This is a genomic window from Rugamonas apoptosis (assembly GCF_014042355.1).
In the GTDB taxonomy this organism is placed as follows: Bacteria; Pseudomonadota; Gammaproteobacteria; order Burkholderiales; family Burkholderiaceae_D; genus Rugamonas; species Rugamonas apoptosis.
Genome location: NZ_JACEZU010000002.1, coordinates 514984 through 630326 on the forward strand (window position 1 = coordinate 514984; position 115343 = coordinate 630326).

Sequence of the window (115343 nt, forward strand, 5' to 3'; positions counted from 1 at the left end):
AGCGCAGTTGAACATTATCAACAACCTGGCCGCCAAGGCTGTGGAAAGCGCCGAAAAAGTCATCGCCCTCAATATCAGCACCACCAAGGCCTCGGTGGAGAAGTCGTCGTCGGCCGCCAAGCAGTTGCTGGAAGCGAAAGATCCGCGCGAATTCTTCACTCTGAGCGCGGGCCAGGGCAACTACCTGGACAACCTGCTGGCCTACAGCCGCCAGTTGTTCAACATCGCCAGCGCCGCCCAGGCCGAACTGATCCAGAGTGCCAAGGAACAGATCAAGGATGTGCAACCGGTACTGACGCTGGCCTCGCCCGTCAAGCCAGTCGCCGTCCCCAAGGCTGCCAAGGCCGAGCCGGAAGCCAAGGCGGTGGTGCCGTCCGAGCCAGTGGTGGAAGTGCAGGCCAAGCCGGCTGTCGTGGCCGCGGTGCCCGCCCCCGCCAAGGTGGAAGTGGCTGCCCCGGCCAAAGTGGACGCGCCCGCCGCCGCCAAAGTCGAAGTGGTTGCCGAACCAGCGCCCGTCGTGACGGAAGCCGCGCCAGTGATCAAGGCTGTCGCCTCGCCCACCCAGCCAGCGCCCAAGGTCAGCGCCAAGCCTAAGAAATAAGCTAAGCAATCGGCCAGCACGCTGGCAGCGCATCTCCACAGAGCGGGCTACGGCCCGCTCTTCGTTTTTTCAGCGCCGTTGTCGGGCATGGGCCGCGCGCACGCGCGTGCCGGGCTTGTTGTATCCTAGCGCACACCACGCCAGCGGCATCGCTCGCCGGCCTGCCCGTGCAAGGACAACAATACAATGAATTTATTCGGCCTGATCGGCCACTTCGTGCGCCAGCATTCCCGCGCCTATGCGGCCGCCGGCGCCATGCTGGCCGGCGTGGCCGCGCTCGGCGTGTGGGTGCCGCGCAAGGTTGGCGCCATGATCGATGGCCTGGCTGCGCACCGCCTTGGCGGCAACGCGCTGCTGCTGGAAATCGGCTCCTTGCTGCTGATCGGCGTGGCCATCTACTTCCTGCGCGTGGGCTGGCGCCAGGCCCTGTTCGCGGCCGCCTACCAACTGGGCGTGTCGCTGCGCACCCGGCTCTACGAACGGCTGGCGCGCCAAGGCCCCGCTTTCTACCAGCAGCAGCGCACGGGCGACCTGATGGCGCTGGCCACCAACGATATCGACGCCATCGAACTGGCGGCCGGCGAAGCCATGCTGGCCGGCTTCGACGGCTCGCTGACGCTGGTGATGGTACTGGGCGTGATGCTGCTGGGCGTGGACTGGCGCCTGGCCGCCGTGGCCCTGCTGCCGTTTCCCTTGATGGGACTGGCGTTCTGGCGCATCTCCAGCCATATCCACAAGGCTTCCACGGATGCGCTGCGCTGCTTCAGCGCCCTCAACGATCATGTGCAGGAAACCCTGGCCGGCGTGCGCACGCTGCGCGCGCTGGGCCTGGAGCAGCGCAGCGCCAGCCAGTTCGCGCAGCTGACCGAGCACGCGGCCAGCGCCAGCTTGAGCGCGCAAGTATGGGAAGCGGCCTACGAACCGGCCGTGGGCCTGACCTTGACGGCGGCCAGCGCCCTCACGCTGGGCCTGGGCGGCTACCTCGTGTGGCAGCAGCAGCTCACCATCGGCGCGCTGACCAGCTTCACCATGTATCTGGGCCAGCTGATCTGGCCCATGTTCGCGGCCGGCTGGGTGCTGTCGCTGATCGAACGGGGCCGCGCGGCCTGGGCCAGGCTGCAACCGCTGCTCGACGCGCCGCTGGCGATCGACGACCATGGCACGCTGGCCGTCGTGGCGCCCGGCGCGCTGGCATTGCACGACGTGGGCTACGCCTATCCGGGCCAGACGGCGCCGGCCCTGTCCCACCTCACGCTGACGCTGGCGCCAGGCCAGACCCTGGGCCTGGTGGGCCCCACCGGCTGCGGCAAGTCGACCCTGCTGCGCCTGCTGCTGCGCCAGCTCACGCCGCAAACTGGTTCCGTGCAGTGGTCCGGCCAGCCGTTGGACGCTTACCGCCTGCACGCACTGCGCGCCGCCATCAGCTGGGTGCCGCAGGAGTCGTTCCTGTTCTCGGCCACCATCGCCGACAATATCGCACTGGCCCGTCCCGACGCCAGCCGGGCCGACGTGGAGCGGGCCGCCACGCTGGCCGCCATCCATGACGACATCATGCTGTTCCCGGACGGGTATGAAACCCAGGTGGGTGAACGCGGCATCACGCTGTCGGGCGGCCAGCGCCAGCGCGTGGCCATCGCCCGCGCGCTGTTGGCCGATAACGACTTGCTGCTGCTGGACGACGCCCTGTCGGCCGTGGATACGGGTACCGAAGCACGCATCCTGCAGCACCTGGAACAACTGCGCCAGGCGCGCCCCGGCCGCAGCGCCATCATCGCCAGCCACCGCCTGAGCGCCGTCGTCAGCGCCGACCTGATCGTCGTGCTGCGCGACGGCCACGTGACGGAATCGGGCAACCACGAGCAGCTGCTCGCACTGGACGGCTGGTACGCCAGCCAATGGCGCTACCAACAACTGGAGGCCAGCCTCGATGCCAGCTGATCACGACCTGCAACCGCACGACGCGCGCCGCCAGACCCTGCAGGCGGTGGCGCTGTTGCGCCGCGCCGCCCAGCCGGATCAGCGTCACCTGGGCTGGGCCGTGCTGTGGCTGGTGCTGGCCGCGCTGCTGGAAGTGCTGGGCCCCATCATGGGCAAGGCCCTGATCGACCAGCACCTGCTGCCGCACCGGCTGGACTGGCCGCGCATGGCGGCCCTGCTGGCCGGCCTGCTGCTGACGGGCTGGGTGGCCAGCGGGCTGCGCTACCTGCAACTGGTGCGCCTGTCCGGGCTGGCCATGCGCTCCGTGCGGCGCTTGCGCGAGCAAGTGTACGGCCACGTGCTGCGCCTGCCCATGGCCTTCTTCGACCGCGCCATCACGGGCCAACTGGTGTCGCGCGTGACCAACGACACGGAAGCCGTCAAGACGCTGTACGTGCAAGTGCTGTTCGTGATGCTCGACAGCTCCATCGTGTTGATCGGCACCGTGTGCGCGATGGCGTGGCTGGACTGGCATTTGATGACCATCGTGCTGGCCCTGCTGCCGGCCGTCCTGGCCATCATCTGGCTGTACCAGCGCTGGAGCGCGCCGGCCGTCACCCGCGCCCGCGCGCTGCGCAGCGACATCAACGGCCAGATGGCTGAATCGATCGGCGGCATGAGCGTGCTCCAGGCCAGCAACGCCGAAGCCCGTTTCGCGGCACGCTTCCAGGCCACCAACGCGCGCCACTACGAAGCGCGCATGGCCGAACTGCGCGCCAATGCCTGGCTGCTGCGGCCCGCGCTGGACTTGCTCAACATCGTGCTGCTGGCCTCCGTCATCTTCACCTTCGGCCAGCGCCAGATGACGGCCACTGAAGTGGGCGTGCTGTATGCCTTCATCAGCTACATCGCGCGCGTGATCGAGCCGCTGATCCAGATCACCATGCAGTTCAGCCAGTTGCAGCAATCAGTGGTGGCCAGCGCCCGCGTGGCAGCCCTGCTGGAGGAAGCGCACGCGCCCGAGCATGCGCCCGAACTTGCGGCCGGACTTGCGGCCGAACATGCGTCGTCCACGCGCGCCGCGCCGCGCCTGCGCGACGCCAACGCGCCCGCCGTGGCGCTGCGCCATATCGAATTCGCCTATGTGCCGGGCCAGCCCGTGCTGCACGACCTGTCGCTCGACATCGCCCAGGGCGATTTCGTGGGCATCGTCGGCCACACGGGCAGCGGCAAGTCCACGCTGCTGTCGCTGCTGCTGCGCTATTACCCTGTGCAGCACGGCGCCATCACCATCCTGGGTGCGCCGCTGGAGTCGATCGCCAACACCCAGTTCCGGGCCGAGGTGGGGCTGGTGCCGCAGGAACCATTCCTGCTGGCCGCGTCGGCGCGCGAAAACATCGCCATGGGGCGTGACTTGACCGATGCCCAGATCGAGGCGGCCGCCCGCGCGGCCCACGCGCACGACTTCATTTTGGCGCTGGAACACGGCTACGGCACGGCGCTGGGCGAAGGCGGTTCGCGCCTGTCCGTCGGGCAGAAACAGTTGATCGCCATCGCCCGCGCGCTGGCCGGCCAGCCCCGCATCCTGCTGCTGGACGAGGCCACCTCGCACATCGACAGCCAGACGGAGCAGATCGTGCAGACGGCGCTCGACGAGTTGCGCGGGCGCGTCACCATCATCGCCATCGCGCACCGGCTGTCCACCATCCGCGAGGCCGACCGCATCGTCGTGCTCAACCATGGCCGTATCGCTGAATCGGGCCCGCACGCGCAGTTGATGCAAGTGGACGGCGGACTGTACCAGCGCCTGTATCTGCTCCAGCAACTGGCCGCGTAAGGCGGGAATCGGGAAGCCGGAAGTGGAAAGCGCAGTTTGATATAAATCAAACAATTCATCTTCGGCCAATATTGCTCTAAAATTCAGTAAAGCCATAGTAAATCACCAACTTCGATCGTATAACGCGCTTGGAACTGTGCGGATTTGCACAAATAAGCGGGGCGCGCTGAATTTTCTAGACTGCAACAAGAATATAATTGTCTAGACACTTTGCGTATACACGCGCAGTGCAGGTGGAGGTGACCCGTTGGCAAGTTGGATGGCAATTCCTGTACCCGGCGCCCGGCGCCTGCTGATCGCGGCCTTGCTGGCGCCGCTGCTGGCCTGCGCCCAGACCCCGCTTGACCAGCGCATCGCCGAGGTGCGCGAACAGAGCCGCTTCGTACCGGACAAGGCGCTGGCCCAGCTGCTCAAGCTGCAAACGGAGGCCGACGGCGCGCCCCCCGCCACCCGCGCCGAAATCATGTCCCAGATCAGCCTGGCCCATATGCGGCTGGGCGAGAACGAGGCCGCGCTGGCCCAGGCCGACGCCGTCATCGCCTACGGCAAGGCCCAGCATAACGACGCCATCGTGGCCAACGGCCTGCTGTCGAAAGCCTATGTGAAATTCGCCCAGGCCGACGTCAGGCAGGCGCACCAGCTGGCCTTCGAGGCCGAGGCCACGGCAGCGCGTACCGACGACCTGCCGCTGCGGGTGCAGGCAACCATCACGGCCGGCCAGGCGTATGCGGAACGGGGCGACTTCCCCAGCGCGCTGGTCAAGCTGCAGACGGCCGTGGACCTGGCGCGCCTGATCACAAACCAGTTGCCGCTGGCCACCGCGCTCAACGCCCTGACCCAGTTGTACAACCAGATGCGCGAATACGACAAGGGTTTCGCTGTGCTCGACGAACAGTTGCGTGTGACGCGCGCACTGCACTCGGCCGGCCGCATGGCCGTGGCCAAGGACACGGAATACGGCCTGGCGATCGAAGCCCACCAGCCCGAGCGGGCGCTGCACGCCTTGCAGGAGGCGCTGGTGCTGGAGCGCCAGCTGGGCGCGCACCGCATGATCGCCAACTCGCTGGTGAACCTGTCGGACAACTACCTGAAACAGCATGATTACGCCCGCGCGCTACGCTACGGGAACGAATCGCTGCAGGCCGCGCGCGAGGCCGGCTCGGCCCCGATCGAAGCGACCGCCCGCGTCAACATCGGCGAAGCCTACCTGGGCATGGGCCGCATCGCCGACGGCAAGAAGAGCTTCGAGGCCGGCCTGGCGTTCTACGAGAAAGCCAACAGCAAACCTGATTTGCAGTCCGTGTTGACGGAGTATGGACAGGCGCTGGAAAAGGCGGGCGACCTGCGCGGCGCCGTGGAGGCGTACCACCGCGAGCGCGCCATCTCCAACGAATTGTTCGAAAAGCAGCGCCAGCAAGCCGTGCTGGAACTGCAGGAAAAATACGAGGCGGACAAGCGGCAGCGCCAGATCGAGCTGCTCAGCCGCGAGAACCAGGTCAAGGGCGCGGAACTCGATAACCGCCGCCTGCAACAGCGCGTATGGTGGCTGCTGGCACTGGTGTTCGCATTGGCCGCTGCGGTGGTCGGCCTGTTGTACCGCAAGGTACGCCACGCCAACGCCCAGCTGGAAGTGAAGAACCTGGAGCTGAAGGCGCAAAGCGCGCTCGACCCCCTCACCTCGCTCTACAACCGGCGCCACTTCCAGGACTACATGCGCGGCCACGCGCCGGCCGAACGGCGCGAGCCGCCCGTGCGCACCAGCGGCGGCGACGACATCGTGGGCGCCCTGTTCCTGCTGGACGTGGACCACTTCAAGCACGTCAACGACACCTACGGCCACGCGGCCGGCGACACCGTGCTGAAGATGATCGCCGAACACCTGCGCATCGCGCTGCGCGAGACGGATATGATCGTGCGCTGGGGCGGCGAGGAGTTTCTCGCCTTCCTGCCCGCCATCCCGCGCCACGGCGTGGACGAGGTCGCGCGCCGCGTCCTGGAGAGCATCTCGTCGCAGACGGTGGTGTACCAGAACCACCGTATCCAGGTCAACGTGTCGGTCGGCTTCGCGCCATTCCCGCTGTTCCCGGACGAGCGGCCGCTGTCGTGGGAACGGGCCGTCAACCTGGTGGACATGGCGCTCTACCTGGCCAAGGCCCACGGCCGCAACCGCGCTTATGGCGTGCGCGGTTTCGCCAACTTCGCCGACACCTCGATGGAAGCGATCGAACAGGATCTGGAACGGGCCTGGCGCGCCGGATTTGTGGACTTGAGCGTGGTGCTGGGCCCGGCCGCGGACAGCCCGCCGCCGGCCGGTTCGGAACCGAGCAATGTGGTGCCACTCAAGCAGGCGGCCAAGAACGGACACTAAAGCGGGCACGCCGCGCGCGTGCGTCTCACACTGGGAGAACGGCATGACGAACAGGCGATTGACTATCTTGTTGCTGAGCGCGCTGCTGTGCGCGGGGGCGCACGCGGAAACCGCGCCCGCCGCACCGACGGCAGCCACGGCGCCAACCACGGCACCAACGGGCGAAGCGATCGGCATCATCCAGAACCTGCAAGGCACGGTGACCATCGCGCGCGCCGGGGCCACCTTGCCGGCCATGGTCGGCACGCCCCTGTACCGGGGCGACCTGGTCCGCACCGGCAAGCCCGGCGCCGTCGGCATCGTACTGGGCGACGACACCACCATCTCGGCCGGTTCCGCCAGCGAACTGGCGCTGAACGACTACATCTTCGACCCCAACAACGGCAAGTTCGCGCTGGCGGTGCGCATGCTCAAGGGGACCTTCTCCTACATCACGGGGCAGATCGGCAAGCTGGCGCCGGACACGGTCAAGGTACGCACGCCCGACGCCACCATCGCCACCCGCGGCACCAAGGTGCTGATCGAGATCAAGGACTGACCATGCGCACACTCCCCACCTCGCTGGCCGCCGTGCCGGCATTGACATTGGCCGCGCTGCTGGCCGGCTGCGCCGGCGGCCAGAGCGTGATCCTGGTACCGGACCAGCAGGGCAAGGTCGGCAAGGCCGAAGTGACCACGGAAGGCGGCAAGCAGTCGCTGACGCAGGCGGGCGCCATGACCCGCACCGCCGGCCCGCGGCAAGCGCCGGGCGCCGTCACCAGCGCCGATCCGGCCTATATCGCCAGCACCTTCGCCGATGCGCTGGCGGTGGAGCCGGCGGCTGGCGAAACGTTTACGCTGTATTTCAAGAGCGGTTCGGCCACCCTGGCGGCCGATGACCAGAAAATCATCGACGACATCGCCGCCGCCGTGAAGCGGCGCGCCGCCATCAGCGTGCGCATCAGCGGCCACACGGACAGCACCGGCTCGGTCGCGCTGGACACGGCGCTGTCGCTGGAGCGGGTCAAGCAGGTGCAAGCCCTGTTGCTGGAAAAAGGCGTGCCGGCGCAACGCATCAGCACCTCCTATCACGGCAAGGGCAACCCGGCCGTGGCCACGCCCGACGGCGTGGCTGAACCGCGCAACCGGCGCGTGGTGGTGATCGTCCACTAAGGCCGGCGGCCCACCACTCCCACCGACCATGGCCACCGCCAACCGCCCCTCCCCATCCCGCCTGGACCGCCTGCGCGACCTGCTGCGGCCGCGCGAAGGCCAGGCGCGCATGTATGGACTGGGACTGTGCCTGACCTTGGCCGTGGCACTGCTGTCGATCTTCCAGCCGCCACCGCTGCAGCAGCTCGACTTGCTGTTGTACGACATGATGGTGGCCGGCCGGGCGGTGCCGCCGCCGCCGTCCGCGCCGGTGGTGGTGGGCATCGATGAGGACAGCCTGGCCGCCTATGGCCAATGGCCCTGGCCCCGCTACCGGCTGGCGCAACTGGTGCGGCAACTGCGCCAGCAGGGCGCGTCGGTGGTGGTGCTGGATTTGCTCATGCCCGAGGCCGACCGCACCGCGCCCGAAGTGATCCAGCGCGAGCGCCAGCGTGATTTGGCCCCTGTGGCCCCTGCCCCTGCGGACGCCGCCCCCATGGACGCGGCCCACGCGCCGCCGTCCGCACCCGACAGCAACTCGCAACGCCTGGCCAACGCGCTGGCCGAAGGCCCCAGCGTGCTGGCCTACTACCTCGATTTCAGCCAGCCGGCCGACATCGCAACCACGGCCGCGCCAACCACCGCCACTGCCGCCATCGGCCCGGCCGCGCCCGACGGCACCGTGGTGCTGCGCGCCGACGGCGGCCACGCCTGGCACATGCCGCGGGCCGGCCGCCAGCTGCGCAGCGTGCCCGTGCTGACGGCCGCCGCCGGCGCCGAAGGCTACACCAACGCCCTGGAAGACCTGGATGGCACGCTGCGCCGGGTACCGCTGCTGCTGCCCGTGGCGGGCAAGGAGCGGCCGTCGCTGGCGCTGTCGGCACTGCTGTTGACGTCGCAGAACCGGCTGCTGCGGCTGGGTAAAGACGGCAGCGACTTCACCCTGTATTGGGACCGGCACGCCATTCCGCTGGACACGGCCGGCAACCTGCTGCTGGACTACCGCAACGCCAGCCACGCCTACCTGTCGGCGCGCGCCGTGTTGGACGGCAAGGTGGCGCCGGCCAGCCTGCGCGGCAAGATCGTGCTGATCGGAACCTGGGCCAAGGGTTTGGGCGACTGGCACCGCACCCCGTCGGGCAAATGGCTCAATGGCCTGGACATCCACGCCACCATCATCGACAACGTGCTCAGCGACACCTTCATCGTCCGCCCCGACTGGGCCCGGGGCGTGGAACTGACGGCCGTGCTGCTGGCCGGCCTGGCCGGCACGCTGATGCTGAGCCAGCCCGGCTATGTGCTGTCGCTGCTGGCGGTGCTGGCCGGCACCGGCGGCTTTTACTGGACCGCGCGCCAGCTGCTGCTGGAGCTGGGCGTGCACCTGTCGCCGCTGTTCCCCATCATGGCACTGGTGCTGATCACCACCTGTCTGAGCCTGCTGAAATACGGCATCGAGGCGCGCAAGCTGCACGCCCGCACGCTGGACCTGTACGAAGCGCAAGACGAGATCATCTTCAGCCTGTCGGTGCTGGCCGAATCGCGCGACAAGGACACCGGCCAGCACATCCTGCGCACCCAGCGCTATGTGGAAATCCTCGCGCGCGAGCTGGCCGCCACGCCCGCCTACGCCCACCTGACGCCGTCGGACATCGAACTGTATGCCAAATCGGCGCCGCTGCATGATATAGGCAAGGTGGGCATCCCCGACAGCATCCTGCAAAAGCCGGGCAAGCTGACCGACGACGAATACACCATCATGAAAACCCACCCGCTGATCGGCGCGGCCACGCTGGCGCGCATCATCGTCGGCCACGGCCACCCGGAAAAGCGCCACTTCCTCAACTATGCGCGCGAGATGATCGAAGCCCACCATGAACGGTGGGACGGCGGCGGTTATCCGCACGGCCTGCGCGGCGCGGCCATTCCGCTGGCGGGGAGATTGATGGCGCTGGCCGACGTGTACGACGCCCTGATCAGCAAGCGCGTCTACAAGCGCGGCTACAGCCACGCCGAAGTGCGCACCTACATCGCGGAGCAATCGGGCACCCAGTTCGATCCCGACCTGGTGGCCGCGTTCCAGCGCCGGCATGAAGAATTCTTCCGCGTGGCGCAGGAATATGCGGACGTCGCGCCGGACGCCGCGCCGCAGGCCGCACCGGATGCCGGCACGGCGCTGGCCGGCTGAAGCGCGGGCGCCCCGCTTACCCGCTTACTTGGCGTCCTTGTCGCGCGCCTCGCGGGCTTTCTCCTGGATCTTCTCGCCCGCTTGCTCGATCTTCTTGCCGGCCACCTCGGTCGCCTTGTTCAGCTCCTCGCCGGCCTGGCTGGCGGCCTTGTTGATCTTCTCGCCGGTATCCTTGGCCGCTTCCTGCGCCTGCTGCGTGGCCTGGTCCAGCTTGCGGCCCATCTGCTCGGCCGGTCCCGGTTCCTCCTTCTTCTGGCAACCGGCCAGCGCGGCACCGAGCGCCAGCAGCGCCACCAAGGTTTTCGTGGAAGTCATCATGGTTTTCTCCTGTCAAAAAATACACAATAATAGGCCACAGCATACACCAGCCCGCGTCGCACACGGTGTAACACCGCGATTGACAGCGGTCACGTGAATCCCGACAATAGCACGACCGTTCACTTTCCTCGAAAGGCCAGGCCATGACCGAACAGCACGCCGTCGCCCACCGCATCTGCCCCCTGTGCGAGGCCAGTTGCGGCCTTGTGATCGAACGCGAAGGCCAGCAGGTCACGCGCATCCGCGGCGATGAGGCCGACGTGTTCAGCGCCGGCTTCCTGTGCCCGAAAGCCGTCAGCCTCAAGGAGTTGCACGACGATGGCGACCGCCTGCGCAGCCCGCTCGTCAAACGCGACGGCCGCTTCGTGGCCGTCAGCTGGGACGAGGCTTACGCGGAAATCGAACGGCGCCTGCCGCCCATCATCGCGGCCCATGGCGCCGACGCCGTGGCCACCGTGCTGGGCAATCCGGTGGCGCACAAGATGAGCCTGATGCTGTACTTCCCCCGCCTGGCGCGCGCGCTGGGCACCCGCAATATGTACTCCGCCTCCAGCGTGGACCAGGTGCCCAAGATGCTGTCGGTCGGCCTCATGTTCGGCAACTGGATGACGGTGCCCGTGCCCGACATCGACCGCAGCGACTACCTGCTGGTGTTGGGCGCCAATCCCATGGTTTCGAACGGCAGCATGTGGACCGTGCCCGATTACCGGGGCAAGGCCAAGGCGCTGCGCGCGCGCGGCGGCAAGATCGTCGTGGTCGATCCGCGCCGCACCGAGACGGCGCAGGCGGCCGACGCCCACCACTTCATCCGCCCCGGCGGCGACGTGTTCTTCCTGCTGGGCCTGGCCCACACCCTGTTCGAGGAAAACCTGGTGCGCCTGGGCCGGCTGGCGCCCCATGTGGCGGGCCTCGATGCGCTGCAAGCGGCCGTGCAGCCCTACCCGCCCGAACGCATGGCGGCCCGCTGCGGCGTGCCGGCCGACGTCATGCGCACGCTGGCGCGCGAGCTGGCAGGCGCCCGGCGCGGCGCCATCTACGGCCGCATCGGCACCTGCACCCAGCAATATGGCACGCTGGCCTCGTGGCTGATCGACGCCATCAACGTGCTCACCGGCCACCTGGACGCGGCAGGCGGCGCCATGTTCCCCAAGGCCGCCGCCTTCGCCGCCAACACGCGCGGCAAGCCGGGCACGGGACGGGGCGTGGTCATGGGCCGCTACCGCAGCCGCGTGGCCGGCGCGCCGGAAGTGATGGGCGAACTGCCCGTCACCTGCCTGGCCGAGGAAATCGACACCCCCGGCCCCGGCCAGGTGCGGGCCCTGATCGCCATCGCCGGCAATCCGGTGCTGTCGGCGCCCAACGGCGCACGGTTGGCGGCCGCGCTCGAACAACTGGATTTCATGGTCAGCCTGGACATCTACCTCAACGAAACATCGCGCCACGCGGACGTGATCCTGCCCGGCGTGTCGCCGCTGGAGGATGCGCACTTCGACGTCAGCTTCGGCCAACTGTCGCACCGCAACCACGCGCGCTACAGCGCCCCCGTGCTGGCGCGCGCCGACGGCCAGCCGGACGAATGGGAAAGCCTGCTGCGGCTGGCCGCCATCGTCAAGGGCATGGGGCGCAACGCCGACCTCGATGCCTGGGACACGGCGCTGCTGGAGGAGGAAGTGCAAAAATCGGCCGGCCCGGCCACGCCCCACGTGATGGCGGCGCTGGCGCCCCGGCGCGGGGTGGAACGGATGCTGGACCTGGCCCTGCGCAGCGGCCCGTATGGCGACCAGTTCGGCGCCCAGCCGGACGGACTGACGCTGGCCAAGGTGCAGGCCGCGCCATCCGGCATCGACCTGGGGCCCATGCAAGCGCGCATCCCCGAAGTGCTGCGCACGCCCTCGGGCAAGATCGAGCTGGCGCCTGCAGTACTGCTGGCCGACCTGGCGCGCGTGGCCGAAGCGCTGGGCGCGCCGGACGAGGCGCCGACCCTGGTCATCATCGGCCGCCGCCAGTTGCGCTCCAACAATAGCTGGATGCACAACCTGCCCGTGCTGGCCAAGGGGCCGTACCGCTGCACGGCGCTGGTCCATCCAGGCGACGCGGCCCGGCTGGGCTTGGCCGACGGCGGCCGGGCGCAGATCCGCAACGGCGCGCGCATGGTGGAAGCGCAAGTGGAATTGAGCGAGGAGATGATGCCGGGCGTGGTCAGCCTGCCGCACGGCTGGGGCCATGACTTGCCTGGAACGCAACTTGGCGTGGCCGCCGAACGGCCCGGCGCCAACCTCAACGCGCTGCTGGACGAGCAATTGCGCGATCCGCTGTCGGGCAATGCCGTACTATCGGGTATCGCCATCGAGATGCGGCCCTGCTGAGGCGCAAACGGGGCGATGGCGGGTATCGTGAGACGCGAGCCACGCGTGTGTCACGAAATCCGCCGCTTTTCGATATACCATACAAGCACGCGATTATTAGGATGCGCGGGCGGAATGTTGTCGAACAGACTAGCCAAGAGGTACTGCCATGAAACCCAATACCATCACCCCGGAACTGACGCATAGCCGCGAGGACATCGCCCGGCAAAACCGTGAATTGCGCAAGCTGTGCGCGGCCATCCTGCCGGCCGCGCGCAAGCTGGTGCAACAGGGCGTGGCCCGCACCACAGCACGGGAAGCGAGCGCCGTGCAGACCGGGGAAGCCGATGCCCTGCTCAAGTCCCTACTGGCCGAGCTCGACGAGTATATCGCCGCCCAGCCCGACGCCTTACCTGAGTTACTGAACCGTGACCTGAGCGCTGATGCCCCGGCATTCGACGAGGCCGAGGATGATCGGCAATGGATAGACCAGATGGCCGGCGATTGGGCGCTGGCCGCGGCGGGGTTCTGGTTGGAGATGGGCGAGCTGAACCGGCAAGAGTCACTGCTGGCAAGCCTGGCTACCGGGCAGGATAGCGATATGCTGGCGGCCTTCGACCTGGTCGCCAGCAGATTCCATGTCGGGCGGGAAGGCCGCGCGTTGCTGCCCAAGTTAAATCAACTCACCCGGCCAGTCTTTATCACGACGCAAGTGCCCATTGAAATCAGTACGACGCTGTATGTGCCGGAACCAGCGGGTAGCTACGTTCAAAAATGACGTCAGCCCGGCCTGACGTCCGCATTCAGTATGCCCAAATGATGGACTCGATGCGTTTTGGTACGCTGCGCGGCAGTAGAAATTGATACTGTCCGAAACTGCGGCGCCCGACGATGCGGCGCTCCATCAGCAACTGTCCCCGCTTCGCGTAATTGGGCGACGAAAAGAACGTGAGAATCTGGAACTGTTGGGGAACGAACTCATCGTCCGCCTTTTCCCTGCTCACGGTGTGGCTGGACGACTGCGATAGCGACCCTGCGATCAATTGCAACTGGCCTTCATACAAGGGCGTGTATTGTTGCCCCGTCGACGTGGGCGGCAAGGCGCCAAGGCGCGGGTATGTTTCATGGGTATGGCCGCTCAACAATAAGTGGGCAAGCTTGCCCCGCTGGAGGCGGCTGAAATCGGCCAGCGCCACCGCGACGGCGGTATCGTTGCGCATACTCATTTGCAGCGTCGGGCGCGGCGGTGGATAGTGGACCGGATGATGCACGGCCAGGATGCGGAAGTCGCGCGTCACGCCGTCCGGGTGAAATTTCTTTTGGGTTTGCTCGGCCAGTTGCCGCAGTTGGTCATCACCAAACGTGTTCCAGGGCGGATCCATGCCGACCTCACCACGCGCCAGCGTGTTGGGCCAGCGCTCGCCGATGGTACTGTTGACGGCGCTGAGCCGCAATTTGGCGTTGGAATGGGGGATGCTGGTCTGGATCGCCGTCTGTGGCCACGCCTTGCCCAGCAAGGTGCGCAATGCTTCCTGCTGCGCATCGATCTCCATATTGTTGGCGGCCAGTGGAAACTTGCCCGGCCATGCGTCATGATTCCCATGCAGTATGAGTGTCTGTTTCGCATCGAGAATGATGCGGTAGTCATCCAGCCACCCCAGCGCTGTTTTCAGCGAGTCCATATCACCGAGTGCGCTCAAGTCACCCGTGTCGAGCAGCCAGGTTTCCACGCCCGCGTAATCCTCGTGCTTGACGAAATCGCAGAGGAATTTGCACATCCGCTCATGGGCAATGGGATCGTGGCCTGCCAGACCGGCTTGCCAGCGCTGTTCAAGGTGGTCGGCCCACTTCGTGCGGCCAAGCCGCCGCAGCGTGTTGACCAGACCGCGCACTTTATTCTCCGTCTCGGTGTCCACCACGGCGCCCTGCCCTTTGCAGTGCATATCAGACACATGCACGATATGCAGGAACGCTTCCAGTTCAGGATCTGAATAGATAGCCATGTTCGTCGCTCCTCAAGATAAGTCACGCAACAGCTTGTAAGCATCCTCGCCCAGCTCGCGCTGGATGGCGGCGGCCAGGCGCTTGCGCACGCGATGCAGGCGCTGGCGCTCGGCCGCAGTCAGCGCTTCACCCTGGCTGGACGCCAGCCCGGTGGCGATCGCCACGGCCATCCGGTCGTGTTCGGAAATAGTGGCCAGCTCCGCCACGCATACGCGCAGCATGCTGCGGTACATGGTGGTCGTGGCCAGGTCGCCCGCGCGCTCATCGGCTTGTTCCTCGGATAGCGGCGCCTCGTTGATGGCGGCAAGTTGGGGGCGGGATTTGCGGTACAGGTCCGCCGCGCGCCGGTTGAAGATGGCGTGCGCGATGCGCAGAATGGCCTCTGCGCCCAGCGCGGGGGCGGCCTCGCGCTCACGCAGGTATTGCCACAGGTCGGCCACGGCCTGCGCCGCCAGATCATCTATGTCCGCACGCAACAGGGGGAAGCGGGCGTGACCGGCGCGGCGCAGACTGGCGCGCAGCGCGGTCAACTGCTCATCGGACAAGAGTTCAGGCATGTTGACCCCCATCTTGCAAAATAAGCATTCTACGCCGCCTGTGCGGCAGTGCGCGCCACCTACCCGGGCGGCAATTCGAAGCGGTAGCCGACGCCATACACGGACTGCAAGCAGTCAAGCTGGGGCAGGCGCGCGGCCAGTTTGCGGCGGATATTCTTGATGTGGGAATCGACCGTGCGGTCGTTGTTGTCGCGCTGGTCATCGTGCGCGCAGTCGAGCAATTGCTGGCGCGAATAGACCCGGCCCGGGTTGGCGATCAGTTCAGCCAGCAAGCGAAATTCCACCGGCGTGAGCGCCAGCGCCACGCCCCCGTGCAGGATGGCCATGCGTTCGCGATCCACCTGCAACAGCGGCGGTGCCGCCGACGACGACGATGCCGATGTTAGCCCGCCGGCCGCCAGTTGCCCCATGCCGGCCGCGCGGCGCAAGTGGGCGCGCACGCGCGCCACCACCTCGCGCGGGCTGAAAGGCTTGCACACATAATCATCGGCGCCCGATTCCAGTCCCAGCAGGCGGTCGATCTCGTCCACCCGCGCCGTCAACATGATGATGGGCAGCGCCGAGAACGCGCGCACGGCGCGGCACACGCCGACGCCGTCCAGGCTGGGCAACATCAAGTCCAGCACCATCAGGTCGGGCGCGTGGGCGCGCACGGCTTCCACGGCGGCCAGGCCGTCCGCCACGCGCGTCACGCGCAGGCCGGCGGCGACGAAATAATCGGCCAGCAGCGCGGCGATCTTCGCGTCGTCTTCCACGATCAGGATGTGGGCGTTGTTATCCATGCGCTCGTTGATTGGTGAGAGGTTGTATCGGCAGCCGCACCAGCATTCTCACGCCGCCCAGCGGAGAAGGCAAGGCCACGATGCTGCCGCCGTGCGCCTCCACCATGGCCTTGCAGATGGCCAGCCCCAGGCCGCTGCCGCCACGGCCGCGCGCGCCGTCGGCCCGGTACAGGCGATCGAACAGACGTGCCAGCAGGCCGTCCGGCACGCCGGGCGCGCTGTCGTCCACCGTCAGTTGCGCCCAGGCGCCGTCGGCGGCCAGCGTGACGGCGATCCTGCCGCCGTGGTCCGTGTAGCGCACGCTGTTCTCAAGCAGGTTCACGCACACTTGCGTCAGGCGGCCGCTGTCGCCCGTCAGCGTCAGCGGCGTGTCGGGCAGCGACGCCGTCAGCGCCAGTCCCGCCTGCTGCGCGCGCAGGCGGTAGCGCTCCAGCAGCGGACGCAATAGCGCGGCCAGGTCCAGCTGCTGCCAGTGGTATTGCAAGTCGCCCGCGTCGGCCAGCGCCAGCTGGTGCAGGTCATCAACCAGCTGGTTCAGGCGCAGCACTTCCGCATGCAGCGAATCGAGCGCGTTGACGTCGGCCCGGCGTATGCCATCGAGCAGGGCTTCGATCTCGCCCCGGATCACCGTCAGTGGCGTGCGCAATTCGTGCGAGATATCGGCCAGCATGCGGCGCCGCTGCTGCTCGTTTTCCTCCAGCGCCTGCGCCATCGCGTTCACATGCAGCGCCAGTTCGGCCAGCTCGTCGCGCGACAGCACGGGCGCGCGCGCCGCGAATTCGCCGCGCGCCAGTTTCTCTGTCACGCCCCGCAGCGCCGCCACGGGCCGCAGCAGGTGGCGCGCCAGCCAGATGGCGGCCAGGATGGCCATGCCGATCAGCGCGCACGCGAGCAGCAGGATCGTTTGCAACTGGCCGCGCAGGAAGGTGGCGGCGCTGGCGTCGTCGCCGCCGGCCTGGCGCAGCGGCATGAGCCGCATGCGGCCCACCACCTGGCCCTCGACCTTGATGTCGCGCTCTATCCCGGGCGGGAAATCGGGCGGACCAATCAGCGACTGGCCTTGCGCATCCACGATGGAAATGCGCGAGGCGAAACCGGCCGGGTCACCTCCACCGAGGCGGCGCGGCGGCGGCAACCCGGCGCGTGGTGGCGGCAGATCGGCGCGCGGCGGGCGCAGGTCGGCACGTGGCCGTGGCCGGCCGTAGCCGGGCGGGCCATCTGGTTCCGGCGGCGGCATGTCCCGCTCTGGCAGCCGCGTGTTCCGTTCCGCCCGCACACTCTGTTCCGGCCGCGTGTTCCGCTCTGGCGGCATGTCCTGCTCCGGCGGCGGCATGGCCCGTTCCGGCGGCGGTCCTTCTTCTTCCGGCGGCGGACGGTCGGGCCGGCCGGCGCCGGCGCCGGGGCCTCGGCGGCGCGCGCCCATGTCGTCCGTCTCGGCCAGCAGGCGCGGTTTCATCTGGTCGAGCACGGAACGCAAGGCGCGCGGCTGGTGGCGCAGCCATTCGAAGTCGCCCTCGGTGCGGTAGCGCGCCTCCAACAGTTGGCGCAGTTGATCCAGGTCCTGCGTCTGCATCTCATTGAGGTAGGTCACAAAGCCGCGCTGCAGGCTGATGCTGGTCACCCACGCCATGGTGACGATGCACAGGATGACGATGGCGATCACGGCCAGCGCGATCTTGCGCGCGATCGTCAGCCGCATGCCCGGCTCCTGCATTGGTGATTCATGTCTCTCCTCTGGCGCATCCGTGTCCAGCGCCATCATACCTGCCAATTGTGCAGACAATGTGAATGACGCGCGCCCGTCACATGCACACCACAACGCAGTTTCCATCTCCATTTTTCCTGCACATTTGGCCGTCATTCTTGTTTCCGTAGACCAACCAAGCAGTCCCACGAAACTACCGACGGAGACCATCATGCACCAACGCGCCCTTCGCCTGCCCCTGCTGCTGTTACCCGCCGCCCTGCTGGCGGCCTGCGGTGGCGGCGGCACCGACACCACCGCCAGCGATGCCGCACCGCGCGCACTGGCCGCCGGCACCGTACTGCGCCCGGCCGATACCGGAATTGACGCCGGCACAGGCGCTGGCACCAGCACAGGCAGCAGCACCAGCGCCGCCCCCACCGTCACGGCCGCCGTACTGGTGCAGTCGCCGCCGCCCGTCGTACTGGCGCCGGTGCCCAACGCCGATGGCGCCTCACTCACCTTCAGCAGCGCCGGCACGGTCGATACCAGCAATCCCTTCTTCCAACCGTTCGGCAATGGCCGCAGCTGCGCCAGTTGCCACCAGCCTGGCAACGGCTGGACCGTCACTCCGGCCGGCCTCACGGCCCGCTTCAACAACAGCGCCGGCCTCGATCCCGTGTTCCGCGCGGTGGACGGCGCCGTCGCGCCGAACGCCCCGGTGGCCACGCTGGACCAGAAGCGCCTGGCTTACAGCATGCTGCTCACCAAGGGCCTGATCCGGGTCGGCCTGCCCATGCCGGCCAACGCCGAATTCACGCTGGTGAAAGCGGACGATCCCTACCACTACGCCAGTGCCGCCGAACTGTCCTTGTTCCGCCGCCCCCTGCCCAGCACCAACCTGCCATTCAACAGCACCGTGATGTGGGACGGGCGCGAAACGCTGGCCGACGCCAGCTCCGGCATCTGCATCAAGGACGTGCGCCCGGCGCGCTGCTTCGCCCCGCTCGACACGGACTTGCGGCATCAGGCCAACAGCGCCGTGCGCGGCCACGCCGAAGCAGCGCAGGACTTGACGGCCGACCAGCAGCGCCAGATCGCCGCCTTCGAGCAGACCCTGTTCACGGCCCAGTCCAGCGCCACGCTGGCCGGCAGCTTGTCCGACGCTGGTGCGCTGGGCGGTCCGCAACCACTGTCACAGCAAGGCTTCTACTTCGGTATCAACGATCCACAATCGGGCGACTACCGCGGCGGCGCCCCGTTCAACCGCAATGTGATGAACCTGTACGCAGCCTGGCGCAACCTCGCTCAACCTGCACAGCCGGCACCGCCACCACCGCCGCCCGGACGCGGCCAGCCGGCGCCCGTGGCACCAGCCGCCACCACGCAGAACCAGGCCCGCGCCGCCATCGCGCGCGGCGAGCAGATATTCAACAATAAGCCGTTCAACGTGGTCAACGTGGCCGGCTTCAACAACGAACTGCGGCTGCCGCTGCAACGCGCCACCTGCGCCACCTGCCACAACGCGCCCAACGTGGGCAGCCATTCCGTGGCCCGCCTGTTCAACACCGGCACCGCCGCCGCCAACCTGCGCACGCCGGACCTGCCGCTCTACACGCTGCGCAACAACGCCACCGGCGAAGTGATCGACACCAGCGATCCGGGCAGCGCCATGGAGAGCGGCAAGTGGTCCGACATCGGCCGCTTCAAGACGCCCGGCCTGCGCGGCCTCGCATCGCGCGCGCCCTACTTCCACAACGGTTCGCAGCGCCGCATCGAGGACGTGGTGCGCTTCTATGACACGCGCTTCCGCATCGGCTTCTCGCCGCAGGAGGCGTCCGACCTGGCCGCGTTCCTCAAGGCCCTGTGACGCGGCGAGCCATATCGCATGGCCTGGCGAGCCAAAAGTTAAGCCAGTTGAGCGGCCGCAAAAACTCCGGCGCGCGCGCAGTGAAATCCGTGCACAAGAAAAAGACAAAGCGGCCATGAACATCTTGTGTACATGATAAAACTGTAGGCATAATCGTTGAGACATAAACGATTTCGCCGGAGTTTGCATGCACCAGACGGACCTGCTCGCCCACGCGCACGCGCGCCTCGCACGCAACCGTCTGGCGCGCACCACCTTCGCCGCCAGCGTGGCCTGCGCGTTCGCCGCACCGGCCGCCTGGAGTGCAGACGAGGTCCAGTCCATCGTCGTCACGGCACAGGCGCGCAAGCAGCTGGTGCAGGATGTGCCGATCGCCATGCAGGTGATCTCGGCCACGGACATCAGCAACATCGGCGCCAAGGACCTGGCCGATTTGAACGGCTACATACCCGGCCTGGTGGTCGACAGCACGGAACCGACCCAGCCCAGCTTCGGCATCCGGGGTGTGCAGCCGGGCGACTTCGGCATCGCCACCGATTCGCCGGTCGGCATCTACGTGGACGGCGTCTACACCGGCAAGACGGGCAGCGCGCTGATGAACTTCATCGACGTGCAGCGCATCGAAGTCATCAAGGGTCCGCAAGGCACGCTGTTCGGGCGCAACAGCGCGGCCGGCGCAATAGCCATCAGCACCAACGAACCGGGCCAGGCGCGCGACGCGGAAGCCCACCTCAAGCTGGGCGACTACGGCCGTGCCAACGCCGACGTCATGCTCAACCTGCCCCTGTCCGCCACCACGGCCGCGCGCCTGGTGGCCGTGCGAGCCGGCAGCACGGGCTGGGTCACCAATCAAAGCACCGGCCAAAAGATGGGCGGCGACAAGGACTGGGCCACCCGCTTGTCGCTGCGCCAGGACGTGGGCGCGGCCAAGGTGATCGTCGGCTGGCAGCACGAGAACATGGAGCAGTACGGCCGGCCCGCGTTCGGCGTGATCCAGAACCCGGCCCTGCCGCTGGGCGGCTACCGGGGCGTGTACGACGCGGCCTACACGGCCAACTTCGTCGATCCATTCAGCGCGCCGCTGCGCAACGATACCCAGGGCGCGGAAGGCCGCAACTTCGACGGCGCCACCTTGCGCGTCGAAGCGCCGCTGGCCGGCATGGCGTTCGCGTCCACCACCGCGTGGCGCCGCTTCAGTACCCACAACTACACGGACAACGACGGCAACGCGCGCCAGGATTTATACCTGGCCACGCAAGACGCCAAGCGCGCGCACAGCTTCCAGCAAGAGTTCAAACTGTCGGGCAAGACGGAGCGGCTGGACTGGATCGCCGGCCTGAGCTACTTCCACAACAACGAGCAGCAGGACGCGGGCGCCTACGTCACCACCGGCACGCTCGACACCCTCAGCCAGTTCGGCGGCGGCGCGCCCACCTTCGCCCGCTTGTTCGGCGGACTGGGAGCGGCCGGTGTACCCGGCGCGAGCGCCAATACGCACTTCCCGTGGCGGGAAACCCACTACAGCGACATACGCACCGGCTCCGTGGCCCTGTACGGCGACGCCATCTGGCACGCGGCGCCAGCCACCAATCTGACGGCCGGCCTGCGCTGGACCCAGGATAAGAAGACCATGACGTGGTACGTGCCGGGCCGCGTCTCGCCCGCGCTCGACCAGTTCCTCACCGCCTACGGCCCGCTGGCCGGGGTGGACCCGCGCGCCTTACCGTCCAACATCGTGTTCGCCACCTCCAGCCAACTGGCCGGGTCGCCCGCCACGCGCGACAAGGACTGGACCGATTTCAGTCCGCGCCTGGTGCTGGACCACAAGCTCGATGCCGGCACGCTGCTGTTCGCGTCCGTCTCGCGCGGCTACCAGGCCGGCGGCTTCAATACCTTCACGCCGCCCAATCCGGCCTCGCCCACGGCCACCGGGCGCGATCCCAGTTTCGCACCGGAGAAGATGACCAACATCGAGACTGGCGTGAAGTGGCAGGTGCCGGCCCTGCGCGCCAGCGTGAACGCTTCGCTGTTCACCTACAAGTTCAAGAACCTGCAGGACATCCAGTTATACAGCGTCGGCGCCATCCCCACCTACAACGTGATCGCCAGCGACCAGAAGGCGCATGGGCTGGACCTGGATGGGCGGGTACGGGTCAATCCCAACCTGACGCTGTTCGGCGGCCTCGAATATCTGGACCAGACCTACACCCGCTACCAGCGCCTGGACGCGGCCGGCAATGTGAGCCTGGACCTGTCGGGCCAGCCGGTGGGCACGCCGCGCGTGAGCGTGATGGGCGGGGCCAGCATGAGCTGGGAGACGGCCGGCGGGCGCGCCAGCGTCAACCTGCAAGGCAGCCACCGCAGCGCCACCCGCTGCAACAGCGACACGGCGGCCCTGGGCTGCCTGCGCACGGCCACCTTGAAGACGGGGACGGGCGCCAGCAAGTTCGACCTGCGCGTGGGCTGGGACAGTCCATCGCAGCGCTACGGCGTGGCGCTGCTCGTCAACAACCTGTTCGACCAGCGCTATATCACTTCGCTGGGCGGCCAAATGCAGCAATTCGGCTTCCCCTACGCCTACCTGACGCCGCCGCGCACCATCGCGCTGGAGCTGCGGGCCAGCATGTGAATACGGCCGTGGCGGCCAGCGATGGCGCCACGGCGACAACGGTAATCTCGCCGCGCTCGCGCGGTTTCGGGCGGCGCCTCCCTCCCCGGGGTCGCCGCCCATTTTTTTGCCGCCGCGCGGATGCCGGTGAAATCACGGTGAGATGCCCAAAACCCAGTGTTGTTGTTTTTGCTCTAAATGTAGGCTAGCATGCGCTGAGTGGAGGTATCATCGGCAGCACTCTTCAAGGAGGAACGCAATGAACACCTGGGTCATGTCGTTAAAGTTATTCGCTTATCTTGTCGTGGTTCTCGTCGCGGTGGCGATCGCCTATTCGGCGGTGACAGCGCTCCGCTACTGGCCTGCGATTTCCGTCTAGGAGGTCAGCGTGAACAAGCGACAAGCCAGACTCTTCGCCATTGTTTCCACCGCCATCGCCTCGGTCGTCTTCCTCGGACTGACACTGGACAGCCATCGCCAGTTCGACAAGCTGACCAATGCCAGTACGATCACCGACCAGGTCACGCGCGGCAAGGATGTATGGCACAACAATAACTGCATCAATTGCCACACCTTGTTCGGCGAGGGCGCCTACTATGCGCCGGACCTGACCAAGATCACCCAGCTGCGCGGCGAAGCCTACCTGCGCGCCTACCTCAAGGATCCGGCCAAGTTCTACGACGAGAACAAGCATCGCCGCCTGATGCCGCGCCAGAATCTCAGCGACGGCGACATAGTCTCCCTGATCGCGTTCCTGGACTGGGTATCCAAGGTCGACAACCAGGGCTGGCCGCCACGGCCACTACTGGTGACGGGCGCCACCTTCCCCGGCTCCGATCGCGGTGCCGGCGCGAGCGCCCCGGCGGCCGCGCCCGGCGGCGGCGCGGAAGACCCGGTCGCGCTGGGCGAGGCCGTGTTCCGCGGCGCCGTGCCGGCCTGCACCGCCTGTCACTCGACGGCGCCGAACGTCAACATGGCCGGGCCATCGCTGGCTGGCCTGGCGAGCCGCACCCAGTCGCTGCTCACCAGCAGCGACTACCACGGCCAGGCCAAGGATCTCGCTGGCTACATCCGCGAATCAGTGCTCACCCCCAGCGCCCACATCGTCCCTGGCGCCATGTATTCGGCCGATGGCAAGTCGTTCATGCCGGCCACCTATCCCAGCACGCTCAAACCGGAGCAGCTGGATCATCTGGTGGCCTACCTGTCGACCCTGAAGTAAGCGGACAGTACCTTTTACGACGGAGCAATGCGATGAAATACAAATCACAAGCAGTCGCCTATTGGTACTTTGCGGTGGCGGTGGCCCTGTTCGGTCTGCAATTGGTGTTCGGGCTGCTGTCGGCCGCGAAATACCTGGGGCCGGACCCACTGCTCTACATCCTGCCATTTGACGTCACCAAGGTCATCCACACCAACCTGCTGGTGGTGTGGGTGCTGTGCGGTTTCATGGGCGGCACCTACTGGATGGTGCCGGACGAATCGCGCACCGAACTGCACAGCACACGGCTGGCCTACATCCAGCTGGTGCTGTGGGTGCTGATGGGCGTGACGGCGATCATCGGCTACCTGTTCCGCTGGGGCACCGGCAACAAGCTGCTGGAGCAACCGTTGCCGCACAAGCTGGTGATCGTGGTCGTCATGCTGATGTTCCTTTACAACGTCGGCATGACCATCAAGAAGTCCGGCCGCCTGACCACCAGCGAAGGCGTGCTGCTGGCCGGCCTGGGCCTGGCTGCCGTGCTGTATCTGCCGGCCTTGCTGCATTTTCAAAATTACACGGTGTCGATCTTCTACCGCTGGTGGACCATCCACCTGTGGGTCGAGGGCGTGTGGGAAATGATACAGGGCGGCTTCCTCGCCTACCTGCTGATCCGCCTGTCCGGCGCCGATCGCGAAGTGATGGAGAAGTGGCTGTACGTGATCGTCGGCCTGGTCTTCATCGCCGGTATCCTCGGCACGGCGCACCATTATTACTGGGTGGGCGTGCCGAGCTACTGGCTGCCCATCGGCGGCATCTTCAGCGCCCTGGAGCCGGTGGCCCTGATCGGCATGGCGATCTACGCCTATTCCAGCATCCGCCGCGCCGGCGCCGGCCATCCGAATAAACTGGCGCTGCACTGGACCGTGGGCAGCGCCGTGTTCACCCTGTTCGGCGCCGGCCTGCTGGGCCTGGCGCACACGTTCCCGGCCGTGAACAAATGGACCCACGGCACCCTGATCACGGCCATGCACGGCCATGCGGCGTTCTACGGCGCCTATGCCATGATCGTGCTGGCCATGATCTCGTTCGCCATGCCCAGCCTCACGCGCCGCCCCGAAGAGGGCACGGCGCTGGGCTACTGGGCGTTCTGGCTGCAGATCGCCGGCATGTTCGGCATGACGCTGTCGTTCGCCACGGCCGGCATGGGCCAGGTGTATCTGGAGCGGATCATGGGGCTGGGCTTCCTGGACGCGCAGCTGAAAATCCAGGTGCACTTCCTGATGCTGCTCGCGACGGCGTCGCTGTTCGCCTGCGGGGTGGTGCTGTTCATCGTCGACTTCTTCCGCTACGCGCCGCGTTTCGATAGCGTCGACAACACCCAGGCGCAGCCGTATGCAGCGGGAGCCTGAGGCGGCGAACGGGGCGGGGAGCCCAACCCCGGCCGCGCCCTACTATCAGGCCCAGGGCGATGAAGTGGCACTGTTCGCGCAGTGCCACGAGCGCAAGCTGGCCGTGATGCTGAAAGGGCCGACCGGCTGCGGCAAGACGCGCTTTGTCGAGTATATGGCGTGGAAGCTGGGCCGGCCCCTGATCACGGTGTCATGCCATGACGACCTTACCACGTCCGACCTGGTGGGGCGCTTCCTGATCGAAGGTGGCAGCACGGTCTGGCAGGATGGCCCCCTCACGCGCGCCGTGCGCGGCGGCGCCATCTGCTACCTGGACGAAGTGGTCGAGGCGCGCCAGGACACGGTGGTAGTGCTGCATCCGCTGACCGACCACCGCCGCATCCTGCCCATCGATAAAACGGGCGAGACGATCGAGGCGGCGCCGGGATTCCAGCTCGTGATCTCCTACAACCCGGGCTACCAGCGCATGCTGAAAGACCTCAAGCCCAGCACGCGCCAGCGCTTTGTCGGCATCGATTTCGACTTCCCCCAGCCGGAACGCGAAGTGATGATCGTCGCGCACGAAGGGGGCGTGGACACGGCGCTGGCCCATGAGCTGGTGGCACTGGGCGCACGCTTGCGCCAGTTGCATGACCGCGGTCTGGTCGAGGTGCCCAGCACCCGGGTGCTGGTGGCCGCCGCGCGCCTGATCGCCAGCGGCATCCCGCCGCGCCAGGCCTGCTATGCGGCCATCGTCGCCCCGCTGTCGGACGACCGCGCCCTGACCGGCGCCATGGATGACCTGATCCTGGCCAGTTTCATCTAGCGCCATGGCGGAGGCGGAAGACGTCATCACCGACGCGGCACGCATCGCGTTCGACTATGTGCAGCGGGTGCGCCAGCGCAAACGCGGTGATGGCGGCGAACCTGGCCTGGCGCTGAAGTCGGTGGCCGAACGCCTCGACCTGCTGTGCAACGCTGCTTTCGGCCGCGGCTTCCGCTTCCATGCCGCGCAAGCGCCCCTGCCCCGCACCATGCTGGAACGCCTGTTCCGGCGCGGGCAGGCACCTGCGCACAGCGTCGCCCTGCCGGCCACCGATGGCCAGGCGATCTGGCTACCACCGCTGATGCGCCTCGATCCCGGCCCGGCCATGGAACGCTATCGCGCCCTGGCCTTGCTGCAGGCGACCCGCGCGCTGCGCGGCGCACCGGCATTTGGGCTGCGCCAGGATCTGGCGGGCGCACTGTTCCATGTGTGCGAAGCCTGGGTTTCCGACGCCCTGTTGCAGCACCGCTTCCCCGGCCTGCGGCCCGTGTTGGCGCAGTTGCGCGCCGACGCCCTCGCGGCGCGTCCCGATCCTGAGCGCTTGACGGGAAGCGTGGCCTGGATCGAACAGGCGGTGCTGCGCGCATTGCGGGGCCAGCCGCCCATCGCCGGACTCGCAACGGATCCGTTGGCACTCCCCAGCGCGGCGCTGTATCAACTTGCCGCGCAGGCGGTGCGGGAGCAGCCACACAGCCAGGGTGCGCTGTTGCACAAGGACCTGTGGCTGGGTGATTTCAAACAGGCCGATGCGGCCTCTACACCACTGGCCGGCGGCCACGATGCGCCGCCCGACACGCCCAGGAAGCCGCGCAGCGCCCGGCTGGCACGGCGTCCGCAGGCCAGGCCGGCGCAGGATGGCGAAGACGAGCAAACGTCGCCAGGGCCGTTCGTGCTCCAGACCGCGCAGCCACAGGAAAAGGCGGAAGACCCGATGGGACTGCAGCGCCCCACCGACCGCGATGCGGAGACCGCGGCGGACGACTTCGGCGATGCCTTGTCCGAGCTGCCCGAGGCGCGGCTGGTCACGACGCCCGGTTCACCGGCGGAGGTGCTGATGAGCGATGAACCCATCGCGGGCAGCAGCGCGCGGCAAGGGACGCGCCATGACAGCCGCAAGGGCGGCAGCTACCGTTATCCGGAATGGGACCACCGCCGCCAGGATTACACGGCCGCTGGCAGCATCGTCTGGGCCAGCCAGGCGGAGGCGGGCGATCCCGCCGTCGTCGCGCGCGCCGTTCAACAGCACGCCGCGCTGCTGGTCGCGCTGAAGCGGGGCTTTCAAATGCTCAGCGCAAGGCGCGCGCGCTATCGCCGCCAACTGGATGGCGACGACCTTGACGTCGATACCTGGGTGGACGCGGAATCCGCGCGGCGCGCCGGCGGCGCGCCGGATGGCCGGGTGTTCGAGACGCAGCGCCTGGAACGGCGCGACCTGGCGGTGCTGGTGCTGGTGGACGTGAGCGGATCGACCGATGGCTGGATCACCGACCAGCGCCGTGTGATCGATGTGGAACGGGAAGCGTTGCTGCTGGTGAGCCATGCGCTCGACGCGCTGGGGGAGCCGTTCGGCATCCAGGCATTCAGCGGCGAAGGCCCGGACGGCGTGGTGGTACGCGAGATCAAGGACTTCAAGGAGCCGTTCGGTCAACCCGTGGCCTTGCGCATCGCCGGCATCGAGCCGGAACATTACACGCGAACGGGCAGCGCGGTGCGCCACGCGGCCGCTTGCCTGGCCGCCCAGCCGGCCCGGCATCGGCTGTTACTGTTGCTGACCGATGGCAAACCGAACGATGTCGACCAGTACGAAGGCAAGTATGGCCTGCACGACTTGCGGCAGGCCGTGGTGGAAGCCCGCAACAGCGGCGTTTCGCCGTTCTGCCTGACCATCGATCATCAGGCCGCCCACTACCTGGGCCAGGTGTTTGGCCAGCACCAGTTCGCCATCCTGCCGCGCACCGAGTTGTTGGCCACGGTGTTGTTGACGTGGCTGCGCAAGCTGGTCGCCTGACAGCCGCCGCCCTATCCCGGTCACTTGTAGATACCGACCCCGATCACATACTCACCCACTTTTTCCACGTAGGTGTTCTTCTCCTCCATGTTCTTGGAGATCGAATTGGGCCACATGTACTTGACCCAGCCCTTGCCGGCCGGACCGCTGGTGAGCTTGAGGAATTCCTTGAGCGGATACACGCCGCCGGCGCTCAGTTCCAGCAGGTTCTTGTTGACCATCTTGGGATTCTGGCCGTGCGCCAGCATCACGCCGGTGGTGTCGATCATGAACACATACAGGTCGCCGTTGATGAATTCGCCCTTGGAATCGTTGAAGGCGGCGATCGCCTTGTCCTTGCCGTTCTTTTGCAGGTAGGCGCTGGCCTTCTTGACCATGGCCACGGCTTCGTCGGCTGTACCGCGGTGGGTCGCTTCCTGGGCTTGGGCGGCGCCGGCCACCATCAGCGCCAGCAGCGCGGTCATCAGGTATTGGTACAGTTGTCGCATGATGCATTCTCCTTGTCGTCAACAGGGCGGCCAGGCAGCCGCCGTAAATACGGCTGTATGCGCCGCTACTGGCAACGATAGCACATGCTCATGGGAAAGTTTCAATTCACCCAAGAAAATTTTTGAATGAGTTGATCCGGCCGCCACAAGGATGCGCCGGCCTCGGCGCCACCTTATGGCTACCTTACCGTCACCTTACTCGGCGACGATTTTCTTGGGCGGTGGGGGCGGCGTGAACTGGATCAGTTCGCCGGCCGGCGCGCTGTCGAGCGCGTCGGATTGTTCCAGCCAGCGCATCAGGCTGGCCATGCGGCGGAGGGTGATGCCCTTGCCGTTGATGTAGCCCACCTGCTCGAAGTGCTCCAGCTTGACCGTCATCTTGGACACGGTGGGCAGGTTGTCGACCAGCCGCTCGTAAGCCTTGCGCGCCTTCTGTTCCCACTTGTTCAGCCCGGGCTCGTTGAACCGGTTGCTCTCGTAATAAATGGTCAGGGTGCGGTCATGGTTGCCGAAGCCGACCACGGCGGCACCCTTGCGGATGGTTTGCAGCACGTCCTCCTTGATGGCGGCCGTGGGCACGAACAGGGCCGCGCGGCCTTCGGCATCGGGCCGTTCCAGCGGCAAATCCTGTCCCATCGTTATGCTCATCGGGCATCCCTCATGACGTGCATCTAGTTTCCTAGCGGCTATATTTCTCTGAATTCTACAACGCACCTCGATGATGTACAAGAAGAAAGAACGGCCGTCTTCCACCGTATAATGCACAACATTCCCTATTGCATTGATCCAACACAACATGACGTCCGCCGCTCTCGCCTCCCCTTCCCCCGCCGCGCCGATCGGCGTGATCGCCGCGAGCACGGTGGACACGGCCGCGCGCAACGTGCGCGACCTGCTGGCCATGGCCATCGACTACGCACCCAGCCACGGCGCCCTGATCGTGCACGACACCCGCACCGATCTCAATCGCGCGCTGACGGAAGCCTACCGGCGCGCCATTCCCGGCGCCACCTTCGTCGATTTCGACAGCGTCACGCCGGAGCAGGTGCTGGCCGCGTTCGCCCGCATGGCGCCCGGCGACCTGGTGGTGCTGATCCAGTCCACCAGCTTCCGGCTGGAGGCGTTCCGCATCCGCATCGAACTGTTCAAGCGCGGCCTGAAAGTGATCGAGCACGTGCACCTGTCGCGCATGCCGGGCGATCAGGGCCGCCACTACATCGACGCGCTGGCCTACGACCCGGCCTATTACCGTGGCGTGGGCCACGCGCTCAAGGAGCGCATCGACCGCGCCGCCGGCGGCATGATCGACAGCGGCGGCGAACAGCTGGTGTTCGGCTCCCCGTTCGAACCGGCCAAGCTCAATATCGGCGACTACCGCGCCATGAACAACGTGGGCGGCCAGTTCCCGCTGGGCGAAGTGTTCACGGAAGCGCTGGACCTGGAAGCGGTGCACGGACGGGTGCGCATCTTCGTGTTCGGCGACACCCAGTTCCTCGTCAACCGCCCCGAGCATCCGATCACCCTGATCGTCGAGCGGGGCCGGGTGACGGGCGTGGAGCACAGCACGCCGGCGTTCGACAACATGCTGGCCATCATCCGCGCCCACGAGGGCGAAGTGTGGCTGCGCGAACTGGGTTTCGGCATGAACCGCGCGTTCTCGCGCGAGCAGATGGTGGACGATATCGGTACCTACGAACGCATGTGCGGCATCCATCTGTCGCTGGGCGCCAAGCATGGGGTCTATCCCAAGCCGCAGTTCCGCCGCAAGGACACGCGCTACCATGTGGACGTGTTCGCGGTGACGGAGGCGGTCTACCTGGACCAGGAACGGGTATACCGGGATGGCGCCTGGCAGGTGTAGCAGGTACAGTGTGATGGCATAAGGCCACGCGCGGCGCCGGTCCGCGATGGCGACGATAACGACGGAAGGGAACATGCACGCGCTCATCCGATGGCTGGAATCCATGTTCGGCAGCATTCCACTGAGCCTGTTGCAGGTGTGGGGCGGGCTCGGCTATCTGCTGGGCTTCGTGCTCATGCTGTGCGCCTTCGGCGGCATCACGCTGCGTCCGGACGGGCGCTGGGGCCTGGGCTTCACACGCCAGAACTGGGACAGCAAGGCCATGGCCAGCGTGGTCATCACCTTCGCCGCCATCTTCGTCACCGGCTACATCGGCTCCTTCATCGTGCTGGTGCCGGGCGCGCAAACCTTCGAATCGCTGAAAGACCTGTCGGTATTCCTGTGCGTGGTGCTGTTCGGCTACCCGGCCCTGATTATCGTGCCGTTCGCCTACGGCCTGTCGGACCTGGTGGAAGGCGTACCGCCGGCGTTCCTGCTGGACTGGCTGGCCGGCTACTTCATCAACCCGGCCTGCTTCTGGGTGGCGCACCAGCTGCTGGACCGCCAGCCCGACTTCCGCCGCCGCGCCACATGGCGCCGCTACCTGCTGTTCGTGGCCATCTTCATGGCGCTCGAACCGCTGCTGTGGGGCCATATCACCTCGCCCCAGTTCACGCCCGCCATCGCCTACCGCACGCTCACGCCGGCCCTGTTCTTCACCACCGCCATCACCTGGCTGCTGGCGCCGTTCGCCATGCTGGCCGCGCTGCCGCTGGCGCGCCGCTACGGCATGTTCTGGGCCGAGATTCCCCGCCACGTGCGCCAGCGTCAACTGGGCCAGCCGAAGTGGCGCTGGGTGGACGGCGCCGGCGCGCCCGACGCGGGCGGGGCATCTTACCTGCCCATGCGGCTGTTCCTGGCCGCGCCATTCATCGCGCTGCTGCTGGCGACGGTGGGCGCGACCGCCTACCTGACCCTGAGCAGCGCCGAATCGGCCGCCGTCAAGCTGGCCGGCCGGCTGCATGAGGAAGTGGCGGAAAACATCAACCTGCGGCTCGATGAACACCTGGCCAGCCTGCAGCAGGCAGGCCAGCCCGTGCGCCCGGCCGCGCTGAACCAGTTGTTGCGCGAACTGCCCATGGCCCGCAACGGCCGCGTGCTGGTGGTCGACCGCGACGGCCACCTGATCGCCACCTCTGCCCCGTTATCGGTCCCGGCCACGGCCTCCGCCGCCAACTCCGCCTCCGACCCGGTGGCCCAGGCCGCGCTGGCCGCACTGGGCGCGGGCGCGAACGCCCCGCGCCTGCTGCACGCGCCCACGCAATTCAATTTCGACGTCATCAGCAGCAAGCCACTGTCACGTGAAACGTGGCTGATGCAGGCCACACCCTACCAGGACCGGGCCGGCCACACGGACTGGCTGCTGCTGACGGCCATGCCGGAAGCGTATTACCTGGAAGGTGTCCGTACCGGCAACAGCCAGTCGGCCATGGTGTTCGCGCTGGCCCTGCTGACCACACTGGTGGCGGCCATCGGCTTGTCGGCCATCGTCACCGCGCCCATCCGCCGCCTGGCCAGCGCCACGCAGGCACTGGCGCAGGGCGACCTGGGCCAGCGCGTGCCGGGCAGCCGGCTGGAGGAACTGGGCGGGCTGTCGTCCTCGTTCAACCACATGGCTGATCGGATGCAGCAATCGTTCGACCAGTTGTCGGCCATGACCAGCCAGTTGGCCGCGCGCGAACACGAACTGCGGCGCCACCGCGACCATCTGGAACAGGCCGTGGCGGATCGCACGGCCGCGTTATCGGTGGCGCTGAGCCGTGCCGAAGCGGCCAACGAGGCCAAGAGCGTATTCCTGTCCAATATGAGCCACGAGCTGCGCACCCCGCTCAACGCCGTGATCGGATTTTCCCAACTGCTGTCGACCGACGCCGCCATCGGCGCGGAACACAAGCGCAAGCTGGGCATGATCCACCGCTCCGGCCAGCACTTGCTGATGCTGATCAACGACATCCTGGACCTGTCGAAAATCGAAAGCGGCAAGACCGCCTTGCAACTGGCGCCGGTGGACCTGCACGCGCTGCTCGACACGGTGCTGGAGATGGTGCAGTTGCGGGCCGGCCAGCAGGGCGTGGGGTTGCGGCTGCAATGCGGGGGCGTGCCGGGCGTGATCATGGCCGACGGCGCCAAGCTGCGCCAGGTGCTGATCAACCTGCTGTCGAACGCCGTCAAGTACGCCGGCCGGGGCGACGTGACGCTGGCGGTGGACGCCGTGGCCACACCCGAACCGCTGGCCGACGGCCTGGTGCGGCTGCGCTTCGCCGTCAGCGACCACGGCCCCGGCGTGGCGCCGGCCGACCGCGAACGCATCTTCCAGCCCTTCGTGCAGGCCGATACGGCCGCCAGCCAGGCCGGCACGGGCCTGGGCCTGACCATCAGCCGCGCGTTCGTGCGCCTGATGGGCAGCGACCTGGAACTGGCCTCGCAGCCGGGCCAGGGCGCCACCTTCTCGTTCACGCTGGACGTGGCTCAGCGCCATGGCGCGCTGGCGCCATCGCAGGCGCAGGCGCGCGTGCTGGGCCTGCCGCCGGAACAGCGCGGCAAGATCGTGCTGCTGGTGGACGACAACGCCACCGGCCGCCAACTGCTGCGCGATATGCTCGAACCGCTGGGGTTCACCCTGCACGAGGCGGCCGACGGCATCGAGGGAGCGCACCAGATCGCAGCCCTGGCGCCGGACCTGGTGCTGATGGACTGGCGCATGCCGGGCATGGACGGCCTGGCCCTGACGCGCCAGGTGCGGGCCGATACGACCTTGCGCCAGCCCCGCATCGTGATCCTGACGGCCAGCGCCTTCGAGGAGGAACGGCGCGAAGCGCTGGCCAGCGGCGCCGACGACTTCATGCGCAAGCCGGTGGAGCAGGACAAGCTGTTCGCACTGCTGGAGCGGCTGCTGGGCGTGTGCTTCATCCGCGAACACGACGCGGATACCCAACAGCACGCAGCCCCCGCGCTACGGGACGCGCCGTTGACGGCGGCCGAACTGGCCGCGCTCACGCCGCCGTTGCGCCACGACTTGCAGCAAGCCGTGGCCAGCCTGGACGTGGCGGCCATCGAACAACTGCTGGCCTGGATCGGCGCCGGCGCGCCGGAACTGGCCCGCCGCATCGGCCGCATGACGGAGCGCGCCGAATACCGCCAGTTGTGGGACTTGCTCGACCAGTAGCATGCCAGCGGCTGCGCCAGCAAAGCGGCAACCGTTCAGCACCTATGACGCGGACGGCTCCCACACGGGCGCCTCCAGCGGCAGCGTGAGCGTGACGCTGGTGCCCTGCCCCGGCGCCGACTGTACCTCGATGCGGCCATGCAGCACATTGGTGACGATGTTGTAGACGATATGCATGCCCAGCCCCGAGCCGCCCTGTCCCAGGCGCGTGGTGAAGAAGGGATCGAACACCTGGCGCAGCGTGCGCTCCGACATGCCCTTGCCATTGTCGGCGAAGCGCAGCACGGCCTCGCCCCCACCCTGGCGCCGGGCGTGGATGGTGACAGTGCCGCCGCTGCCGTCGAAGCCGTGCAGCAGGGCGTTGTTGATCAAGTTGCTCAGCACCTGGCTCACGCTGCCCGGATACGACAACAGCTCCAGTCCCTGCTCCACCTCCACCTCCACCACGCACCCCGCGTGGCGCAACTGCGCGGCGAACGTGGCCAGCACGTCGCGCACCAGTTCCTCCAGCAGGAAGCGGCGGCGCTGGCCGCTGGACTGGTCCACCGCCACCTGCTTGAACGACGTGATCAAGTCGGCCGCCCGCGCCAGCGAGGCGGCGATGATGGCGCAAGCCTTGCCCGCGTCGGCCAGGTGGGCCACCAGCGCCGAGCGCTTGACGCCGCCCTCGCCGTTTAACTTGCGCTCGAAATCGGCCACCCGGTCACCCAGCGCGGTGGCCGTCAGCAGGCTGTTGCCGATGGGGGTGTTCAGTTCATGCGCCACCCCCGCCACCAAGGCCCCCAGCGACGCCATCTTTTCCGACGTGATCAGGTTGGCCTGGGCCAGTTGCAGGCTGGCCAGCGCGGCCGACAAATCGGCATGGGCCGCGTCGGCGTTGTCCTTCTGGCGCGCCAGTTCGGCCAGGCTGCGTTCCAGTCCCTGCTTGGCCATCAGCAGCGCGCCCACCAGGGCGCTGATGATCAGGCCCGCGGCCGCCGTCAGCAGCACCGGCGTGGGCACGCCGCTGTAACGGGCGCCGTCGTGGCCGTCCACCCGCAGCAGCCAACGGCGCTCACCCACCACCAGACTGGCGCTGGCGCTCAGGCCCGGCAAGGCCGGCAGGCGCGCGGCGCCGATCCGGCCGCCGCTGTCGAACAGCAGGTTGTCCGCGCCGGGCGCCTGGCTGGCGCCATCCTTGAGGTAGCCCGTGTCGTGGATGCGCACGTACAGGTCCGGCAGCAGGGCCGGCTCCAGCACTTCCCGCATCAGCGTATTGACCTTGAACACGATGGCCACAAAACCCACCAGCGCCGCGCGCCGCTGGTCCACCGTGGCCAGCGGCGCGCCGTTGCGGTAGATGGGCGCGCGCGCCACGAAGCCTGGCTGGCCGCTGGCGTCCTGCACCAGCGTGATGCGCTCGGTGGCCACCACCACGCCGTCGTCGCGTCCCAGTTCCAGCGCCCGCAAGTGCGGCGCCAGCGCGGCCAGGTCCAGGCCGAAGGCGTTCTCGTTGCCGGCCAGCGGTTCCGTGTATTCGATCACGAAGTGAGTGTCGCGCAGCGTGGCCGGATGCACGCGGAACTGGGGATAGCCTTGCGGCTCCAGGCTGGTGTCGCCCCGCACCGTATCGGCGAAGGCGGCCAGTCGCAGCGACGGCACGGCGCGCACGAACTGGATGGCCTGGAAACCCGGGTAGCGCCGCGCCAGGTCGAGCGCGCCGACGAAACGGTGAAACTCGTCCCGGCCAACGTTGTCGTCGTGCGCATACATGGCCCGCAGGGCCAGCAGCATGTCGAAATAGGTACGCAGCCGCACTTCCGTGGCATGGATGATCTTGTCGGCGTCGCGCCGGAAGATGTCGCGCCGCTGCCGCTGCTGTTCGTTGGCCACGAACAGGCACAGCGCGGCTGTCAGGCACAGTCCGACGAAGAACGCGATATATCCCTGCTTACGCATGGCCTGCCTTACCTCCACGCTGCCCTGCCCTGCCCTGGCCTTAGAAGTCGTTTCAAAAAGCCCATGGCGTCGTTGTGGCGCCTTGCCGTGCAGGCGCACTGTCTTCGGCTCCACGCCTGGCCACGGTCATTTTGTAACGACTTCTACGCCGGCCACCTGTCCTATGACGCCGCCACCGGCTCCAGTGCCGCCAGCCCGGCGTCGGCCCCGCTCCCGGCCTCGCCCACGTCGGCATAGCGGGCCGCGATGTCGAGAAACTCCTCCTCCACCATCAACAGCGCGTCCACCAGGTCGGGATCGAACTGCTCGCCGCTGCCCTGGCGGATCAGTTCCAGCGCCGTCTCGTGGGTGAAGGCGGGCTTGTAGACCCGGCGCGAAATCAGCGCGTCGTACACGGCGGCCACCGCCACCAGCCGCGCCGACAGGGGGATGGCGTCGCCGGCCAGACCCTGCGGATAACCGGAGCCGTCGTACTTCTCCTGGTGCGAATAGGCGATCTCGCGCGCGTAGCGCAGGAACGTGGTGCTGCGGCCCAGGTGGCGTTCCACTTCGGCGATGGCGTCGCGCCCGTAGACGGTGTGGCGCTGCATGACGGCGAATTCCTCCTCCGTCAGCCGGCCCGGCTTGAGCAGGATAGCGTCCGGGATGCCGACCTTGCCGATATCATGCAGCGGCGCGGCCTGGAACAGCAGCGCGATATTGGCGTCATCCAGTTCCAGCGCGAAGCGGGGCAACGGCTGCAACTGGCGCGCCAGCGCGGCCACGTAATGCTGCACCCGGCGGATGTGGTTGACCGTCTTGTGGTCGCGCGATTCGGCCAGCGCGGCCAGCGCCCAGATCACCGCTTCCACCATCTGGCCCTGTTCGGCCGTGCGTTCCTGCACCAGATGTTCGACCAGGCCGGCCTGGTGGCGCAGCAGTTCGCGCGAGCGGCGCAGTTTGACGTGGGTGGCCACGCGCGCCCGCAACGCCTCGGCCAGCAACGGCCGCTGCACCACGTCGGCCGCCCCACCCTGCCAGGCGCGCCGCTCGGCCTGTGGCTGGCCGCCGTCGACCAGCATCAGCACGGGAATGGCGGCCGTGTCGGGGCAGGCCCGCAGTTGTTCCAGCACGCCGTGGCCATCCAGGCCATCGGCACCGGGCAGCGCCGCATCCAGCAGCAGCAGATCCGGGCGCGGCAACTGACGCGCGGCCGCCAGCGCGGCGGCGCCATCGCCCGCTTCGCGCAGCGTGTACTGATCGTGCAGCAGTGCGCCCAGCGTCGCGCGCTGCTGCGGCGCGCCATCGGCGACAAGTACGATGGCCCTGTGATGGACGTCCATGCCTGGCAACCCCTTGCTAAGTACTAGTTTCCAAACATCATCATACCTGAGCCCTCGCCGCGCGCCGCATTTTTTGCGCGCCGCGCTTGCAAATGAATAGTGCGCTATCTATACTGGCCACATGACGACCACACCCGCCACCACCACCTCGCCGCTGCACCAGGTCCCCAAGCTGGATGCCCAGTTGTGCTTCGCCCTGTATTCCACCTCGCTTGCGATGAGCAAGCTGTATCGCAAGCTGCTGCGCAAGCTGGGGCTGACCTATTCCCAGTACCTGGTGATGATGGTGCTGTGGGAGCGCGACGGGTTGACCGTGACGGAAGTGGGCGAGCGCTTGTTCCTCGATTCGGCCACCCTCACGCCGCTGCTCAAGCGCATGGAGCAGGCCGACCTGCTGACCCGCACGCGCGCCGCCAGCGACGAGCGCCAGGTAATCATCACCCTCACCCCGGCCGGCGACGCGCTGCGCCATGTGGCGGCCACGCTGCCGCCCGAGATCATCGGCGCCACCCGCTGCAGCCTGGATCAGGTGGTGAGCCTGAAAAACGAATTGAACGCCCTGCGGGCCAGCCTGCTGCAGGCGGTTTGACGCCACGCCTGCGCAGCAAAACCGCGCGCGGCGTAAAATGCCTGCACCATGACTCCCAGCAGGCATCCATGACCATTCCCGTCCCCACCTTCACCGCCCCCGAATCCGTCCCGCAGGCGCTGCGCCAGCAAGGTTACGCGCTGCTGCGCCCCGAGGACGTGGCCAGCCTGGCCGGCTGCACCCTGGCCGACCTGGCCGCGCTGGAACCGAGCTGGGATGACCTGGCGCAGGATAACTACCTGAAGGACGGTGGCCGTTACCGCCGCCGGCGCCACTCGTGCTTTGTCCAGGACGGTGACGCCTTGCGCCAGACGGCGCACCGCCCCCACTGGCAACCGCTGGAATACAACGCCCTGCACGGCGGCATGCAGCGCCTGTTCGAGCCGGTGCTGCCGGCCACGGTGGCGCAGCCGGCCTGGCAAGGCCTGGTGCGCGGCATCGGCCAGTTGTGCACGGCCGCGCGCGGAACCCACCCGTGGTACATCGAGGCGCACCAGTTCCGCATCGACACCACCGACGGCATCGGCCGCCCCACGCCGGAAGGGGCGCACCGCGACGGCGTCGACTTCGTGGCCGTGCTGCTGGTGGGCCGGCGCGACATCAAGGGCGGCGAAACCCGCATCTTTGAAGCGCAAGGCCCGAACGGCAAGCGCTTCACGCTGACGGCGCCGTGGTCGCTGCTGCTGCTCGACGACGCGGCCGTGATCCACGAATCGACCCCGATCCAGCCGCTGGCCGCGCACGGCCACCGCGACACGCTGGTGCTGACCTACCGGGCCGGCGCGTTCCAGGGCATGCCCGCGTAGCGCCGCACACACGGCGGCGGTGAAATTGCACTGCGGCGCCGCTAAATCCGATATAGTTTCACCAGCCCGTAACAACACGGCACGGGCGGCCCGGCCGGCCCGTCCACGCCGCCAACCGCCCGCCAGCCGGCCCGCCCGACGATGCGGTGCGAACCTACTCCAGGAGAGTGCCTGTGGACTCCAGTTATGAAATCCTCCCCGACGAAACAGAAATCCTGATCGTCGAGGACAGCCCAACCCAGGCCGAGCGGCTGCGCCGGCTGATCCAGTCGATGCGCTACCGCGCACGGGTGGCCAGCAATGGCCGGCTGGCGCTGGAAGCGATCCGCGAAGCCAAGCCGCAACTGGTGCTGTCCGATGTCGTGATGCCGGAGATGGACGGCTACACGCTGTGCCGCGCCATCAAGACCGACGACAAGCTGCGCGACATTCCCGTGATCCTCGTCACGTCGCTGACGGACCCCAAGGACATCATCCGCGGCATCGAATGCGGCGCCGACAATTTCATCCGCAAGCCCTATTCGGAGGAGTACCTGCTCAACCGCATCGGCCACATGCTGATGAACCAGAAGCTGCGCCGCAGCCAGAACATGGAGATCGGCATCGCCCTCTACCTGGGCGACCAGAAGCACTTCATCAACGCCGAGCGCCAGCAAATCCTCGACCTGCTGATCTCCACCTACGAACAGGCGGTGCAGGTCAACAGCGAATTGCAGGCGCGCGAACGGCAAGTGATCGAATTGAACATGCGGCTGGCCCACCACGCGGGCGAGCTGGAAACCATCAACCGCGAAATCGCGTTGAAGAACCTGGAGCTGGCCGAGGCTAGCCGCATGAAATCGGCGTTCATCGCCAACATGTCGCACGAACTGCGCACCCCGCTCAACGCCATCATCGGCTTCACGGGCGCGCTGCTGATGAAACTGCCTGGTCCCCTGACCACGGAGCAGGACAAGCAGCTCAACACGATCCGGGCCAGCGCCCGCCACCTGCTCTCGCTGATCAACGACATCCTGGACGTGGCCAAGATCGAGGCGGGCAAGGTGTCGCTCATGGTGGAGCCGGTGCCGTGCCAGCAACTGGTGGCCGAAGTGGTCGACAGCGTACGCCCGCTGGCGCTGCAAAAGGGACTGGCGCTGGAAGTGGTGCTGGCCGAGCAACCGCTCGCGGTCGACACGGACCGCCGGGCCCTGACCCAGATCCTGCTCAACCTGCTCAACAACGCCATCAAGTTCACGGACAAAGGCACGGTGCGCATCAGCCTGGCCCTGTGCGACGCTGAAGGCGGCCCGCGCGTGGAATTCACCGTGACCGACAGCGGCGCCGGCATCCGCACCGAAGACCAGGCCAAGCTGTTCCAGGCGTTCTCGCAACTGGATTCCACCTCGACCCGCCACGCCGAAGGGGCGGGGTTGGGCCTGTACCTGTGCCAGAACCTGGCCAACCTGATAGGCGGCTCGCTGTTCTTCACCAGCGATTTCGGTCACGGCAGCACATTCACGCTGGCGCTCAAACCCCGGCATTGAGCGGGTTGGCGGCCCACGGCCGCAGCGGAGGAAGATATGGCGGCATCGATACTGGTCATCGAGGACAACCCGGCCAATATGAACCTGATGGTCTACCTGCTGGAGGCCTATGGCTACCGCGTGCTGTCGGCCTGGGATGGTGAACAGGGTGTGGCGGCGGCGCGCCGCGAGCGGCCCGACCTGGTGCTGTGCGACTTGCGCCTGCCGCGGCTGGACGGCTACGGCGTGCTGCGCCAGCTGAAGGCCGATCCGGCCACGCGCGCCATCCCCGTGCTGGCGGCCAGCGCCGAGCCGGCCGACGATGGCGGCGCGGCCCTGCTGGCGGCCGGCTTCGACGGCGTGCTGGCCAAGGCCTTCGAACCTGAACAGCTGTTGCCGGCGCTGGCCGCGTGGCTGCCGGCACCGCTGCGCACTGCGCACATGTCGCCGCCCGCGCCCGCCGTTGACGTATCCGACTATGCCGCACCGGACGCCACGCCCGTTCCCGGCATCGCCCCCCTCGCCCGTGCGCGCGTGCTGCTGCTGGATGCGGCGCCCGCCAACCGCGGCCTGCTGGCTTCCGTGCTGGGTCCACTGGGCTATCCACTGACGGTGGCGGCCAATGGATCGCAGGCCGAAGCCTGCGCGAGCCAGGCGTTCGATCTGGTGCTGTGCGACTGCGACGGCGAGGATGAAGCGGCGCTGCAAGCGTTTCCCGTGGCGGCGTTGCGGCGCCTTGAACACTTGCCGCTGGTCGTGCTGCGCCCCGCGCTCGACGACAGCGTAGCGTGGGTGCCTGGCGGACGGCGTTATCCGGCCCGCTTGCTGGCCCACCCGATCGAACCGAAAAAACTGGTGGATGAAATCGCGGCCTGCCTGGCGGCCGCGCAGCCAGCGGCGTGAGTGGCGCTGAATGAACTTGCAGTTATCTTTTTGATACCACCGACCTCGAAGACGCTGGTGGCGGAAACCGAACTGACCAAAAAAAATCGCCCGCTACCTTGCGGTGCGGGCGTAATTCCAATGTTCAGCGAACGGTTGGAGGAGACAGTTCCAATATATGCCGATTCATGGTGCGCTGCAATACAGTAGAACTACTAGTCCGGCGCATGCGGTCCCCGATTCAGGACGAGCGCAGCACGCTGAAACCGGCGCGCTGGCCCGGCATGGCGGGGAACACCTGCGCCAACTGGCGCTCCGTGAGGCCCAGATGGCGCAGCGCGACCTGAGCCAGCACGGTGCGGAAATCCGTCGTCACGGGCAGGTCGCGCCCTTCGTTGAGCTGATCCTCGCCCAGCCCCCGCCACTCGCCATACACCCGGCCGCCGGCCACGCCACCGCCCAGCACCCACATCGCGTTGCCATGGCCATGGTCGGTGCCGCCGTTGCCGTTCTCGCGCGCTGTGCGGCCGAATTCGGACATGACGACGATGGTGGTCTGGTCGAACAAAGGACCGAGCCGGCGCGCCAGCACTTCCAGCCCCTGCCCCAACGGCGCCAGGCGGTTGGCCAACTGCCCCTTGGCCGCGCCCTGGCTGGCGTGGGTATCCCAACCACCCAAGGCCACGAAGGCCAGCTGGATATTGGAGTCGTTGCGCATCAGCGTGGCCAGGCGCGCCGCGTCGTCCGGGAAGCCGTTGGGCAGCGGTGCGCCGCCGTCGGCCATTTGCATCTCCATGTCGGCGGCGGCCATCATCACTTCCTGGTGCGCATCCCGTCCCTGCTGGTAGGCGCGGCCGAAACGGACATGGTTGGCATACAGCTGGTCGAACGCGCGCCCCAGCGCGGGCCGGTCCAGCACATTGGCGCGGGTGCCGGCCGCGCCGCTGGCAAGGTTGACGGCCGGCGCCCGGCCAGCCAGGATGCGCGGCATGGTGGAGCCGATGCTGAGCGCGCGGGTGGGCGTGGCCGTGCCGGGCAGCGCGCCGGCCAGCCGGTTCATCCAGCCGTCCGCCGTGCTCTTGGCGCCGGGTGTGGCCGACTCCATGTAATCCTGCGCGTCGAAATGGGAACGGGTGGGATCGGGCGAACCGCTGGCGTGCACGAAGGCCAGCTTCTTCTGCTCCCACAACGGCAGCAGTGGCGCCAGCACCGGGTGCAGGCCGAAATAGCCATCCAGTTCCAGCGCCCCGCCCTCGGCGCCGGGCCGGGCCAGCGCGATGGTGGGCCGCAGCCGCCCGTAATTCGGATCGCCCACGGGTGCCACCACGCTCAGGCCATCGACGGCGCCACGCAGCATGATGACGATCAGGCGCCGGCCGTTGCCGCCGCCCTCGGCCGGCGTGGCGGCCCAGGCGTGGCGCCCCAGCGGGATCACCAGGCCGGCGCTGGCGGCCAGCGCGTGCATGAAGTCTCGGCGTTGCATGGTCACTCTCCTTGTTTCACTTCTCAATGCTGCATGAAGTCAGGGCCGCCTAACAGCATGGCGGCGCGCAGTGGTTCGGGGCTGGCGGCCACCGCGTCGCGCGTGCGGGCCGAGACGGCGCCGCCCAGCGTGGCTTGCAGCGCGCCCGCATCCAGCGCGCGCGCCATGCCCGTGGCGTAGGCGATGCGGCGGCTCAGCGCATCCGGATTGAGCCAGGCCGCCTCCGTGTTCTTGTAGCCGTCCGGCGTCTGGCAGCCGTACAGCGGCATGCCGAGCCGGTTCAATGCGCCCAGCACGGGCTTGATCTCCGTCAGCGGCGCGCTGCCGGCCCGCACGGCCGATACGACGAACTGATACGGCGTCTTGAACTTGGCCCCCTGCGCCTCGGACGCCATGAATTCGGGGCTGGCGAACAGCGTGGCCAGCACGGTGCGGATGTCGCCCTTGCTATCGAGGTAGCTGTGCGCCATGCGCTCGACCAGCGCCGGCGGCGGCGCGTCCTGCACGAAGTACTGGGCCAGCTGATAGCTCAGGTGGTGCGCCGTGGCCGGATGCATGGCCAGCACGTCAAGCGCATATTCACCCTCATCCTGGCCGCCCCCATGCACGGTGCGGCCCAGCCACTGCTTGTCGCCCTTGTCGTGGCGGCGCGGATTGAACTCGAAGCCCTCGTTGCGCTGCGCCAGCGCGCGCGGGTTGAAGGTCCAGCCGGTCAGCACGCGGGCCAGCTCGCGCACGTCGCGCTGGGTATAGCCGCCATCCACGCCCAGCGTGTGCAGCTCCATCAGCTCACGCGCATAGTTTTCATTCAGGCCAGCCGCCTTGACCTTGTCGTTGGCGCGGCCACGGGGCACGAAGCCATCCGCCGTCGACAGCCAGTTATCGAGGTAGAACAGCATGGCCGGATGGTGGGCCGTGGCGCCCAGCAGGTCGCGGAAGGAACCGAGCGCGTACGGCCGGATCGCATCACGCTCATAGCTGGCCACCAGCGCCCGGTCCAGCCCTTTGCCTTCAAACACGTTGAAGTGGTTGAACCAGAAATCGACCATCACTTCTTCCAGCTGGCGCGGGCTGTCCACGGCACGCGCCAGACGCGCTTCGGCCGTCTGCTCGGTGATATTCACCACCACGGCGCGCCGCCTGGCCTTGGCGTCCTCGCCCTCGTCCTTGACCATTTCGCGCACGGCCAGGAACTGCGCCAGCGTGCGGCCGGCGGGCTGGCGCGCCGTCTCCAGCGCATCCAGCCGCGCCGTCAGCGCGGCCGGCATGGGGATGGATTCGGGATGGAGCTGGCTGTCGATGTAGCGCTGCACGCCCATCTGCGTCACCCGCTCGATGTCGCCGGGACGGGGGCCATAGGCCAGCCGGTTCAGCACATGCAGGGCGGCCTGCTCGGGCGATTGCGGCAAGTCGGCGGCATCGGCGGCACCGTGCGACAACAAAGCAAAGGCGGCGATGGCGATGCTGCGCTTGGCGTTCATGGCGGTCGTCCTCGGTGGGTAGCGGTGCGGCCATTCTAGCGCTGCCCCCGCCGAAATGTGTGAGTACTCAAGTATCGAAAGTAAGCATATGTTACAGACAACTTTCACCAAGAAGTTAATCAATCGATCTAGTTATATCAATTGTTTGAATTTCGTGTTGTAATGCCGGGATGACTCAAGCAAACCAACCCCCAAGCCGCCCCGCCGAGGACACCCGCAAGCCCCGCTCGGACGGCGAACAGTCGCGCCAGCGGCTGCGCCTGGCCGCCATGCGCCTGTTCGCGGAACAGGGCTACGCCCGCACCTCCACGCGCGAGATCGCGCAGGCCGCCGGCGCCAACGTGGCCGCCATCAGCTACTACTTCGGCGACAAGGCGAGCCTGTACCGGGCCGTGTTCGAAGGCATGTGCCCGGCGCCGGCTGCCAATATCGCCCAATACGAACAGCCCCATTTCACGCTGCGCGAATCCCTGCTGGGTTTTTACCGCCAGATGCTGGCGCCGCTCCAGCAGGACGACGGCGCCCAACTGTTCCTGCGCCTGTGGCTGCGCGAACGGCTGGAACCCACCGGCCTGTGGGCGGCCGAAATCGACAACAGCATCCGTCCCGAGCACATGGCCATGGTGCGCGTGCTGTGCCGCCACCTGGGCCTGGAACAGGGCGACGACGAAGTACACCGCCTGGCCTACGCGCTGGCCGCGCTGGCCGTGCAGATCATGGTGGGACGCGACATCGTCACCGCCATCACGCCGCAACTGCTGGCCACGCCGGAGGCGATCGAACAATGGCTGCACCGGCTGGTCCGCTATGGCGAAGCGCTGGTGATGGCGGAACAGATCAACCGTAAGGAAGGAAACGCATGAAGAGAGCACTACGAGGCGCGGCGCTGATGGCGGCCGTGGCGAGCGCCCTGAGCGCGTGCGCCGTGCAAGGCCCGGCGCAGCAAGTGAGCGCGCCGCTGCCGGCCCAATGGCAAGCCCCGCTGCCGCACGAAGGCAGCGTGACGGAACTGGCGCAATGGTGGCAGCGGCAGGGCGACGCCCTGCTGGCGCAACTGGTGACGGCGGCCCAGGAAGCCAGCCCCTCGGTGGCCAGCGCCGGCGCCCGCATCGCCCAGGCCCGCGCCGAACGGGTGGCCAGCGGCGCCGCGCTGGCGCCCTCGCTGGACGCGGCGGCCAGCGTCAGCCGCATGAGCCAGCAGTCGGCCCTGCCGCTGGGCACCACGGCGCAAGCGGCCCTGCAAGCGTCGTGGGAGATCGACCTGTTCGGCGCCGGCCGCGCCGCGCGTGACGCGGCCCAGGCCCGCCTCGACAGCGCGCAGGCGGGCTGGCATGACGCCCGCGTGTCGGTGGCGGCCGAAGTGGCCAACCAATACTACGCGCTGCGCGCCTGCCAACAACTGCTGGACGTGGCCCGCCAGGACGCCGCCTCGCGCGCCGACACGGCGCGCCTGACGGAACTGAGCGCCCGCGCCGGCTTCCAGCCCCCCGCCACGGCGGCCCTGGCCCGCGCCAGCGCGGCCGACGGCAACAACCGCGCCGTGGCCCAGCGCGCCGCGTGCGACGTGGGCGTCAAAGCGCTGGTGGCGCTGACCGCCCTGCCCGAACCCGAGCTGCGCGCGCGCCTGGCCGGCGCCGCGCCGGTGACGCCTCCCGCCATCGCCATCGACGCGCTGCCGGCCCAGACCCTGCGCCAGCGGCCCGACGTGTACAGCGCCGAGCGGGCCGTGGCGGCCGCCAGCGCCGACGTGGGCAACGCCCGCGCCCAGCGCTATCCGCGACTGACGCTGACCGGCTCCGTGGGCGCGGCCAACTTCAGCACGGGCGGCCACAGCACGCAGCTCGACACATGGAGCATCGGCCCGCTGGCGCTCACGCTGCCGCTGGTCGACAACGGCCGCCGTGGCGCCAACGTAGATGCGGCCAGCGCCCGCTACGATTCGGCCGTGGTGAGCTACCGCGCCAGCGTGCGCCAGGCCGTGCGCGAAGTGGAGGAAGCGCTGGTCAACCTGCACAGCACGGGCGAGCGCGAAGGCGACGCCAACACCGCCTTGCAAGGTTACCGTGAATCGTTCACGGCGATGGAAGAGCGCTACAAGAACGGCATGGCCAGCCTGCTGGAACTGGAAGACGCACGCCGCACCCGGCTGGCCGCCGAAGACACGGTCATCAATCTGCGGCGCGAACGCAGCGCCGCCCTGGTCGCGCTGTACCGCGCCGCCGGCGGCGGCTGGAGCGCGCCCAACAACAACCGCAATGAGCAATGACATGAAGCGAATCGCCATGAACTCCATCCAACTCAAACCCCTGGCCGCTACCCTGCTGGCCGTGTTCACCCTGTCCAGCATCGGCATCGCGCTGTACGCGCCTGCCTCGCGCGCGGCCGATGCCAGGAAAACCGATACCGCCAAACCGGCGCTCACCGTCACCACGGCCCTGCCGCAAGCTTCGCGCCTGCCCATCAAGCTGGCCGCCAACGGCAACCTGGCCGCCTGGCAGGAAGCGAGCGTGGGCAGCGAGGCGAACGGCCTGCGCCTGACGGAAGTGCGCGTCAACGTGGGTGACACCGTCAAGGCCGGCCAAGTGCTGGCCGTGTTCTCGGCCGACAGCGTGAACGCCGACCTGGCCCAGGCCCGCGCCGCGCTGCAGGAAGCGGAAGCCAACGCCGCCGAGGCGGCCGCCAACGCGGCCCGCGCCCGCACACTGCAAACGACGGGCGCGCTGAGCGCCCAGCAGATCAGCCAATACCAGACGGCCGAACAGACGGCCAACGCCCGCATCGCCTCGGCCCGCGCGGCCGTGGCCAGCCAGCAGCTGCGCCTGAAAAACACGCAGGTGCTGGCGCCTGACAGCGGCGTGATCTCGGCCCGTGGCGCCACCGTGGGCGCCGTGGTCGGCGCCGGCACGGAATTGTTCCGCATGATCCGCCAGGGCCGGCTGGAATGGCGCGCCGAAGTGACGGCGGCCGACCTGCGCCAGCTGCGCACCGGCACCAGCGCCGTTGTCAAGGCCGCCAACGGCGCCGAGGCCACGGGCAAGGTGCGCATGGTGGCGCCCACGGTCGATCCGCAAACGCGCTACGCGCTGGTGTACGTGGACTTGCCGGCCAGCGCCACCAGCGCCGCCAACGCCCCGTTCAAGGCCGGCATGTTCGCCAGCGGCCAGTTCGAACTGGGCGCGTCGGACGCCATCACCGTGCCGCAGCAGGCGATTGTGGTGCGCGACGGCTTCAGCTACGTGTTCCGCTTGAACGCGGACCAGCATGTCAGCCAGCTCAAAGTGAAAGCGGGCCGCCGCCTGGCCGACCGCATCGAAGTGCTGGACGGCATAGGCGCCGACACGCGTGTGGTGGTCAACGGCGCCGGCTTCCTCAACGACGGCGACCTGGTGCACCATGTGGCCGCCGCCGCATCGGCGCCAGCGGCGGCGGCGGTGGTGGGAAAGACCCAGACCCAGCCCCCGGCGCAAGCCAAGGCCGCCGCGCCCACCGCGCCCGCCGCCCGCTAAGGAGCCGTCGTGAATTTTTCCTCCCTGTCGATCAAGAATCCGATCCCGGCCATCATGCTGTTCGCCCTGCTCACGCTGGCCGGGCTGATCGCCTACCGCGCCAATCCGGTGCAGGACTTCCCGGACATCGAACTGCCCATCGTCACCGTCACGGCCGCGCTGGACGGCGCCGCGCCGGCCCAGCTGGAAACGGAAGTGGCGCGCAAGATCGAGGACTCCGTCGCCACCCTGCAAGGGGTGAAGAACGTGTACACCAATGTGCTCGATGGCGTGGCCACCATCACCGTCGAATTCATCCTCGAAAAGCAGTTGTCGGACGCCGTCAACGACGTGCGCGACGCGGTGGCCCGCGTCAAGGCCGACTTGCCGGCCGAGCTGCGCGACCCCAGCGTGACCAAGGCTTCCACCGCCGGCCGCGTGGTGCTGACCTTCACGGCCAGCGCCGCCCCCGGCGAAGGTGTGCCCATGGACCAGCAGGAGCTGAGCTGGTTCGTTGACAACACGGTGGCCAAGCGCCTGCTGGCCGTGCCCGGCGTCGGCGCCGTCAAACGCGTGGGCGGCGCCTACCGCGAAATCCGGGTCGAACTGGACGACGCCCGCATGGCCGCGCTCAAGGTATCGGCGCTGGACGTGTCGCGCCAGCTGCGCCAGGTGCAGAAGGAAGCACCGGGCGGCCGGGGCGACATCAGCGGCGCCGAACAATCGGTGCGCACCATCGGCACCGTCAAGAGCGCGGCCGAACTGGCGGCCATGGACTTGCCGCTGCCGGACGGCCGCCGCATCCGCCTCGACCAGGTGGCCAGCGTGCGCGACACGGTGGCCGAGCCGCGCGCCGTGGCCCAGCAGGATGGGCGCGACGTGGTGGCGTTCGAAGTCTTCCGCACCAAGGGCGCCAGCGAACTGGCCGTGGCCAAGGGCGCGCGCGCGGCCATCGCGGAAATCCAGCAAGCCCACCCCAACGTGGCGCTCACCCAGTCCATCGACAACGCCTTCCCGGTCGAGGAGAACTTCCACGGCTCGATGGATCTGCTGTATGAAGGCGCGCTGCTGGCCGTGCTGGTGGTGTGGTGGTTCCTGCGCGACTGGCGCGCCACGCTGGTGGCGGCGGCCGCGCTGCCGCTGTCGGTGATGCCCGCCTTCCTCGGCATCTACTGGTTCGGCTACACCCTCAACACGGTCACGCTGCTGTCGCTGGCGTTGGTGGTGGGGGTGCTGGTGGACGACGCCATCGTCGAAATCGAAAACATTTCGCGCCACCTTGCCATGGGCAAGACGCCGATGCAGGCGGCCATGGAGGCGGCCGACGAAATCGGCATGGCGGTGATCGCCACCACCTTCGCGCTGGTGGCCGTATTCCTGCCCACCGCTTTCATGAGCGGCATTCCCGGCCTGTTCTTCAAGCAGTTCGGCTGGACCGCCGTGCTGGCCGTGCTGGCCTCGCTGGTGGTGGCGCGCCTGCTCACGCCGATGATGGCGGCCTACCTGCTCAAACCGGCCAAGCAGCACCAGCAGCAGGACGGCTGGCTCATGACACGCTACATCCGCGTGATGCGCTGGTGTTTGTCGCACCGGCTGGTGACGGGCATCGCCTCGGGCGCCTTCTTCGTCGGCGCCATCATGCTGGTGCCGCTGCTGCCGACCGGCTTCGTTCCGCCGGCCGACCGCGCCCAGACCCAGATCAACCTGGAACTGCCGCCCGGCTCCACGCTGGCCGAAACCGAGGTGGTGGCCGAACGGGCGCGCGTGGCGGCCATGCAGGTCCAAGGCATCAAGAGCGTGTACAGCTCCATCGGCGGCGGCTCCAGCGGCGACGCCTTCGCGCCCGGTGCGGCGGCCGAGGCACGGCGCGCCGTGCTGACCCTGACCACCGTGCACCGCAACGAGCGCAAGGAATCGATGGCCGATATCGAAAACCGGATCCGCCTCAAGCTGGACGAGATTCCCGGCGCCCGCTTCAACGTGGGCCCGCCCGACACGGGCGTCAAGATGCAGCTGGTGCTGCGCAGCGAAGACCCGGTGGCGCTGATGGCCACCGCGCAGCAGGCCGAGCGCGAACTGCGCACCCTCAAGGGCGTGGGCAACGTGCGCTCCAGCGCCTCGCTGGTGCGTCCGGAGATCATCGTGCGGCCTGACTTCGCCAAGGCGGCCGACCTGGGCGTGACGGCGGCCGCCATCGGCCAGACCGTGCGCGTGGCCACGGCCGGCGACTACGACACCGACCTGACCAAGATGAACCTGCCCGAACGCCAGGTGCCGATCCGCGTCAAGCTGCCCGACGCCGTGCGCGCCGACCTGGACGCCATCGGCCGCCTGACTGTGCCGGGCAAGAACGGCCCCGTGATGCTGGCCAACGTGGCATCCATCACGATGGAGAGCGGCCCGGCCCAGATCAACCGCCTCAATCGCAGCCGCAACGTGACGCTGGACGTGGAACTGGGCAAACGCTCGCTGGGCGAAGTGAACGAGGAAGCGCGCGCGCTGCCGGCGCTGAAAAATCTGCCGGCCGCCGTCAAGATCGCGGAATTGGGCGACACCCAGGAGATGGCGGCGCTGTTCGCCAGCTTCGGGCTGGCCATGCTGATCGGCGTGATCTGCATCTACTGCGTGCTGGTGCTGCTGTTCAAGGACTTCATGCAGCCGGTGACGATCCTGGCCGCGCTGCCGCTGTCCATCGGGGGCGCCTTCGTGGCGCTGCTGATCACGGGCCGCGCGCTGTCCATGCCGTCCATGATCGGCTTGATCATGCTGATGGGGATCGTGACCAAAAACTCAATCTTGCTGGTCGATTATGCTATTCTGGCCCGTCAGGCCGGCATGGGCCGTTTCGAGGCGCTGGTGGACGCTTGCCACAAGCGCAGCCGCCCGATCCTGATGACCACCATCGCCATGGGTGCCGGTATGATGCCGCTGGCGCTGGGCTGGGGCGCCGATCCCAGCTTCCGTTCGCCGATGGCCATCACCGTGATCGGTGGCCTGATCACGTCGACGTTACTGAGCCTGCTGGTGGTGCCAGCCGTGTTCACCTACATCGACGACCTGGAACATTTGCTGAAGCGGCTCATGCGCAAGCTGCGCCGCCATCCGCCGGAATCGCCTGCGCCGCTGCGCCAGGTGGCCAGCGGCCGAAACTAATTGGAGATAGACATGGACGTACAAATCAAAGAACTGCCCGCCGTGCGCGTGGCCTACCTGCGCTACAAGGGCCCGTTCGGCCCGGCGCTGGGCGAATTCTGGAAAGAGGTGTTCGCACCGTGGCAAAAGGCGTTTCGCCTGCAGGGTCGCGTCAGCTATGGCGTGGCGCAGGACGACCCTACCACCACGGCGCCCAACGAGTGCCGCTACGACGCCTGCGTGGAAGTGGCGCCCGACTATCAAATCGCGGCGCCAGCCAAGGAAGCCATGCTGGCCGGAGGCCGTTACGCCGTGGCCCAGTTCCACGGCACGCCGGACCAGATGCCGGCCGCTTGGCAAGAACTCCAAACCCAATGGCTGCCGGCCAGCGGTCTGAAGAAGGATGCCCGTCCCTGCCTGGAACGCTACGCGGCCGATTTTTCCATCGATCCGGCCACGGGCGCGTTCAGCTGCGAACTGTGCATCCCCGTCGCCTGAGATAAGCGCAGGTATGCGCGGGTAGGCGCCGGTAGCACAGGCAAGCCCACCCGCGCGCTCATGGCGCCCAGCCGCCGCCAAGCGCGCGATACAGATCAACCGACGCCTGCAACAGCCGCGTCTTGAGCTGCAACCGTCCCACGTCGGCGCCGTACAGCGTACGTTGGGCGTCCAACTCCTCCAGATACGAAGCGTAGCCGTTGCGATAGCGGTTATGCGCGATGCGCAGCGTTTCGGCCGCCGTGGCGCGGCGCGCGTCGTTCTCCACCGCCTGTTCCCGCAGCCGCTGCAAGGCGCCCAGGCCATTTTCCGTCTCCGCCAACGCCCCGCGCACCGCGTTTTCGTACGCATACGCGAGCTGGTCACGCTGCGCCGCCGCCGCATCCGTCTGCGCCTGCACCCGGCCGCCGTCGTACACGGGCGCGGCGGCCAGCGCCGTCAACCGCCACAAGGCGGTGGGCGCGTTGGCCAGATCGTGCAGCCGGAAATTCTGCACCCCGCCAACGGCCGTCAGCTTGAATGACGGCAGCAACTGGTCGCGCGTAGTGACCAAATTGGCGTTGGACGCCACCAGATTGAATTCGGCCCGCGCGATGTCGGGCCGGCGCCGCAGCAATTCAGACGGCAGCCCGGCGGGAACCTCCGGCGGGGTCAGGTCGGCCAGCGGCGCACCGCGCGCGATGGGGCCGGGATTACCGCCAGCGAGAACGGCCAGCGCGTTCTCCTGCTCGAAAATGGCGCGCCGCAGCGGCGGAATCTGCTCCGCCGCCGCTTCATATTCTGCCTGCGCTTGCAACCATTCCAGCCGCGAACTGTAGCCAACCTCGAACTGGCGCTGCGCCAGCGCGCGCGAATGCTCGCGTAGCGTCAAGGTCGCCTGCGTCAGTTCCAGCTGGGCGTCCAGCCCGCGCAAGTTCAGGTAGCCCGACGCCGCCAGCGCCGCCACCGACAATGCGGCCGCGTCGGCATTAGCGCGTTCGGCGTCGTAGCTGGCCTGCGCCGCGTCGGTCTGCGCGGCCAGCCTGCCCCATACGTCGATTTCGTAACTGGCCTGGAATTCGGCCTGGTACACATTGGTCACATACGGCACGCCGTTGTAGGCCAGCAGGCGGGTGCGCGTGGGCGAGGCATCGACGCTGACGCTGGGCCGCTGTCCAGCGGCGGCCACGCCCAGCCGCGCGCGGTACTCGCTCACACGCGCGCGGGCAATGCGCAGGTCGCCGTTGTTGGACAGCGCCGTCGTCACCAGCGCGCTCAAGGCGGGATCGCCGAAGCTGTGCCACCACTGCTGCTCCGGCGCTGGCGCGCCGGCCGACGGCCCCACTGGCGCGCGCCACGCGAGGGGCACTTGCAGCGTGGATGGCGGCGGTGGCGGCGCCGTTGCGGCGCAACCGGCCAGCACTCCGACCGACAACGCGGCAAACGCAGCGGCGGTCAAACCGACGCGCAACGCGACGGCAGGCTTGCCCGTCCCCGCAGCCAACCATCCGGCGCCCACCACGCTCATGGCCTCGCTCCCGCCGCATGCGCGGATGCGGACACAGGCGAAGGTGCAGGTGCAGGTGCGGACGCGGGCACAGGCGCGGGTGCTGGTGCGTGCGCGGGTGTCGGCGCGGACGCGGGCGCGGGCGCGGGCGCGTGGCCGGCGTCGTTCAATTCCGCCGAGGTGTCGATACTGACGATCACCGACATCCCCGGCCGCAGCCGGCGCGCCTGCGCCTGCCCCGGATCGATGCGGATACGCACCGGAATCCGCTGCGCGATCTTGACGAAATTGCCGGTCGCGTTATCGGCCGGCAGCACGCTGAATTCGGAGCCGGTGGCCGGCGAGATACGCTCCACCTGCCCCGTCAATGTGGCGCCGTCCAGCGCATCGACCTTGAAGGTGGCGCCCTGCCCCACCTGCACCGCGTTCATCTGGGTTTCCTTCAGGTTGGCGATCACCCACAACTGGCGCGGCACCAGTCCCATGAGCTGCGCGCCCGCATTGACGTAGGCGCCCTGGCGCACAGTGACCTGGCCCAGCTGGCCATCGGCCGGCGCCGTGATGCGCGTGTTGTCCAGGTCTACCTTGGCCGCCTTGAGCGCGGCCGCCGCGTTGGCCACGGCCGCCTCCAGCGCCGCCTTGTTGACCTGCACCGACTGCACCTGCTGGCGCGCGATATCGAGCGAGGCGCGGGCTTGCGCCACGGCTGCCACCGTTTGCGCCCGTGCCGCGCGCGACTGGTCCTGCTCACGCACGGACAGCGAACCATCGGCCGCCAGTTGTTCCACCCGTCCCAGATCGGCCGTAGCCTTGCTTGCCTGCGCTTGGGCGTTGGCCAGCGCGGCCAGGTTCAGGGCCACGCCCGCCTCCGCGCTGCCGCGCGCCTGCGCCCAGTTGGCCAGCGCCGCCTGCTGGGCCGCCAACTGGGCCTGGGCCTGCTCGTAACGCTGCTGGAACACGCGGTCATCCAGTTGCACCAGCAAGTCGCCCTGGCGCACCTGCTGGAAGTCCTGCACCTTTACCTGTGTCACATAGCCAGACAACTGCGTGCCCACCAGCGTCACCTGGCCCCGCACCAGCGCGTTTTCCGTCGACACGATAGCGCTGCTGAACGGCGGCAGCCGCCACGCATACAGCACCACCAGCACGCCCGCCAGCGCCACGGCCGCGAAGCCGATGGCCGACAACCACTGCGCGCGCCGGTCCGGCGGCATCGGCGGTGGCGAGGCGGCGGCCACCGCGGCGGCGGCGGCGGCAGCTGCCACCGCCGCCATGTCGGCTGGTGCGTGAGCCGGAGCCGGAGCCGGAGCCGGGGTCGGAGCTGAAGCTGAAACCGGAGCCGAAGCCTGGGTCGAGGTTGGGTCCGAAGCGGAAGCCGAAGCCGGGGTCGGGCCCGGGGACGTGGAGTCGGGTGCAGTGTTAGTCATCGCAATCCGGAATTGTTAAGTGAAACGTTAGCCATGCCCGTTTGCGCGTTGGGCCCGGCGCTGGCCTTGCCGACCACGCACTGCTCCCAGAAATAGCGTGCCGTCAGCCACGCCAGCGTAGCCAGCGCCACGGCGCAGATCAGCATGAACACATCGTTGTAGGCCAGGATGTTGGCCTCGCGCGTGGCCGCCGCGCCCAGCGACGCCACACCCTGCGCACTGCGCGTGGCCGGATCGGCCAGCGTGCCGCCCAGCGCCGCGCCGCCAGCCTGCACCCGCGCCGCCACTTGCGGGTCGAGCAAGGTCAAATGTTCGACCAGCTGGCTGGAATGGTATTTTTCCCGCACCACCTGGAACGTCCCCACCAGCGCGGAGCCCAGCAGGCTGCCCATGTTTTGCGAAATGGTGAACATCAGCGAAAAACTGATCAGGTTACTGGGCGCCGCGATCACGGCGCCAAAGCCGGATATGAAGGTGGGGCCGAGGAAGAACGCGCCGCCAAAGGCCAGCAGGAACTGGCTCACATACATATTGGCGGGCCGCGTGAGGTTGGTGGCGTGGGCGTCCATCCAGGCGCCCATCGCCATCATCGCCAGCGACAGCATCAGCGACGGCGCGATGCGGGACGGCGCGATGGTGAGCGCGCTGGCCACCATGCCGGCCACGGTGCCGGCCATCACCACCAGCCACAGTTGCTGCATCTGGTCGTTGTTCAAACCCAGCGCCTGCAGGAAGCCCACCGTGCCGCTGGCTTCGGACTGCACCACCCGGATCAGCAGCACGGACAAGGCCAGCCGCAGCATGCTCCCCGTGCTGAGCCAGCGCGTATTGAGCAGCGGCGCGCGCCGGTTATGCTCGACCAGCAGCGCGGCCGCGATCAGCACGATGGACGCGGCCAGGCTGTAGCCCAGCCAGCGCGACTCCAGCCACCACACGGTGCGCCCCAGCGCCAGCACGGCCGATAGCAGCGCCACACCCGGCGCAAACAGGGCGAAGGTGAGGAAGTCCAGTTTGACGAACGCCTTCACGCGGTCGCCCGGCGGCAGCTTGAGCATCAGCACGCAGCCCAGCGCCAGCAGCGTCATGCCCAGTTCGAACCAGTACAGGCCGCGCCACTCGCCCAGCTCCAGCAACTCGGACGAAAACAACCGCGCCAGCGGCAGCGCCAGTTGGGCGAAACCCACGCCCAGCACCACGCCCTTGAGCCGGTGCCTGGCCGGAAACGCCTGCAGCGTGTAGTACAGCCCCAGCACCGTGAGCGCCGCGCCGGACATGCCGCTGGCGGCCCGCACCGCGATGGCCGACGCCAGCCCGTGCACGAACAAATGGGCCAGCGTGGCCGCGGCGTACAGCATGAGGAACAGTTCCGTGAACAGGCGCAGGCCGAACTGCTGGCGGAATTTCACCAGCAGCAGATTCATCGACACATTGGCCATCACGTAGGCGGCCGGCAGCCACTGGATTTCAGACGAATAGACGCCCAGCGAACCTTGCAGGTACGGCAGGTTGACCGACACCAGCGCGTTCCCCAAGCCACCCGTGAGCGCCACGATCAGGCCCACGATCAGGTAGGCGGCCCGGCGCCGGTCCGAATGCAGGGGCGTGGACGGCGAACCCGGTAGCGAGGGCCGTTCATGGGGAAGCCAGACTTGTGGGGTGTAGACGTCCATCCCGGTAGACCCGTCAGGTTGCTCTTACGTTGCGCGCTGGAACTCTCTGACGGTGAGCATACCACCGGCGGCGGCAATGTTGAGCGATTTGCAGCGGGTACGGGGCGGCCACCCTGGTGCCAAAACCAAATAAAATTCCGGCAGGCGCACTGTCGCCGCTCAATTCCCGCCAAAATGACTGCCCCTGCGGCGTAAGTCACACGATAATATGTGTCGAATTTGGCGATAATTCTGCTCACTGCGCGACGGCCGCCGGCCCGCGCGCCAACCTCGGGAGACTCAATGCAATTCAAGCACATCGCAGGCGCCGTGGCGCTGCTGGGCATGGCCGGTGCGGCCGGCGCGCAGGACACGGTGGTGAAAATCGGCCACAGTGGCCCGCTGTCGGGCGCCCAGGCGTTCTCCGGCAAGGACAATGAAAACGGCGCCCGTCTCGCCATCGAGGAATTGAACGCCAAGCCCATCACGGTAGCCGGCAAAAAAGTTAAATTCGAGCTGCTGTCCGAGGACGACCAGGGCGACCCCAAATCCGGCGTAGCGGTGGCGCAGAAGCTGGTGGATGCCGGTGTGCGTTACGTGGTCGGGCCGTACAACTCGGGCGTGGCCATTCCCGCCTCGCGCACCTACCATGACGCCGGCGCGCTGGTGGCCACCGTGGCCAGCAATCCCAAACTGACGCAGCAAGGCTACCAGGGCCTGTTCCGCGTCAACGCCAGCGACACCCAACTGGGTTCGAAGATGGCGCTGTACGCGGCCAACGCGCTGCACCTGAAGAACGTGGCCGTGATCGACGACCGCACGGCCTTCGGCCAGGGCGTGGCCGAGGAATTCAAGAAGCAGGCCAAGGCATCGGGCATGGCGGTGGCCGGCCACGAGTTCACCAACGATAAGGCGATCGACTTCACGTCCATCCTCACCAAGCTCAAGGCGAAAAAGGTGGAAGCCATCTTCTTCGGCGGCTACGCGCCGCAGGGCGCACCCATGGCGCGCCAGATGAAGCAACTGGGCATCAACGCCAGGCTGCTGGGCGGCGATACCATCTGCACGGCGGAGATGGGCAAGCTCGGTGGCAACGCGGCCGGCGAGAACGTACTGTGCTCGCAGGGCGGCGCCATCCTGGACAAGGCCACCAGCGGCCCCGCGTTCAAGGCCAAATACAAGCAGCGCTTCAAGCAGGATGCGGACGTGTACGCGGCTTCCTACTACGATGCGGTGCAGCTGTACGCGCAAGCCATGCAGAAGGTCAATTCGACCGATCCGCTCAAGGTGGGCGTGGCCGTGGCGGCCGGCAGCTACCAGGGCGTGGCCGGCACCTATGCCTTCGACACGCACGGCGACATGAAGCAATCGCCCGTCACCATCTTCACCTTCAAGCACGGCCAGCCCGTGCCGCTGACCAGCTACTGAGCCGCTTAGTCAGGCGGCGCCGTCTTCGGACGGGCCGCCGCGGTCGATCGCATACTGCTGGGTCGATGGTTTGAGCACGGCGTCGAAGCGCACCAGTTCGGCCGCCGGGTCGGCCTTCAGGCGCGCGCTGATGACGATATCGAGCCGGTTCACCAGCGCGTCCGACAGCCGCAGCGCGGCGCTCACCGCATACAGGCGCGGCTCGTGGCGTTCGATGGCCTGCCGCACGGCGGCGCAGATTCTCTGGCGGTCCTCGTCGCTGGTCAGGCACATGCCGGCGAAATCAATCAAGCCGTAATTGAGGATGGAATTGCGCACCTCGGGAAACGGTTCCAGTTCGGTGCCAGCCAGCGCCGCGCGGGTGTTGAACAGCGCTTCCAGGTCACACGCGACGGCGTCCTTGAGCCGTTCCAGCGGCCAGCCCCGGGCGCGCGCCGGTCCATCCATCAAGCGATCGAACAGGCCTGGGGCGTAGCGCTGCTGCATGGCGGCTCTCCTGGGGTACTGTGTAAGGAGCATCAGCCACAGCACCGCCACCCGGGCCGCCCGCGACACCGCACCGGGCCGGGCGCCAGCATGGCACGCGGCCCACAGGCGGCGCTGATGTGACTGACGAGCTTGCCATTATCCAACTTTGTGCGGCGCGCCCCTTGCGTTCGCGCAAAGGGCGCGCCGCTCCGCGCACCGGGGTCAGCGCACCGGGGTCAGTGCCAACATTCGTACATGAGTTCGTGTCCGAATGCCAGACCTGACACCGGTGTTGCGTTCGCGCAAAAACACTCCTACGCGCCTACTTCAGGTCGATGCGGCCATACTGGCCATGGGCCTCGTCCTTGGGCCCGGCGGCGAAGAACAGCGTGTTGGTGGGCTGGCTGTTGAGGCCATTACCGAACGCGATACCCCACAAGCCGTCGATCACCAGCGGCTGGCCGTCCGCCCCTTTCAACGTGCCCATGGCGGCGCCATTGGCCGGGTCATAGACGTTGATCTTGCCATCGCCGAAGTTCCCCACCAGGAGCATATTGCTGTTGCTGCCGAAGTCCGCCGGCGCCATCGCGATACCCCATGGCGCGTTCAGCGCGCCGCCAGTCACCAGTTGGCGCACCAGCGCACCGCCCGTGGTGTACACGTCCAGTACACCGAGGCCGGCGCCGGCCTGCTCATCGTCACCGGTGGCGGCCCGCTTGGCGTAGGCCACGTACACCTTGTCGCCGATGACCTGGATGCCGAACGGCGCATAACCGGCCGGCAAGCCAGGATCGGTGAAGCCACCGGGCAGGCTGACCTTGGCGAAATTGGTGTCGAACACGTCGACCCGCATATTATGGAAGTCGGCCGCGTACAGGTAATTGACGCCGCTGAAGCTGCCGATGGCCAGGCCCTTGTAGACCGCCCCGGCGCCACTGCCGTCGAAAGTGGTCACGGCCGTGGTGGCGCTCACGGACGGCGACCAGGCCGCGATCATGCCGCTCTCGGTGGAGAACAGGAAGGGGCTGGCGCCGGTCACGCCGCCCTGGGTCAGCTTGAAGTCGGTGGTGCCGTTGAAGACGATGCCGGTCGGCGCGTCAGGCGTGCTGACCACCAGCGACTGGGGCACGCCATTGCCGTCGTACAGGGTCGATTTGGAGGTGCCGTTAGCGGCCACCCACACAAAGCCTTTCGGATTGAAGGCCACGCCCCAACCGTTGACGAGATTGGCGTCCGTATGGGCCGCCGGGATCACGGCGTCCGACACCAGGCTGGTGACGGCGTAGCTGCTAACGACAGGTGGGGCGGGCGGCATGTAGCTGCCGCCGCCACCGTAACCGCCGCCGCAAGCGGTCAGCATAAGGGCCAGGCCAACGCCGGCCAATTTGTGCAGGCAATGCGAGGTATTCATGGTGCGTCCTTTCAGCGAGAATGGCGATGTACCGCTGCCCGTTCATTCCCGCAGACGACCGCAAGGTTTCATGAAAAAGTGGGACGGAAGAAAATTGAAGACGGAAAATTTGGGACGCAATACAATTTGCGCCAGCGCAAATTGTGTTGCGTCCCAAATTTTCAACCGCTAGAAAGCATAAGCCACGCTGAGCACCAGCACCTGCCTGGATGGCGCCGTGTAGTAGGGCGATGCGCCTGCACTGGGCCCGCGCGAGGACGCGGCCACCCACGCCAGTTGCACGTTCCAATCGCCCAGCGCCGCCGCCAGGCCCAGGCGGGCGTCGCCGCGGGACGGCAGGTTCGCGCCATCGCGCGGCAGGTAGCGCAGCACGCCCGCGTGCGCGACCAGTTTGACAGTGTCACCGAGCGGATAAAAACCGTTCGCTTCCACGTAGGCGGTGCGCATGTCGCGCCCGAAGTAGTGCGGCGCGAAATAGAGCCGCAAGCCCACCCGCTCCGAGGCCAGGCCCGCATACCACTCGCCATAATCGCTGTCGCGCGCGCCACTGAAGCGGGATGCGCTGGCGCCCGCCTCCCAGCTCCAGCCAGACGCCAGGCGCCGCGCCAGTCCACCATAGGCCATCAACTGCGTCATGTCGCGCTCGCGCAAGTTGGCCCCTGCCACCTGCGCGCCGGCGTACCAGCCTTGGGGACTGTCGTAATTCAAGCCCAGTTGGACCGAGGGACGGCCATCGCTGAGCGAGAGGCCACGGAAGCGGTAGTCTGACAGCAGCGCCACGCTGCCGCTGCTCTGCGCCGCCGCGCCGCCCACGGACAGCAGCAGCGCCAGCGCCACGGCTGCCCTCAAGGCCGGCGGCTGGTGTGCAGGGTGACGGCGGCGCATGAACAGGTGCAAGCGCCTGTGGTGTTGGCGATGGTGGCACATGCGTCGATGGTAGCAGCATTTTGCCCCGTGCCCGGCACCAGCAGGCGTTCCAGTTGCGCGCCTTTTGCGCCGGGCCGTAATTCGGCCAGCAGCGCCAGCATGCCCGTCACATGGGCCGCCGCATAGGAGTTGCCGGACACGAAACGCCAGCCGCCGCCCGCCAAACTGGCCGGCACATCCTGGCCCGGCGCCAGCACGGCGCCGCTCGGGGTCGGGGTCAGGGCCGAGGCCATGGTCGGGGCCAGTGCCGCCACAGTGCCAACGCGTGCCTGCTGGGCCACCGCGATCACGCCGGGATGGGATACGGGGAACGCACGCGCCGTCCCTTGCGGATCGATGGCGCCCACCACGCTGATACCGCGCGCCAGCGCCGCGTCCAGCAAACGGTCCAGCAGCCGGTCCGGCGGCCCGGACAGGCTCAAGTTGATGATGCGCGCCTCATGCAGGATGGCAAAATTGAGCGCCTTGCCCAGCGTGAAGCTGCTGCAACGCGCGCCCTGCCCGTTCTGCTGCCAGCAGGCGCGCAAGCCCATCAGCCGCGCGCCAGGCGCCACGCCCAGGATGCCCTGCCGCCCCCCGCGCGCGGCGATGATGCCGGCCACCGCCGTGCCATGGGCTTCCGGCAGATAGCTGCTGCCTTCAACGAAATTCTCAGTCTGCGCCAGTTGCCCGTCCAGGTCGGGATGGTGGCCATCGATGCCGCTGTCGACCACCGCCACGGACACGTCGCGCCCCGTGGCCGCCCGGTGCAGTTCGGCCACATGCCAGTAGCGCGCGCTGGGCTGCACCGGATACAGGGGCGGCGCCGCGCCATCCATGCCGGAATACATGGCCACCGGTTGTGCCCACTCCACGCGCGGGTCGTGCGATAGCAACTCCGCGATGCGGGCCGGCTCACCGCCGGCGGGCGTCTCCAGCACGTAGCAATCGACACCCAGTGTGGGCATGGGCCAGTCGCTCACCAGCTTCAGGCCGTGCAGCCGGGCCAGTTCCTCGGCGATGCGGTGACGCGCCGCGCGCCCGCCATCGTCCAGGTAGCGGCCGCCATAGCCGGCATCCGGGCGGTAATGGGGCGGCGGCAGGCGCAGCATGACCAATAACTGGCGCTCCGGCGCGGCCGCGTCGCCGGACTGAGCAGGCCCGCCATCGTCCGCCTGCATCGCCACGGCGGTGGCGGCAGGCGACAGCGCCGGTGATAGCGCCAGTGATACCACTAAAAGCATTGATAGCATTGATAGCACTGGTAGCACCAGCGATCGCACCGGCGGCGCCTGTGGCAGCGTGTTCACGGCAACGCTCCTCCCGCCAATGGCTCGGCCAGCACCACGGCCGGCTCGGCCCTCAGGCGCGCGCGTGCCGCACCTGGGTCCGGCACGCTGAGCAGGTAAGCATCCGTCACGGTGGGACCGTCCACCACATGCGCGCCGTTGGCTTGCAGGATGCGGCGCAAGTCCCGTTCCGCCGTCTCTGGCTTAAATACCACCACCAGGTTGCCGGCGCTGGCCCCGGCGCCCAGCACATGATAGGCGCCGCCGTCGGCCACCGGCCGCGCCAGCAGCAACGTCAGCCCCGCAATGACGGCGAACTGCGCCGCCAGCGCCCAGCGCAGCCAGGACGGGTCATTGGCGGCAGCGCGGCGCCACCAAGAACGGACCGGGGCCGGGGCCGGGGCCGGGGCCGGGGCCGGGGCCGAGGCCGAGGCCGAAGCCGAAGCCGAAGCCGAAGCAGAAGCAGAAACCGGAGCCGTAGCCGCAGCCGGGGTCGTAGCCATGGCTGTAGCCGGAACCGGGGCCAAGACCGGGATCGGGACCGACATCGGCACCTCCTCATCGAGGCGCGGCAACAAGGCGGCCAGCGCCCGCTCCACGTCCAGGCCACCGGCCGCACCCGCGCCATCATCCGCCGGCAGGGCGGCCGCCGCCCGCAGCCGGCGTTCAAAGTCCAGTTCGGCGCGGCACGCCGCACACTCGGCCAGGTGCCGCCGGACGGTGGCGTTGTCGGCCGGGTCGAGCCGGTCGGCCGCGTACCAGGGCAGCAATCCCCGCGCGGCCTCATGTGCTGGATCGTCCAGCTGGATGGTGTGGCCGTTCATGAGTAATCCTCCTTCTGGCTCGCCAGCAATTCCTTCAATTTGTGGCGCGCATGAAACATGCGGGTCTTGACCGTGTTGACGGGACAACCGACCACGTCCGCGATCTCCGCGTAACCCATCTCGTGGTCGTAGGTGAGCACCATCACCACCCGCTGCGCCAGCGGCAACTGGGCCAGCGCCCGCTCCAGCACCTGACGCAACTGGCGCCCTTCCAGCAGGTGGTCCGGCTCCAGTTCCGGGCCGGCCTGGTACAGGTCGGTGTCGGACTCGACCGGCTCGTCGCTGCCGCGCAAGCCCTTCAGCGCCTTGCGGTAGGCGATCGCGAAAATCCAGGTCGACACCTTGCAACTGCCGTCATAACTGGCCGCCTTCTGCCACACCACCAGCATGGTGTCGTTGATCACTTCCTCGACCAGCGGCACACTGCGCACCATGCGGCCCAGGAAACGGCCCAGCCGGGGGAAATAAGCGCGGTACAGCTGTTCGAACGCCCGCCGGTCGCCAGCCACGATCCGCGCCAACAGGCACGCATCGTCACAGCCGGCGCCGCCGGTGCCGGCCACTTGTCCGTCCAGATTCCGCCCCTCCCGCATCGTCACTCTCCCTGGTCGCCTGTTAATGCCTCAAGGCAGCAAAAAGGTTCAACCCGCGCGCCGCTCCATGCTAGCACCACGGAGCGATGGTGGCATGGCCGCCACACCACGCTTATTACCTGTGGCGAAATGACAGTGACAAGCCGTCACCGATCTCGTACAGTGAGCACAGGCACAAGGCTTAGCAGAATTATCATAACGAGACACTCGCCATGACCGATCCGCACACCGCGTTCCCCGCCAATAAGCCCTTGTTCCAGTACTATGCCGCCATGACCTGGCTGCTGGCCTTCCTTGCCTGCCTGTACATCGGCAGCAGCGCGATCCGGGTCTACCAGCACAGACACGAGCTGGAACAACAGATCGCCCAGCAACTGCAAAACGTGGCGCTCAGTTCGCGCCGCTCGCTGACGCTGCAAATAGCGCAGCTGACGACCACCGAGAACTTGGTGATCGATACGCTCAACGATCATTTACCGCTGGACCTGGCCAGCGCCAACCGGCAGCAAGTGGCCATCCTGCAGGCGCTGTTGACGCGGGAAGCGGCCGCCAATGACGATATCGAGCTGCTGGGCGTGGCCGACCGTCATGGCCGGGTGCTGTTCATGTCGAACAACGTGACCACCGTGCGCGCGCACGACCAGATCGACGTTTCCATGCTGCGCGATGATCCCGTGCGGGCCAGCGCGATCACGATCTACCAGGGCGGCCCCCGTTCGGCCTGGCCCAGCGGCTTTGTGGTGACGCGCTCCGTGCGAGGGGAAAACGGCCTGCCGCGCGCCTACGTGTTCGCCCTGCAAAGCCACGAGCACTTCCAACGGCGCCTGAAAGAACAGGAACAGGCCGGCTTTTCGCTGGGACGCCACAGCGTGGTAGCCATCGTCCAGACGCCAGGCAACCGGCTGGCCTTCCGCTACCCGATGGCCGACGCCGTCATCGGCGCCGCTATCCCGCCCGTGGCGCACCAGCCGTTCCGCGACCGCCCACAGCTCAGCTACTGGATCTCGCCCTACGACCACATCAAGCACCTGGTGTATGAGCTGCCCTTCGCCAACGGCGCCTTCCTGTTGCGGGTGGAGGCGGCGGAACTGGACTTTCTGGCGCCCTGGTATGCGGAACTGGTGTTCACCGGCGTCAGCACCTTGCTGCTGCTGATGGCGCTGGCGTTGCTGTTGCGGCTGGTACGCCAGGGCGCGCGCCAGGCGGCCCAGCTGCAATTCGACAAGGAGCAGCTCGACATCGGCGCGCGCGCCATGACGCGCCTGATCGCCACCGCGCCCGTGGCCCTGGCCCACGTGCGGCTGGACGATGGCTTGTTGTTGCGCGCCAATCCCGCCTTTGGCCACCTGTTTGGCGCCATGCCGGGCGAGCAATTGAAGGTGGCCGAGTCGCTGTTCGCCGATCCGGCCGGGTGGCGCGAACTGTGCGCCGGCGCCCGCTTGGCCGGCGCGGCCGAGGGCCGCAGCATGGAGGCCACGCTCAAGGTGGGCGATGCCACCCGTCATGCGCTGGTGGCGGTGGCGCCGCTGCCGTCCAGGCGGGACGAGCCGCGCGAATTGCTGCTGAGTTTTACGGACACGGAAACCCAGCACGCACGCGAACAAGCCTTGGCCACCATCGCCTACACCGACCCGCTGACCCAGCTTGCCAACCGGCGCGCGTTCTTCCAGCAAGCCGACGCCGCCTTCGCCATCGCCAGCCGCTACCAGCGCCCGCTGGCGCTGCTGATGATCGACCTGGACCGCTTCAAGCGCGTCAACGACAGTTTTGGCCACGCGGCCGGCGACGCCGTGCTGGTGCGCACGGCCAACTGCCTGCGCCACAGCGTGCGCCACGCCGACTTGCCTGCCCGCCTGGGCGGCGAGGAGTTCGTCGTAATGTTGCCCGAGACCACGCTGGCCGAGGCGCTGGAGACGGCCGAACGGATCCGCAAGACCATCGCCGACGCGCCGCCGGCCGAGTTCGAGGGGCGCGCGATTCCCATCACGGCCAGTTTGGGGGTGGCCATGATGCGCAGCGACAGCAAGGGCATCGAAGCCATCCTCAACGAAGCCGACATGGCACTATACGAAGCCAAGGAGACGGGCCGCAACAAAGTGCGATGTGTCAGAATGGCGGCCACGAATATGGCGGCGCCCGGCGCGCCCCCTCAAGGAAGCTCATGCAAAAGTTAATCTCGGAACTCATCCGGCTCTACCTGCCATCGCAGGCCACGGCGGCCACGGCAGCCAACACGGCCGACATGCTCGCGCGCCGCATGGCCGGCCAGCCCGCGCCCGCGCTGCGGCTGACCACGGACGACGGGCGCACGCGCGCCATCGTCATCCACTTCAACCATACGGCTGGCGCCGGACAGGAACAACACTGGACCCGCCTGTGCGCCGTGGCCAACGCCTTGCAGACCGAACTGGGCCTGCCGGCGCCCGCCGTCAGCATCTCGGGCGCGGGCTACGACCTGTGGCTGTCGCTGGAAGTGCCGGCCCCGCCGGCACAGGTCGATACCTTCCTGGCGCTGCTGCACGCGGCTTACCTGCCTGAGACGGACGCGCCGCGTATGAGAACGGGCTCGGCTGCGGCTGCGGCTGCGGGTATGGCTGCGGCTGAGGCTACGGGCGCGCGCCCTGCCGCTGCCGCGGACGAACTGCCGCCCTGCCCGCTGCCTGGCGGAGAAAAATGGGCGGCGTTTATCCATCCGGAACTGGGCGCGTCGTTCGCCGACGAACCGGCCCTGGAGATCGCGCCGCCCCCGGCCGGACAAGCGGCGTTGCTGGACAAGCTGCACAGCATCAGCACGGCGCAATTCGAGCACGCGCTGCAACAACTCCAGCGCGCGCACAGCAAGCCGGCGACGGGCACGCCAACGGATGCGACGAGCGCCATCCCAACGGGCATCCCAGCGGGCGCACAGGCGAGCGCGCACGCGGGCGCATCCGCCACCGGCACGCCCGCCGGCGCGCCGGATCGCGCGTGCGCGACCATATGCGCGACCGCCCCGGACGCATACGCCGCGACACCACCGGGCTTGCTGCTGAAAGACGCCACCCTGGACGATATCGTGCGCTTCCTACATGCACGCAATATCGAACCGACCTTCCGGCACCTGCTGCCGAAATGACGGTCCCGGCGCGCTAGCCCTTCATGCGGTCCCAGCCGGTCCGCACCGCATCCTTGAATTTCTCCCAGCGCGATTCCGGATAGGCGCGCTGCCACTCCTCGCGCAGGGCCGGCTCCACTTCTTCCCAGGCGCTGCCCTGGTAGGTGGTGCGGTTGGCCATCGACGCGCCATAGCGATAGGCCGGGTCATACTCCTGGTAGGTGCCGCCGGTGTAGGAAAAGGTGTCGAGCCAGTGCGCATGGAAATACGTCTCCTCGCTGATACCTATATTGTCGCCGCGCTGGATGTTCAGGCTGTCCTGATTGGGATGCGGATCCATGCGCATATCGGCGCGCTGCCGCGATGCGCCGGACTGCGCCGTCCCTTCCGTCCCTTCCGTCCCTTCCGTCCCTTCCATCCGTCCCATGTCCCCCGAAGCGGACTGCCCCGCCTCGCGTTGCGCGCGCTCGCCTTGCGGCGCCCCCGCGTCCGCCTGTTGCATGGCCGCGCCGGCCGCGCGCCACGACTCGTTGTCCCCGCGCGCCCATTGCTGGCCCATACCGGCCGGCCCGAAGGCCTGCAGGATGCCGCCCGCACGCTCGGCCTGCTCGCGACTGGTGGCATGCACCGTCAGCACGACATGGCCGCGCCGGATCGCCTCGGCGATCATGCGCTGGTCGTCGTGTTCCGTGCCGAACAGGCGGCCGAAGAAATGCTTCACGCTGTCGAGCAAGCTCTCGTCGGTGGCGCCCGGGCTGGTGTCGATGTCCTGTTGCCGCGACGCGCCGGTGGCGCCGGCCCCGTCGCTCAATTGTATGGTGTGACCGTCAAAGCCGGCGCTGATCAGCGCATCGCGCGCATAGTTGGCGTCGGTACGGTGCTCGAATACGGCTGCCAATGTGTAAGTCATGTTGAACTCCCCCCTAGTAGGCGGCGCCAGCGCGTGCTGCAAGGACTGGCTTCCGCAGCCGGCCCAGTGTACGCCGGGCGCCGTGCCACGAGCGCCAGATTGGCATGGGAGTAACGCCGCGTTGCGGCCGGTTCAGGTCCGCCTCAACGGTGGTTCACACGCAGAGATAGCCTCCGTCGACATTGAGGATCGCCCCCGTCGTATAGCTGGCCGCGGCGGACGCCAGGTACAGTACCGTGCCCGCCATCTCGGACGGCTGCGCGGCGCGGCGCATGGGCACGTGCGCCAGCAACTGCTTGAGCACGGCGGGCGACTCCTTCAGCGCGCTGGTGAACCTGGTGTCGGTGAAGCCCGGCAGCAGCGCGTTGCAGCGCACGCCCGCTTGCGCCATCTCGACCGCGAACGCCTTGGTCATGGAAATGACGGCCGCCTTGGTGATCGAGTAAATGCCCTGGTGCAGGCCCGGGATCACGCCGTTGACGGACGCCACGTTGATGATGGAGCCGCCGCCATTGGCCGCCATCAGCTTGGCGCCGTGGGTGGACATGAAGAAGTAGCCGCGGATATTCACATCCACCGTCTTCTGGAACGCGTCGGCGCTGGTATCGGCGATGGGGCCGAAGTACGGGCTGGTGGCCGCGTTGTTGACCAGGATGTCGAGGCGGCCATGGCGCGCGGTGATGTACGCGTACAGCGCTTCGATCTGCGCCAGCTCGCCGATGTGGCAAGCCGCCGCTTCCGCTGAACCGCCGGCAGCGATGATGTCGTCGGCCACGCGCTGGCAATCGTCGCGGCGGCGGCTCGTCACGATCACGTGCGCGCCGCTGGCGGCCAGCAGGCGGGCGACCTCCTCGCCGATCCCACGGCTGGCGCCAGTGACCAGGGCGACCTTGCCTGTCAGGTCGAACAGCGTGCTGGCGTTCATGCTGGCGGTCTTCTCAAGGTTAGTCGTCTCGCTCATCGCACGCTCCCGCCCGTGGTGATCACGGCCCGGCAGCGTTGGCCCAGGTAGCGCACCATCTCGCCAAAGCCCGCGAACTGCGCATTGGTGGTTTGTCCCAGCGCGTAGCGGCGGTAGATCTGCTGCGCGATCACCATCAGGCGGAACAGGCCGAACACTTCATAGAACGCGAAGTCACCGATATCCGTGCCGGTGCGCTCGGCGTAGTAAGCCAGCACTTCGCGGCGCGTCAACATGCCCGGCGCATGCGTGGGCTGGCGGCGCGACGCGAGGAACGCTGGCTCATCACCCGCTTCCACCCAGTAGGCCAGCGAGCCGCCCAGGTCCATCAGCGGGTCGCCCAGGGTCGCCATTTCCCAATCGAGCACGCCGACGACCCGCGTGGGATCGGCGGAATCGAGCACCACGTTGTCGAAGCGATAGTCGTTGTGGATCACACACTGGCGGGTATCGCGCTGCGGCCGCACGGCGCCCAGCCACGCCACCACGTCCTCGCAGGCATCGGTGCCGTCGGTCAGCGCGCGCTGCCAGCGCCCGGTCCAGCCGTCGTACTGGCGCGCCACATAGCCCTCGCCCTTGCCCAGCGCCGCGATCTCCGGGCGCGACGTATCGACGCCGTGCAGTTCGATCAGGCGGTCCAGCACATTGGTGCACAGCTGGCGCACGCCGGCGGGGTCCAGCCCCAGGCCGGCCGGCAGGTCGCGCCGCAGGATGATGCCGGGCAGGCATTCCATCACAAAGCACGGCGCGCCCACGACAGCGGGATCGTCGCAACGGGCCAGGATGGCCGGCACGTAAGGATAGCTTGGCTTGAGGGCCGCCATCACACCGGCCTCGCGCAGCATGTCATGCGCGCCCGCGCCGGCGGCGCCGGCCGGCGCGCGGCGCAGCACGAGGGAACGTTCGCCATAGCTGACCAGGTAAGTCAGGTTGGAAGCGCCGCCCTGGAACTGGCGCAGCTCCGGTTCTCCCTCCAGGCCCGCGATGGCGCCCTTGAGGTAAGCGTCCAGGCGCGCCATATCGAGACGGTCTTCATCGCGCACGGGGCGCGCGTCGGTGACGGTTGCGCTCATGCCCCTGCCCTCCACGCGGCGTTGCGCCGCTGCGATGCAAGGTTGGCGGCCACGCCGCGCACGGTCCACGCGCGGCTACGTTCAAAACGGGAGTAGTCCATGATGTAAAGCCCAAGCTGTTGCGATACGGCCAGCGTACGCGAATTGAGCCCATCCATAAAATGAATATTTATAATGTTCAGGTATGAATGGGATTAATATGCCTGACTCACCCATACACTGCGCCCAACCATGTCCAAGGACAACCGCATCGACTTGAATCTGTTCCGCGTACTGGACGCGATCTACCAGCAAGGCGGCATCACCGCCGCCGCGCGCGCGCTGCACCTGACGCAGCCGGCCGTGACCCATGCGCTGAACCGCTTGCGCGAGCACTTTGACGATCCCTTGTTCGTCCGCCAAGGCAACCGCATCGTCCCGACCGAGCGCACGCTGGCGGTGATCGACGCCGTGCAAAGTCATCTGCACGGCTTGCAGGGCACCTTGCGCAGTGAGGCGGAAGTCGAACCCGCGACGCTGGATATGGAAATGACGATGGGCACGCGCGACATGCTGGAATCGATGGCGCTGCCCGCGTTGGCCGCCACCTTCGCGCGCGAAGCGCCGCGCCTCAGATTGGCCAGCCGGCGCGTGCCGCTGGACGAAGTGGAACGGGCGCTGGCCAGCGGCCAGCTGGACCTGGTAATCGAGCGCCAGCTGCGGGTGGGGCCGCGCGTGGCCAGCGCCTACCTGTTCGACGAAACCCACGTCGTCGTCATGCGCCGCGACCATCCGCTGGCGCACGGCACCCCGACCCGCGCCGATTACTTCGCGGCGCAGCATGTGTGCGTGTCATCGACGGGCGAGCCCAATACGCTGGACGTTTTGCTTGGCAACGATGGACGGTACCGCAAGATCCACCTGTTCTGCCAACACCATTTCGCGGCCTGCCAGATCGCCGCTTCCGGCGACCTGCTGCTGACCTTACCGCGCTTTTACGCGCTGCGCCTGGCCGCCTTGCTGCCCATCGTCGTCAAGCCGCTGCCGCTGCGGGTGAAGCCGTACCAGATCTTCGCGTACTGGCATGAATTGCGCGATCCGGATCGCGTGCATCAATGGTTCCGGGAACGGGCGATCGCGGTGATGCGGGAGCAGTCAATGCTGGCGCCGCCGGAGCAATGATCCGGGGCGGCGCACAGGTTCCGCCGGCAGGTCGCACAGGATCACTGCTTTGCCGTCACGGCATCGGGGCGGCGAAATCCCAGTGCGGCGGACAAGAGCTCGCATTCACGCATCAATAACCGCGCAATTTCTTCCACTTTTTCATCATTAAGCCGCGCGCCGGGGCCATAGACGCACATGGCGCCCTCTACTCGCCCGCCACCGCCAAAGAACGGCGCCGCAACCGAGGTGGCCCCTACCATCAGTTCATCACGACTGACGGCGTAACCATGCTCCCTTATCCACGCGAGTTTGTTGTGGTGCTCGGCGGGCGTGATGTCCGCCGCACGCAGCAACTCTTCAATGTCATGCCTTGGTTGATCGTCAAACGCAAGGATGGCTCGCCCGCCGGCGCCAAGAATGAGCGTTTCCTGATATCCGATTCCACGCCTTAAGCTCAATGGGTGCGCGCTGGGGATTTCTGCGACACACAAACGTTTTCCCTCTTGCGTGATGAAGAGCGAAACCGTTTCTCCGGTCGCATCCCAGAGCCGGCGCAACATAGGCTGGGCAAGGTAATGAATGTCCTGGCGCGACGCCCACACGTGCGCCAGATGGGCAACCGACGACCCGAGCCGGAACCGTTGCGGCTCCCCGGTCGAAGTAATGAAGCCGCTCTGCTGCAACGTGCCCAGCAGCCGATAGAGGGTGGGCCGGCTCAAGGCAACCCGCTTGAGTAACTCGCTCGCAGTCAGCTCGAAATCACTCGCGGTGAATGCCATGAGGATATCCAGAGCCCGCTCTACTGCCCGCACGTTGTCATTCAATTTCTCATCTGCCAATAGAGTCTCCAAAACCGTAAGAAGCCAGCGCGACCAACAGGCCACCCAGAGGTCCGCGATTGTACCAGTCCGCCTGCCGGACACAATTCCCCGCCATTGACACGGGAATCCTAGTCCGTATACTGGACAGCCGTATCGCTTTACGGACACATTGTATGCGATCCCCGATGCGTTGCCAGCTCGGATGGAAAACGCATGGGCCGCGCGTTGCTGGCGGGAAGTTTAAAAACGATATGGCAAGGGAGAAATTCATGTTAAAAAATATATCAATCAAATCGCGCCTGATATTTGTTATTGGGTTTCTATCCGTTGGCATGATGTTCCTTGGCGGCGTAGCCCTTTTCAGCTTGGGCACCACCAATGCTTCACTTAAAACCGTCTATCAGGATCGCCTGGTCGCGTTGGGGCAACTTGATAAAGTGATCAGGAACTTACTGCGTAACCAGGTGCGCGTCGCAAGCGCCATTAGCGGCGATCTCGCTCAGATCAATAAAAAGATGGACGCGGTCGATGCGGATGTCAAACAGGCGACTGAAACGCTGGAGGCGTATACCGCCACGTACTTGACGCCCGAAGAGAAAAACTATTCCGACGAGCTCATCAAGGTACGAAAACAATTCGTGGAAGAAGGCATGCGGCCAGCCGTCGCCGCGCTGCGCGCACAAGACCTGCCACGGGCGACAGCGCTGTTGCATGGAAAAATTCTTCCCATATCCGAGCATATCCGTGAGGTGTCCAATAAGCTCATCCAGATACAGCTGGACGTCGGTCAAAGCGAGTATGAACGTTCTCAGCAGCGCTTTGCCACGCTTCAAGTCGTGTTTATTTCCTTGCTCGTCTTCGGGCTGGTCGTGGGCATCGGGATCGGTGTCTGGTTGATCCGTAGCATTACCATTCCACTCAACTATGCGGTGGAAATCGCCGAAAAAGTCGCGGGCGGTGACTTGTCGAACGATATCGCAGTGCATTCCACCGATGAGATCGGCAAGCTTTTGCATGCGCTGAAGGACATGACGGCGAGCCTCGTCACCATCATCTCGGAAGTCCGTACCGGCGCCGACACCATCGCCACGGCCTCCGGCCAGATCGCCGCCGGCAACCTAGACCTCTCATCACGTACGGAAGAGCAAGCGTCCTCGCTGGAAGAAACCGCATCGTCGATGGAAGAATTGACTTCGACGGTCAGGCAGAACTCCGATAACGCGCACCAGGCCAATGGACTGGCCTTGTCCGCTTCCGAGGTCGCCAGCAAAGGTGGCGCCGTCGTCGCCAAAGTCGTTGAAACGATGGGCTCGATCAGTGCATCATCGAAGAAGATCGCCGACATCATCAGCGTCATCGACGGCATCGCCTTCCAGACCAATATCCTGGCTTTGAACGCGGCCGTGGAAGCGGCGCGCGCCGGCGAGCAGGGCCGTGGCTTCGCGGTGGTGGCTTCCGAAGTACGCACCCTGGCGCAGCGCTCGGCCGCCGCCGCCAAGGAAATCAAGGAGTTGATTGATGACTCGGTGAACGAGGTCGACACAGGGTCGAAATTGGTGGGCGAAGCCGGCGCGACGATGCAGGAGATCGTCGAAAGCATCACACGTGTCACCGACATCGTGAACGAAATCAGCTCAGCCAGCCTGGAGCAGAGCGCAGGCATAGACCAGATCAACCAGGCCATCGCCCAGATGGATCAGGTGACGCAACAGAACGCATCGTTGGTGGAAGAAGCCGCCGCCGCGTCTGAAGCGATGCAAGATCAAGCCGGCAAGCTGGCGGAAGCGGTCGGCGTGTTCAAACTGGACAGCCGCCAGGCATCCATCCGTTCGACGATGCTGAAACCGGTTGCCGCCCCAAAAGCACCTGCCCCATCCATCGCTAAAAAGGCGACGCCTGAAATTGCCCATGCGGTGGCCAGGCCCAAGCCCGTCGCAGTCGCAGCCGGAGCGTGGGAAGCGATTTAATCCGGGATGGCCGGCGCGCCATGCCCCCTCGTTCTGCCGGCCGGTGGCCGTTACTCCGCTTCCGCCGGCGGCGCCTGGCGACGGCCGCTGGCCAGCTCGCACGGGGTGGCCCCGAACCAGCGCCGGCACGCCCGGTGCAACACGCTCGGATCGGAGAAGCCGAGCCGGCCACACAGCCGCTTGAGAGGCAGCCCGCCAGCCACCAACGCTTGCCTGGCGAGCTCGCGGCGGGTGGCGTCCAGCAGCGCCTTGAAACTGGTCCCTTCCATGGCCAAGTGGCGCTGCAGCGTACGTTCACTGACGAACAGCCTGGCGGCGACCACTTGCCGCAGCGGTCCGCCATCGCCCAGCGCCTGCGTCAACGCCTGAAGTACCCGGGCCGACATGCTCACGGGGAGCTCCGCTTCCGGCCGGCACGGATCGTCCGGCGGCAACCCGATCAAGGGATCGCCCGTGCGCGCCACCATCAGGCTCCACAGCGCGCTCAACCGGTCCGACAAGGATTGCTCATCGCAGGCCTGCAGTTCGTGCTCATCGAGCCCCGCTGCCAGGAACAGGGCTTCCAGGTTAAGGTCCAAGCGCGCCATGCTCAGCTTTAAGACGCGCACCACGTGCAGCGGCGATGGCAGTGTGTGCAAGGCCATACCCAGGCCGGAAGAACCAGTCGGGCCATGCCGGTGCGGGCCGCCCGCCGCACCGCCGGGTGGCTCATCGACGGGTCCGGCGCCGGACCCAGGCTGTGTTGGAACAATCATGGTCACCTCGCGCATGGTTATTGGCGCGTCCGGATCGCTTTATCCCAGCCATCCAGCGCGGACTTCCCGCTGTCGCCAGTTCCGCTTACCGCGACGCGAAGACCATGCGCTGGCGTTCAATCGCCATCCGGCACTCCGCGGCCATGCGCTCGAGCAGCGCCTCGCAACTGGGAATATCGTGTATCAGTCCGACCGCCTGGCTGGCCCAGACGAGTCCGCCATCCACTTCTCCACTGCCGAGCGCGGCTCTGCCACGAGCGCCGGCGACCAAATGATGGATGTCCTTGAATTCGCAACCGCCCGCGCGCGTCTCCAGCGCCACCACCTCGTCCGAAACGGCATTCTTGAGCACCCTCCCGGTGTTGTGCAGGGTCCTGAAAATCAGGTTGGTATCGCGCTCGCCGGCGCGCACCAGCGCCTCCTTGATATCCTGGTGGATGGGCGCCTCCCGCGTCGCGCAGAACCGGGTCCCCATATTCACACCTTCGGCCCCCAACGCAAGAGCCGCCGCCATGCCGCGACCATCGGCGATGCCGCCCGAGGCCACCAAGGGGATTTTCACCTTGTCGGCGGCGGCGGCGAACAGCACCAGGCCGCCCACGTCATCCTCGCCCGGATGGCCCGCGCATTCAAAACCGTCGATGGAAATCGCGTCGACGCCGTTGCGCTCGGCGGACAGGGCATGCCGCACCGACGTGCATTTGTGGATGATCTTCACGCCCGCCGCCTTGGCCTTGATGATGAATTCCTTGGGATTGTTCCCGGCGGTTTCCAGTATCTTCACGCCTTTACTGAGGACGACATCCAGATAGGCCTCGTAGGGAGGCGGATTGGCCGATGGCAGTATCGTCAGGTTCACACCAAACGGCTTGTCCGTCATCGCCCGGCAACGGTCGATCTCAGCCCCCAGCGCTTCAGGGGTGGGCTGGGTCAGGCCGGTCAAGACGCCCAGGCCACCGGCGTTGGAGACGGCGGCCGCCATTTCAGCGACGCCCACCCACATCATGCCGCCCTGGATGATGGGATAGCGGATGCCAAACAGTTCAGTGATTCGAGTCTTCATGGTAGGTCTCACCTTATAAATTCACTTTGCAAAATATTTCAAACCCAGTCGGCTTCCATCCGCCGTGCGATGACGATGCGCTGCACGTCGCTCGTGCCGTTTGAGCAGCATGGCTTAGCCGCCCTTGAACACGGCGGGCCGCTTGTCGAAAAAGGCGGCGATCGCCTCGCTGAAGTCCGCCGTCTCGCTGCTGGCCTTGAACGCCTCGCGTTCCGCGTCGAGCTGGCTGGCGAAGTCGTGCTCGAACGACTGGCGCATCAAGCGTTTCATGCGGCCGTAGGCCAGGGTAGGCCCGGCGGCCAGCCGCTGCGCCAGCTCCCGCGTTTCCTGTTCCAGCTGCCAGGCCGGCACCACGCGACAGACCAGGCCAAGCTGCAACGCTTCGGCCGCGTCCACGGTCGGCGACAACAAGGCGATCCGCAGCGCATGGCGCAATCCGACCATGCGCGGCAAGCTCCAGGAACCCGACACATCGCAACTGGCGGCCACACTGGTGTAGGCCAGGTTGAAGCGCGTGCCCTCGGCCGCGATGGCGAGGTCACACGCCAGCGACAGGCTCAAACTGCCGCCGGCCACGGCGCCATGCACACTGGCGATGACGGGCGCATCCAGCGCGGCCAGGATTTTGATGCCTTCATGCATATACTCGATCAAGGCCAGCACCGTCTCGCCGGTGCCCTGGCGCAGCGCGGCCAAGTCGCCGCCCACGCCGAACGCCCTCCCTTCACCGCGTATCACGACCGCCCTTGGCTGGGGATCACGGGCCAAGGTACGGCAGGCCGCCAGGAAAGCCGCCGCCGTCGGCACGTCGAGCGCGTTCAATGCCGCCGGGCGATTGAAGCTCAGGGTCGCGACATCGCCGTCGCGGGTCAATACAACGTGATTCGCATCCGGCATACTCATGGCCATCTCCCCCGGTTCCCCATTTATCTTGTCTAGAATTTTCATGGTGTTTTAGCGCCGTTCAGCCCGTGAACTCACGGCCAAAAATATTGCGCGCAATCACCCATTTCTGAATCTCATTGGCGCCCTCGTAAATCTCGCCGATCTTGGCGTCGCGGTAGATGGATTCCAATGGCATCAAGTCACCCGTGGCGGACAGCTCGCGCACAAAGCCATAGGCACCGCACACTTGAATCGCATCCCGTGCCACGTCCACCGCCAGGCGGCTGCCGGCCAGCTTGGCCATCGCCGCTTCGACTTCCGCACCGCCCGCTGTGTCGTGCAGGTAAGCGGCTTTCTGGTACAGGTTGCGGGCCTGCTCGATCCCGACCGCATGCTCGGCGAACAGGTATTGCCAATGCTGCATACGCGCCAGTTCCTGGCCGAACACCTTGCGTTTGCACATGTAGTCGGTCGCGGTATCGAACGCCGCCTGCGCCATGCCGACGCCGATCGCGCCTATGCCGACGCGGCCGAGCGCCAGCGCGGCCAGCGCGACACGCAGACCGCCGCCCTCGGTGCCGAGCACGCGCTCATCGGGTACGAACACGTCCTCAAACACGACGTCGGCCGTCAGCTGGGCATGGTTGCCCATCTTGAGATCGGGCTTGCCGACGGATACGCCCTCGGCACGCATATCGGCCATCAGCATGGTGAGCCGCTCGCCGGTGCGGCACAGCACCACGATCCAGTCGGCGGCCACCGAGTTGGTGATCCAGCGCTTGCGGCCCCGGATCCGCCATCCGCCCTCCACCCGCGTGGCCGTGGTGCGCATCGATCCCGCCGACAGGTCGGTGCTCGCTTCCGGCTCGCTGGTGGCGAAGGAACCGACAAATTCACCGCGTATGAGCCCCGGCAGGTATTTGTTGCGCACGGCCGATGGCGCCTGCTCCAGCGTCTTGCCCACCAAGATGGCCTGGCCGTCGTACAGCGCCGAGGCCAGCCCGCGCGAGTAGTAAGCCAGTTCCTCAAGCGCGGTCATCGTCGCCAGCGTGGGAAATTCCAGCCCGCGCCCGCCCACGTCGGCCGGGAACGGAATGGCGTACAGGCCGGCGCGCGCCATCGCATCGAACTGCTCGCGAGGAAACGCTTCCCGGCTTTCTGGCCGGGTGTTGAGTTGGTGCGCGGCGGGGGCGATCACGTCGCGCGCGAATTCACGCACCTCGGCGCGGATCCGGCGTGTTTCTTCCGGCAACCATGCGTCATGAAACAAGGTATCGGCTCGTCGTACTGGGTGGTGCATTGTGTTCTCCTGTTGGTTCGGTTCCGCCGTCAGTGGCGCGGGATTGCGCGCGGCGGCCGATGTTGTTCAAGTGCAGGCTGCGAGCGCCTGGATGGCGCTCAATGGAAAGGCGGCGTCGGCCAGCTGATGATCGGGCACGCTGGTTTGCGAACTGATCAGCCTCCTGGCTTGCGCGAAGTCGGCCGGGCTGTTGACGCACTCGGCCGCCCGTATCCGGTCGCCGGCCAGATGGAACACGCTGAGCTGCCCTTCGCTCTGGCCAGGACGTGACACGGTCCGCAATCCGGCCTCGAACACGCCGACAATTTGTATCTTCTGCTCGCCCTGATTCGACCAGAACCAGGGCACGCCGCTGGCCGGGACGGGCCGTCCCGTCAGTTGCGCCGCCACCCGCCGGGCCTGCTCCGAGGCGTTCGGCACCGATTCGAGCCGGATCCGGCGCGACAGGAAATCATGGAAACGATCGCAGCAGTCGCCTATGGCATAAATCGCCGCGTCGGAAGTCCTGGACAGTGCATCGACCGCGATGCCGTTGGCGATCGCCAGTCCGGCGGCCTCGGCCAGCGCGACTTCGGGCGTCATGCCGATGCCGCCGACGACGATATCGGCCACCACGGTGGCGCCATCGCTGAGGCGCGCCTCGCAACGCCCGCCATGCCGCGCAAGCGCGGCCACGGTCGCGCCCAGCCTCAGCTCGATGCCCGCCTGGCGATGGGCGCGCTCGACAAACGCGGACAACTCGGGCGATGCGACGCGCGCCAGCAGCCGCGGCATCGCCTCCGCCACCACCACCCGCAGGCCGGCCGCGGCGGCCAGGGCCGCCACCTCCAGCCCGACATAACCGCCGCCGACCATCAACAGACGCTTGCCTGGCACAAATTGCTTGTGCAACAGCGCGGCGTCGTCGAACCCGCGCAGGTAGTGAATCGCCACGCCAGCCGGCACCTCGAGCGGCAGCCGTCTCGCCCTGCCGCCGGTCGCCAGCACCAGCACGTCGTAGCCCAGCTCCGCGCCCTCGCTCAAGCGCAGGGTCCGGCGCTGCCGGTCGATCGACGCCACGCGGGTATTCAGCCGCAGCGCTATCCCCGCACTGTCGTAGGCGGCGCCGGGGCGCAGCGACAGCGCGTCCGCGTCCGTGTGCGCGGCGAGCAAAGACTTCGACAGTTCGGGACGGCGGTAAGGCAGATGCGCCTCTTCACCCAGCAGGACGATGCGGCCCGCCCAACCGTACTGGCGCAAGCTGAACGCCAGCTCCTGTCCGGCCATCCCGGCGCCGACGATCACGGCCACAGGAACCCGGTCCTGGTCCGGGTTGCCCTTATTTATGTGTGTTGACATCGGTACGGCCTTTCTGCGTTCCCAGGTACAACTTCAACGCCCACCGCTGCGCCAGGTTTCCGTACGGCGGATGGAGCAGCCGGATCGGGAACCACGGGCGCTCCCTGAAGATGGACTTGCCATGCGACAGGGCATGGAATCCCTCGATGCCGTGGTAACTGCCGGAACCGGAGGCGCCAATGCCGCCGAACGGCAAATCGTTTTGAAACACATGCCAGCCCCAGTCATTGATCGTCATCCCGCCCGCGTGGGTGCGGCGGCGCAGCGCCTCGCTCTCGGCCTTGTTGGCGCCAAACCAGTACAGGGCCAGCGGCCTGGGCCGTTCGTTCACGTACGCAATGACCTGCTCAACATCGTCATAGGCGATGACCGGCAGGATGGGGCCGAAAATCTCTTCGCGACAGACCGCCATGTCATCGCTCGCATCCAGCACCAGATGCAAGGGCAGGCGCTGGCCGTGCGCGCCCTCCTCGCAAGCGATCACCCTGCCCCCCTTGGCGCGGGCGTCCGCCAGCATCCGGTGCAGCCGCTCCGCGTGGGCCGGCGTCACCACGTTCGAGTAGTCCGCGTCGCGCACGCTGGTGGCGGGATACATCCGGCGAAAATGCATCTTCACCGCTTCGACGAAGCTGTCCAGGCGTTCGCGCGGCACCAGCGCGTAATCGGGCGCGACGCAGATCTGGCCGCAGTTAAAGCCCTTGCCGTGCGCGATGCGGGCCGCCGCCTCCGCCACCGACGCGCTGCGCGATACGATGGCCGGCGACTTGCCGCCCAGCTCCAGCGTCACCGGCACCAGGTTCTCGGCCGCCGCGCGCATTACGTGGCGCCCCACGACGGTCGAGCCGGTGAAGATCAGATGGTCGAAGGGCAGCGCGGAAAAGGCGCGCCCGACTTCCACGTCGCCGCCGAGCACGCATACCTCGTCCGGCTCGAACGCGTCGGCCAGCATGGTTCTCAGGGCGCGGGTGGTATGGGGCGAAAATTCCGACATCTTGATCAGGGCGCGGTTGCCGGCGGCCAGGCTGGCGACGAGCGGACCGAGCGATAAATAGACGGGGAAATTCCAGGGTGCGATGATGCCGACCACCCCTTTGGGCTGGTACTCGACCCAGGCGCTGTTGACCGCGAACAGCAGCTCGGCGCTGCGGCGGCGCGGCTTCATCCATTTGTCCAGCTGCCCTATCGTGTGGCGGATGGCCGTCGCCACCGTCAGCAGGTCGCCAATTTTGGACTCGGCGACCGAGCGGATGCCGAAGTCCGCCGACAGCGCGTCGCACAGCGCATCCTGGTGCTGGCGCAAGGCCTTCAGCAGGCGGCGCAACTTGTCCTTGCGCTGGGCGGCGTCGGGATACGGTTGGGCCAGATAGGCGGCGCGCTGGCGCGCCAGCAACTGCGCCAGGTGCGCCGGCGGTGGCTGATCCAGATCCACGCTGGCGGCACGCGCCGGTGGCGCATGGGCTGGCAGCGGATCGACATAGGCCGGCGAAGCAGGTAATGGGGTGGCGACTATCGTGTTCATGCGTGGCTCTCCGGTGCGTTCAAAAGCGATAGCTGATGCCGGCGGAGACCATCAGCGGGTCCAGCCGCATCGTCAGACCGACGGGCATCGCGCCCAGCGCGGGAACGTAGCCGGTCGCCTTGGTTTTGACAAAGACCTTGCGGGCGTCGAGAAACACGCTCCAGCGGCGATCGACAGGGAGGTTGAAACCGGCCTGGATCACGCTACCCCAGGCGTTGTCCACCGACAGCCCGGCGGTATCGCCATCGCGGGTGGAGACGGTCCGGGTGTAATTGACGCCGGCGCCCACGTAGGGTTCGACCGGGCCGACACTGCCCGGACTGTAGATGACGGTCCACATCAGCGGCGCGTACTTGATCTTCCCCAGCACCCCCGTCAATGGCCCGTTCGGCTGGACGTACGCGCCCAGCACGCCAGCCGCGTGCAAGGTGGTGGTCGGCGGCCGCCCAAGGGCGAACAGCGACTGCCAGCGCGGCGCAATCTGATAAGCGACATCGAGCCCGACGCTCGTATTGTTGTCGACGTCGACCCGCGCGCCCGGCACCGTTTGCCCGCGCGGCATTTCCGCACTGGTGTCGCTGTGGAAGCGGATCAGCCCGGCCGCCGCGCGGACGGTCCAGGGCGACAGCTCCGGGGTGGCGATTTCGGCGTGCGCCTGGCACGCCACCAGGGCGATCAATCCCGCCGTTGAACGATATTTCATGCTGGTCTCCAATCCGGTGGATGGCCTCTGGCGGCCACATCTGTTTGTAGATTGGAGTTTCCATGCAAACCAGCGGCCCCACACCACCCTAAAGAGTGGGTGTGGTGGTGGCTTCCGGCCCTAGACTTCAGCAGGTCGGCTCACCACAGCAGTTGAACCACGACTACCGGGAAGCGCCACCGTGGCCGGTGCTTCCCGCAACTACAACTAACCGGAGACATCCATGACTATGACCTCATCCCCCGCCGCCGCGTTCACCGTCCCCCCCGACAAGCAGGCGCGGCTTCGCGCCTTGCTGCGGATCCCCACCATCTCCGCCTCTGTGGCGCTGTGCCTGGCACTGGTCGTACTGGGGGTGGGCGTGACCGATCTGCTGGCCCTGCGCGGCCAGATCGGGCTGCTGACGGGCGCGGCCCTCAACAGCTTCTTCATGTACTGGGCTTTCACGGTGGTGCACGACGCCATCCATCGGGCGGCGGCCAGCAACCAGTCGCTCAATGACTGGATGGGCCGCTTTGCCCTGCTGTTTTTCGCGCCGCACGTCGGCCTCGGCCTGTTCCGCTGGGCCCACATCCAGCATCACCGCTTCACCAATGGCTCCAACGATCCGGACAACTGGCTGCATGGCCCATGGTGGTCGATGCCGTTTCGCTTTCTGCTGATCGACGTCGGCTACATGATCTTCGTGCTGCGCCATGGCGATGCGAGCGGAAGACGGGCCCTGCGCGTCACCGTGCGGACGGCGGCGCTGACCGCCTGCGCCGTCGCGGTGCTCACCTATCTGGGCTATGGCTGGGAAGTGCTGTTGCTGTGGTTCGTGCCGTCACGGATCACGCTGGTCACCACCGGCTTCGTGTTCTTCTGGCTGCCCCATGTGAAAAACGACGTGCCCGCCGCGCACGACGTGACCCTGGCAACCTCGATCCGGCTCGGGCACGAGTGGCTGCTCCATCCCTTGTTCCAATTCCACAACTACCATTTGATCCACCACCTGTTCCCCAGCATGCCGTCGCACCGACACCCCCAGACCTGGCGGCTGCTGGAGCCGGAATTACGCAAGCGCAACCTGCAGGTGCAGCACGGCTTCGCCATCCGGCCCACGGTCCATGCGGCCAATTAAGGAGAACGCGATGAGAACCTGGCAATGTAATTTCTGCTCGCATATTTATGACGAGGCCAAAGGCGATCCCGCCAACGGCATCCTGGCGGGCACCCGGCTGGAAGACCTGCCGGAGACGTGGATCTGCCCTGATTGCGGCGCGGGCAAGGCCGACTATCACCTGCTCGACGAATAAGCCCGGGGCGGCTTAGCTGGCCGGGGACAGTATCCGCAAGATACGGGCCCGCGCCAGCGCCGCGGCCCGGTTTTTCACGCCCAGCTTGCTGTACAGATTTTTCAGATGCCATTTCACGGTTTCCACCGAACGGCCCGTGCGATCTGAAATCTGTTGGTTGCTCAAGCCCTGTTCCAGTAACTGGAGGAACTCGACTTCGCGCGCGGTCAGCTTGTCGAGCTGCACGTCATTGACCGACGCTGCCGGCGCAGACGCCGCCCCCGCCGCGATGCACAAGCGTTCAAGCAAGGCCAGTTCCGCCACCTGCGTCAAGCCAAAGTCCCTCGCTTTGGCCTGCGCCAGCAGCGCTTGCAACTGCGGCGCGCGGCTCAGCAAGGGCCACACCAGCTGCTGCGGCGCCGCCTCCATCAACGCCATCGACAACTGCCGCAGCGCCTGCCGCTGGTCGCCATCGCGCAAGCGCAGGTGACAGGCCAGCAATCGCAGCTCGACCAGGTCACGCAACCGCCCTTGCGTCTGGGCCCGCTTGACTTCGCTCGCGATCGCTTCCCAGCGGCTGGCCGAGCCTCCGCCCACCGCATCCAGTTCCAGCGCCGCCATCAATACGTCGCCCTGGCTGGGCACGGTGGCGTCGCCGGGCGGCAGGCCGCGCCTGGCCAGCGCCTTGGCTTCCTCGATCCGCCCCTGCAGCAGCAGTTGCCGGACGCGCGCGGCGCACAACATCCGGGCCAGGCGCGGCGGATAGGCATGGGCCACGGCTTCCAGCGCATCCAGGGCAAACCCGGTCTCGCCCGGCAAGGCGGCCAGGGCCACGCAGCAAGACAAGCCCTGCGCCACCGTATCGACCACGCCATGCAGCGCCGCCATGCGCAGGCCGCTGGCCGCGGCTTCGCGCGCCTCGCCGACATGGCCCAGGTCCAGCAACGCGCGGGCGTGCACGAAGTCCATCACCGCGACCGCGTACGAATCGGCTCCAGCCAGCTCGGCCACGCCGGGACGGGCCGCCGCCAGCACGTCGCTGGCACGCCCCGGGGCGCCCCGCTGCAGATGGATCGATGCCTTCACGGTGGCGACCCAGGCATGCCCGTAGGGACTGCCTGCGCGCTCGGCCGCGCCGCTGGCCGTCTCCATGTGGCGCTGCGCGGCATCGAGCTCGCCCATCGCCAGCTCCACCAGGGCCGCGCCCGACGCCACGGTCGCCAGCCCCAGCGCGTCGCGCGCCTCATATCCCTTGAGCCACAACAGGGCTTCGCGATGCGCATCGGCCAGCGCGTCGAGATTGACGCCGACCACGACCCGCATCACGCCCAGGCGCATGTCCAGTTCCCGGTCCGCCAGCCCCTGCCCTTCCATGGCGGCCACGCGCGCATCGATCGCATCGATGGCGCCACGGGCCTGCTCGTAGCGCAGCGAAAAGCACAGGGCCCACACGTACCAGACCATCGCGTTCAGGGAAACTTCCGTGCCGGCGGCCTGCAGGCAATCGATCCAGCGGATGTACAGGGCGAATCGCCCTTGATCGCCGACCACCACGCGCGCGATCCGGTCGAGCCAGCCAGATGCCTGTTCCAGCGCAGGGATCTGGATGGCCAGATCGATGGCCGTCGCCAGGTCGCCATGACCGGCATGCCATTGGGCCGCGCGCTCCAGCAACTGCCGGCGCCGCTGGGCGGAGATGGCCAGCCGCCCCTGCGCCAGCAGGTGCTGGCGCAGCAGGGTATGCATACGCAACCAGCGTTGGCCACGGTCCAGCGGAAACACCAGTGCATTGCGCTCCAGTATCTGCGCGATCCAGCTTGTCGCCTGGGCAGTCCCGCTGACATGGACCGCCAGCTCGGCATTGAATTCCCGCAGCAAGGCCATCTCCTGCAAGAAACCCACCAGCGGCGGCTCGAAGCTGCTCAGCAAGCTTCGCATCAGCACGGCGGCGACGTCATGATCGTCGCCGGAAAAACGCTGTCGCACATCCGCGTCGGACCAGCCTTCTCCCACCAGCACTTGCAGCAGCCGCACGGCCGCCGGCCAGCCTTCGGTCAAGGCCTCGATCGCGGCGAGCGTCGGTGGCTGCGGCAGCCGCCCGCCCGCCGCCAGGAACAGCCGCTCGATATCGGCGTACGCGAAACGCAGTTGGTCGACGCCGATATCGACGCCGCCGATTTCCAGCCGCGCCCGCGCGCCGTCGACGGGAATGGCCACCGTGCTGGCGATGACGATGCGCACGTGGGCGCCGGAGCCGAACACCAGGTGATCGATGAAGCCACCCAGTTGGGCATCCTGGCAACATTGCAGGTTGTCGATGAAGATGACGGTCGGCCGCGCCAGGTGCGCGATCTTGTCCACGATGGTATCGGCCGCCGCCTCGTTGGCGTGCGCCACGAGACTTGCGCCGGCCCTGGACGCCGCCCCATCGCGCCCGTCATGCGCCAGCGCCACATCGAGCAGATAGGCCAGCTCCGCGACCGAGTCGTCGCGGTCGTCGAGTGACAGCCAGAGGCAGCGGTGACGCGCCGCCTGCGCGCGGTAAAGTTCGGCGAGCAGCACGGTCTTGCCGTAGCCGGGCGGCGCGCTCACGCGCACCAGCTTCGGCAGTTGCGTGGCCTCGATCAGCGCCAGCAAGGCCCTGGGCCGCAGCGCTTCGAACGCCCAATACGGCGGCGCCAGCTTGCCTCGCGCGCCATTGGCGAGCATGGGCGGCGTGGCCGGTTCCGGCTGGGGCCGGCCCGCCGCCGGCGATCTCATCGTCATTACTTCGTCTCCCCCTGATACGGCGCGGCCGGTTCTGTTTGTTTTAAGCGACACCATAGCCCCGCATGGCATTTTAACCGCGTGCGAGCCCCACTTAGGGGTGGTCTCTATTTCCCCTCCCGCATTTAAGGTGGGGAAAACCACAAGGAGACCGAATGTGATAAACGAAGTCGATTACATCATCATCGGCGCCGGCTCGGCCGGCGCCGTCCTGGCGGCGCGCCTGAGCGAGAACCCGGCGGCGCGGGTCGTCCTGCTCGAGGCGGGCGGCACCAGCGATACGCTGTTGCACCGCGCCCCGATAGGCGCCGCCGCGCTGATGCCGCGCAGGAATGCCCACAACTGGGCCTTTGACACGGTCGCGCAGCCGGGGCTGGGCGGACGGCGCGGCTACCAGCCCCGCGGCCGCGGCCTGGGCGGATCCTCGTCGATCAACGCGATGGCCTATGTGCGCGGGCACCGCAGCGACTATGACCACTGGGCCGCCCTCGGCAACCCGGGCTGGAGCTATGCGGAAGTCCTGCCCTATTTCAAGCGCGCGGAATCGAACGAACGCATGGGAGAACCGTTCCACGGACGCAGCGGCCCCTATCCCGTGATGGACCAGCGCAGCGGGAACGGCTTCACCCAGAGCTTCCTGGACGCGGCGGTCCAGGCCGGCTACCGGCTCAACGCCGACTTCAACGGCGCCGAACAGGAAGGTTTCGGGCGCTTCCAGCTCAACCAGGTGAACGGCGAGCGCTGCTCCGTTTCCCGGGCCTACCTGGAACCGTACATCGGCAGGCGCGCCAACCTGCAGGTGCTGACCCACGCCCACGCCTGCCGCATCCTGACGCTCGACGGCCGGGCCTGCGGCGTCGAATTCCTCCGGGACGGGGTGCGCCAGTCGATCGGCGCGCGCGGCGAGGTCATCGTCTCGGCCGGCGTGTTCCAGTCGCCCCAGTTGCTGATGCTGTCGGGAATCGGCGAGCCCACGGCCCTGCAGGCCGCCGGCATCCCGGTGGTGCAGGCGCTGCCCGGTGTCGGACGCAATCTGCAAGACCATATCGACTTCACCTTCGTCAGCCGTTGCGACCACCTTGACCTGGCCGGTTTTTCGCTGGCCGGCGGCGCCAGGATGCTGGGGCAGATGCTGCGCTGGCGGCGCGAACGGCGCGGCTTCGTCGCCTCCAATTTCGCCGAGGCGGGTGGCTTCCTGAAAACCCGGCCGGACCTGAGCGCGCCGGATGTGCAACTGCACTTTCTGCTGGCCATGGTCGAGAACCACGGCCGCAGCGTCCGCTGGGGCCATGGTTACTCCACCCACGTATGCTGCCTGCGGCCGCGCTCGCGCGGCAGCGTCACCCTGGCCAGCGCCGATCCGCTGGCCGCACCCGTGATCGACCCGCGCTTCCTCGACCATCCGGCCGATCTCGACACGCTGGTGGCCGGCTTCAAACTGACCCGCCACCTGCTCGGCCAGCCGGCCCTGATGCGGCATGGCCCGCGCGGCCTGAACGCGCAGAACCTGGACGACGACGACGCCATCCGCGCGGCGATCCGCGCCGGTGCCGACACCGTCTACCATCCGGTCGGCACCTGCGCGATGGGGACGCACGGCGAGGCGGTGGTGGACGCGCACTTGCGCGTGCATGGCATGCGGGGACTGCGCGTGGTGGACGCATCGGTGATGCCCACGCTGATCGGTGGCAACACCAATGCCGCGACCGTGATGATCGCCGAGAAGGCCGCCGACCTGATCCTCGGCGCGGGCTGACGGCCGGCATTCACGCCGGCCACCGGGCCGGCGGGGTTCCGCATTCGGTTCCGCATTCGGTTCCGCGTTCGGTTCCGCATTCGTTCCGCGTTCGGGCCGCCCCATCAACGGCCCGGAAACACGGGCGGGCGGCGCGCGGCGAACGCGCGCACGCCCTCGGCGAAGGCGGGCAGGTCGATCATCTCGCGCTGCCGGTCCCGTTCATAAGCGAGTTGCTGCTCCAGGCTGTTGCTGTCGGCCGCCGCGAACACGCGCCTGGCTTCCAGCGCGGCATGGGCCGGCAGCGCCGCCAGGCGGCTGGCGATGAGGCGCGCCACGTCGGGCAGGGCCGCGTCTTCCACGCAGCGCCACACCAGGCCCCACTGCTCCGCCTGCTCGGCGCCGATGCGCTCGCCGAGCAAGGTCAGGCCCATGGCGCGCGCGCCGCCGATGCGGCGCGGTAGCAACCAGCTCGCGCCCATGTCCGGCACCAGCCCCAGGGCCGGCATGAAGGACAGGTACAAATAACTTGAACGCGCCGCCACCACGATGTCGGCGGCCAGCACCATGCCGACCGAGCCCCCCACGGCCGCGCCGTTCAGGGCGCACACGATGGGCACTGGCGACTCGCACATCTCCAGGATCAGGCGATTGGTCGCGCGCTCCATCCAGTCGGCCACCCGTTCGCCCGTGCTCTTGCCATCGGGCGCGTCCGGCTCCATGCCGCCCAGGTCGGCGCCCGAGGAAAACGCCTTGCCGGCGCCGGTCAGGATCACGGCCCGCACCTCGGGCCGGGCCGTCACCTCGGCCAGGGCCGCGCGCAATGCCTCGACCAGCGGGAAGGTCAGCGCGTTGAGCCGCGCCGGTTGGTTCAGGGTCAGGGTGGCGATGCCATCGCTCACTTCGCTCAATACATAATCGGTCGTCATCAGTTCATCTCCGCGGGTAATTGGTGTCAGGGGCAGGTTCAAATCAGGGCCGCCGCGATCTTGCCGTGGGCGGCGGCGCCGTGCTCGATCAGCCAGGCATGGGTTGTGATGCGCGGCAGCACACAGTCGAAGTAGAAGCGCGCGGTCTGGCGCTTGCCGGCGTGCATGGCGTCGGTTCCGTCGCGCCCGCCCGATACGGCGGCGGCGCGCGCCCACATGTAGCCGAGCACGACGTAGCCGGCCAGCATCAGATAGTCCACCGCGACCGCGCCCACCAGGTCCGGCTCGTCCGGGGCGCGCTCGGCCAGCGCGGCGGTGGCGTCCAGCCAGCTCCGCAGCGCCGCCCGCAAACGGGTCACCAGGTCGGCCATCCCGGCATCGTCCTGCCAGGCCGCGCACCAGGCCCGCACTTCGTCGGCGAACTCCTGCAAGGGCCGCGCATCGGCCAGCACTTTGCGTCCCAGCAAATCCATCGCCTGGATCCCCGTGGTGCCTTCATAAATGCGGGTCACGCGCACGTCGCGCAGGCGCTGCTCCATGCCCCATTCCGTCATGTAACCATGGCCGCCCAGTACCTGGATGCCCAGGTCCACCGCCTCGCAAGCCAGTTCCGACAGGCAGGCCTTGGCGATCGGCGTCAGCAGGCCCAGTTGCCGCGCGGCGCGCTCGCGCCCCTCCTGGCCGGGGCCATCGGCCAGATCGACCCAACGGGCACAATGGTGCACCAGCGCGCGCCCGCCCTCGACGATGGCCTTTTGCAGCAACAGCATGCGCCGCACGTCGGCGTGCTCGATCAACGCGTCGGCGCACGCGCCGGGCTGCGCCGCGCCGCTGGCCGCCCGGCCCTGCTGCCGCTGGCGCGCATAGGCCAGCGCATCGGCATGGGCCGCCTGGGCCTGGGCCACGGCCTGGGTGGCCACGCCGAGGCGCGACTTGTTGATAAAGATAAACATGCTCGCCATGCCGCGATGCGCCTCGCCCACCAGCCAGCCCTGCGCGCCGTCGAAGGCCATGACGCAGGTGGCGCTGCCCTTCAGGCCCATTTTGTGTTCGATGGACAAACAACTCACCTGGTTTTCCCCGCCCAGCGCGCCGTCCGCCAGCACGTGGCGGCGCGGCACCACGAACAGCGAAATGCCGCGCACCCCGGGCGGCGCGCCGGGCAACCTGGCCAGCACCAGGTGCACGATGTTGGGCGCCAGGTCATGCTCGCCGGAGGAGATAAAAATCTTGTTGCCCGTGATGCGATAGCTGCCATCGTCCTGCGGCACGGCGCGCGTGCTCAGCAAGCCAAGGTCGGAGCCGGCCTGGGCTTCCGTCAGGCACATGGTGGCGGTCCACTCGCCGCTCACCAGCTTGGGCAGGAACATCCGCAGTTGTTCCGGCGCGGCGCCGGCCAGCAGGGTCTTGATGGCGCCATCGTTGAGCATGGCGTACATGCACCAGGCTTGATTGGCGCCCTGCAGGAACTCGGCGCCGGCCATGTGCAGCGAATACGGCAAGCCCTGGCCGCCATGCGCCTGGGCCTGGGCCAGCGCGGGCCAGCCGTCCGCCACGAAGCGCGCATACGCCGCCGCGAAACCGGGCGGCGCGCTGACCCGGCCCGCCGCCCAGCGCGCGCCGGCTTGATCGCCCGATGCGTTGAGCGGCGCCAGCTCGCCCTCGGCGAACTGGCCCATGGCCTCCAGGATGGCGCGCACGGTTTCGCCGTCGAGTCCGGCCTCGGGAAACAGCGCCCCGTAGTGGGCTGCGTAGCCATGCAAATCCAGCAGGGAATACAGGGTATCGCGGAGCGGAGCCTGGTAAGTGGTCATGCGGTTTTCCTTGTGGTGGTCGATCTACAGCGCACGGGCGATCACTTCGCGCATGATCTCGCTGGCGCCGCCGTAGATGCGCTGGACACGGGCATCGGCGTACAGGCGTGCGATCAGATACTCGTTCATATAACCGTAGCCGCCGAACAGCTGCAGGCACTCGTCCACCACCTGGCCCTGCTGCTCGCTGGCCCACAGCTTGAGCATGGAAGCGGTCGCCGTGTCGAGCCGGCCCGCCACCATGTCTTCCACGCAGCGGTCGACGAAGGCGCGCGCCACCTTGGCCGTGGTGGCGATCCCGGCCAGCTTGAAGCGGGTGTTTTGCAGCTCGGCCAGTGGCTGGCCGAAGGCCTTGCGCTCGCGCACATAGTCCAGGGTGGCCGCATAAGCGCCTTCGATGGCAGCGGCCGAGCCGACGCCGATCAGGGTGCGCTCGTACGGCAGGTCCGACATCAGTTGCGCGAAGCCCCGGCCCACTTCGCCGCCCAGCAGGTTTTCCGTCGGCACCCGCACATCGTCGAAGAACAGCTCGGCGGTGTCCTGCGCCTTCATCCCCAGCTTGTCCAGCAGCCGGCCGACGCGGTAGCCGGCGCACTCGGCGGTTTCGACGATCAGGATCGAGATGCCGCGCGCGCCCGGCGTCTCCTCGGTCCTGGCCACCACCAGCACCAGGCCGGCCAGCAGGCCGTTGCTGATGAAGGTCTTGGCGCCGTTGAGTACATAGTGGTCGCCGTGGCGCACGGCGCGCGTGCGCACGCCCTGCAGATCCGATCCCGCGCCGGGCTCGGTCATGGCGATCGCGCCGACCAGTTCGCCGCTGGCCATGCGCGGCAAATACCTGGCCTTCTGCGCCGGCGTGCCATGGTTGAGCAGGTAGTGGGCGACGATGCTGTGCACCGACGTCGCCATGCCGGACAGGGCGCGCCTGGACATCTGGTCAAACATGATGGCTTCGTGGCGGAAATCGCCGCCCGCGCCGCCATACTCCTCCGGGATATCCGTGCACAACAGGCCCAACTGGCCGGCGCGGCGCCAGATCTCGCGCCCCACATCGCCACGCTTCCTGGCCGCCTCGTCGCCAGGCTGCAACTCGGTTTCGACGAAGCGGACCACGGTATCCGTGTAAGTCTCAAGATCCTCGTCCATCCAGCTCGGTCGTAGATTAATTGCCATTGCTGTTCTATCCTTTTCACTGCGTGATTCGTTCAGCCGGCACGCATGCCGGCGCGCGCGTGGCCGCCGGTTGTCAGCCAGCGGTGCTCGACACCCGGTCCTGGTAAGTCTCCCGCAACTTCGCCTTCAGGAATTTGCCGGTCGCCGTCTTCGGTATGCTGTCGACCCATTCATAGTCGTCCGGCACCTGGAAGCGCGCCAGCCTGGTGGCGAGAAACGCGCGCAGCTCGGCGGCATCGACCTCGGCGCCCGCGCGCCTGACCGCGACCACCAGCGGCCGCTCATCCCACTTCGGATGGGCGATCGCGATCACGGCAGCCTCCGCCACGCCCGGGTGGCCCATCACGAGGTTCTCCAGGTCCACCGAACTGATCCATTCGCCGCCCGACTTGACCAGGTCCTTGGAGCGATCCACCAGCCGCAGGGAGCCGCCGCTGTCGATCACCCCCAGATCGCCGGTGCGCAGCCAGCCGTCGGCCGTGAACTTGGCCAGGTCGCGCGGCGTGGCGTGGTAGTCGCCGGCCACCCAGGGGCCGCGCACCTGCACTTCGCCGATCGCCTGGCCGTCCCAGCGCAGCGCATCACCGGATTCGCCGACAATACGCATCTGCACAAACGGCACGGCCACGCCCTGCAGCGCCCGTACCGCATGTTGTTGCTCGACAGGCAACGCCTCATGCTCAGGCCGCAGAAACGCGAAGCTGCCCAGCGGCGACGTTTCCGTCATGCCCCAGCCGTGCTGCACTTTCATGCCATGCCGCTCGAAATTGGCGATCATCGACAATGGCACCGCCGATCCCGCCACCACCATCCGCAGGCCCTCGGCCAGCTTCCATTGGCGCCGGCCCTGCTCCAGCACCTGGTGGATCATCATCCAGATCGTCGGTACGCCCAGCGCGACGGTGACGCGGCCCTGTTCCATCAGATCGAGCAGATCTTCGCCGCCCATATGCGGTCCGGGCAGGATCTGCGCCGCGCCGATCATCATGGCCGAGAACGGCGTAGCCCAGGCGTTGGCATGGAACATCGGCGTGACGATCATCAGGCGGTCGCGCACCGACAGGTTCAGGAAGTCCGGCAGGCTGCTCGTCACCGCGTGCAGCACCATGGAGCGATGGGAATACACCACCCCTTTGGGCTTGCCGGTCGTGCCCGAGGTGTAGCACATGCCCACGGCCTCGTTTTCGTCCTGCTCGGGATATTGGTAGGCCGTAGCGTCCACATCGATGAAGTCCTCGTAACTCTCCATGCCGGCCGGCACCACCGCGCCGCTGAACGGGACCACGATCACGCGCGGCGCCTGGCGCAGCAGCGGCAGCACGCGCTCCCACAATGGCAGCAGGATGTCGTCGATGATGAGGACCCGATCGTCGGCCTCGTTCATGATGTAAGCGATGTCCTCCGGCGACAGCCGCAGGTTGAGCGTATGCAGCACGGCGCCGGCGGCGGGAATGCCGAAGTAGCTCTCCAGGTGCCAGCTGTGGTTCCAGCACAGGGTGGCCACCGCCTCGCCTTTGGCCACGCCGGCCTGATCGCGCAACGCTTGCGCCAGTTGACGCGCGCGGCGATAGATGTCCGCATAGGTCAGGCGGTAGATCGACTTGTCCGGCAGGCGCCCCAGCACTTCCGTCGCGCCAAAATAGCGTCCGGCACGTTCCAGCAGCATGTTCGTGCTCAGCGGCACTTGCATCATTGTCGACTTCATTGTTTGTCTCCCTAGGTATTGTGACTAACTGAACCGGACCGGCCGCGCGGCCACCCGCGCGGCCGGTCCGTGGCTTGACTCAGATACCGGTCATGCCACCTGTGCACATCAGTGTCTGGCCGCTGACGTAGTCGGCCTCGGGCAAGCAGAACAGATAGACGGCGTTGGCGGCCTCTTCGGGCGTGCCCGCCCGTCCCAGCGGAATCATCCGTTCCATCGCGCTCAACAGGTTCGGATTCACGCCCAGCTTGATGTCGCGGCCATCGATATTCTCGAGCGCGTTGGCGTCGGCCGGCGCCTCGGTCAGGCGCGTCTTGATCAAGCCATAGGCGACACAGTTGACGGTGACGTTCATCCGTCCCCACTCCTTGGCCAGGGTCTTGGTCAAGCCTTCGATACCGGCCTTGCCGACGGAATAATTGGCCTGGCCAGCGTTACCGAACAGACCGGCCACCGACGAGATATTCACCACCCGGCGCGACACCTGGCGCCCCGCGTCCTGATCGGCGTTGAACTGGGCGCGGATCACCGGCTGCGCCGCGCGCAGGATACGGAACGGCGCCGTCAGGTGCACGTCCATGATCGCGTACCATTGCTCATCCGTCATTTTCTGGATCACGTTATCCCAGGTGTAACCGGCATTGTTCACAATGATGTCGATGCCCTGGTATTCCCGGACCGCCGTGCCGACCAGGCGGTCCGCGAAATCGGCCGCGGCGACGCTGCCCGCGCAAGCGACGGCCTGGCCGCCCAAGGCCCGGATCTCCGCCACCACTTCCCGGGCGGGCGCCTCGTCGAGGTCGTTGATCACCACGCGCGCGCCCTCCGCTGCGAACTTGAGTGCGATGGCACGGCCTATCCCACGTCCCGCGCCCGTTACGAGGGCGACCTTGCCTTCCAGTGTTGCTGCCATATTGTTCTCCTATTTTTTGAAGGGAAAGACCACCAGCGCTTCGCCCGCGATGCGGGTCTCGCCGTACTGATTGGTGGTCTGGATTTGAAGCTGTGCGGTGGGCACGCCGTTGAGTTCCGACTTGGCGCTCACGGTGCCGCTGCAACTGACGATGTGGCCGATCTGGGTCAGGCCCAGGAAGCGCACCTCGAAGCGCTTCAATTGCGCCTGCGGCACCCAGTTGGTCACCATGCGGCCCAGCCAGGCCATGCCCAGCATGCCGTGGGCGAACACGTCGGGCAGGCCCGCCTTGCGCGCGAAATCGAGGTCGATATGGATCGGATTGTGATCACCGGAAGCCCCGGCGAACAGCGCCAGCGTGGTCCGGTTGACCGGCGCCAGCGTCAGCGCGGGTATCGCCGCGCCCACCTCGATCTGATCCCATTCGGGAATTGCCATCATGTTGATTCTCCTGTTTGCGGCATTAGTTGCGAACCACCACGATGCCGCGTGATTCGGCCACCGTTTCGCCGCGCTGGTTGACGGCCGTGGTGTCCAGCACGACGAACTCCAGCGCGCCATTTTTTTTGTCGTAGATGTCAGCCACGCGGGAACGCACGCTGACCGTGTCGCCCGCGTGCACGGGCAGGTGATACTCGAACGACTGCTCGCCGTGCAGCACCCGCTCCAGCGGCACGCCGGCTTCCTTCAGCCAGTTCATCTTCAAGTCCGATTCCATCTCGGCCGAGAACAGGAAAGTTGGCGGTGCCGGCAAGTCGGGATGGCCCGCCGCGCGCGCCGCCTGTTCGTCGAAATAGATGGGATTGACTTCGCCGATGGCATGCGCGAAGAAGCGCAGGCGCGAGCGTTCGATGGGAAATTCCGTGGCCGGCAACTGGTGGCCGACCCATTTGCGATCGATCATGTCCGCTCCTCAAACCCGCTCGTAGAGCGTGACCACGCAAGCGCCGCCCAGCCCCAGGTTGTGCTGCAGCGCGAGGCGCGCGCCGTCGACCTGACGCCGCTCGGCGGTGCCGCGCAATTGCTGAACCAGTTCGGTGCACTGCGCCAGCCCGGTCGCGCCCAGCGGATGCCCCTTGGACAACAGGCCGCCGGAGGGATTGGTGACGAACCGCCCGCCATAGGTATTGTCGCCATCGATCACGAACTTTTCCGCACCGCCTTCAGGGCACAGGCCCAGGCCCTCGTAGGTCAGCAGCTCGTTGTGGGCGAAGCAGTCGTGCAGCTCCACCACCTGGATGTCTTGCGGGCCGACACCGGCCGCCTCGTACACCTGGCGCGCGCCTTCGCGCGTCATGTCGACGCCGACCACCTGTCGCATGTCATGCTTTTCAAAGGTGGAGGGGTAGTCGGTGGTCATGGACTGCGCCTTGATGCGCACGGAGCGATCCAGACCATGGCGCATGGCGAACTCCTCGGAGCAGACGATGGCCGCCGCGCCGCCGCAGGTGGGTGGACAGGCCATCAGGCGCGTCATGACGCCGGGCCACATGACGGGCGCGTCCATCACTTCCTGCTCCGTCACCACCTTCTTGAACAGCGCCAGCGGATTGTTGGCGGCATGGCGGCTGGCCTTGGCGCGGATCTTGGCGAAGGTGCTCAGCTGGGTGCCGTACTGCTGCATATGGGCCAGTCCCGCGCCACCGAAATAACGCAGCGCCAGCGGCACGCCTTCGACCTGCAGCAGGGCATCGGCCTCTTCCTGGAAGCGATCGAAGGGCGTCGGCCGGTCGAGGAATACCGAGCCCAGCGCGCCCGCCTGCATCTGCTCGAAACCAACCGCCAGCGCGCAATCGACGGCCCCCGAAGCGACCGCCTGGCGCGCCAGGAACAGCGCGGTCGAACCGGTCGAGCAATTATTGTTCACGTTAATCACCGGCACGCCCGTCATGCCGACCTCGTACACCGCCCGCTGACCGGCGCACGAATCGCCATAGACATAGCCGGCATACACTTGCTGGACCTTGTCGTAGTCAAGATGGGCATCCTGCAGGGCAATGCGGATCGCCTGGGCGCCCATCACATGGTAATGCTCGCTGGAGCCCGGCTTGGCGAACGGGATCATGCCTACCCCCGCCACATATACATCTCGTCCCATTCATTTCTCCTTGGTATGTAGAATTTGAAAACATATGATATAAATCGCCAGGCTCTCTGCTTAGCCATGGGTGCGATGAAGATCGGGAATTTGGACTTCTCCCTAGTCAAACGCTTATCATGGCTGTATTTTTATCCAAGTCGCCCTGGCTGGCGATAACGATGCCTGACAAAATATTTGCATAAATGGACATCCCGCGAGCGACCATGACAATCAAATCGGCCCCATCAACAGTACCCATGCGCTATATCCGCGGCATGGTGAACGCGGCGGTGCGCCGCGGCCTGTCCCCGGAACAGGTGCTGGGCCTGGGCGGCGGGATCAGCATGGAAATGCTGGAAGTGCCACGGGCGCGGGTCAGCCTGAAGCAGTTTTCCAGGCTCTTCGGTGCCGTCTCCCAATTCCTTGAAGATGAAGGTGCGGGCTTGTCCGCCTGCGCCATACCGCTTGGCGGCGTGGAAACCATGTGCCGCGCAGGCATGACCACCAATACGCTGATCGAATGTGCGGAGACCCTGGCAAAGGGGTCGAACGCGGTGCTGTACGCGTTCAAGGTGTCATTCTCCGCCGATCAGCACGGGATCCACATCACGCTCCATGAGATCGTGCCGCAGGAAGGGGATCGGAATTCCACCTATGAAGCCATACTGTTGACGCTGTACGCCGTGTTCAGTTGGTTGTTCGGGCTGCGTTTGCCCTTGGTGTCGGTCGACTTCCCTTGCGCGGCACCGCGCCATTTATTCGAGGTGCGCGCCCTGTTCGCGGGGCGCGTCCGTTTCAATCAACCGGCGGGCGCCTTGCACTTCAGCGCCAATTTAGGCGCGCTGCGCGTGGTCCGGTCGCCGGGGGAAATTCCCAAGTTCCTGCGCCGCGCGCCGGGCAGCCTGATTGAAGCGTTGCTCACGACCGGCAGACTGACGGTGGAAGTGCGCCGGAGAATTCATGCGGCCCTGCCGAAACTGCTCACCCTCGATGACGTCAGCCGCCAACTGGCGCTGTCGCCGCGCACCCTCCATCGCAAGCTGGATGCCGAAGGCGAATCCTTTCAAAAGATCAAGGATGAACTGCGGCGCGACATCGCCATTCATGCCTTGACGCGCACCAACACCCCCATCAAGCAGATTTCGACGGATTTAGGTTTTGCGGATCAAGCCTCGTTCCAACGGGCGTTCGCTGAATGGACCGGTCGCCCGCCTGGCACCTGGCGCCGCATCTCGGCACCGGCCAGGTGAGCGCCGTTCGCGCGGCACAACGCACGCAGTGAACGGACGACAAAAAACCCGCGCCTCTTGCGAGTACGCGGGCTTCTGGGCCTTACCTGGAAGGACGGGCTGATCCGGTCATCAGCCCGCCCGTCTTTCATGCGCGCAGCGTCAGCAACAGCTCATCCAGGCGCTCAAGCGTGGAAGTCATGCCTTCCTTCATGCCCATGTCGATCACTTTTTGCACGTCTTCCGGCGAGTTGTACTGCACGACCGTGGTGACCAGCGTGTGTTCTTTCAGGTCTGCAAACGTCACCTCCCAGCGCGAACGCGGCATGTCGGCATTGATGACACCGGTTTCGTCGGTGAAGCCATCCAGGGTCGCATAACTGTCGATGGGGCGGATGGCCAGGTAGTCCAGGCGGCTCCAGTAAGCCTGCCCATCGGGCGTGATCATGGCGTAATGCCAGTAACCACCCTCCTTGAATTCCATATGTTTGGTCTTGGTGCTCAGGGGCTTGGGTGCGAACCAACGGTCGAGCAACGCGCTCTGCGTATGGCAATCCCAGACCAATTGCCGCGGACCAGCAAATTCCCGCGTCACAGTGAGGGTGCTCGTTTCCTTGTTGATCGCAAAATCAAATTGAAGCTTAGCTGCCATTGTCGTCTCCTTGCAGTTGTTCCAAGAGGTTGTCCAGGTTTTCGTATCGGCTGCTCCAGAGCGCGCGCTGCTCCTCGAACCAGCGCTCGGCTGCGGCGAGCTTGTCCCGCTCAAGCGTGCAGGTCCGCACCCGCCCGCTCTTGCTGCTGCTTACCAGGCCGGTCTCTTCCAATACCCGCATGTGCTTCATGAACGACGGCAGCGCCATGTCGAAGGGCTCCGACAATTCACTGACAGTGGCCGGGCCCGCGCCCAGCCGACACACCACCGCCCTGCGCGTTGGGTCCGACAAAGCGTGAAAGATCGCGTCCAGCGCAACTCGATAGTTATCCATATGGCTAACTATACGCGCAAAAAAATGGAACGCAAGGATTTTCGACATCGCGTTAATCAGATGAATCTGGAATTATTGTCCAATACTTTACAATGTGTCTTGATGCGCTCAAACTTCAAACCATGAAAAAGAAAACCCTCGAACAAAAGCAGCTGCTGTCCCAGGTCAAGCAAATCGCAGAAGGCTTGGCCCAGACCTTCGCGCCCTTCACGGAAGTGGTTGTGCATGATCTATTGGACCCAGCGCACGCGGTGCTTGCCGTGCACAATAACTTGTCCGGCCGCCAGGTTGGCGATCCCGCGACCGAGCTGGGATTGGCCCGCATCATGGATCCCGAGTATGACCAGGTCATCGCAAATTACCCCAATCGCTTCGCTGACGGGCGGCAGGTCAAGAGCACTTCCATCGGTATCAAAGACTCGGACGGGCAGTATGTCGCGGCCCTCTGCATGAACGTGGATCTGACTCTTTTTCAAGGGTTCCAAAGTGCATTGAATATGTTTACGGCGGTGGAAGGCACTACGCCAGCAAAAGAATCGTTGGATCCTTCCGGGGCCGATGCCATCCGTTCCCGCATAGACGAGTTTGCCGCCCGGATGGCTGCTACACCGCGCTCCTTGAAGGCTGAAGACCGTCGCACGCTCATGAAGGAGTTGAAGTCAGCCGGGCTGTTGGACGTTCGCCGCGCAATGGACACCGTTGCCGCGCATCTGGGGGTTTCTCGTGCGACGGTGTACAGCGATGCGAAGTGACGCCTGCCTGCGGCTTGTTGACAAGGACGCCGTTGAGCAGCTCCTCGTCCCGGACGATGTGCTTGCCGCCGTGCGCGAAGCATTCGAATTGCACAGCCAACAGCAAGGGCGTTTATTCCCAGTGGTGCGGGAAGCGCTGGACGCAGGCGGAATTTTTGGGATCAAGTCCGGTGACGTTGGCGGCCAGGGCCTGCTGGGACTCAAGGCGGCAGGGTTCTGGCCCGCCAACAGGTCGCTAGGCGGTGAACCGCACCAGGCCACGATCTTGTTGTTTGATCCGTCCACTGGACGTCCACTGTGCGTGATCGATGGCAATGCCATCACGACCGCGCGCACGGCCGCTGCTGGAGCCTTGGGCCTGTCTCTGTTAGCACGCAAAGATAGTCGCGTCCTGACGGTGTTCGGCACGGGCATACAAGCAAAGGCCCAATTGGACGCAGCCCTGCGCGTGCTGCCTTGCCTGACCAAGGTCTTTTACGTTTCGGCAGATCGATTGCCGCGAGCGCAATTTGAGTCAGCTTTTACGGATCGATGTGAATTGATTTGCGCACCGGATGCCGATGCGGCTGTATTTCAAAGCGACGTGGTGATTACGGCGACACCGGGCGCTGGCGCCCTGTTCAATGTCGAATCGATACGGCCCGCAATACACCTCAATTGCGTGGGTGCGGATACCCGTGGCAAGCGCGAGTTGCCCCCTGGTGCGTTGGAATTGGGAAGCGTCTTTACCGATGATCTTAGTCAGGCACGACAGCTCGGCGAGCTTCAATGGGCACCCAGCATTCATGCGCAAGAGATTGGGGACTTATTGACCGGCAAAGCGCAATTTCAACGCGGACACCATGCGATCACATTTTTCGACCTGACCGGACTTGCCCTGCAGGATATGACGGTTGCCCGTCTCATTCATCGACAAGCTGTTGCTCGCGGCATCGGAACAGCAGTGGCATGGCCCTGGTAAACATTTCTTGAAAGGCGCACCTATATGACAAATCTCCCTACCTACGAAGATGTGGCCGCTGCGGCCTCACGCATTGCCGGCTTTGCACACAAGACGCCGGTACTTACTTCCAGCACTGTCAATGAGGAGTTCGGCGCGGAGGTCTTCTTCAAGTGCGAAAACTACCAGCGCATGGGCGCCTTCAAGTTTCGCGGTGCCTTCAATGCTTTGTCCAGGTTCAGTCCTGAGCAACGCAAAGCGGGCGTGGTGGCCTTTTCGTCGGGGAACCATGCACAGGCAATAGCACTGTCCGCAAAAATTCTCGGCATTCCGGCGACGATCGTGATGCCGCATGACGCACCAGCAGCCAAGGTTGCCGCAACAAAAGGATATGGCGGAAATGTCGTGATATATGACCGCTACAAAGAGGACCGTGAACAAATAGGACGCTCGCTAGCGGAACGGCACGGGCTCACGCTGATTCCCCCCTATGACCATGCGGATGTCCTTTCGGGGCAAGGGACGGCAGCAAAGGAGCTGTTTGAAGAGGTCGGCCCGCTGGATGCCTTCTTTGTACCGCTGGGCGGCGGTGGACTGCTCGCGGGTTCCGCATTAAGCACCCGAGCTCTATCGAAAGATTGCCAGCTTTTTGGGGTAGAGCCAGAGGCTGGCAATGATGGTCAACAGTCATTTCGCTCGGGCAGCATCGTCCACATCGACACGCCCAAAACCATCGCGGACGGGGCACAAACGCAGCACTTGGGGAATATCACATTTCCGATCATACAAAGAGACGTCAATGACGTACTCACGGCAACGGATGCGCAATTGGTCGAATGCATGGGGTTCTTCGCCAGCCGCATGAAGACCTTTGTTGAGCCAACCGGCTGCCTCGGGTTTGCCGCCGCGCGTCAACTGAAAGCTGAACTCAGGGGCAAACGCATAGGCATCCTGGTTAGTGGCGGAAATATTGACCTCGCCCGTTTTGCCAGCCTGGTGGCAGGCTGACTACGCCATTTCAAGCCGCATAGCTCCAACTGCCATCCACAACGATTTCTGTCTTGACTGAATTTGCCAAAAAGCAGCTTTCATGCGCCTCATGGTGAAGTTGCTTCAAAGTGGCATCGGTTGGAACTTTGGCACCCGAGAAGCAGACTGCGGGCTGCAGCGTCACACAGGTCACGGCATCTTTGCCTTCGGCGTTCTTTTGCATGTCGCCGCGTGCCAGGTCCAGATAGCTGTCGACGACATAGCCGTCGCGCGCCGCCAGCCCCAGGAACCACAGCATATGGCAGCTCGACAAAGCCGCCACGTAGGCTTCTTCAGGGTCGACGCAAGACGGATCTGAAAATGGCAGGCGCACCACATGGGGCGAGCTGGACGCTGGCACCACCGTGCCACCATCGAAGCGCCATTGGTGCGCCCGGCTGTAACGGTTGTCGGTAAAACGGCTGTCGTTTCGTTCCCAGCAGACTTCGGCGGTATGTGTAGACATGGAGTGGCTCTCAGGCTTGGGTTGACGGAGATATGAGCGAGGCAAGTGCACTTTGTTGAGTCTGTCTCAGGTGCGAAGTTAGGATAGCGCTGGCCGCTGCAACATCACGGCCCCGCACGGCGGCGATTAATTGATGATGCTCGTCGCTCCATCCTGTGCGGCGCGTGTCTGGCCCCATATGCGCGAGGCTAAACCGCTCGACTGAACCGCGAAGACCAGCGATCAATTGCAAGGTGTGGGTTCGTCCAGAAGGGGCATACAGTTCGCCGTGAAAATCCCTGTCGATGCGCACCCACTCGGCCGGCTGGTCCTCATCATCCAATTCGCGCTGTAGCGCCTCGAGCTTGCGTATGGAACGCTCAGTATGTTGCGGAATGGCGTATCGCAAGGCATCAACCTCCAGCATTACGCGCAAATCAAACATTTCACTCAGTTGCTCGGCGGAGTAGCTGGCAACAAAGGCGCCACGATTGGGCTCTATGACTACCAGCCCTTCCGACTGCAGCGCCTGCAGTGCCTCGCGCACGGGAATCCGGCTAACGCCGAACTCTTCGGCTAACTCCACCTGACGTAAGACGGTCCCCGGGGGCAAACTGCCTGACGTGATCGAGGTGCGTAACGCAGCCAGAATTGCGTGGCCGCTGCTTGGTTTATGGTTGGATTTGGTGGGCATGCTCAAGATTGTATACATGTATCCAATGAGCTGCAAGGATAGCAGTATTAGGCCGAATCTGAACCAGCAAGAAGCAATGGCTGTCCAGGCGACGGACACGATTGACTGCAAGCGGATGCGTATAATGAGATCCACCAGGCGGCTCGAGACCGGTGTATGCATGGTGCGGTGCAGCCCCCCTGCCCTTTTTGACCACGTCGTCGAAAGGTTTGCCGATTCCCTTCAAAGGGCGGACTTTACCGCAGCCGGGACGTCTGCCAACCAGTGTTTCCACATCAAGTACTCAACGTGGGCATCTGTGCCGTCGCTTGCCGGCATGATCGGTATCGTGGCATAGACCTCGTAGCCGCACTGGCGGTACAAGGCATAGCCGGGCTGGAAGTCTGACGTCGCCAGGCGACTACGGAAAATACGGCGTGATGTCGCATACTCCTCGATTTCTTGCAACAGGACGGTGCCAATACCACGCCTACGAAATGACTCGTCAACCCACAACATGTTCACATAAAGCCAGCCGAACTGCAGCCAGCCGTGGACCGCTCCGCAAATCTGTCCATTATTTGTACCAGCCTTCACGAGGATCGGCTCAGCGCTGTAGTCACCAAGCTGCGCCTCGTTGAACGCTTTTAATGCATTGCGCAACGGTTCGACCTGCTCCGCATCCGGCTTTAAAATTTTTTCATATTGAATTGTCATGTTCGCTCGTCGTCTTTGGTTGACTTTGTCCTGGTAAACTCCGTCCGGATAGATGGCTAGATCAATAGCGATAGCTCAAATTCCGTCATCCACGCTAAGCAGGAGGCGTGCGCCCAGCTCAAGCAAACACCGCTTTGGATCGGCGGATAAATTCCAAGAAATCACGGCATGGAACTTTCACGGTTTCCATCTGAAAAACGGCGGGGATTTTATCATTCACAAGCTTGTGCTCACGGCACGGTTCATCCCCGCAGGTGCGGGGAACAGCGTCAACCACCAACTTGATGACGGAGGAATTGCGGTTCATCCTCGCAGCTCCGGAGGTAGCTCATCGGCTTGGGGACTGGTTGAAATGGCGCCCCCGTTACTATATATAGACCTTGATCCTCAAGGTTTTGGCCAGCCAAGTTCGGCACGATTGTTGCCCCCCAGTCGTCCATGATCCGAGGGGTGTTGTCACCGAACTTGGTGGGTGGCTGGTGATCGCTAATAAGGACTTGGTCCAGGGGAACGCCTGAGACCATTCGTAACGTGGATGCCGAGACCTGCTGCCGTAAGCCGTTGGCCATTAGAATCTCTTGTAGCGGGAGGTCGCATGGACGCGATTGAACATTACGATGCTGTAGATGTCTGTATCGGTGTAGACGTCGGCAAGGGGGGGAGCACCACGCGGTCGCGCTCAGCAAAGCCGGAAAACGCTTATTTGGTAAAGCCCTGCCGAATGATGGAGCGAGACTGCGGACGCTGATCTCCAGTCTCAAAGAACACGGCAAACTGTTGCTAGTCGTTGACCAGCCCACAACCATCGGTGCATTACCGGTAACCGTCGCCAGAGCGGAAGGTACGTGACGTTCGCCGCCTGCTTCGGCGCCGTCGCGTGGCAATGTATAGCCACATACGAAAAATAACAGTATCTGTCCTGGCTTTTATGCTGCTCCCGAAGACGGCAGGAGACAACAAAAAACCCGCGCCTCTTGCGAGTACGCGGGTTTTTTGCTGAATCTCTGGTGCGCTTGCCGGAATCGAATGCCCTATGAAGAAAGTTCCGAAAAACTCAGGTCCCTCCCAGGTCCCTCACTTTTAGACGCGGTTCGCCCGTTCGGTTCCGCGCTTCCGATCAGCTCCCATTAAAGCACAAAGTGGCTTTCACTGGCGCACTGCACCGGCATTCAAATTTAGACCTGATTTGACATCCCATGTTCGCCCCGACGGCAAGAGCACCTACGGTTCCATTTGCTGACAAGGCTGCCGAACCTCTCCTAGTAGTCAGGTTGATATCCAGCGCCAGAGGAATCGAACTGCCCAAACGACCAAGGCAAAAGCAAGCATTCCAGCGGCCATCGACGAGCCAATCATTCAGGCGAGTCCGGAGTTCCTGGAGCTCGTCGTCCTGCACGGCAAGCCTCTTTTTCAGCTGTCCGACCTCCTTGGATGCCACGTCCGCCCTACCAGCGTTACCTATCGCGGCTTCGTTCGCCACCGATGCCTGCCTTGCCAGCGCCCACGCTTCTTCTTCCAGCGTGCCGACAACCCTCGAAAGCTCTGTAACGCGCTCCTCGGCGGTTGTCCGGCTGTGCTCGGACGCTCGAAGCTTCTTGCGCAGGTCGGCTACCTCCAGCTTCATGTACTCTACGGTGCTGGGATCGGAAAGCACTTCGCACGCCAGGAATCCGTTCTCGCTTTCCAGAACGCGCTTGATCCGCAAGACGTAGGCGTCCTCTCGTTCGTCCGTCGTGTTTTCAGCATCGTAGGGGTAGATGAGGCTCGGACATCGGCTTTCGCCTGCCTGCAGAATGTATGCTGTAGTAGATCTGCCCGGTAGGCTCGCCACGGTGGAGCTTATCTCGTTCCTTCGCGACGCCCATATGCCGTTACCGTCTCTTTGCCGAACTGGTCCTTTATGCTCTCGTCTTCATGATCGACTTCCTAATGTGGCGAGGCTTCGCGCCAGGCGGCGGCCGCCCGTTTTTATGGTCGGGCCAGCGCTACAGTGCAGGCAGCCTCGTACTTCCCGTTGTCCTTCTGCAGGTAGACAACCTTTCCTCCAGCGAGGTATATGCGGCACAGGATGTAGTCCCAGTCGGATCCGTGCACTTGGATCAGGGCCTGCAGTTCGGGCGATTCGATAAGTTTGGTGGGCGGCAGCTCGAAGCCGGTATTCAGGTACGGCTGGATCGAGGGGAACTTCTCGAAATCACGCGTCGTGGAGATGTCCGTTCCATCGATTTCAAAGGAAATGCTTCCGCCCTCTTTCTTAAATCGCTCCCATTCCGCCTTCTTCTCATCCGAATAAGTAATGGCCATTTTTCTTTCCCCTATTTCACTGCGCGTTATTGATCGTCCGGACTAGCGCACGCATGCGGCCGGCCCGGGTCGCGACGCCCCTACGGGCGTCGTCCGAAGTCCTACAGAAACACCTCAGTCTCCGAGCGGTCGTCGGTCTTGAGGCTGAGCCAGAAACGGATAGTCAGGCCGTCGTGCATTTCGAAGTCCTCCCCGGCGCGCATCATCGACACGGGCAGCGCGCAGATCGGGCCGTAAATCCAAGGCGGCTGGCTCAGCATCTCCTTCTGTGGAATACGTCCGTATTCCGCGAGCGTGGACTTCTTCAGGAACTCCTGCGCGGACGCGACGTCGGAAAACTTGTCCGGCTCGCGCTCGTGGAGGATTCGCCCCGCCTCCAGCCAGTTCCCGGTCTCGAAATAGAATCGTCGGTTCATGTTCTCGTCCCCCGTCACTCTTGCGCGGGAACGCTTTTCGATTGGCGGGAAGCTTTCGGAGCGTACAGGAGATACGCCGTGTCGCCGTCCTTGTTCCATACGGTCTTCTGGTGGTTCCAGTGGATGGCATGGATGACTTGCTTGCTTTCATTGACGAAGACCTTGTCTTCGCCTGACCGGGTGCGGAGCGAGACGAATTCGCCTTGCTTGACGGTTTTCGGAGGGAACAGGAACGAGTGGCGGTTCTCGTTGGAGGCTTGGTGGTCCGAGCCGAACGTGGAATCCATCAGCACGTAGTCGCCAATGTCCACGTCCTCAATAGCCTCAAGCCAAACGTGTTCCGACGACAATTTACCGGGATTGTTGACGCTTAACAGCTTGAATTTTTTTGACATCTACGGGCCTCGCAAATAATAAACCTCCCATCATGACGGATTGTCAACGGGCGGAAGAATGCCATGGCGGAAATCGCCCGGCTTGGAGCTTAGGTGGATTCAATTGCATGTATTTCAAGAGTGATTGCCGAAAAGAATTTTTATTTGCGACTCGCAAGCTTCACCACGCGGCCTTCGAATACATCCATCCATATCCCGACGGAAAAGGCGGGGCGGAAGGATTGCCCTGAACTCGCTCCTCATCATGGCGGGCTTTCCGAACGTGGCGATCAAGGGCATACGGCAAGGACCGCCAGAGATACTACCGGCGCCGAGTAAATGCGCAGGTAATCAACGTCGTCCGCAAGCACAGGGCGTACACGCACCCGGATCTGTGCATCTTGCCGGAAAGCGTCGCACGGTAAGCGAGATCGGTCGCGCCGAGGGCACGCCACTTGCTTGAAATAGAGAACGCCCGCCCTCACGTTGAAAGACAGCTAGGTTGGTGTGTGAACGCGCTCACCAAGAATGCAATGCCCCGAATCAGAAGGAGGAATCTTTTGAGCCCAGTCCGGCGGGCAACCGCCCAATAGCTAAGACCCACACTGTGGCGTGACAAAGCTCTCGCCACTCTGCAAGAGGAGGAACATCCATGCTGTCAGACGATCTCGCGGCGTCCGCTCTGAGCGCGCTGGGATTTGATGTGCAAGTAATTCCCGTGTCCGGAGACGGTGGAAAGAAAAGGCCAGACTTCATTATCAGCAGTCGCGGTGAGACCGCAGTCGTGGAAGCAAAGCTGAAATTGGACGACGCTGCCGAGGCAAGCCGCAGGGAGGAAATTTTAAGCAACGGAGAAGTCTATGTGTCGGAGCACGTTCTTGGCCGCGACGAAACCCTTTCCGCAATCGTCGGAAGGAGCAATAGGCAGCTCAGGGCCTCCCCCTTGGACGCGGACTACAAAATCCTCATGTTCCTGGCGCACTGCATCAATGCGAAAGTCGTAGCGGATCAAATGGTCGATACCCTCTACGGAAGGACAACCGTGATCGAGATGGCAAAAGGGGCGGCCGCCAAGCCATGCTATTTCTACAGGAACAGCGACTTCTACCGCCGCCCCGAATTGGATGGTGCCATCGTGGGTTACGTAGCGCAGGGGCGCGCTAAGCTGCGGTTCTGTATCAATCCCTATTCGCAGAAATTCGCGGAGCTCAGGGCTTCGGACCTCCTCCTTCCATTCGGCGGAGCTGTCATCGACCCCATCGAGGAAGAAGCGAAAGGACTCGCGTATATTCCGGACCCGGACATCGAGCGGAAGGAGAATGCGTTCAGCAAGCTATTTCCGCTCTATGATCCCGTCCTCAGGCATTTGGCCGCCAAGTATCAAAAAGGCCATCTGACCCGCACGGACTTTAACTCACCCGAGATTACCATCAGATCGACGAAGCATGGCAATGACGGCGGCTAACCGATTCGCAGGCCGGTCCGTCGCACTGCGTTGACGAGCGCAGGGCTACCCCTCCGTTCGGACAGGAGGGGAATTCGCGACGCTGGGGGGGCCGTCAGTGCCCCTGAGCGCTTCGCCAGCGGGTCGGCTGAGCGCGCCGACCTGCCTCTGCACTTCCCCGAGGCGCGCTTTGACCAGCTTCATGAATTCCCTGCGCCCAAGCGCCTTCGGTGCCGTTCGCTCAGCCGTCCCGCTCCTCGTCGGAATGAAGACCGAAGGTGCGCCCGCCAAGAATACCGCCGTAATGAAGAGCCTAGGGATGCTGACAATGCTCAGCGAATACTTCCGCCTGCCGCCACCGTATGCCGACGCTTGCTCAAGCGCTGCGGCCAGCGCTCTGGCAGGCTCCTGCCCACGTACAGATTCGGACAGCTGCTTTCCATCCCTGGACAGCGGGATGTCCGCCAAGGCTTCCGGCATGCCTCCGTGCTGGACGAGGATGCGCCAACCGCTCGGACTCTCGGGGGCTTTCGTCGCGCCTCTCGCCACCCTAAATGGATCGAGGGTATAGATGGGTATCGGCCCTAGCAGCTCGAGTTCCGTCTGCGGCCCGATTGGGCTCCCGAGGTGAACCAGCGCCTGCCTAATCCTGTACTCCAACCCGTCCAGCTGGCCGTCGAATCTTTGCACGTTAATCATTCAGGGCCTCGTCAGGTACGTATGAGTCCAGCGCCCATGCCCGTTCTGGTACGCGCCGTTCACCAGGTCATCGCGGGAATAGGAGCTGCTTCCGAAAATGGGATCCGACAGCAGCAGCCGCTCCGTTCCAGCGGAGTCCTGGTAGGTGCCGATGACAGCGAGGAAATGGCCGCCGCCGTCGGGCCACTCCACGCGAATGCAAATGGGCCGCCCGGAACCGAGCTCGCCCGCCGTCTGCTGAACGTCGGAGGCGCCTGCGAACCAGCCGTTGGCGTTCTGGGTCCGGGCGAGCGCCCTATCCAAGTACCACCAAGTATTGCAAGGCCCCCCATCGGAACAGCATTGCAAGGACAGCTCGGCGCTCGCGACTTGGCATTGCGTCCACTGGCTGGCCGAGTCGAAGTATTTGGAAACGCTCGACGAAACCGCCGCCCAGCACCATTGGGTGTACAGCTGAGGCGCGACGACGAAGTTGATTTTCACCGGAACGCTCCCGCCCCCGGCCCCTCCGCCGGCATTCTTCCCGGCTGTCCGAAGCGGCTGGAGAAATGGGAAGCTGACCGCCGGAATCTTCCCGCGATTCATTTATGGGCCTTGATGTAGTCGTCGAGTTTTACGAACGTGACGCCGTCCTCTCCTGCATCACAAGCTTTGGGCTGAGGCGCTGCCCCGCCGCCGGGTGCCGCCGCCGTCGCAGCGGCAGTGCCTCCGGTAGTTGCGGCGACCGCGCCTCCAGTTGCCGCAGCTGCGCCAAGCGAAGGGAATACCGTCTTAATCAGGTCGTTCGTGGCCTTCAAAGTGTCGGCAGCTGCTGGCTCGCTATCCAGGCCGACTTCCGCAAGCGCGCCGTTGTCGGCGAACTTCATGTGGAAACCAGTCTTCGCGAACTGCGCAGTCTTCGCAGTCGCAAAATACTGGGCACCTGTTGGCAGCGCGACAGTTTCGAAAAACGCCGTCTTGGCGCAGTCGCCCCCTTTGGAATGCTTGTCGTGGTAACCACCTTTAACATACACTTCCGCCGCCTTGAACGGCACGCCCTTGATTTCTGCTTGACTGGCATCAAACACCTGCAATTGCCCCGCACACCCAGCCAGCAGAATTGCAACGCCAACCCCGCAGGATGTTGCCTTGGCAGTCATATGGCCTCCGAGTCTTCCGACTTACAAAAGTAGGAATTTCCTACACCCGCAGCCAATGATGATCCCATTTCCTGCGGACATTCTCACCAACAGTAACAACCGCGCAGAATTCCAAAAATACAACGGATCGTAAATTCCGGTGGCTAGCGTTCCGCAAACCTTCGTTTTCGGACCATCGGTCCGATCGAGGGACGGTCCCATCAAAAATGGCATAGAAGCGTTCCGAAATCCCGTTCCTTGTTTTTATCTCCGGACTCATATACTTGAGACAAGTTTCGGAACATATCATCCCTCCGCCGGCGACAATCGGCTAAGCCTGCCTGTCCATCTACGAGAATGACGGAAGGGTGGCGCAACAAGGTGACGCCTGAGCGGCTGGTAACGGCCAAGGAACCTTATCGCAATCGGTCATTCCGCCCGCGCTGCGGCGACGAAGCTGGGAATTCCGCACGTCTCGCCCGACGGCAACTGGCACCGCCAGCAGGCGGCGGTATCTCGTGCCCAACTCTCCTACCGGCCCGCCTGGTAAAAAACAGCGAAAGTGAGAATTGGAGAGATTGCAGATAGGAAATTGGAGACAGAATTCGTGTAGGACCCTGCCTACATTTAGAAAGAGCCTGTTTGCTTAACCAGGACGCAGAATGCAAATCAAAAACATCGAAATCAAGAACTTCCGACTACTCAGGGATATGAAACTTTGCCTCGACAAGCAGACCACGCTGATAGTCGGGCGCAACAACAGCGGCAAGACCTCTCTCGCCGAGCTGTTCAGGCGGCTCTTGTCGGAAACCTCAGTTGGTTTCAAGTTGGAAGACTTTTCCGTCGCCTCGCACGAGGACTTCGTGACCGCCCTGAATCTCGCTGTCGAGAAGGAGGACAGCGTCAAGGTTCGCGCGGCCCTCCCCGCTATCGAGATCGCTATAGCGATTTCCTACGACGAGAAAGCCGCCAGCCTCGGCCCGATTGCCGACTTCGTCATCGACCTGAACCCCGCGTGCACCGAGGCCCGGATCGAAATCCGCTACGAGCTCGAAGAGGGGAAGATAGGAGCTTTTCTCGAAGCCGCCGAGGCTGCCTCAGCGGAGCCAGATGCGGAAAGGAAGTCGGCCCTGCTCCAATCCATGAAGGAACTGGTCCCGAAGCATTACAAGTGCAACCTGATGGCGGCCGATCCTAACGATCCGGAAAACCGAAAGCCGCTGGAATGGCAGAAGTTTCGAACGCTGATTCAAGGCGACCTCGTCACTGCCCACCGTGGCCTCGACGACACCACGCACAAGGACAACGACTCGCTGGGAAAAATCCTGAGCGCGCTGTTCGCGACCGCCGACGCGGATTCTGCCGGAGAGGCGGACAGGAACACTGCCGAGGAGCTCAGGGCGGCGGTGAAAGACGTGCAGGGAAGCATCGACAAGAGCTTCAACGAGCAACTGACCGGCCTGCTGCCAGCTCTCGACCTTTTCGGATACAGGCTGCCGGACCCCAAGCTCAGGACCGAGACGCAGCTGGACGTCGAGCTCCTGCTAAAGAACCACACCAGGATCCGGTACTCCGGCGAGGACGGGGTCCACCTCCCCGAAGCGTACAACGGCCTGGGCGCGCGCAACCTCATCTACATCCTGCTGAAGCTGTTCGAGGCTTTCAAGTCGTTCATGTCACGCCCCGGAGAGCCCGGGGCTCACCTCGTGTTCATCGAGGAGCCGGAGGCGCACCTCCATCCCCAGATGCAGGAGGTCTTCATCCAGAAGCTCGGCGAGATGGCGGCCCTGTTCTCCAAGGAATATGGCGCCGATCGGCTGTGGCCCGTCCAGTTCGTTGTAACGACGCACTCCCCGCACATGGCGAACAAGGCACCGTTCGACGCCATCAAGTATTTCCTGTCCTCGCCCGCAAAGGGAACGGCCAACTCCTTCAGCACCAAGATCAAGGACCTGAAGGGCGACTTCGGCGACACGAGCGACAAGTGCAACGAGTTCCTCCACCAGTACATGACGCTGACACGGTGCGACCTGCTGTTCGCCGACAAAGTCATCCTCATCGAGGGTACGACGGAGCGCTTGCTCCTCCCGAAGCTCGTCGAGAAGGTGGACGCCGGCCTGCCTCAGGCGAGGAGGCTCGGCAGTCAGTACGTCGCGGTCCTGGAAGTCGGAGGAGCATACTCCCACATATTCTCAAGGCTCATCAGCTTCCTTGAGCTGCCCGCGCTTACCATCACCGACCTCGACACCGTGAACGATGCCGACGACGGCAAGGCGTGCAAGGTCTCGGAAGGCACGGGCACGAGCAACGCCAGCATCAGGGCCTTTTTCAGCGGGAGCGCCGGAAAGGACTACACGCCTGCGGAACTGCTGGCGAAGACCCAGCAAGACAAGACTTGGGGAAGCCAGCGGCTCGCCTATCAAGTGCCGGAAGAAGACGGCCATCCATGCGGGCGCAGCTTCGAGGACGCCTTCATGCTCGCGAACCGCGCGAAATTCGGCATCGACGCGGCCGATCCCGAAGAGTCCGCCTGGAAGAAGGCCGCTAACGTCAAGAAGTCGGCCTTTGCCCTCAGGTACGCGATACAGGAAACCGACTGGTCCGTGCCCCGCTACATCGCGGAGGGGCTCGCCTGGCTGGCCGAGGAAGGGCTTCCTGAAAGCGCCCCTGGCGCTCCCGCAGCGCCTTCCGGCATCGTGATTGGAATGGAGGTCCCTGAGGATGCCGCCGATGGAAAATAGCGCCCAGCAGAAGAGCCCGGCAGTACTCGCCGCCGAAGAGTCGCTCGGAAAGATATACGGATGCGTCAACGCCGGAAAGAGCTTCCTGCTTGAAGCCGGGGCCGGATCCGGCAAGACGCATTCACTCGTGATGGCGCTGCGCTACCTCATAGTGAGCCGGGGCGCCCAGCTCGCGCGCCGCAACGAGAAGATCGCGTGCATCACCTTCACGAACGTCGCGAGCGACGAGATAAAGTCCCGGACCGACGGCCATCCTGTCATCTTTTCGTCGACCATACACGCGTTCTGCTGGTCCCTTATCAAGGACTTCCAGGGGTTCATGCGGGAGGAGCTTCCGAAGCTTCCGGACTGGGAGGAACGGTTGGAGGAAGGGGGCGGAATAGCGGGACGCGCCATAGCCTACGAGCTGGGCTTCCCGTCGGCGAAGAGGGACGAAAAGGAAATAACCCTTCACCACGACGACGTCCTCGCTCTCATGGTCAAGCTGATGGGCATGCCAAAGTTCCGCCGCCTGCTCGTTTCGCGCTACCCCGTGGTGTTCATCGACGAGTACCAGGACACAAACAAACATTTCGTCCAAGCTCTGCGCGAGCACTTCATAGGCAAGGAAGGAAGCCCCCTCCTCGGGTTCTTCGGGGACCACTGGCAATGCATATACGGCGAGGATGGCTGCGGAAAGATCGAGGACGACTCGCTCACCTTGGTCGAGCAGAAGGCGAACTTCAGGTCGGTGCGTCCCATTGTAGAGGCGCTCAATGAGATGCGCCCCGAGCTCCCGCAGGCGTTCAGCGACCCGGAGAGCAAAGGGCAAGCCATGGTGTTCCATACGAACGGATGGGCAGGCAAACGGAGGTCGGGAGCCGGCGGGCACTGGACGGGCGACCTTCCTGCTGAAGACGCCCACGCCCATCTCGAAGCGCTAAGGGAGAAGCTCGGCGGAGAAGGCTGGGACTTCTCCGAACGGAAAACCAAGATCTTAATGCTCACGCACGGGGTGCTCGCGTCAGAGCAAGGGTATAGCGGCATAGCGAAGGCGTTCCTGGGCAGGCCGGGGGCATACTCGAAGAAAGAGGACAAACTCGTCAAGTTCCTGCTCGAAATCGTGGAGCCGGTCTGTTCAGCGTACGAAGGCAAGCGCTTCGGGGAAATGTTCCTGGCGCTCGGGACCGGAACTCCGGCCATCCGGTCCCACGCGGACAAGGCGGAATGGGCGAAGGACATGGATGAGCTTCTCGCCCTGCGCGCGAAAGGGAGCATCGGCAACGTTATCGACCACCTGAAAGAGACAAGACGGCCCCGGCTGCCGGACTCGATCGAACGGAACGAGCGCGAGCTGGCACAATGGACGGTCGGCGGCGTGGACGAGCCCAGTTCGTCGGTAAAGCGCCTATCCGACCTCAGGAAGGTCCCCTATGCCGAAGTCGTAGCGCTCGCGAAGTTCGTTGACGACCACACCCCTTTCTCAACGAAACACGGGGTCAAGGGCGCTCAGTTCGAGAACGTGATCGTCGTAGCTGGACGGGGCTGGAACCACTACGACTTCAACAAACTGCTCGAATGGCTGGAAGACCCGGCCAGCGTCCCCGCCGACAGGACCGCGTACGAAAGGAACAGGAACCTGTTCTACGTGGCGTGCTCGAGGCCCAAGAAGCGGCTCGCCGTCCTATTCACGCAAAAGCTCTCTGACCCGGCGCTCGACCGCCTCTGCAAGCTCTTCGGCAAAGAAAACGTGCAGGCATTCGATGCCTAAACCAGGCGAGAAAAAGAGTTCGCAGGTGCCGAGCGCGAAACCTGCGACCGGCAATTCGACCGCCCCAATCCATAGAGTATTCCAAAGGAGTCAATGATGACATCAGTCGGCACAAGCTTTCCAGTTCACATACTAGCGACGCACCCTAACATACGGTCACTCGCGAAAAGGGTCAAAACCGAGGAGTTGAGCGGACTGTACTTAGATTTCCTCCTGGCGTATATGTCTGGCCTCTTCGAGCACGTAACCCTGGTCCATGACGCATCCCTGCGCCCCCGCATGGTAAAAACGGAGCCTTCAACCCAGAGGTGGAAGCCCAGCAGCAGCAGAGAACAGGCGGCCAAGGCGATTAGCGCGATCACAGGCGTGAGCACCTTCGGGGATGTCAGCGATGCCGACCTTACGGGCAGGTTGAGGAGAGCTTTGCTCTCGAAAATCGGTCCCGAATGCACCATTCCGGTCTATGAGAAGTAAGGAAGTATAGAACCAGCTCGTTCTTGCCATTTCCTCGAATTCGCTGTGCCATGACGAGACACAGGAAAGCCGGACAGTGGCGACGTTACCCTCGGCCCACACCTCTGCTTGCGTCGATAAGCATATTTCGGCGAAAGTACTAATTTGCCAATTTACTGATGGCAACATAAAATCTTCACCAGGTCCTTCAATTCAGCGGGCTAGCACGGCTTTCACATCACATTGAGAAATGCAAACGACATGAAATATCCTGCAGTCGCGGCTTCGTTCCGCGTTTTCTTGATAATATCAAGCGCGCGAGTCCCGGGAAGCCTGAGCCTGGGCAAAATGAGCTAAACGGTATAGTTCATTTTCTGCCTGCCCCGGAAAGATTTACATCGTTCTCGTGGCACCATTTCGGACTTCCACGGCGATGCCTCAAGCGCTTGCTGTCGCGCCCCCCCCTCCAATAAGAAATCAGGTCCTATCCGTGCCTTAGGCAGAGGAAATTGAGGTGCCGTAATTATGGGGAATTATGGCGAAGAACATAATTCTCCATAATTCTTAGGTGCATCGAACTATCGTTCCACAGCAGATAGATCAGCCAGCTGCCAACCGTGTCACCAGCAAAGCAATGCTGATATTTTCCTTTTCCGTTTACGGGCTTGCCGATCAGAAGTAGACTGCGGCCGGGTCTCGGGGCTTAGCCCTGAGCAGGGAGGTAGGAACATAGAGGGAGGGCAACGACTGGCATGTTCCGGTTGCTTTGCTGACGCTGCGCGGCGGTATAGCAAACCCTACCCTGTCCCGCTCTTTTCCACCAAATCCCCCGCCGCACAACGGAAGTAACTGAAGCGATATACGACCGTGCACGCCTCGTTCACTGATTGCGGCATATCGTGCACGGTGCGCAGCGACTTCGCGGCATATCCGCGACGCTCCAGCACCGAAGTGCGGCAAAGCGCGTCATCTTTGCAGCGCTTTGGCGATATCCGCACTACGCCCTCGCGACATGGCGCGCACGCTGGCGCACCGCCACTGTTATGAACCGCAACCGTGGTGTGCATATGCACGCAACTAGCGCGACTGCCTCGCGACCGGTTTGTCGGAACAGTGCACAAAGCGCGTAACTGAGGCGTATCAAAACCTGATCACGAGAGGGCCACAAAATGAACTCTTACCCCCAAGCCCTCGGATGACCTGGCGGGCGACAGGAAGGAAATCATATTGTGGCCACGCTTACCATTAAGCCGATCAGCGAGATCAGGGACGCGCTTACCAAGCTCGTGCAACAACCGCGTGAAAACAAGGTCGCGTCGAAGCTCCGCGCGGTATCCTTGCTTGCAGAGGATGTGCGAGCTCTGGCTCGCCAAGGCTATACCTACACAGAGATCGCCGACATTCTGAGCGAACATGGCCTCCCGATTTCCGCCCCCACGCTGCGGAGCTATATGTCCCGCATCAATGCCACAAAGCCCGAACAGCGGCAGCCTGTAGCGCGCTCCGCCCAAAGTCCGCTAGCAACCACGCTCACTACGAAAAGCACCTCGACGTCCCCGTCGCATGCCCGCAGCACGATAGAACGGCCCAGCATTTCCAGCGGGAGATTCAGGCCGACGCCTGATAGCGACGACATCTAAATCCATTCGCTCAAATGCTCATCCGTAGACAACCGCAGCAAGTTTTTACGAATTGCAATTCCTCGTCAAATCAATAGCTTGCAACTCCTCAATATCCGCAGCAGTACACTGTAATACTCTAAAAACAGAAAATATTTAGTGCACGGCTAGTGCACGAAAGAGGCCGCCAGATGAAAGGAAAACTGACTGCCCGAGAAATTGCCGCTCTCCGCGCTGCTATCCTGCCGCAACGGATCGATTGGATATTGAACGATCCCCACTTCGGCGCAAAGAGTCTTTCGGAGTTGAAGAAGGAAATTTTCGGCGCTAGGATACTGCTTGTCTGTTCAGACTTAGCCAACGGAACCAAGCATTTTCGACTAGACAATCCCAAGACCGATATCACCCTGTCTAGCCGTACAGGATTCCATGTCGATCCGGCCTTGGGTATTTTTCAAGAGCACTTCTATATTATCGCGCCCTGCACGAACGACGCCTTCCACCGCAAAGAAGTCAGGGACTTTCTGCTGGAGTGCAGGGACACATGGCGCCGTATCATTCGACAAGCACTATTTGTCGTGCGTCGATGACGAGGCCCGATTCTTCGATGCCTGAGACGACCTATCTCTTGCTTGATTTTAGGGCATTGCCTTGATGGCTAGCGGTGCTAAGAACGAAGATCGCATTCTCAAACTTGTATGTGAATAAGTGGCTGGCGCCGAGTTGTTACTGTTCTGCTGAGGGATTTACGAAATGCTTCCACATAATGGATCCACTAATCATCACTATATCCCGCAGTTCTACCTGAAGGGCTTCTGTCGTAGTGACGGCACGTTCGACGTGTATGACAAGAGCATTGGAAAATTCAAGAAAGCACCACAAACCCCTGCAATTGTCTTCTTTGAGCCTAAGCGAAACACCATTAAGTATCGCGGACAAACAACAGACATCATAGAACAACAATTTTCACGCATGGAGGCATCCCTCGCAGAGTTATTCAAGCTCATTCGAAATGGGCTGCCAGTGAAAACTCTGCTAAGTCCAGATGGCGTTCGCTTGCTGAAATTTCACATGGCGCTTCAGTTTTGGCGGCTACCTCGGTTAGATAAATTTTCGAATGAATTCCTGAAGTCACGCACGATCGAGCAAGTCGCACACATGTGCACGATCACTGTTCCCCCGTTACCTGCTAGTGAGGTCCACAAACTTCTGCAAAGTGATGAGGGGTATCGAAAATTTGCGAGGGCATTTTTTCTTCCACTCACCACGTTCGATTTAAATCGTCCGATCCCCGGCCACATGGAGTGGAAAGTCTTGGAGGCGACGCCTGAAAGTGGCTGGTCAAATCACCTTTGCACGGATGCGCCGTTCATATTTGGCCAACCAAATGACCTTATGACATTTTCAGCGCCATTTATCTTCCCGTTGACGAACACGAAACTCCTCGTCGGAGGTCATCGTGCGCGAGATTTTAGCTCTCTAGAACCCATTATTTCTACGAAGATTTCGATGCTCTCCTTCCTGCAGGCTAATCGATACGTGGTTGCATCGAACAAGGACTATTTGACAAAGGTGATTGGCCTATCAGAGAACTATGATGGCTTTACCGGAATACTCCTCCTTCAAAACGAAGTTCTAAGTGTACTCACAGAAGGCGTTTAGGATTTTAGCTATGCGGCCAAGTGAATCGCCACGAGTTCTATAGACACTCCTGAGCCATAATTTAGGCAAAGGAGAAATCATGAGTGGGAAGCGTTACACGGGAGAATTTAAGGTCGCTGCGGTCAAGCAAATTATTGATCGCGGGCACCCAGCGGCCGAGGTCGCTGAACGGCTTGGTGTCAGTGTCCACAGCATCTATGCGTGGACAAAGCGGTATGGTGTGCCCGAGGTTGAACGTAAAGCCCAGGACGCCCAATCTGACGAGCTGCGGCGACTGAAGGC

General features: G+C 65.4%; 99 protein-coding genes and 2 pseudogenes (2 of these 101 only partly in view). 47 read left to right on the forward strand and 54 right to left on the reverse strand.

Annotated elements, in window-relative coordinates; genetic code table 11:
- From H3H39_RS06000 to H3H39_RS06030, 7 genes are all read left to right on the forward strand, one after another.
- On the forward strand, window positions 1-601 hold the 3' portion of the coding sequence (locus tag H3H39_RS06000) for a phasin family protein (protein WP_182152426.1). Its footprint begins 50 nt before the window's first position; only the last 601 of its 651 coding nucleotides appear in the window; the start codon falls outside the window, past its left edge; its stop codon occupies window positions 599-601.
- 186 nt (window positions 602-787) lie between these two features.
- The gene (locus tag H3H39_RS06005) at window positions 788-2539 is read left to right on the forward strand and encodes an ABC transporter transmembrane domain-containing protein (protein ID WP_182152427.1); all 1752 of its coding nucleotides are present in this window, start codon (window positions 788-790) and stop codon (window positions 2537-2539) included.
- A complete protein-coding gene (locus H3H39_RS06010; protein ID WP_182152428.1) occupies window positions 2529-4355 on the forward strand; it encodes an ABC transporter ATP-binding protein in 1827 nt (608 codons plus the stop codon). Before H3H39_RS06005 ends, H3H39_RS06010 begins: the two co-directional genes overlap by 11 nt.
- Window positions 4356-4614: 259 nt before the next feature.
- The gene (locus tag H3H39_RS06015) at window positions 4615-6723 is read left to right on the forward strand and encodes a GGDEF domain-containing protein (protein WP_182152429.1); all 2109 of its coding nucleotides are present in this window, start codon (window positions 4615-4617) and stop codon (window positions 6721-6723) included.
- 58 nt (window positions 6724-6781) lie between these two features.
- A complete protein-coding gene (locus H3H39_RS06020) occupies window positions 6782-7261 on the forward strand; it encodes a FecR family protein (RefSeq protein ID WP_220461441.1) in 480 nt (159 codons plus the stop codon).
- Between the two features lie 2 nt (window positions 7262-7263).
- Window positions 7264-7875, forward strand: a complete 612-nt coding sequence (locus H3H39_RS06025) for an OmpA family protein (RefSeq protein ID WP_182152431.1) — start codon at window positions 7264-7266, stop codon at window positions 7873-7875.
- 28 nt (window positions 7876-7903) lie between these two features.
- Window positions 7904-10039: a CHASE2 domain-containing protein gene (locus H3H39_RS06030; protein ID WP_182152432.1), complete on the forward strand. Its 2136-nt coding sequence runs from the start codon at window positions 7904-7906 to the stop codon at window positions 10037-10039.
- A 24-nt stretch (window positions 10040-10063) separates the two neighbouring features.
- Here H3H39_RS06030 and H3H39_RS06035 read toward each other — a convergent pair whose 3' ends face one another.
- The gene (locus tag H3H39_RS06035) at window positions 10064-10357 is read right to left on the reverse strand and encodes an apolipophorin (RefSeq protein WP_182152433.1); all 294 of its coding nucleotides are present in this window, start codon (window positions 10355-10357) and stop codon (window positions 10064-10066) included.
- Window positions 10358-10500: 143 nt separating this feature from the next.
- On the opposite strand from H3H39_RS06035, the gene H3H39_RS06040 reads away from it, so the two are divergent.
- On the forward strand, window positions 10501-12723 hold the full coding sequence (locus H3H39_RS06040; RefSeq protein ID WP_182152434.1) for a molybdopterin-dependent oxidoreductase: 2223 nt from the start codon (window positions 10501-10503) through the stop codon (window positions 12721-12723).
- A 148-nt stretch (window positions 12724-12871) separates the two neighbouring features.
- Window positions 12872-13480, forward strand: coding sequence for a hypothetical protein (locus tag H3H39_RS06045; RefSeq protein ID WP_182152435.1), 609 nt, complete (start codon window positions 12872-12874; stop codon window positions 13478-13480).
- Between the two features lie 25 nt (window positions 13481-13505).
- Here the strand turns inward: H3H39_RS06045 and H3H39_RS06050 are convergent, their stop codons facing one another.
- Genes H3H39_RS06050 through H3H39_RS06065 form a run of 4 tightly spaced genes read right to left on the reverse strand, consistent with a single transcriptional unit; the run spans window position 13506 to window position 17744 of the window.
- Complete coding sequence (locus H3H39_RS06050; RefSeq protein WP_182152436.1) at window positions 13506-14705, reverse strand: metallophosphoesterase family protein; 1200 nt, start codon at window positions 14703-14705, stop codon at window positions 13506-13508.
- Window positions 14706-14717: 12 nt separating this feature from the next.
- On the reverse strand, window positions 14718-15263 hold the full coding sequence (locus H3H39_RS06055) for a hypothetical protein (RefSeq protein ID WP_182152437.1): 546 nt from the start codon (window positions 15261-15263) through the stop codon (window positions 14718-14720).
- A 59-nt stretch (window positions 15264-15322) separates the two neighbouring features.
- Window positions 15323-16045 carry a response regulator gene (locus H3H39_RS06060; RefSeq protein ID WP_182152438.1) on the reverse strand — a complete coding sequence of 241 codons (723 nt, stop codon included), beginning with the start codon at window positions 16043-16045 and terminating at the stop codon, window positions 15323-15325.
- A complete protein-coding gene (locus H3H39_RS06065) occupies window positions 16038-17744 on the reverse strand; it encodes an ATP-binding protein (RefSeq protein ID WP_182152439.1) in 1707 nt (568 codons plus the stop codon). Before H3H39_RS06065 ends, H3H39_RS06060 begins: the two co-directional genes overlap by 8 nt.
- Window positions 17745-17961: 217 nt before the next feature.
- On the opposite strand from H3H39_RS06065, the gene H3H39_RS06070 reads away from it, so the two are divergent.
- The 6 genes from H3H39_RS06070 (at window position 17962) to H3H39_RS06095 (ending at window position 27633) form a co-directional block, all read left to right on the forward strand.
- Window positions 17962-19599: a cytochrome c peroxidase gene (locus H3H39_RS06070; RefSeq protein ID WP_182152440.1), complete on the forward strand. Its 1638-nt coding sequence runs from the start codon at window positions 17962-17964 to the stop codon at window positions 19597-19599.
- A gap of 187 nt (window positions 19600-19786) precedes the next feature.
- Window positions 19787-22228, forward strand: a complete 2442-nt coding sequence (locus H3H39_RS06075; RefSeq protein WP_182152441.1) for a TonB-dependent receptor — start codon at window positions 19787-19789, stop codon at window positions 22226-22228.
- A 367-nt stretch (window positions 22229-22595) separates the two neighbouring features.
- Window positions 22596-23429 (forward strand): c-type cytochrome, encoded by an 834-nt coding sequence (locus tag H3H39_RS06080; protein ID WP_182152442.1) that lies wholly within the window; start codon window positions 22596-22598, stop codon window positions 23427-23429.
- Window positions 23430-23461: 32 nt separating this feature from the next.
- Window positions 23462-24820, forward strand: a complete 1359-nt coding sequence (locus H3H39_RS06085; protein ID WP_182152443.1) for a cbb3-type cytochrome c oxidase subunit I — start codon at window positions 23462-23464, stop codon at window positions 24818-24820.
- The gene (locus H3H39_RS06090) at window positions 24804-25625 is read left to right on the forward strand and encodes a CbbQ/NirQ/NorQ/GpvN family protein (RefSeq protein WP_182152444.1); all 822 of its coding nucleotides are present in this window, start codon (window positions 24804-24806) and stop codon (window positions 25623-25625) included. The genes H3H39_RS06085 and H3H39_RS06090 overlap by 17 nt, the downstream gene beginning before the upstream one ends.
- A gap of 4 nt (window positions 25626-25629) precedes the next feature.
- Window positions 25630-27633 (forward strand): nitric oxide reductase activation protein NorD, encoded by a 2004-nt coding sequence (locus tag H3H39_RS06095; RefSeq protein ID WP_182152445.1) that lies wholly within the window; start codon window positions 25630-25632, stop codon window positions 27631-27633.
- 20 nt (window positions 27634-27653) lie between these two features.
- On the opposite strand, the gene H3H39_RS06100 is transcribed toward H3H39_RS06095, so the two are convergent.
- Complete coding sequence (locus H3H39_RS06100) at window positions 27654-28121, reverse strand: cache domain-containing protein (RefSeq protein ID WP_182152446.1); 468 nt, start codon at window positions 28119-28121, stop codon at window positions 27654-27656.
- Window positions 28122-28316: 195 nt separating this feature from the next.
- Window positions 28317-28769: a hypothetical protein gene (locus tag H3H39_RS06105; RefSeq protein WP_182152447.1), complete on the reverse strand. Its 453-nt coding sequence runs from the start codon at window positions 28767-28769 to the stop codon at window positions 28317-28319.
- 148 nt (window positions 28770-28917) lie between these two features.
- Between H3H39_RS06105 and H3H39_RS06110 the strand changes: the two genes are divergently transcribed.
- Both H3H39_RS06110 and H3H39_RS06115 read left to right on the forward strand, forming a co-directional pair.
- Complete coding sequence (locus tag H3H39_RS06110; protein ID WP_182152448.1) at window positions 28918-29982, forward strand: M29 family metallopeptidase; 1065 nt, start codon at window positions 28918-28920, stop codon at window positions 29980-29982.
- 73 nt (window positions 29983-30055) lie between these two features.
- Complete coding sequence (locus H3H39_RS06115) at window positions 30056-33187, forward strand: ATP-binding protein (protein WP_182152449.1); 3132 nt, start codon at window positions 30056-30058, stop codon at window positions 33185-33187.
- A 42-nt stretch (window positions 33188-33229) separates the two neighbouring features.
- Here the strand turns inward: H3H39_RS06115 and H3H39_RS06120 are convergent, their stop codons facing one another.
- Together H3H39_RS06120 and H3H39_RS06125 are read right to left on the reverse strand one after the other, a co-directional pair.
- The gene (locus H3H39_RS06120) at window positions 33230-35125 is read right to left on the reverse strand and encodes a CHASE domain-containing protein (RefSeq protein WP_182152450.1); all 1896 of its coding nucleotides are present in this window, start codon (window positions 35123-35125) and stop codon (window positions 33230-33232) included.
- 161 nt (window positions 35126-35286) lie between these two features.
- Window positions 35287-36447, reverse strand: coding sequence for an HD domain-containing protein (locus H3H39_RS06125; protein WP_182152451.1), 1161 nt, complete (start codon window positions 36445-36447; stop codon window positions 35287-35289).
- A gap of 121 nt (window positions 36448-36568) precedes the next feature.
- Between H3H39_RS06125 and H3H39_RS06130 the strand changes: the two genes are divergently transcribed.
- From H3H39_RS06130 to H3H39_RS06145, 4 genes are all read left to right on the forward strand, one after another.
- Entirely contained in the window at window positions 36569-37036 is a 468-nt protein-coding gene (locus H3H39_RS06130) for a MarR family winged helix-turn-helix transcriptional regulator (protein WP_182152452.1), read from the forward strand.
- Window positions 37037-37104: 68 nt separating this feature from the next.
- Entirely contained in the window at window positions 37105-37842 is a 738-nt protein-coding gene (locus H3H39_RS06135; protein WP_182152453.1) for a 2OG-Fe dioxygenase family protein, read from the forward strand.
- Between the two features lie 173 nt (window positions 37843-38015).
- The gene (locus tag H3H39_RS06140; protein WP_182152454.1) at window positions 38016-39368 is read left to right on the forward strand and encodes a hybrid sensor histidine kinase/response regulator; all 1353 of its coding nucleotides are present in this window, start codon (window positions 38016-38018) and stop codon (window positions 39366-39368) included.
- A gap of 36 nt (window positions 39369-39404) precedes the next feature.
- Entirely contained in the window at window positions 39405-40250 is an 846-nt protein-coding gene (locus tag H3H39_RS06145) for a response regulator (RefSeq protein WP_182152455.1), read from the forward strand.
- A 220-nt stretch (window positions 40251-40470) separates the two neighbouring features.
- Here the strand turns inward: H3H39_RS06145 and H3H39_RS06150 are convergent, their stop codons facing one another.
- Window positions 40471-41712 carry a DUF1501 domain-containing protein gene (locus H3H39_RS06150; RefSeq protein WP_182152456.1) on the reverse strand — a complete coding sequence of 414 codons (1242 nt, stop codon included), beginning with the start codon at window positions 41710-41712 and terminating at the stop codon, window positions 40471-40473.
- A 23-nt stretch (window positions 41713-41735) separates the two neighbouring features.
- The gene (locus H3H39_RS06155; RefSeq protein ID WP_182152457.1) at window positions 41736-43193 is read right to left on the reverse strand and encodes a DUF1800 domain-containing protein; all 1458 of its coding nucleotides are present in this window, start codon (window positions 43191-43193) and stop codon (window positions 41736-41738) included.
- 170 nt (window positions 43194-43363) lie between these two features.
- Here H3H39_RS06155 and H3H39_RS06160 point away from each other — a divergent pair, with 170 nt between their 5' ends.
- The 5 genes from H3H39_RS06160 to H3H39_RS06180 are packed head-to-tail and all read left to right on the forward strand — an operon-like array spanning window position 43364 to window position 50308.
- Window positions 43364-44056 (forward strand): CerR family C-terminal domain-containing protein, encoded by a 693-nt coding sequence (locus H3H39_RS06160; protein ID WP_182152458.1) that lies wholly within the window; start codon window positions 43364-43366, stop codon window positions 44054-44056.
- Window positions 44053-45459 carry an efflux transporter outer membrane subunit gene (locus H3H39_RS06165; protein ID WP_182152459.1) on the forward strand — a complete coding sequence of 469 codons (1407 nt, stop codon included), beginning with the start codon at window positions 44053-44055 and terminating at the stop codon, window positions 45457-45459. The genes H3H39_RS06160 and H3H39_RS06165 overlap by 4 nt, the downstream gene beginning before the upstream one ends.
- A gap of 16 nt (window positions 45460-45475) precedes the next feature.
- The gene (locus H3H39_RS06170; protein ID WP_182152460.1) at window positions 45476-46699 is read left to right on the forward strand and encodes an efflux RND transporter periplasmic adaptor subunit; all 1224 of its coding nucleotides are present in this window, start codon (window positions 45476-45478) and stop codon (window positions 46697-46699) included.
- Window positions 46700-46708: 9 nt separating this feature from the next.
- The gene (locus H3H39_RS06175; protein WP_182152461.1) at window positions 46709-49831 is read left to right on the forward strand and encodes an efflux RND transporter permease subunit; all 3123 of its coding nucleotides are present in this window, start codon (window positions 46709-46711) and stop codon (window positions 49829-49831) included.
- 12 nt (window positions 49832-49843) lie between these two features.
- On the forward strand, window positions 49844-50308 hold the full coding sequence (locus H3H39_RS06180; RefSeq protein WP_182152462.1) for an AraC family transcriptional regulator: 465 nt from the start codon (window positions 49844-49846) through the stop codon (window positions 50306-50308).
- A gap of 58 nt (window positions 50309-50366) precedes the next feature.
- On the opposite strand, the gene H3H39_RS06185 is transcribed toward H3H39_RS06180, so the two are convergent.
- From H3H39_RS06185 to H3H39_RS06195, 3 genes are all read right to left on the reverse strand, one after another.
- Window positions 50367-51815 carry an efflux transporter outer membrane subunit gene (locus H3H39_RS06185; protein WP_182152463.1) on the reverse strand — a complete coding sequence of 483 codons (1449 nt, stop codon included), beginning with the start codon at window positions 51813-51815 and terminating at the stop codon, window positions 50367-50369.
- Complete coding sequence (locus H3H39_RS06190) at window positions 51812-53068, reverse strand: HlyD family secretion protein (RefSeq protein WP_182152464.1); 1257 nt, start codon at window positions 53066-53068, stop codon at window positions 51812-51814. The genes H3H39_RS06185 and H3H39_RS06190 overlap by 4 nt, the downstream gene beginning before the upstream one ends.
- Window positions 53069-53217: 149 nt before the next feature.
- Window positions 53218-54891, reverse strand: coding sequence for an MFS transporter (locus tag H3H39_RS06195; RefSeq protein ID WP_182152465.1), 1674 nt, complete (start codon window positions 54889-54891; stop codon window positions 53218-53220).
- Between the two features lie 282 nt (window positions 54892-55173).
- Here H3H39_RS06195 and H3H39_RS06200 point away from each other — a divergent pair, with 282 nt between their 5' ends.
- A complete protein-coding gene (locus H3H39_RS06200; RefSeq protein ID WP_182152466.1) occupies window positions 55174-56298 on the forward strand; it encodes a branched-chain amino acid ABC transporter substrate-binding protein in 1125 nt (374 codons plus the stop codon).
- A gap of 9 nt (window positions 56299-56307) precedes the next feature.
- Here the strand turns inward: H3H39_RS06200 and tssE are convergent, their stop codons facing one another.
- The 6 genes from tssE to H3H39_RS06230 all read right to left on the reverse strand — a co-directional run bounded on the left by tssE (window position 56308) and on the right by H3H39_RS06230 (window position 61789).
- The gene (gene tssE, locus H3H39_RS06205; protein WP_182152467.1) at window positions 56308-56784 is read right to left on the reverse strand and encodes a type VI secretion system baseplate subunit TssE; all 477 of its coding nucleotides are present in this window, start codon (window positions 56782-56784) and stop codon (window positions 56308-56310) included.
- Between the two features lie 304 nt (window positions 56785-57088).
- A complete protein-coding gene (locus H3H39_RS06210) occupies window positions 57089-58177 on the reverse strand; it encodes a TIGR03118 family protein (protein WP_229217883.1) in 1089 nt (362 codons plus the stop codon).
- Window positions 58178-58345: 168 nt separating this feature from the next.
- Window positions 58346-59026, reverse strand: a complete 681-nt coding sequence (locus H3H39_RS06215) for a TorF family putative porin (RefSeq protein ID WP_182152468.1) — start codon at window positions 59024-59026, stop codon at window positions 58346-58348.
- The gene (locus H3H39_RS06220; protein ID WP_229217884.1) at window positions 59023-60327 is read right to left on the reverse strand and encodes a S8 family peptidase; all 1305 of its coding nucleotides are present in this window, start codon (window positions 60325-60327) and stop codon (window positions 59023-59025) included. The genes H3H39_RS06215 and H3H39_RS06220 overlap by 4 nt, the downstream gene beginning before the upstream one ends.
- A 62-nt stretch (window positions 60328-60389) precedes the next feature.
- Window positions 60390-61196, reverse strand: coding sequence for a zf-HC2 domain-containing protein (locus H3H39_RS06225; RefSeq protein WP_182152470.1), 807 nt, complete (start codon window positions 61194-61196; stop codon window positions 60390-60392).
- Complete coding sequence (locus H3H39_RS06230; protein ID WP_182152471.1) at window positions 61193-61789, reverse strand: RNA polymerase sigma factor; 597 nt, start codon at window positions 61787-61789, stop codon at window positions 61193-61195. The genes H3H39_RS06225 and H3H39_RS06230 overlap by 4 nt, the downstream gene beginning before the upstream one ends.
- 212 nt (window positions 61790-62001) lie before the next feature.
- On the opposite strand from H3H39_RS06230, the gene H3H39_RS06235 reads away from it, so the two are divergent.
- Window positions 62002-63963 (forward strand): GGDEF domain-containing protein, encoded by a 1962-nt coding sequence (locus H3H39_RS06235; RefSeq protein ID WP_182152472.1) that lies wholly within the window; start codon window positions 62002-62004, stop codon window positions 63961-63963.
- Window positions 63951-64904 (forward strand): hypothetical protein, encoded by a 954-nt coding sequence (locus H3H39_RS06240; RefSeq protein WP_182152570.1) that lies wholly within the window; start codon window positions 63951-63953, stop codon window positions 64902-64904. Before H3H39_RS06235 ends, H3H39_RS06240 begins: the two co-directional genes overlap by 13 nt.
- Before the next feature lie 13 nt (window positions 64905-64917).
- Here the strand turns inward: H3H39_RS06240 and H3H39_RS06245 are convergent, their stop codons facing one another.
- From H3H39_RS06245 to H3H39_RS06255, 3 genes are all read right to left on the reverse strand, one after another.
- Window positions 64918-65793 (reverse strand): hypothetical protein, encoded by an 876-nt coding sequence (locus H3H39_RS06245; RefSeq protein WP_182152473.1) that lies wholly within the window; start codon window positions 65791-65793, stop codon window positions 64918-64920.
- Between the two features lie 154 nt (window positions 65794-65947).
- Window positions 65948-66718: an SDR family oxidoreductase gene (locus H3H39_RS06250; protein ID WP_182152565.1), complete on the reverse strand. Its 771-nt coding sequence runs from the start codon at window positions 66716-66718 to the stop codon at window positions 65948-65950.
- Window positions 66719-66750: 32 nt separating this feature from the next.
- On the reverse strand, window positions 66751-67827 hold the full coding sequence (locus H3H39_RS06255) for a phosphotransferase family protein (protein ID WP_182152474.1): 1077 nt from the start codon (window positions 67825-67827) through the stop codon (window positions 66751-66753).
- A 231-nt stretch (window positions 67828-68058) separates the two neighbouring features.
- Between H3H39_RS06255 and H3H39_RS06260 the strand changes: the two genes are divergently transcribed.
- Window positions 68059-68988 (forward strand): LysR family transcriptional regulator, encoded by a 930-nt coding sequence (locus tag H3H39_RS06260; protein ID WP_182152475.1) that lies wholly within the window; start codon window positions 68059-68061, stop codon window positions 68986-68988.
- A gap of 41 nt (window positions 68989-69029) precedes the next feature.
- Here H3H39_RS06260 and H3H39_RS06265 read toward each other — a convergent pair whose 3' ends face one another.
- Window positions 69030-69809, reverse strand: a complete 780-nt coding sequence (locus tag H3H39_RS06265; RefSeq protein ID WP_182152476.1) for an IclR family transcriptional regulator — start codon at window positions 69807-69809, stop codon at window positions 69030-69032.
- A gap of 251 nt (window positions 69810-70060) precedes the next feature.
- Between H3H39_RS06265 and H3H39_RS28330 the strand changes: the two genes are divergently transcribed.
- Window positions 70061-71758: a methyl-accepting chemotaxis protein gene (locus tag H3H39_RS28330; protein ID WP_182152477.1), complete on the forward strand. Its 1698-nt coding sequence runs from the start codon at window positions 70061-70063 to the stop codon at window positions 71756-71758.
- Window positions 71759-71808: 50 nt separating this feature from the next.
- Here H3H39_RS28330 and H3H39_RS06275 read toward each other — a convergent pair whose 3' ends face one another.
- The 7 genes from H3H39_RS06275 to H3H39_RS06305 all read right to left on the reverse strand — a co-directional run bounded on the left by H3H39_RS06275 (window position 71809) and on the right by H3H39_RS06305 (window position 79321).
- Window positions 71809-72396 carry a helix-turn-helix transcriptional regulator gene (locus tag H3H39_RS06275; RefSeq protein ID WP_229217885.1) on the reverse strand — a complete coding sequence of 196 codons (588 nt, stop codon included), beginning with the start codon at window positions 72394-72396 and terminating at the stop codon, window positions 71809-71811.
- Between the two features lie 202 nt (window positions 72397-72598).
- Window positions 72599-73576: an NAD(P)H-dependent flavin oxidoreductase gene (locus tag H3H39_RS06280; protein WP_182152479.1), complete on the reverse strand. Its 978-nt coding sequence runs from the start codon at window positions 73574-73576 to the stop codon at window positions 72599-72601.
- A 114-nt stretch (window positions 73577-73690) separates the two neighbouring features.
- The gene (locus H3H39_RS06285; protein WP_182152480.1) at window positions 73691-74479 is read right to left on the reverse strand and encodes an enoyl-CoA hydratase/isomerase family protein; all 789 of its coding nucleotides are present in this window, start codon (window positions 74477-74479) and stop codon (window positions 73691-73693) included.
- A 61-nt stretch (window positions 74480-74540) separates the two neighbouring features.
- Entirely contained in the window at window positions 74541-75761 is a 1221-nt protein-coding gene (locus H3H39_RS06290; RefSeq protein ID WP_182152481.1) for an acyl-CoA dehydrogenase family protein, read from the reverse strand.
- Between the two features lie 66 nt (window positions 75762-75827).
- Window positions 75828-77051 carry an NAD(P)/FAD-dependent oxidoreductase gene (locus H3H39_RS06295; RefSeq protein ID WP_220461442.1) on the reverse strand — a complete coding sequence of 408 codons (1224 nt, stop codon included), beginning with the start codon at window positions 77049-77051 and terminating at the stop codon, window positions 75828-75830.
- Window positions 77052-77079: 28 nt separating this feature from the next.
- The gene (locus tag H3H39_RS06300; protein WP_182152483.1) at window positions 77080-78618 is read right to left on the reverse strand and encodes a coniferyl aldehyde dehydrogenase; all 1539 of its coding nucleotides are present in this window, start codon (window positions 78616-78618) and stop codon (window positions 77080-77082) included.
- 19 nt (window positions 78619-78637) lie between these two features.
- Window positions 78638-79321 carry an OmpW/AlkL family protein gene (locus H3H39_RS06305; RefSeq protein ID WP_182152484.1) on the reverse strand — a complete coding sequence of 228 codons (684 nt, stop codon included), beginning with the start codon at window positions 79319-79321 and terminating at the stop codon, window positions 78638-78640.
- A gap of 223 nt (window positions 79322-79544) precedes the next feature.
- On the opposite strand from H3H39_RS06305, the gene H3H39_RS06310 reads away from it, so the two are divergent.
- Together H3H39_RS06310 and H3H39_RS06315 are read left to right on the forward strand one after the other, a co-directional pair.
- Complete coding sequence (locus H3H39_RS06310; RefSeq protein ID WP_182152485.1) at window positions 79545-80441, forward strand: fatty acid desaturase; 897 nt, start codon at window positions 79545-79547, stop codon at window positions 80439-80441.
- A 10-nt stretch (window positions 80442-80451) separates the two neighbouring features.
- Window positions 80452-80616, forward strand: coding sequence for a rubredoxin (locus tag H3H39_RS06315; RefSeq protein ID WP_182152486.1), 165 nt, complete (start codon window positions 80452-80454; stop codon window positions 80614-80616).
- A 12-nt stretch (window positions 80617-80628) separates the two neighbouring features.
- On the opposite strand, the gene H3H39_RS06320 is transcribed toward H3H39_RS06315, so the two are convergent.
- Window positions 80629-83361, reverse strand: a complete 2733-nt coding sequence (locus H3H39_RS06320) for a winged helix-turn-helix domain-containing protein (protein ID WP_182152487.1) — start codon at window positions 83359-83361, stop codon at window positions 80629-80631.
- 157 nt (window positions 83362-83518) lie between these two features.
- Here H3H39_RS06320 and H3H39_RS06325 point away from each other — a divergent pair, with 157 nt between their 5' ends.
- Complete coding sequence (locus H3H39_RS06325) at window positions 83519-85117, forward strand: GMC family oxidoreductase (RefSeq protein ID WP_311196863.1); 1599 nt, start codon at window positions 83519-83521, stop codon at window positions 85115-85117.
- Between the two features lie 104 nt (window positions 85118-85221).
- Here the strand turns inward: H3H39_RS06325 and H3H39_RS06330 are convergent, their stop codons facing one another.
- The 9 genes from H3H39_RS06330 to H3H39_RS28170 all read right to left on the reverse strand — a co-directional run bounded on the left by H3H39_RS06330 (window position 85222) and on the right by H3H39_RS28170 (window position 93969).
- On the reverse strand, window positions 85222-86025 hold the full coding sequence (locus H3H39_RS06330; RefSeq protein ID WP_182152488.1) for an enoyl-CoA hydratase-related protein: 804 nt from the start codon (window positions 86023-86025) through the stop codon (window positions 85222-85224).
- 38 nt (window positions 86026-86063) lie between these two features.
- Window positions 86064-87839: an acyl-CoA dehydrogenase C-terminal domain-containing protein gene (locus H3H39_RS06335; RefSeq protein WP_182152489.1), complete on the reverse strand. Its 1776-nt coding sequence runs from the start codon at window positions 87837-87839 to the stop codon at window positions 86064-86066.
- A 24-nt stretch (window positions 87840-87863) separates the two neighbouring features.
- Window positions 87864-89012: an acyl-CoA dehydrogenase family protein gene (locus tag H3H39_RS06340; protein WP_182152490.1), complete on the reverse strand. Its 1149-nt coding sequence runs from the start codon at window positions 89010-89012 to the stop codon at window positions 87864-87866.
- A 73-nt stretch (window positions 89013-89085) separates the two neighbouring features.
- Window positions 89086-90717: a long-chain fatty acid--CoA ligase gene (locus H3H39_RS06345; RefSeq protein WP_182152491.1), complete on the reverse strand. Its 1632-nt coding sequence runs from the start codon at window positions 90715-90717 to the stop codon at window positions 89086-89088.
- A 79-nt stretch (window positions 90718-90796) separates the two neighbouring features.
- The gene (locus tag H3H39_RS06350) at window positions 90797-91630 is read right to left on the reverse strand and encodes an SDR family NAD(P)-dependent oxidoreductase (protein WP_182152492.1); all 834 of its coding nucleotides are present in this window, start codon (window positions 91628-91630) and stop codon (window positions 90797-90799) included.
- A gap of 9 nt (window positions 91631-91639) precedes the next feature.
- The gene (locus tag H3H39_RS06355) at window positions 91640-92068 is read right to left on the reverse strand and encodes a MaoC family dehydratase (RefSeq protein ID WP_182152567.1); all 429 of its coding nucleotides are present in this window, start codon (window positions 92066-92068) and stop codon (window positions 91640-91642) included.
- Between the two features lie 25 nt (window positions 92069-92093).
- A complete protein-coding gene (locus tag H3H39_RS06360) occupies window positions 92094-92534 on the reverse strand; it encodes a MaoC family dehydratase N-terminal domain-containing protein (protein WP_182152493.1) in 441 nt (146 codons plus the stop codon).
- Window positions 92535-92543: 9 nt separating this feature from the next.
- Window positions 92544-93728, reverse strand: a complete 1185-nt coding sequence (locus H3H39_RS06365; RefSeq protein WP_182152494.1) for a lipid-transfer protein — start codon at window positions 93726-93728, stop codon at window positions 92544-92546.
- A gap of 106 nt (window positions 93729-93834) precedes the next feature.
- On the reverse strand, window positions 93835-93969 hold the full coding sequence (locus tag H3H39_RS28170) for a hypothetical protein (RefSeq protein WP_255462407.1): 135 nt from the start codon (window positions 93967-93969) through the stop codon (window positions 93835-93837).
- Between H3H39_RS28170 and H3H39_RS06370 the strand changes: the two genes are divergently transcribed.
- Window positions 93968-94960 carry an AraC family transcriptional regulator gene (locus tag H3H39_RS06370; RefSeq protein WP_182152495.1) on the forward strand — a complete coding sequence of 331 codons (993 nt, stop codon included), beginning with the start codon at window positions 93968-93970 and terminating at the stop codon, window positions 94958-94960. The two genes, H3H39_RS28170 and H3H39_RS06370, sit on opposite strands and share 2 nt — an antisense overlap.
- 127 nt (window positions 94961-95087) lie before the next feature.
- Here H3H39_RS06370 and H3H39_RS06375 read toward each other — a convergent pair whose 3' ends face one another.
- The gene (locus tag H3H39_RS06375; RefSeq protein WP_182152496.1) at window positions 95088-95591 is read right to left on the reverse strand and encodes an SRPBCC family protein; all 504 of its coding nucleotides are present in this window, start codon (window positions 95589-95591) and stop codon (window positions 95088-95090) included.
- The gene (locus tag H3H39_RS06380) at window positions 95581-95925 is read right to left on the reverse strand and encodes an ArsR/SmtB family transcription factor (RefSeq protein WP_182152497.1); all 345 of its coding nucleotides are present in this window, start codon (window positions 95923-95925) and stop codon (window positions 95581-95583) included. Before H3H39_RS06380 ends, H3H39_RS06375 begins: the two co-directional genes overlap by 11 nt.
- Window positions 95926-96047: 122 nt before the next feature.
- On the opposite strand from H3H39_RS06380, the gene H3H39_RS06385 reads away from it, so the two are divergent.
- From H3H39_RS06385 to H3H39_RS06395, 3 genes are read left to right on the forward strand one after another with little or no spacing between them, the layout of a single operon-like run.
- Window positions 96048-96677: a helix-turn-helix transcriptional regulator gene (locus H3H39_RS06385; RefSeq protein ID WP_182152498.1), complete on the forward strand. Its 630-nt coding sequence runs from the start codon at window positions 96048-96050 to the stop codon at window positions 96675-96677.
- Window positions 96667-97638 carry an ornithine cyclodeaminase family protein gene (locus H3H39_RS06390; RefSeq protein WP_182152499.1) on the forward strand — a complete coding sequence of 324 codons (972 nt, stop codon included), beginning with the start codon at window positions 96667-96669 and terminating at the stop codon, window positions 97636-97638. The genes H3H39_RS06385 and H3H39_RS06390 overlap by 11 nt, the downstream gene beginning before the upstream one ends.
- A 24-nt stretch (window positions 97639-97662) precedes the next feature.
- Entirely contained in the window at window positions 97663-98625 is a 963-nt protein-coding gene (locus H3H39_RS06395; RefSeq protein WP_182152500.1) for a threo-3-hydroxy-L-aspartate ammonia-lyase, read from the forward strand.
- A 10-nt stretch (window positions 98626-98635) separates the two neighbouring features.
- On the opposite strand, the gene H3H39_RS06400 is transcribed toward H3H39_RS06395, so the two are convergent.
- The 4 genes from H3H39_RS06400 to H3H39_RS06415 all read right to left on the reverse strand — a co-directional run bounded on the left by H3H39_RS06400 (window position 98636) and on the right by H3H39_RS06415 (window position 100788).
- On the reverse strand, window positions 98636-99112 hold the full coding sequence (locus H3H39_RS06400; RefSeq protein WP_182152501.1) for an OsmC family protein: 477 nt from the start codon (window positions 99110-99112) through the stop codon (window positions 98636-98638).
- Between the two features lie 10 nt (window positions 99113-99122).
- Window positions 99123-99785 (reverse strand): GntR family transcriptional regulator, encoded by a 663-nt coding sequence (locus H3H39_RS06405; RefSeq protein ID WP_182152502.1) that lies wholly within the window; start codon window positions 99783-99785, stop codon window positions 99123-99125.
- 222 nt (window positions 99786-100007) lie between these two features.
- Window positions 100008-100481, reverse strand: a complete 474-nt coding sequence (locus tag H3H39_RS06410; protein WP_182152503.1) for a GNAT family N-acetyltransferase — start codon at window positions 100479-100481, stop codon at window positions 100008-100010.
- Between the two features lie 118 nt (window positions 100482-100599).
- Complete coding sequence (locus H3H39_RS06415; RefSeq protein WP_182152504.1) at window positions 100600-100788, reverse strand: hypothetical protein; 189 nt, start codon at window positions 100786-100788, stop codon at window positions 100600-100602.
- 288 nt (window positions 100789-101076) lie between these two features.
- On the opposite strand from H3H39_RS06415, the pseudogene H3H39_RS06420 reads away from it, so the two are divergent.
- A pseudogene (locus H3H39_RS06420) lies at window positions 101077-101324 on the forward strand (IS110 family transposase); the annotation flags it as partial.
- Window positions 101325-101598: 274 nt separating this feature from the next.
- Here H3H39_RS06420 and H3H39_RS06425 read toward each other — a convergent pair.
- The 4 genes from H3H39_RS06425 to H3H39_RS06440 all read right to left on the reverse strand — a co-directional run bounded on the left by H3H39_RS06425 (window position 101599) and on the right by H3H39_RS06440 (window position 103596).
- Complete coding sequence (locus tag H3H39_RS06425) at window positions 101599-102186, reverse strand: hypothetical protein (protein ID WP_182152505.1); 588 nt, start codon at window positions 102184-102186, stop codon at window positions 101599-101601.
- A gap of 263 nt (window positions 102187-102449) precedes the next feature.
- Window positions 102450-102785, reverse strand: a complete 336-nt coding sequence (locus H3H39_RS06430) for a hypothetical protein (protein ID WP_182152506.1) — start codon at window positions 102783-102785, stop codon at window positions 102450-102452.
- Window positions 102786-102886: 101 nt separating this feature from the next.
- A complete protein-coding gene (locus H3H39_RS06435; RefSeq protein ID WP_182152507.1) occupies window positions 102887-103201 on the reverse strand; it encodes a hypothetical protein in 315 nt (104 codons plus the stop codon).
- A gap of 14 nt (window positions 103202-103215) precedes the next feature.
- Window positions 103216-103596, reverse strand: coding sequence for a lamin tail domain-containing protein (locus tag H3H39_RS06440; protein WP_182152508.1), 381 nt, complete (start codon window positions 103594-103596; stop codon window positions 103216-103218).
- A gap of 631 nt (window positions 103597-104227) precedes the next feature.
- Between H3H39_RS06440 and H3H39_RS06445 the strand changes: the two genes are divergently transcribed.
- Window positions 104228-105040, forward strand: a complete 813-nt coding sequence (locus H3H39_RS06445) for a PDDEXK family nuclease (protein WP_182152509.1) — start codon at window positions 104228-104230, stop codon at window positions 105038-105040.
- A 45-nt stretch (window positions 105041-105085) separates the two neighbouring features.
- On the opposite strand, the gene H3H39_RS06450 is transcribed toward H3H39_RS06445, so the two are convergent.
- From H3H39_RS06450 to H3H39_RS06460, 3 genes are all read right to left on the reverse strand, one after another.
- A complete protein-coding gene (locus H3H39_RS06450) occupies window positions 105086-105718 on the reverse strand; it encodes a hypothetical protein (protein ID WP_182152510.1) in 633 nt (210 codons plus the stop codon).
- The gene (locus tag H3H39_RS06455; RefSeq protein WP_182152511.1) at window positions 105719-106201 is read right to left on the reverse strand and encodes a papain-like cysteine protease family protein; all 483 of its coding nucleotides are present in this window, start codon (window positions 106199-106201) and stop codon (window positions 105719-105721) included.
- Window positions 106202-106299: 98 nt separating this feature from the next.
- Window positions 106300-106857, reverse strand: a complete 558-nt coding sequence (locus H3H39_RS06460) for a hypothetical protein (RefSeq protein WP_182152512.1) — start codon at window positions 106855-106857, stop codon at window positions 106300-106302.
- Between the two features lie 641 nt (window positions 106858-107498).
- Here H3H39_RS06460 and H3H39_RS06465 point away from each other — a divergent pair.
- The 7 genes and pseudogenes from H3H39_RS06465 to H3H39_RS06495 form a co-directional block, all read left to right on the forward strand.
- Complete coding sequence (locus tag H3H39_RS06465; RefSeq protein WP_182152513.1) at window positions 107499-109577, forward strand: ATP-dependent nuclease; 2079 nt, start codon at window positions 107499-107501, stop codon at window positions 109575-109577.
- Entirely contained in the window at window positions 109567-111327 is a 1761-nt protein-coding gene (locus tag H3H39_RS06470; protein WP_220461443.1) for an ATP-dependent helicase, read from the forward strand. The genes H3H39_RS06465 and H3H39_RS06470 overlap by 11 nt, the downstream gene beginning before the upstream one ends.
- Window positions 111328-111420: 93 nt before the next feature.
- Window positions 111421-111801, forward strand: coding sequence for a hypothetical protein (locus H3H39_RS06475; protein WP_182152515.1), 381 nt, complete (start codon window positions 111421-111423; stop codon window positions 111799-111801).
- Window positions 111802-113009: 1208 nt separating this feature from the next.
- A complete protein-coding gene (locus tag H3H39_RS06480; RefSeq protein ID WP_182152516.1) occupies window positions 113010-113420 on the forward strand; it encodes a hypothetical protein in 411 nt (136 codons plus the stop codon).
- A gap of 170 nt (window positions 113421-113590) precedes the next feature.
- Window positions 113591-113989: a hypothetical protein gene (locus H3H39_RS06485; RefSeq protein ID WP_182152517.1), complete on the forward strand. Its 399-nt coding sequence runs from the start codon at window positions 113591-113593 to the stop codon at window positions 113987-113989.
- Window positions 113990-114152: 163 nt separating this feature from the next.
- Entirely contained in the window at window positions 114153-115061 is a 909-nt protein-coding gene (locus H3H39_RS06490; RefSeq protein WP_182152518.1) for a DUF4238 domain-containing protein, read from the forward strand.
- A 79-nt stretch (window positions 115062-115140) separates the two neighbouring features.
- Window positions 115141-115343 (forward strand): annotated as a pseudogene (locus tag H3H39_RS06495) (transposase); its annotated part runs 182 nt beyond the window's last position; the annotation flags it as partial.

Coding starts and splice junctions, on each gene's coding strand:
- H3H39_RS06450 (WP_182152510.1), bottom strand. CDS start 105,718: ATGATTAACGTGCAAAGATTCGACGGCCAGCTGGACGGGTTGGAGTAC.
- H3H39_RS06100 (WP_182152446.1), bottom strand. CDS start 28,121: ATGCGACAACTGTACCAATACCTGATGACCGCGCTGCTGGCGCTGATG.
- H3H39_RS06150 (WP_182152456.1), bottom strand. CDS start 41,712: ATGCAACGCCGAGACTTCATGCACGCGCTGGCCGCCAGCGCCGGCCTG.
- H3H39_RS06170 (WP_182152460.1), top strand. CDS start 45,476: ATGAACTCCATCCAACTCAAACCCCTGGCCGCTACCCTGCTGGCCGTG.
- H3H39_RS06360 (WP_182152493.1), bottom strand. CDS start 92,534: ATGATCGATCGCAAATGGGTCGGCCACCAGTTGCCGGCCACGGAATTT.
- H3H39_RS06085 (WP_182152443.1), top strand. CDS start 23,462: ATGAAATACAAATCACAAGCAGTCGCCTATTGGTACTTTGCGGTGGCG.
- H3H39_RS06345 (WP_182152491.1), bottom strand. CDS start 90,717: ATGAAGTCGACAATGATGCAAGTGCCGCTGAGCACGAACATGCTGCTG.
- H3H39_RS06305 (WP_182152484.1), bottom strand. CDS start 79,321: ATGAAATATCGTTCAACGGCGGGATTGATCGCCCTGGTGGCGTGCCAG.
- H3H39_RS06375 (WP_182152496.1), bottom strand. CDS start 95,591: ATGGCAGCTAAGCTTCAATTTGATTTTGCGATCAACAAGGAAACGAGC.
- H3H39_RS06415 (WP_182152504.1), bottom strand. CDS start 100,788: ATGAACCGCAATTCCTCCGTCATCAAGTTGGTGGTTGACGCTGTTCCC.
- H3H39_RS06255 (WP_182152474.1), bottom strand. CDS start 67,827: ATGAGCGCAACCGTCACCGACGCGCGCCCCGTGCGCGATGAAGACCGT.
- H3H39_RS06070 (WP_182152440.1), top strand. CDS start 17,962: ATGCACCAACGCGCCCTTCGCCTGCCCCTGCTGCTGTTACCCGCCGCC.
- H3H39_RS06285 (WP_182152480.1), bottom strand. CDS start 74,479: ATGAGTATGCCGGATGCGAATCACGTTGTATTGACCCGCGACGGCGAT.
- H3H39_RS06005 (WP_182152427.1), top strand. CDS start 788: ATGAATTTATTCGGCCTGATCGGCCACTTCGTGCGCCAGCATTCCCGC.
- H3H39_RS06440 (WP_182152508.1), bottom strand. CDS start 103,596: ATGTCAAAAAAATTCAAGCTGTTAAGCGTCAACAATCCCGGTAAATTG.
- H3H39_RS06015 (WP_182152429.1), top strand. CDS start 4,615: ATGGCAATTCCTGTACCCGGCGCCCGGCGCCTGCTGATCGCGGCCTTG.
- H3H39_RS06220 (WP_229217884.1), bottom strand. CDS start 60,327: ATGCTTTTAGTGGTATCACTGGCGCTATCACCGGCGCTGTCGCCTGCC.
- H3H39_RS06135 (WP_182152453.1), top strand. CDS start 37,105: ATGACCATTCCCGTCCCCACCTTCACCGCCCCCGAATCCGTCCCGCAG.
- H3H39_RS06355 (WP_182152567.1), bottom strand. CDS start 92,068: ATGGCAATTCCCGAATGGGATCAGATCGAGGTGGGCGCGGCGATACCC.
- H3H39_RS06245 (WP_182152473.1), bottom strand. CDS start 65,793: ATGACTTACACATTGGCAGCCGTATTCGAGCACCGTACCGACGCCAAC.
- H3H39_RS06055 (WP_182152437.1), bottom strand. CDS start 15,263: ATGCCTGAACTCTTGTCCGATGAGCAGTTGACCGCGCTGCGCGCCAGT.
- H3H39_RS06225 (WP_182152470.1), bottom strand. CDS start 61,196: ATGAACGGCCACACCATCCAGCTGGACGATCCAGCACATGAGGCCGCG.
- H3H39_RS06340 (WP_182152490.1), bottom strand. CDS start 89,012: ATGGCAATTAATCTACGACCGAGCTGGATGGACGAGGATCTTGAGACT.
- H3H39_RS06465 (WP_182152513.1), top strand. CDS start 107,499: ATGCAAATCAAAAACATCGAAATCAAGAACTTCCGACTACTCAGGGAT.
- H3H39_RS06160 (WP_182152458.1), top strand. CDS start 43,364: ATGACTCAAGCAAACCAACCCCCAAGCCGCCCCGCCGAGGACACCCGC.
- H3H39_RS06075 (WP_182152441.1), top strand. CDS start 19,787: ATGCACCAGACGGACCTGCTCGCCCACGCGCACGCGCGCCTCGCACGC.
- H3H39_RS06180 (WP_182152462.1), top strand. CDS start 49,844: ATGGACGTACAAATCAAAGAACTGCCCGCCGTGCGCGTGGCCTACCTG.
- H3H39_RS06405 (WP_182152502.1), bottom strand. CDS start 99,785: ATGCCCACCAAATCCAACCATAAACCAAGCAGCGGCCACGCAATTCTG.
- H3H39_RS06210 (WP_229217883.1), bottom strand. CDS start 58,177: ATGAATACCTCGCATTGCCTGCACAAATTGGCCGGCGTTGGCCTGGCC.
- tssE (WP_182152467.1), bottom strand. CDS start 56,784: ATGCAGCAGCGCTACGCCCCAGGCCTGTTCGATCGCTTGATGGATGGA.
- H3H39_RS06410 (WP_182152503.1), bottom strand. CDS start 100,481: ATGACAATTCAATATGAAAAAATTTTAAAGCCGGATGCGGAGCAGGTC.
- H3H39_RS06095 (WP_182152445.1), top strand. CDS start 25,630: ATGGCGGAGGCGGAAGACGTCATCACCGACGCGGCACGCATCGCGTTC.
- H3H39_RS06395 (WP_182152500.1), top strand. CDS start 97,663: ATGACAAATCTCCCTACCTACGAAGATGTGGCCGCTGCGGCCTCACGC.
- H3H39_RS06145 (WP_182152455.1), top strand. CDS start 39,405: ATGGCGGCATCGATACTGGTCATCGAGGACAACCCGGCCAATATGAAC.
- H3H39_RS06025 (WP_182152431.1), top strand. CDS start 7,264: ATGCGCACACTCCCCACCTCGCTGGCCGCCGTGCCGGCATTGACATTG.
- H3H39_RS06435 (WP_182152507.1), bottom strand. CDS start 103,201: ATGAACCGACGATTCTATTTCGAGACCGGGAACTGGCTGGAGGCGGGG.
- H3H39_RS06300 (WP_182152483.1), bottom strand. CDS start 78,618: ATGAACACGATAGTCGCCACCCCATTACCTGCTTCGCCGGCCTATGTC.
- H3H39_RS06490 (WP_182152518.1), top strand. CDS start 114,153: ATGCTTCCACATAATGGATCCACTAATCATCACTATATCCCGCAGTTC.
- H3H39_RS06385 (WP_182152498.1), top strand. CDS start 96,048: ATGAAAAAGAAAACCCTCGAACAAAAGCAGCTGCTGTCCCAGGTCAAG.
- H3H39_RS06315 (WP_182152486.1), top strand. CDS start 80,452: ATGAGAACCTGGCAATGTAATTTCTGCTCGCATATTTATGACGAGGCC.
- H3H39_RS06240 (WP_182152570.1), top strand. CDS start 63,951: ATGCAAAAGTTAATCTCGGAACTCATCCGGCTCTACCTGCCATCGCAG.
- H3H39_RS06445 (WP_182152509.1), top strand. CDS start 104,228: ATGCTGTCAGACGATCTCGCGGCGTCCGCTCTGAGCGCGCTGGGATTT.
- H3H39_RS06230 (WP_182152471.1), bottom strand. CDS start 61,789: ATGCGGGAGGGGCGGAATCTGGACGGACAAGTGGCCGGCACCGGCGGC.
- H3H39_RS06460 (WP_182152512.1), bottom strand. CDS start 106,857: ATGACTGCCAAGGCAACATCCTGCGGGGTTGGCGTTGCAATTCTGCTG.
- H3H39_RS06430 (WP_182152506.1), bottom strand. CDS start 102,785: ATGGCCATTACTTATTCGGATGAGAAGAAGGCGGAATGGGAGCGATTT.
- H3H39_RS06380 (WP_182152497.1), bottom strand. CDS start 95,925: ATGGATAACTATCGAGTTGCGCTGGACGCGATCTTTCACGCTTTGTCG.
- H3H39_RS06290 (WP_182152481.1), bottom strand. CDS start 75,761: ATGCACCACCCAGTACGACGAGCCGATACCTTGTTTCATGACGCATGG.
- H3H39_RS06050 (WP_182152436.1), bottom strand. CDS start 14,705: ATGGCTATCTATTCAGATCCTGAACTGGAAGCGTTCCTGCATATCGTG.
- H3H39_RS06250 (WP_182152565.1), bottom strand. CDS start 66,718: ATGAACGCCAGCACGCTGTTCGACCTGACAGGCAAGGTCGCCCTGGTC.
- H3H39_RS06010 (WP_182152428.1), top strand. CDS start 2,529: ATGCCAGCTGATCACGACCTGCAACCGCACGACGCGCGCCGCCAGACC.
- H3H39_RS06365 (WP_182152494.1), bottom strand. CDS start 93,728: ATGGGACGAGATGTATATGTGGCGGGGGTAGGCATGATCCCGTTCGCC.
- H3H39_RS06090 (WP_182152444.1), top strand. CDS start 24,804: ATGCAGCGGGAGCCTGAGGCGGCGAACGGGGCGGGGAGCCCAACCCCG.
- H3H39_RS06045 (WP_182152435.1), top strand. CDS start 12,872: ATGAAACCCAATACCATCACCCCGGAACTGACGCATAGCCGCGAGGAC.
- H3H39_RS06390 (WP_182152499.1), top strand. CDS start 96,667: ATGCGAAGTGACGCCTGCCTGCGGCTTGTTGACAAGGACGCCGTTGAG.
- H3H39_RS06470 (WP_220461443.1), top strand. CDS start 109,567: ATGGAAAATAGCGCCCAGCAGAAGAGCCCGGCAGTACTCGCCGCCGAA.
- H3H39_RS06185 (WP_182152463.1), bottom strand. CDS start 51,815: ATGAGCGTGGTGGGCGCCGGATGGTTGGCTGCGGGGACGGGCAAGCCT.
- H3H39_RS06120 (WP_182152450.1), bottom strand. CDS start 35,125: ATGCGTAAGCAGGGATATATCGCGTTCTTCGTCGGACTGTGCCTGACA.
- H3H39_RS06475 (WP_182152515.1), top strand. CDS start 111,421: ATGATGACATCAGTCGGCACAAGCTTTCCAGTTCACATACTAGCGACG.
- H3H39_RS06060 (WP_182152438.1), bottom strand. CDS start 16,045: ATGGATAACAACGCCCACATCCTGATCGTGGAAGACGACGCGAAGATC.
- H3H39_RS28170 (WP_255462407.1), bottom strand. CDS start 93,969: ATGGGTACTGTTGATGGGGCCGATTTGATTGTCATGGTCGCTCGCGGG.
- H3H39_RS06260 (WP_182152475.1), top strand. CDS start 68,059: ATGTCCAAGGACAACCGCATCGACTTGAATCTGTTCCGCGTACTGGAC.
- H3H39_RS06350 (WP_182152492.1), bottom strand. CDS start 91,630: ATGGCAGCAACACTGGAAGGCAAGGTCGCCCTCGTAACGGGCGCGGGA.
- H3H39_RS06370 (WP_182152495.1), top strand. CDS start 93,968: ATGCGCTATATCCGCGGCATGGTGAACGCGGCGGTGCGCCGCGGCCTG.
- H3H39_RS06400 (WP_182152501.1), bottom strand. CDS start 99,112: ATGTCTACACATACCGCCGAAGTCTGCTGGGAACGAAACGACAGCCGT.
- H3H39_RS06195 (WP_182152465.1), bottom strand. CDS start 54,891: ATGGACGTCTACACCCCACAAGTCTGGCTTCCCCATGAACGGCCCTCG.
- H3H39_RS06125 (WP_182152451.1), bottom strand. CDS start 36,447: ATGGACGTCCATCACAGGGCCATCGTACTTGTCGCCGATGGCGCGCCG.
- H3H39_RS06155 (WP_182152457.1), bottom strand. CDS start 43,193: ATGAACGCCAAGCGCAGCATCGCCATCGCCGCCTTTGCTTTGTTGTCG.
- H3H39_RS06035 (WP_182152433.1), bottom strand. CDS start 10,357: ATGATGACTTCCACGAAAACCTTGGTGGCGCTGCTGGCGCTCGGTGCC.
- H3H39_RS06235 (WP_182152472.1), top strand. CDS start 62,002: ATGACCGATCCGCACACCGCGTTCCCCGCCAATAAGCCCTTGTTCCAG.
- H3H39_RS06485 (WP_182152517.1), top strand. CDS start 113,591: ATGAAAGGAAAACTGACTGCCCGAGAAATTGCCGCTCTCCGCGCTGCT.
- H3H39_RS06165 (WP_182152459.1), top strand. CDS start 44,053: ATGAAGAGAGCACTACGAGGCGCGGCGCTGATGGCGGCCGTGGCGAGC.
- H3H39_RS06320 (WP_182152487.1), bottom strand. CDS start 83,361: ATGACGATGAGATCGCCGGCGGCGGGCCGGCCCCAGCCGGAACCGGCC.
- H3H39_RS06065 (WP_182152439.1), bottom strand. CDS start 17,744: ATGCGGCTGACGATCGCGCGCAAGATCGCGCTGGCCGTGATCGCCATC.
- H3H39_RS28330 (WP_182152477.1), top strand. CDS start 70,061: ATGTTAAAAAATATATCAATCAAATCGCGCCTGATATTTGTTATTGGG.
- H3H39_RS06280 (WP_182152479.1), bottom strand. CDS start 73,576: ATGAAGACTCGAATCACTGAACTGTTTGGCATCCGCTATCCCATCATC.
- H3H39_RS06030 (WP_182152432.1), top strand. CDS start 7,904: ATGGCCACCGCCAACCGCCCCTCCCCATCCCGCCTGGACCGCCTGCGC.
- H3H39_RS06040 (WP_182152434.1), top strand. CDS start 10,501: ATGACCGAACAGCACGCCGTCGCCCACCGCATCTGCCCCCTGTGCGAG.
- H3H39_RS06190 (WP_182152464.1), bottom strand. CDS start 53,068: ATGGCGGCGGTGGCAGCTGCCGCCGCCGCCGCCGCGGTGGCCGCCGCC.
- H3H39_RS06105 (WP_182152447.1), bottom strand. CDS start 28,769: ATGAGCATAACGATGGGACAGGATTTGCCGCTGGAACGGCCCGATGCC.
- H3H39_RS06330 (WP_182152488.1), bottom strand. CDS start 86,025: ATGACGACCGATTATGTATTGAGCGAAGTGAGCGATGGCATCGCCACC.
- H3H39_RS06130 (WP_182152452.1), top strand. CDS start 36,569: ATGACGACCACACCCGCCACCACCACCTCGCCGCTGCACCAGGTCCCC.
- H3H39_RS06200 (WP_182152466.1), top strand. CDS start 55,174: ATGCAATTCAAGCACATCGCAGGCGCCGTGGCGCTGCTGGGCATGGCC.
- H3H39_RS06310 (WP_182152485.1), top strand. CDS start 79,545: ATGACTATGACCTCATCCCCCGCCGCCGCGTTCACCGTCCCCCCCGAC.
- H3H39_RS06110 (WP_182152448.1), top strand. CDS start 28,918: ATGACGTCCGCCGCTCTCGCCTCCCCTTCCCCCGCCGCGCCGATCGGC.
- H3H39_RS06335 (WP_182152489.1), bottom strand. CDS start 87,839: ATGACCACTTACCAGGCTCCGCTCCGCGATACCCTGTATTCCCTGCTG.
- H3H39_RS06115 (WP_182152449.1), top strand. CDS start 30,056: ATGCACGCGCTCATCCGATGGCTGGAATCCATGTTCGGCAGCATTCCA.